Origin of the sequence: Rathayibacter sp. VKM Ac-2835, from assembly GCF_013266705.1 — a bacterium.
In the GTDB taxonomy this organism is placed as follows: domain Bacteria; phylum Actinomycetota; class Actinomycetes; order Actinomycetales; family Microbacteriaceae; genus Rathayibacter.
The window spans coordinates 1-111,721 of the sequence record NZ_JABSNQ010000004.1; the positions used below are offsets into that span (position 1 = coordinate 1).

A 111,721-nucleotide genomic window follows, 5' to 3' on the forward strand; every position below is an offset into this window, starting at 1 on the left:
GGCGTGTCGGCGAGGCGGCGCGCTCGGCGGCCACGGCGTCGTCGAAGCAGTCGCGCACCTCCGCGAGTGCTGCCGCGTTCTCGTCTTCTGACATACGAGTATTGAATCAGGGACCACCGACACCGGAGCGGGACATCGGGCCGATCGGGGAGAGCGCCGCCGGATCGGGGACTGGGGAGGAGGCTTGCTCTCGGACGTCCGGTGATGGTGGGTCTCGATACGCGGCCGGAGGCGGCTGCTCGACCAGCATGCAGCGCGGCCGGAGGCGGCTGCTCGACCAGCATGCAGCGCGGCCCGAGGCGGCTACTCGGCCGGCAGGGACGAGCCCGGCACCCGACCGCGGACGGACGCCACGACGGCCGCCACGGCGCGGTCGACGCTCACGGCGCGGGCGGCGTCGTCCTCCTGCTCGGAGTCGTGCACGAAGACGGTCGTGCCGCGGACGGCGCCGCAGTAGTCGACGACGCCGTGCTCGATCTGGGTGCGGAGGGAGTGCTCGTAGCCGTGGCGCTCGTACACTCCGACGCTGTCTCCGGCGATCGGCACGAGGTGGACCGTGAGGCGGCCGAGGTTCCGGCGCATCCCGTCGACCGGATCGATCTCGAACGCCCAGCCGTTCACGAAGACGCGGTCGATCCAGCCCTTCAGCAGCGCCGGCATCGACCACCAGTAGACGGGGAAGACCAGCACCAGGTGCTCGGCGGCGTCGAGCCGGCGCTGCTCCCGGAGCACGTCGGCCGGGTACTCGCCGCCGACACGGTAGCTGCGCCGGTCGTCCGGACCGAAGCGCGGGTCGAAGCCCTCCGCCGCGAGATCGGCGAGCACGGCAGGCTCGAGCTCCTCCGCGAGCCGCCGGGCGAGGGCGAGGGTCAGCGAGTCGTGGTCGGGGTGGGCGGCGACGAGGAGCGTGTTCACCTGTCCATCCAAGCGGACCCGCTCAGGACTGCGCCGCGAGCGGGGCACGAGCAGGGACCCTCTCGATCCGCGTCGGCGACGTAGGTTCGGAGCATGGACACAGCGCACGAGGACATCGCGGGCTTCCTCGCCTCTCGCCGCGCCCGGCTGACTCCCGCCGAGGCGGGGCTGCCCGACGTCGGTGGCCGCCGCCGGGTCGCCGGGCTGCGGCGCGAGGAGGTCGCGGCTCTCGCCGGCGTGAGCCCCGGCTACTACCGCCGCCTCGAGCGCGGCCAGGCCCTGGGCGTCTCGGAGTCCGTCCTCGGCGGTCTCGCCCGCGCGCTCCGCCTGAACGAGACCGAGCGCGCGCACCTCGACGACCTGGTCCGCGCGGCGAACGCCGCCGTGCAGCCGCGGCGCGAGCGGCCGGCCCGGCCCGGCGACGGCCTGAGCCCCGGCGCCCAGCAGATGATCGCGGCGATGTCGACGGTGCCGGTGTTCGTGCAGAACCGCCGCCTCGACGCCGTCGCGGCGAACGCGCTCGGCCGAGCGCTGTTCGCCCCGATGCTCGCGGCGGGCGAGGATCCCGCGAACGCCGCCCGCTTCGTCTTCCTCGACGCCCGCGCCCGCTCGTTCTACCGCGACTGGCAGGGAACCGCCGAGCAGCTCGTGGCGGTCCTGCGCCGCGAGGCCGGCCGCTCGCCGCGCGACCAGGAGCTGGCCGCCCTCCTCGAACGGCTCGCGTCCGCCAGCCCGGTGTTCCGCGCGCTGTGGTCGTCGCACGACGTCCGGGAGCACCGCACGGGGACGAAGGACGTGCACCACCCCGTCGTCGGCGACCTCTCGCTCTCGTTCGAGACGCTCGAGCTCGCCTCCCAGCCCGGACTCCAGGTGCTCGTGTTCAGCGCCGAGCCCGGTTCCGCCTCGGCCGACGGCCTCCAGCTCCTGGCCAATCTGACCCTCCGACGGCAGGGCGACGCAGCCGCCACCTCACCGACCCCCGCCGCCCCTCCGACAGGAAGAACCCTCTGATGAAGAACGCACGACTCGGCGGCCTGACCGTCTCCCGCCTCGGCCTCGGCGCGATGACCATGGCCGGCACCTACACCTCCGAGGGCGCCCTCGACGACAGCGAATCGATCGCGACGATCCACCGCGCGCTCGACCTCGGCGTCACCCACCTCGACACCGCGGAGATCTACGGCCCGTTCCACAGCGAGGAGGTGGTCGGCCGCGCCGTCGCCGGCCGCCGGGACGAGGTGGTCCTCGCCACGAAGTTCGGCCTCGTCTCGCACGAGGGCGGCGGTCCCGGCACGATCGACAGCAGCCCCGCGAACATCCGGCTCGCGGTCGAGGGGTCGCTGCGGCGACTCGGCACCGACCGCATCGACCTCTGGTACCAGCACCGCGTCGACCCGCACACGCCGATCGAGGACGTCGCCGGCGCCGTCGCCGAGCTCGTCGCCGAGGGCACGGTGCTGCACTTCGGCCTCTCCGAGGCGAGCGCCGCGACGATCCGCCGGGCCCACGCCGTGCAGCCGGTCTCCGCGCTGCAGACCGAGTACTCGCTCTGGACCCGCGACGTCGAGGACGAGATCCTCCCCGTGCTGCGCGAGCTCGGCATCGGCTTCGTCCCTTATTCGCCGCTCGGCCACGGGCTGCTGACCGGCTCGATCCGCACCGTGGACGACTTCGCCGACGACGACTGGCGGAAGACGAACCCGCGCTTCACCGGGGAGAACTTCGCCCGCAACCTCGCGATCGTCGACGAGGTCCGCGCGATCGGCGCGGAGGTCGGGGCGACGCCCGCGCAGACGGCCCTCGCCTGGATCCTCACCCGCGGAGACGACATCGCGCCGATCCCCGGCACCCGCCGCGTCGCGCGCGTTGAGGAGAACACCGCCGCCGACGCCGTCGTCCTCACCGTCGATCAGCTCGACCGGCTCGACCGGCTCACCCCCGCGGCCGGCGCTCGTCACGACGAGGGCAACATGGCGACCATCGACCGATGAGCGAGCCGGTACCGATGAGCGAGCCGGATCCGAGGCGCGAGCCGGAACCCCAGGAGGTCCTGCACCGGGACGGGAGCCTGCGCGCCCGCGGCGCGACGCTCGACGGCGAGATGCACGGGCACTGGCAGTGGTTCCGACTGGACGGCACCCCGCTTCGGAGCGGCTCGTTCGATCGCGGGCGCCGGATCGGTGTCTGGACGACCTACGACCGCGCCGGCGCCCCGCACAAGGAGACCCGCTTCGGCGACTGAGGGGCCACGCCTCAGGAGCCGCCGCGCGCCAGGACACCGGTGACGAGCAGCTGCACGAGGGCGTCCGTGTCGTAGCGCGGGTCGCCCGCGCCGCCGATGCAGAGGTTGCCGATGCCGCGAAGCAGGCCGTACGCCTCGACGGGTGGCGCGTCCGGCGAGAGCGCCGCCTCGAGCAGCGTCGCGCAGACCGGCACCAGCCGGTCGGTGAAGAACGCGTGCAGGGCGTCCGAGCCTGCGCCGTCGCCCTGCAGCGCGTCCGGCAGCCCGTGCTTGGTGACCAGGAAGTCGACGAACAGCGCCAGCCACTCCCGGAGCGCCGCCTCGGGCGAGTCGCTCTCGGCGAGGAGTCGCGGCCCGGCTTCAGCGCAGGCCTCGACCTGGTGCCGGTAGACGGCGATCACGAGATCCGCGCGGGTGGGGAAGTGCCGGTAGATCGTGCCCGTCCCCACGCCGGCGCGCGTCGCGATCTCGCGAACGGGAGCGTCGACGCCGGACTCGACGAAGACCGCCGCGGCCGCGTCGAGCAGGGCCTGGGAGTCGCGCCGGGGGCGGCCCACGCGGGGGACCGCCGGGCCGGTGGCGTTCTGTTCCGTCACTGCTGCTCCTTGCTTCGTGCGCACCACTTGCTTAACGGAACGCCGCTCCGTATCGTTGCGGAACGTCGCTCCGATAAGCAGTATCGCAGAGCGCGGACCGGAAGGCACCAGCATGACCAGCACCCTCCCCACCATCCTCCCCGAGGCACTCCCCGTCGTCTCGGTCGCCCCTGTCGAGCTCGACGCTCCGGGCCGCCCCGTCCCGCTCACCGTGCGGATCTCCGCTCCGGCGACCGGCACGGACCTCCCCGTCGTGCTCTTCTCGCACGGCGACGGCTGGAACCACGACGGCTACGCGCCGCTCACCGCGTTCTGGGCCTCGCGCGGCTTCGTCGTGATCCAGCCGACGCACCTGGACTCGCGGCGGAACGGCTTCGGCTTCGACCACCCCGTCTTCCCGACGATCTGGGAGCAGCGGATCGCCGATCTCACCCACGTGCTCGACCGGCTCGAGGTCCTCGAGGCCGCCCTGCCCGGTCTCGCCGGGCGGGTCGACCGCAGCCGCGTCGCCGTCGCCGGGCACTCCTGGGGCGCGCAGACGGCGCAGACGCTGCTCGGCGCCCGGATCGTCGAGGAGGGCGACTCCCTCAGCCCGGACCGCTCCGACGGCCGGGTGCGCGCCGGCGTCCTGCTCGCCACGACGGGCGTCGCCGGCGACGACCTCGAGCCGTTCGCGCAGGCGGCCTTCCCCTTCCTCCGCCCCTCCTTCGCGCAGCTGAGCACGCCGACCCTCGTCGTCGCGGGAGACCGCGATCAGTCGAGGCTCTCCCGGCGCGGGCCGGGCTGGTTCACCGACGCCTACGCGCAGAGCCCCGGCGCGACCGATCTGCTCACCCTGCACGGCGGCGAGCACTCGCTCGGCGGCATCGTCGGCGAGGAGGTCGCCGAGACGACGGACGCGGATCCCGCGCGCCTGGCCGCGATCCAGCGGCTGACCACGGCGTACCTCCGCACCGCTCTCGGCGTCGACGCGGGCAGCTGGGCGGCGGCGCGGACGGCTTTCCTCGAGGAGGGAGCGATCGGCCGCATCGCGAGCAAGTGAGGCCGGGCGTCAGTCCTTCGCCGGCGCAGCCCCGCCGGCGAGGTCGTCCTCCGTCGGCTCGGTCACGCCGATCGTGCTGATGATCGGCATCGTGCCCGTGCGCGCGAGCGGCTCCTCCGCGGTCGGCGCCTGCTCCGGACTCGGGGAGTGGCGCGCGCGCACCGGCGCCACGGCGCGGACGACCGGAGTGCGCAGCCGCCGGTAGGCGATGCGGCCGAGGGTGACGCCGCCCGCGAGGCCGATCGCGATCATGCCCGCCTGGAGCAGCAGCTCGATCCCGCCCTCGGGGCCGCGGCCGGAGGTGAGGTCGAGCACGCCGCGGTAGAGGGTGAGGCCCGGGAGCAGCGGCACGATGCCGCAGGCGGTGGTCACCACGGCGGGCACGCGCCAGCGCTCGGCCAGGGTCTCGCCGAGCAGGCCGATCACGATCGCGGGCACGGCGCTGGCCAGCAGCGGCGCGGCGCCCAGCCCGCTCAGCGCGTCGGAGGCGACCCATGCTCCCGCGCCGGTGAGCGCGGCGACGAGCGCCGGCCGCGGGGGCGTGTGCGACGAGAGCGCCCAGGCTCCCGCGGCGATGCCTGCGCCGAGGACCTGCACACCGGCCGGCCAGGGGCGGGCGTAGGAGTCGACCAGCACCAGCTCGACGCCGAGGGTGCGCGCGCCGTCGAGCACGGCGGCGATGCCGACGACGATGCCGAGGGTCAGCAGCCCGACCTCGAGCAGCCGGCCGCCGGCCGTGATCGGGAAGCCGTTGATGGCGTCGTCCGCCGCTCCCACGAAGGAGAGCCCGGCGAGCAGCACGACGACTCCGGAGGCGACCACCAGCGCCGGCGGCAGCACGGCGAACTCGACCGGCAGCTGCGGCACGACCGCGAGCAGCAGCACCGCCACGCCGGTCGCGAGCGCGGCTCCGGCGATCTGCTGGAAGAAGGCGGGCAGCCCCCAGCGGCCGAGCAGCTGGTTGACGCCGTCGATCGCGGCGGTCGTGAGCGCGGCGAGGAGCACGATGAGCGGTCCGCCGCCGAGCAGGATCGCGACGCCCGCGGCCATCACCGCGAGGGTGAGCGTGACGACGCTGCGCCGGTAGCGGTGCGGCTGGACGAGGATCGCGTCGAGCCGCTCGTGCGCCGCCTCGAACTGCTGCCGGGCCTCGTCGCGCGCGGCGGTCGAGTCGACGGTGTCGGCGACCCGCACCTCGGGGGACCCGTCGGTGATCGCGGTGACCAGTGCCGTCACCCGGGCGAGCCGCTCGTAGTCGGCGCTGCGGGAGGCCACGACGCGCAGCACGCTCACGCTGGGCGAGTCCTCGCTCCCGTCGTGCACGACCAGGATCGAGGTGAAGGTGAGGTCGACCTGCACCTCGATGCCGTAGGCACGGCAGACGCGCTCGATGGTCTCGGTGACCTCCGCTGCGGCGGACCCCAGCGAGAGCAGGGTCTCGCCGAGCCGCACCGCCAGCTCGAGCACGCCGCGCACGGTCTGCTCGGCGAGGACGGCGCGCTGCGAGCGCCGGCTGACCGGGGCGGCAGGACGCTGCCCGCTCAGCGTGCCGGCGAGCTGCCGGAGGAGCCGCGGCCGGCGGGGACGCTGCTGGTGGAGACGAGGAGGGCGCACCACCCGAGCGTAGAGAAGACCACCGTCACCGCGGGACCGCCTCGTCCCGGACGCCCGCGGTGCGCTCGATCGGCGGGGCCTGCGCAGGCCCACAGGATCGGCCTCGACGCGATGCCGGGGCCGTCACGTCCCGCCAGGGCGGCCTCCTCCGCCATCCGCTCCCCGGCCTGCTCCGAATGATGCATACACATCAACCTCACGACCGGAGCCCGCATGCTCGCTACCGTCCTCGCCCCCCGCTCACCCACCGTCGCCGCCCCGGCCCTGCCGCTGCTCCCGCCGGATTCGGACCGGCTGCTCGTCATCCGCTCCGCCTCGGGCGACGACCGCGCCTTCGCCGAGATCGTCCGTCGGCACACCTCGCTGCTGCGCGCGACCGCGCTGCGGATCCTGCGCGCCTCGAGCGAGGTCGACGACGTGGTGCAGGAGACGTTCCTCGCCGCGTGGACGCACATGGACAGCGTGATCGACGGCGAGACCATCGTCGGCTGGCTGCTCACCACCGTGCGCCGCCGCTGCTACGACCGGCTCCGCTCGACCGATCACCAGAACCACGCCGAGCTGGAGCAGGACCTGCCCGAGTCGCTCGACCACTGCCCGACCGCGGTCTCCGAGCGCGCCGCCCTCGTCGCCGAGGCCCGGGACGTGCTCGGCCGGATGCCCGAGCTCCAGCGCCGCTGCTGGGAGCTCCGCCAGCTGCAGCAGCGCAGCTACGACGACATCGCCGCGGAGCTCGGCGTCAGCGCGACGGTCGTCCGCGGGCAGCTCTCCCGCGCGCGGCTGCTGATGGAGGCGACGCTCGCGCACTGGCGCTGAGCCGCCGGCGAGTCGCCCGGCTACCGTGGAGAGCATGGAACCCAGCATCGGCACCCTGCTCACCGGACTCCTGATCAACCTGTTCTGGTTCGCGCTCGTCCTCGTCGCGGTCTTCTTCGTCGTGCGCGCCGCCGTGACGAGCGCGCTGCGGCGGGCCGGCGTCATCACCCCGTCGAGCGCTGCCGCCCTCGACCGCGAGGACGAGGCGCACCGTCGCGCCATCGACGACGAGCGGCGCCCGGAGGCCTGAGCGCCCGCCTGAGCCCCAAGACGCGGCGCTGCTTCAGCTCCCGAGGATCGCCAGTGCCGTCGAGACGATCCCGCAGACGACGCCGGTGCCGACCAGGATCAGACCGGTCAGCCGCAGCGCTCGCACCGGATCGGCGCGGCGGTGCAGCCGGATCCGCTCCGGGTCCTCCTCGCGGTAGTAGACCTCGCGCTGGTCCGAGCCGACCGGCGTCAGCGGATCGTCGGCGGTGAGCGGCCTCGACCGGACCTCGCCGGCGCGGGTGACCCAGTGCAGCGCGCGAGGCGGCCCGTCCTCGAGGTAGGCGGTCGTCGTCGACCACCGCCCGTCGATCAGCAGCCCTACGAACGCCGCGAACAGGAAGAGCAGCCCCAGCGGGAGCGTGATGAGGGAGAGAGCCTCCAGGATCGTCTCCAGCACCGGTCGCCTCCCTCAGGATCCGCTGACGAGCGTACCGGGCGCGGCGCGCGTCACCCGCCGCCGTCCGCCACCCGTGTCAGGCGGATCCGCACACTGACCGGGCGACCGCGGCTCTTCCGCCGCGCGGACGGCTGCACGAGCTGCGGGGGTGGCAGGGACGGATGACGACGACGGGCGGTGCGCGGCACGGACGGCTGAGGCCGCGCTCCGGCCTCCGGAGTCTGCTGCTCGGCGTGGCGGCGACCGTCGCGGTCCTCGCGGTGAGCGGAACCTGCCTGGTCGCGATCGCCACGGCCAGCATCACGAGCAACGTCGCGGGCAACGCGGTCGAGCTCGGCGTCGCGCCCTCCTCGGAGCCGCAGGCGGTGCAGCTCGGCGCGATCGAGGGCGGGTTCACTGTCCTCATCGTCGGCACCGACAACGACGCGGTGCAGGGCGACGCCTTCGGGGTCCGCGACGCCACGCTCAACGACGTCACGATCCTGCTGCACGTCTCCGCCGACCACCGCAGCGCGACGGTGATCAGCTTCCCGCGCGACCTCGTGCTCGACCGCCCGGCCTGCACCGATCCGGAGACGGGCGAGGTCACGGAGGCGACCGCCGACGTGCCGCTCAACTCCGCCTTCGAGCACGGCGGGCTCTCCTGCGTCAACGACACGGTGCAGCAGTTCACCGGCCTGACCGTGCCCTACGCCGGCTGGGTCTCCTTCAACGGCGTGATCGAGATGAGCAACGCCGTCGGGGGAGTGCCGATCTGCCTCACCGGGCCGATCCGCGACACCGACTCCGGGGTCGACCTGCCCGCGGGCACGAGCACCGTCTCGGGTGCGACCGCGCTCGCCTTCCTGCGGACCCGGCACGGCGTCGGCGACGAGAGCGATCTCAGCCGGATCTCCTCGCAGCAGCAGTATCTGGCCTCGCTGATGCGCACGGTCCGCTCGGCCGACACGCTCTCGAACGTCCCGGAGCTCTACGGACTCGCGCAGGCCGTGTCCTCGAACGTCCACCTCTCGACCACGCTGACGAACCCGTCGACGATGATCTCGCTCGCGCTGGCCCTCGAGGACGTCGATCTCGCGCAGATGGTGTTCGTGCAGTACCCGGCACTCGACGACCCGGACCGGCCCGGCAAGGTCGTCCCCGACGCGGTCCTCGGCGGCGAGCTGATGGCCCGCGTGCTGAACTACGAGCCGGTGACGCTCGCGTCGACTCCCGCGGAGGAGCAGCCCGCTCCGCCCGCCGAGGCGCCGGCCGATCCGGGCACCGCTGCGCCTGTCACCGCTGGGCCTGCCCCGGCTGCGCCTGCCCCGGCTGCTGACCCCCTCGACGCCGCCGGGCAGACCGCCGCCGAGGAGACCTGCGCCGTTCCGTCCGAGTGATCGACGGCGCACGGATCCGGCGCACGGGGAATAGTCGAAAACACGATCCTGTCAATGTCCTCGACACGATTCGCGGCCACTTCTAACGTTTCTCCCGATCGTTCCTCGCGCCCGGACCCTGCGTGAGGGGTCCGTCCCGGGTCCTCGGCAGGAAGGGTGCGACCGTGAGCGATCCCGCGGACGCCGTCATCGACGAACTGCTCGCCGTGCTCTCCCCGTCCGGCGGGATCCATCCCGGCCTCGCCCGGCACGTCGGGCAGCAGCTGCGGCGCCTCCGCCCACCGACCGTGGACGGCGCGGCGCTCTGCGAGCCGTACCTGCGGTGCGGCCCGATCGACGGGGTGGCGATCTCGACCATCGGCAGTCCTTTCGGCGCCGCGACCGTCGCCGCCAGCGATCCCCTCGCGCTGCGCCTGGACGAGATCCAGCTCGAGCTCCGGCAGGGGCCGTGCTGGGACGCGATCGCCGCCGCCGCCCCGGTCGCGATGGTCGACGCCGGCTCCGAGGACCGCTGGCCCGTCTTCAGCGAGGCCGTCGGCGCCATCGACATCCGCGCCGTGTTCGCCTTCCCCCTCGTCGTCGCCGGGCTGCCCGTGGGCGCCGTCGACCTCTACTCCCGCACGGCCGGCCCGCTCGGCGAGGGGCTGGTCGAGGAGCTCGCCGCCAGGACGGCGCGGACGTCGCTCGGGGTCCTGAGCGCCGTGGTGCCCGCGAGCGGGCGCGACGACCTCGGGGAGGCGCGAGCGCCGGAGAGCCTGCGCCGCGCGTCGGACATCCTCGCCACGCGCTACCGCACCTCGCCCCGGGACGCGCTCCTGCTGCTGCGCGCGCACGCCCTCGCCGACGACAGGTCCGTCGACGCGGTCGCGGAGGAGATCGTGTCGGATGCGGACGCCGTCACCGCAGGACCGCGCACGACCCGCACTCGCGCTCGGTGAGCAGGCCCGCCTGAGCCGCCGCGTCAGTCGCCTGTTCCGGCAGCGGGGTGCTCGCGCACGTTCCGCACCACGCGGGCGGGGGCACCGACGACGACGGCACCCGCCGGGACGTCCTTCGTGACGACCGCCGCGGCGGCGATCACCGCGTCGTCGCCGACCGTGACGCCGGGGAGCAGGGTCGCCTTGGCGCCGATCCAGACGTTGGCGCCGACGACGATCCGCTCAGGGTGCAGGTCGCCCCGGCGGCCGGGATCGAGGTCGTGGTTCAGCGTCGCGAAGACGACGTCGTGCCCGATGAGGCAGTCGTCGCCGATCGTGACGCCGCCCTGGTCCTGGAAGGCGCAGCCCGAATTGAGGAAGACGCGCGCGCCCAGCCGGATGTTCCGGCCGAAGTCGGCGCGGAGCGGCGGGAAGAGCGTCACCGACTCGTCGATCGGCCGGCCGGTCAGCTCCGCGAGCAGCTCGCGCACGCGCTCGGGCCGGTGGTAGCCGCTGTTGAGCTCGGCGGTGATGCGCAGCGCCTCCTGGCTGGCGGCGTGCATCGCCGCGTGCAGCGGGGAGCCGCCCTCGATGGTCTGCTGCGCGTCGAGCGCGGCGAGCAGGTCGTCCAGGTCCGGGTTCACGTCGTCGTCCTCTCGTCGGGTGGGCTCAGGCTACGAGCGCGCTGCGGACGGAGGGAACACCCTGCCGGGGCACCCCTGCTGGTCGTCGCGGTCGGCCCGCGTGGAGGGACACGCTCCTGCCGTTCTGCTTCGAGATCCGGTCGCCGCAGCCGCTCACAGGTCCGCCCTGCAGCGCGCAGCGCGGGCCGGGGTCCGGCTCAGGGCAGGGTGGATCTCGATACGCCCGCTGCGCGGGCTACTCGATCAGCATGAACGGCCGACACGTATTCGAACGCAGACCACCGACACCCGCACGGCCCCAGCCACGTTCCGAGGAGAGACCGCCGAACCGCCCTGTGGAGGAGCCGGACAGTCGGCGCGGGGCCCGCAGGAGCGAGTGCGACCGGCTCGTCCTCCGTCTCGCGCACCGCGCCGGTCGTGCGGGCGTCGCCCACGACGAGGCGTCCCCGAACCTTCGAGACGTCATGGCGCGACGGGCCGCCTCGACGTCCAGGAACACCTCGCGCGCCCGTCAGGCGGTGAGCCCGCCGGGGAGCCTCCGCTCGAGGCGCGTCGCTCGGCGTGCGGCCAGAGCGAGCGCGACCAGCACGGCGGCGATGACGGGCAGCGGCAGGACGGCCCTGGCGGCCGGGACGTCCGTGAGAACCGTCGCGCCGAGGGCGTCGATGAGGATCAGCAGCGCCGACAGCCCGACCAGCAGGACGACCGACATCGCCGCCGACACTCGGCCGCGCCACGGCACGACCGCGAGGACGCCGAGCGCGGCCACCGGCCCGGCCGTCGAGAGGCCGGGACCGAGCCAGCCGGCCGACGCCGCGACGAGCGCGATGCTCAGCTCGGTGGTGGCGGCGAGCAGCGCGGTGATCCGCGCGGCGCCGGTCCGGCCGGCGAGGGCCAGGCAGAGGGCGATCGCGAAGAGCGCTCCGGCGACGAAGGAGGGATTGGTGAACGGCCCGATCGCACCCGGGTAGCTGATGCCGGGGGACCGGTTCACGACGGTGGAGAAGACGAAGAACGCCGTGGCGAGGGCGAGGGGGATGACCGTCGACGGAGATCGCCCGGCCGTCGATCGGAGGCGATGGCGCAGACCGCCGACCGCGAGGGTGATCCGCTGCCCGATGCCGGGGGAGCGGCGTCCCCGGTCGTCGGCCTCGTCCAGCAGGATCCCGAGCAGCACCTCGCCGTGCTCGCTCCGCCAGGCGGCCGGGTACCAGCGCAGCGCTCGGCGGAACCGGTCTGTGCGCCTCGCGTCCTCGTTCGTCGTCATACCGTTCTCCTTCGAAGGGTGGTCGGGTCAGAGCGCGGCGGCCGGCGAGAGCCCGAGGTTGAGCCGCGCTCGGGCGGCGCTCGCCTCCATCCGGGCGACCTCCGCGCCCAGGGCGGATCGGCCGGTGTCGGTCAGCCGGAAGTAGCGCCGCACGCGGCCGTTGATCCGCTCGTCGCCGTCGGGGGAGATGAGGCGCTCCGACTCCAGACGCTCGAGCGCCGCGTACAGGGTCGTGACCCGCAGGCGGACGCGGCCCTCCGACTCCTCCTGGATCTCCTGCAGCAGCGCGTAGCCGTGTCGGCGCCCGAGCGCGAGCGCGGTCAGGATCCAGAAGGTCGTCTCTCGCATCTCGTCGGGCATGACGGGAACAATACTCCACCGGCGGGAGTATCGCGTCGTGAGCCGGTCACTCCTGACGTTCCGCGCCCGCGAGGAACGCGCCGCGCTCCTCGATCAGGCGGCGCAGGTAGCGCGCGAGGACGAGTCGCTCCGCGATCCGGCCGAGGACGCCGAACGGGGCCCGGAAGGAGACCCTGTCGGTCATCACTGAGCCGCCGCCGTCCGCCTCGAATCGGTGCTCGTGCCGGAAGCTGCGGAACGGACCGCGGGTCTGCTCGTCCGTGAAGGAGTGCGGCGCGTCAAAGGCGGTGATCCGGCTGGTCAGCCGGAGGGGGACGCCGAAGTGGCGGGCCCGCCAGGTCACCTCCTCGCCGAGGCCGATGGTGCCGCTGACCACCCCGCCGACGGCGCGCTCCTCCGACGCCGCCTGCGACTCGGTGTGCAGGTCGATGCTCCGCGCGCGATCGAACAGCTCGGCGACGGGCAGCGACGAGCGGGTGACGACCTCGAACGAGACGACCACGGGACCGATGCCGGCCGGTCAGCCGGTCCGCATCGTGTTCACGGGGAGCTGCGTGAAGGCGACGGAGTCCGGGGTCTGCGTCCGGGCGACAGGACCGCCGGGCTCACCGAACGGATCCTCGGGGAGCACGAGCGGCTCACGGCGGAACAGCCTCCGGAGAAGTGCCGTCATCCGCGTCATGGCGTCCCCTCACTCGACTGTCGTCGCTGATCCACGATATCCGAGTGAGGACGCGCTCAGGCAGCCGAGGGCGCTCCTCCGTCTCACGCCAGCGCGACCTGCCGGCGCAGTGACCGGCGCGGAGCTGCGGCGGCGGGGTGTTCCGTCCGGACGGGCGCGCTGACAGGATGCAGCAGATGGACGAGTCGGAGCGGCGAGAGCTCGCGGAGCTGCGGAGGCGGGCCTACGGGCGAGGGGCCGGCCCGGAGCTCGAGGCTCCCGAGCAGGCGCGGCTGCGGCTGCTGGAGGGGCGGGCGGCCCCGGGGCCGGCGCACCCGGATCCTCACGAGCCGCACCGCGAGCCGGCAGAGGCGCCCGAGACCTCGGCCCCTGTACCGCCGTCCCCCGAACCGCCGCCACCCGCGGTCGCCGGCCGGATCCGCAGACGGGTCACCGTCCTCTGGGCTCTGTCCGTCGTGACGACGGCGGTCGTCGCGTCCGCAGCCACGGTGTGGGTCACCGGCTCCGCCGATCCCGTCGTGGCCGTCCTGCCGCTGTCCGCGTCGGACCGCTGGACCGGGAGCGGCTTCGCGGACGTCGTCGCCACCGAGGACTTCCACGGACTGATCCTGCTCCGCAGCTCGGGCGGCGGACCGCCGACGAGCCCCGATCAGTGCCTCGTCGCCGTTCCGACCGAGTCGGACGACGGAGGCCTCGTCGTCAACGGCTGCAGCGCCGGGTCCTTCCCCGCCGTCGCCCAGACGACCGTGCGGAACGGCATGCCGGAGGAGCTCGTCGCCGAGTTCGGCGAGGGCACCGGCCTCCGGTTCACCCTCGACGGCGACACCGTGCGGGTTCAGACGGACTGACTCAGCGGCTTGCGGCCGCGGCGAGCGCCTCGGCGACGGACGCGTGGATCGCGTCGTAGTCCGGGTCCTCCGGATCGACCGCGGGAGGCGTCAGCTCGACCGAGCCGACCGGCTGCGAGCGGGTCCGGAGCGCGAGCTCCAGGAATCCGCCCAGCGCACCCTGCGGGATGTCCGTGCGGACGACCCGCGCGCCAGCGTCGGCGATGTCCTGGAACTTCAGCAGCACGTTCACGGGAGAGAGGCGGGCGAGGATCGCGCCCTGCACCTCGCGCTGGCGGACCATCCGGTCGTAGTCGCCGCCGGCCGAGCCGTAGCGGGAGCGGGCGTAGGCGAGGGCGTTGCTGCCGTCGAGGTGGTGCTCGCCGGGGGTGAGCCAGGCGTTCACGCCGACGAGCTCGCCGGTGTCCTCGTCGAGGACGCCGCCGAAGGGCAGGTCGCCGTCGCCGGTGTAGTCGACGTCGATGCCGCCGAGCGCGTCGATGAGGCTCGCGAAGCCCTGCATGTCGACAAGGGCGTAGTACTGGATCCGCAGCCCGAGGGCGCCCTCGACGGCGTCGCGCGTCGCCTCGATGCCGGGGGAGCTGCCCGCCGCCACCGCGTCCGGGTAGAGCTCCGGGCTCTTCAGCTCGACCTCGGTGTTGATCGAGTTGAGCATGCAGGGATCGACCGCGCAGTCCTTCCACGGATAGCCGTCAGGGTAGAGCTCGTGCATCGGCGAGTCCTCGGGGAAGGGCGTCCACCGGAGGTTCCGCGGCAGCCCGATGACCGTCGACGCTCCTGTCGACGTGTCGATCGAGGCGACGGAGATGCTGTCCGGGCGCAGCCCCGCGCGGTCCTCGCCCGCGTCCCCGCCCAGCAGCAGGACGTTGTAGCGGCCGTCGACCGGGTCGGCCGCCCTCCCATCGCCGAACACCGTCGACAGCAGGCCGCGGGAGACCCCGACCAGGTGGCCGCCGTAGCCCGCCGCTCCGACCGAGACGAGCAGCGCGAGGACCGTCGCCGCCCCGAGTGCGACGCGGGCGCGCGGCCCGACCTTCACCAGCCGGGTCAGCCGCAGCGTGTCGAGCGCGAGCACGAGCCAGAGCGCGGCGCAGGCGAACAGGACGCCCTGCACGACGGCGAGCGTCCCGTCGAGGGCGGCGATCGAGAAGACGAGCGAGGGGGCGACGAGGAGCGCCGGCAGCAGCACGACCACGACCGCCCAGAGCAGCATCGTCGCGGCGAGACCCACGCGGCCGAGCCGCCGCGAGCCCGCGAGGATCTGCGCGGATCCGGGGATCAGCAGCCCGAGCCCGAGCAGCCACCAGGCGCGACGCGTCATCACCGCCCGCGACGCCGTGTCCGGATCCCGCATCGGCGTCCGCCCGCGGACCCCGTTCTCCACCACTGCGCTGCGCACGACGCCCTCCCCGGAACCGACCACCCACGGTAGGGCCTGGAGTCTCGGCCGCCGACCGCGACGCGCTGCTGTCGCGGAGTCCGGGACGGCGCGAGTCAGCTCCGGGACGGGTAGTCGCCGGTCGCGAGGTCGTCGAGGAGGCTCGGGTGCGTCGCCTGCCAGCCGTAGGTGCGGCGGGTCCAGGCGCTGGACGCGGGCTGATCCATCGCGAAGATCTCGCCGAGGGGGCCGAACGTCTCCGTCGGCACCTGCTCGACCGGGAGACCGAGGCGCTCGCCGATGACCGTGGCGATCGCGAGCATGGTGTCGCCCTCGTCGGCGACCGCGTTGACCGCGGTGCCCGCCTCGCCCCGCTCGATCATCAGGCGGAAGAGGCTCGCGGCGTCACGGCGGTGGACCGCCGGCCAGCGCTGGCCGCCGTCGCCGACGTAGGCGGAGACTCCGGAGCTCTGCGCGGCCTGGATCAGGAGACCGGCGAAGCCGTAGGCGACGTCGCGCTCGTGCACCGAGCGGGGGAGGCGGACGGCACTCGTGCGCACGCCCCGGCTCGCGAGGTCGAGGAGGCGGGCGGCGTTGACGCCGCGGCCGCCGACCGGGCCGGTCGTCGTCAGCGGATCCTGCTCCGTCGCGACCGCGCCCGCGGAGAAGGTGGTGCCCGAGACGAGCGAGAACGGCTTGCCGGAGCCCACGAGCGCGGCGCCGATCGCGTCCATCGCCGCGCCCTCCTCGGCGATGCTCCGATCGAGGTCGGAGAAGTCGTTGCTGAAGGCCAGGTGGATCGCGCCGTCGGTGGCACGGGCGCGGTCCGCCAGCAGGTCGAGGTCGCCGAGCTCGCCGCGGACGGGATCGCCGCCCGCCGCGAAGACCCGGTCGGCGGCGGCGTCCGAGCGAGCGAGGCCGAGCACCTCGTGCCCGTGGGCGACGAGGTCCTCGGTGACGGCGAGGCCGATGGCGCTCGATGCTCCGGTGAGGAAGATGCGCATGGGAGGACTCCTTCTGAGTGATGGGACCGATATCCCATCACCATAGCCCCGCGATGCGACTCCTGTCGCGTCACGGTAGGATCTCCCCATGCCACGCTGGGAACCCGACGCCCGCGAGCGGTTCGTCTCCGCTGCCCTGCACCTCTTCACCGAGCAGGGCTACGACGAGACCACGGTGGCGCAGATCGCCGACCGCGCCGGGCTGACGCGGAGCACCTTCTTCCGGCACTTCCCCGACAAGCGCGACGTGCTCGCCGCCGGTCAGGAGACGCTCTCGGCGCTCCTCGCGCAGGGGGTGCGCGAGGCGCCGGCCGGGGCGACGCCGATGCAGGCGGTCGCCGCCGGGCTGGTGTCGGCCTCCGCCGCGATGACGCCCTTCAACCGCGAGCTCGGGCCGCGGCTCGAGGCGGTGATCGCCACCAGCGCCGAGCTGCAGCAGCGGGCCCTGCTGAAGAAGGTCGGCATGGCGACGGCGATGGCCGACGCCCTTCGCGAGCGAGGGGTCGCCCCGGCGGTCGCCGATGCCGCCGCCGAGCTCGGAGTGCTCGCCTTCAAGGAGTCGTTCGCCGAGTGGTCCGAGGGCCGGGACGGCGAGCTGGCGGCTCTGGCCACCGCCGCGCTCGACCGCCTGCGGGAGGCGCTGACGCAGCTCGGCTGAGCCCGCGCCGTCAGCCGGTGTGCTCCCAGTGGTCCCGGCCGCTCCGGCGCCACTGCTGGCGCGGTCCGTCCGACTCCGTCGCGGTGTCCGTCAGCCACAGGGTGCTGTCCGGGGCCCAGCCGGCGATCACGGAGGCGAACCCGTCGTCGACCGGGATCAGCCGGGTCGCGCTCGAGAGGTAGCCGAGCGCGGTGAGGTGCACGGCGTCCCACTCGGCGGCGACGCGCTGCCAGTCCGGGATCAGCCAGCGGCCCTCGCCGCCGGTCACCCGGCACCAGTCGTGCCGGCGGGCGGCGGTGACCTCGGCGGGGTAGGCGCGGCAGAGCGCGGCCCAGTCGTCGGCACTGTCGAGCTCGAGCGTGCGGCCCGCGCCGGTCACCGGGATCACGGTCGCGGCGTCGAGTCCGGCGGCGTCCTCGACCAGCTCCAGCAGGTCCTCGATCCGGGACTGCGTGCGCAGCAGCCGCAGGGGGAGCGACCACCAGGAGCCGGAGAAGCTCGCGCGCGGGTCGGCCGGGCGCTCGCGCGCGGACTGCTCCTCGTCGGCGCGGCGGGCGGCGGACCACTCGTCCAGGAGCGCGGCGGCGCCGGTCGGGAGCGGGCGGGCCGTGTCGGCGCGCCAGTCGACGGCCCACTGCTCCCCGGTGGCGGGGCTCGTCCACGTCGCCGCGGCAGGGGAGGCGAGCACGCGCTCGGCGACGGGGAGCAGCGCGGCGCGGAGCTCCGGCAGTGCGGCGAGGACGTCCTCGGCGTCGGGCTCCTGCCAGGAGTACGCGGTGTCGACGCTCCTGCGGAACGCGGCGCGGACCGCGTCGTCCTGCGCGGGGGTCGGCGGGAGTGCCACGATCAGCGCGGCGAGGCTCTCGAGAGTGGGGACGGGCAGATCGCGAGCGTCCGCGCCGTCCTCGGAGGCGTAGAGCAGAACCGACTGCCCGCCGCCGCCCGCGGCGTGCGCGAGCAGGAACGCCGCAGTGTGCAGCGCGGGATCCGCCGCCGTCGCGTACTCCCAGCAGAGGCGGCGCCCCCGGGGCCCGCTGAGGAGGACGTCGGCTGCAGCACTCATGTGCCCACTATGCCCGGCGGCGGCGCCGAGGCGTCCCCGAACGGTCGAGGCGTCCCGGTGCAGGTGGACGTCTCGACGGTTCGAGGACGCCTCGACTGCCGCCGGTGCGGGCGTCAGGCGTCGGGGTTCATCCAGAAGGGGGAGTAGTGGTAGCCGTCGGGGTCGTCGAACTGGCGCTGGTACATGAACGGGTACTCGTCGGTGTCGCCGATGCGGCCGCCCGCGGCGCCGGCGCGCTCGGTCAGCTCGTCGACGGCCTCGCGGCTGCCGAGGTCGAAGGAGACGGTCATCTTGGACGGGGTGTCCGGGCCGCCGATCAGCTCCTCGGTGCCGCCGACACTCGCGTACATCTCGCGGCTGCTGAGCATCAGGTACTGGTCCGGCGCGATCGCGAAGCAGGCGACGCTCTCGTTCGACATCGCCTCGTTGCGCGTCCAGCCGAGGGCGGTGTAGAAGGCGGTGGCGCGCTCGACGCTCGCGACGGGGCAGGAGAGGTAGAGGCTCATGCGGGCAACACTGCACAGAAGCGCGCGGCACGACAAGAGGCGGAGGAGCATCCGCGCCCGGAGCGACCGCCGCGCGTCTGCCAGAGTGCTGGCATGCCCTCTCCGCAGACCCTGACCGAGGAGGACCGCCGGCTCGTCGCCGCCTGGGCCGCCGACTGCGCCGAGCAGGTCCTCCCGCTGTTCGAGGCGGAGGCCCCCGACGACGACCGGGCACGGGACGGCATCGCGCGGGCACGCGCCTTCGCCCGCGGCGAGCTGAGCGCGGCCGGGGAGATCCGGCGCCGGTTCGAGGCGGGCCGGGCGTCGCAGTCGGCGGCGTCGCCCGCGGCGAAGGCGGCGGCCTGGTCGGCGGGACAGGCCTCCGGAGTCGCGCACCTCGGCGCGCACGCCCTCGGCGCCGCGGCGTTCGCTGCCAAGGCGGCCGAGCTGGCCGATCCGGGGCACGGCGGCGCGGCCGAGATCGACCGGCAGCTGGCGGGGATGAGCGCCCCGGTGCGGACGGCTCTGGCGCGCCTACCGCTGCTCGGTGAGGACCCGTCCGGTCCGCTCGGGCCGGGACTCCTGGCCTCCGGCGCGCTCGGTGCATTCATCCGCACGCTGCAGGCGGCGCTCGCCGCGGGGGACGATCGGTAGAGAGGGAGTCGGCGGCGGTGTCTCCGCCCGGGCAGCCGCACCGGAGCCTCAGTCGCTCGGGAGCAGTCGACACCGACGCAGTCGGCACCGACAAGGGTGGATCTCGATACGCCCGCTTCGCGAGCTACTCGATCAGCAAGTGCATGCTGGTCGAGTAGCCCCGCAGGGGCGTATCGAGACCCGCCCACCGCAGAGACGTCGGGTCTAAGGGCCCTCGTGCGGGCGGTGGTGGATCTCGATACGCCCGCTGCGCGGGCTACTCGATCAGCATGAAGTCCCGCTCCGGTCGGAGGAATCGCCGGAGGCGCCTCAGCGGCGGCGGCTCCGAAGGACGGCCGAGAGGAGGACCAGGGCGGCGGCGGCCAGCGCCCACGGACCGGTGAAGACGAGTGCGCGCTCGATCGGACGCCAGAACGGGACGACGAGTCCGCCCAGGAGCAGCCCGGCTCCGCCGCCGCCGAGGGCGTTCGCCACGACCTGCGCGGCCAGGCGCCCTCCGCTGCTCGTCCAGACGCGCTCGATCAGGCGGTCCAGCAGGTACGTCGCGGCGCCGACCGGCAGGCTCGCCACCGCCGCGCAGACGGCGAGCCCGCCGAGGGCGAGGAGGACGAAGGACGAGTCGGCCGACAGGGGAGTGGGCGCCGTCCCGTTCGCGCTGTCGACGAGCGCCCCGATCGCGAGCGGCACGAGCGCCAGCATCGCGCCCAGCACGGCGCGGACGGCGTGCTCGCGCCCGCGGGCTCCGGGTGCGCGGTCGGCCGAGCCTCCGGGTCGTGCGCCGCTCACGAGCACCTCCGTGTCGCCGGCACCGAGGAGACCGCCGGCGCGAGGGCGGCGAGGATCTCGCGACCACCGGACAGGCCGGCATTGAGCACGACTTCGACGACGGGGTCCCGGCCGTAGGTCGTCGCCGTGACGACGGCCTCGTCGCTGTCGTCGATCGTCCAGTCGACGTCGCGCTCGGTGATGCACTCGGCGGAGGGACCGGGGTCGGCCACCCCGCAGCGCAGGAGCACCTGCGCCGGGTCACCCCACGCCCCGGTGCCCTGGGCGTCCGTCTCCCGTTGCGCGAGATCGACGACGTCGGAGGGGAGGCGCACCACGATCTCGGCGCAGTCGACGGCGGCCGCGGCAGGGGCGGCCGCCATCGGCACGGCGCCGCTGCACCCGGCGACCGAGAGCGCGATCAGCACGGCTATCGGCAGCACGCGGCCTAGGCGAACGGCGGAGGAGGACACCCGGCGATCCTGTCAGTCCTCCGCGGTCCGCCGCCGCACGCCGCCGTCGAGCACGCGGTCGAGCCAGTCGCGCAGCAGCTCCCGCTCGGCGGGCCGGAGATCGGCGAGCCGCGCGGCGAGGGCGCGGACGGCGACGACGGCGGCGAGTGGCGCGTCGTCCGCGGCAGGCGGCTGCTCGGTCAGGATCCCGGCGAGCACGGCCTCGAACGCGGCGTCGGCGAGACCCGCGTCGCGCTCGGCCGCGGGGGAGGAGAGCAGGGTCGTCACGACGCCGGTCCCCGCCGTCTGGATCAGCCCGACGGCGCGCTCCTCGGGGACGCGGAGGCGACCGGCGGCCGCGACCCGGCGGACCCGCGCCGCGAGAACCCGCCTCCCCGACTTCGCCGCCGGCGAGGCCGCCGCGCGGGAAGGGTCGCTGAGCAGGCGGAAGAGTGAGGGATTCGCGAGGCCGAACTCGATCTGCGCCGCCCAGCCGGCGCGGAGATCCTCGATCGGGTCGACGTCGCCGGCCGCGGCCTCCTCGACGACGGCCGACTTCTCGGCGACCCAGCTGCTCAGCACGTGCTCGGCCACCGCCTCGAGCAGGCCGTCCTTGTCGCCGAAGAGCCGGTAGATCGCCGGAGCCTGCAGGCCGGCCGCCTCCGCGACGCCGCGGGTGGTGACGGCCGATGGGCCGGCCTCGCGCAGGAGGCGGGCTGCCGCGTCGACGATGCGGGCTCGGGTGTCCGTGGGGGGCGCGGTCATGGATCGACGATATCGCACTCTTGCTATCGCTGGTATTCCAGGGTTATCGTTCGAGCAGTATCACCGATACCCCGGCGGTCCCCCCCATCGAAAGGCCCTCCATGATCATCGTCACCGGCGCCACCGGAGCGCTCAACGGCGCCACCGTCGACCACCTCCTCGACTCCCTGCCCGCCAGCGAGATCGTCGTCGTCGCGCGGGACCCCGCGAAGGCGGCGCGCTTCGCCGACCAGGGTGTCGTGGTGCGGCGCGGTGACTACGCCGATCCCGCGTCCCTGCCCGGCGCGTTCGCGGGCGCCGACCAGCTGCTGCTCGTCTCCTCGAACGACCCGGGGGCCGACGCGCCGGCTCTGCACCGCGCCGCGGTCGAGGCCGCCGTCGAGGCCGGGGTCGGCCGCATCCTCTACACCAGCCACCAGGGCGCCTCGCCCGACACCCCGTTCGGCCCCGGCCGCGATCACGCCGCGACCGAGCGGCTGCTGGCGGAGTCGGGAGTCGCCTGGACCTCGCTGCGGAACGGCTTCTACGCCCACAGCCTCGCGTTCTTCCTCGGGGACTGGCGCTCGACCGGCGTCATCGAGGTGCCGTCCGACGGCCCCGTCTCGTGGACGGCCCGGGAGGACGCGGCGGAGGCCGCCGCTCTCCTCCTGCTCGCGGACGAGGCGCACGACGGACCGGTCACCCTCACCGCCCTCGAGGCCCCGACCTTCGCGGAGGTCGCGGAGCTCGCCGCGCACGTCGCGGGACGGCCGATCGAGTTCCGGATCCTCGGCGACGACGAGTGGCTCGCGCGCCGCGTCGCCGCCGGGCAGCCGGAGCCGCAGGCGCGGTTCCTGCTCGGCATGCACCAGGCGGCGGCGGCCGGCTTCTTCGCGGGGACGGACCCGACGCTCGCGACTCTGCTGGGACGCGAGCCGCGCACGGTCCGGGAGCTGCTGGCCGCGGCCGACGGGCGCTGACCGGCCCGCGGACGTCCGGCTCGTCGGAACCGCCCGGGCTCGTGGAACCCGCGTGCTCCGACGAGCCGGTGCAGGTTCCGCGAGCCCGAGCTCGGCGGTCACCGCTCCTCGGCGCGCGGGATCCGCGCCGGCACAGGGCGGGGACGAGGCCGGCGCCTCCCGGGCCGTGCACCGCTCGTTCTCCCGCCGTTGGCCGGGCGGCGCTAGCGTGCCGGCCATGGCGGAGCGAGAGACGGTGCGCACGTCCGCGCCGAACGCGCGGAGCGGACAGGGATCGCCGCGCGGGGCGCTGCTCGCCGCCGCGCTCCTGCTCGGGGCGGCGCTGCTGCAGCTGCAGGCCTCGCTGCAGCGCTGGGTCGCCGCGAGCGAGGGCTGGACGCGGACGGACCGGTCGGTCGAGGACCATCTCTTCGACTACATGATCCCCGCGGATCCGTGGGAGCCCCTCGGCACGGCGGCGCAGGTGCACGGCGCCGGCCTGCTGCTGATCGCCGTAGCCCTGCCGGTGTCGGCGCGGGCGATCGGCGGGGGCGCGCTCCTCCGACTGACGGCGCTCGTGGTCGCCGGCGTCCTCGGGCTGAACGGGCTGCACGGGGTGCTGTCGGGGCTGATCGGCGCGCCCACTCCGCTCCAGCTCCCCTTCCTGCAGATGATGCTCGGGCTGGTGCCCGTCGTCGGCCTCGGTGCCCTCGCCGCGAAGGCCTACCGGAGGTCGGTGTCGGCGGCGCTGGCGTACGCCTGCCTGCTCGGCAGCACCCTACCGGGACTGCTGATCGCGACCTTCGTCGTCGCGCCCGCGATCACCGGCTACCAGTCCTTCGACACGACCCCGTGGACGGAGACCGTCGTCGCCGTGACCGTCGCCGCCGCGGGCTGCGCGATGCTCAGCGCCGCCGCCGTCCTGGCGCTGCGCAGTCGCGCGCGGCGGCGAGGCGCCTGACTCCGAGTCACCCTCCGTCCGAACGGCGAGGCGTCCCGGTGCGGTCGAGGCGTCCACGCGGAGCAGGACGCCTCGACGGCGGCGGGACGTCTCGCCGGGTGAGCGCCGCTGGTCGGCGGCGTCGCGCCTACCTCGACTTGTCAGCGGGCCTCGCGTCCGGATCCCTGCCGAAGCGGCGGACGTCGATCTCCCGCATCTCCCGGAGCTGCGCTCGTTCGCGGTCGCTGATCGGCTCAGCCCTGCCTTCTGCGATCCTCCGCTGCAGATCGCTCGTCCCTCTGCTCACCGGCGCCACAGCGACCACCTCCACTGTCGATTCTCGTGAGGTCCGGGCGACGTTTCCACGTTCTCGTCACCTTGCAGATTCTCGATGGTCCGGTAGATCATCCGAGCCTCGGTCTCGGTCGCCTCGTTCAGCAACGCCGTCAGCGCGTCATCGGCGACATCTCGATCGGCCCGGATCGCCGAACTCGACGAGCGCAGCGCCCAGGATGCGGCTCGACGCACCCGTGGCGCGGAAGGCGGGAGCGCCGGGGCCCCGAACGACGGGGGATCGCACCCGCTAGGTGAGCGCCGCTGGCCGAGGGGCCGCGGCGCGGTCTGTCCAGTGGAGAGGCGCCTGCGGTGCCGGGGCGGGGCGGGGGAGGAGACCGGCGTCCAGGGGGGAGATGGGTGTCGATACGCCGCTGCACGGCTGCTCGAACAGCATGAAGGGGGCGCCTCTTCCCAGGAGACCCACGTGCGGGAGGCCGGTGGATCTCGACGCGCGCCCTCCGGTCGCTGCTCGATCGGCAGAGCACCGGCCGCCGTCAGCGGGGCAGGCGGTGCTCGCGCGGGCTGGCGCCGTGGTGGCGGCGGTAGGCGGCGGCGAACGCGGCGGGGGTGCCGTAGCCGCAGGCTGCGGCGATCGCGGCCACGGGGGCGTCGGAGCGGCGCAGCAGGTCGCGGCCGTGCTCCATCCGCAGGGCGGTCAGGTGCCGCATCGGCGTCGACCCGGTCGAGGCGGAGAAGCGGCGCAGGAAGTGGAAGGGGCTGAGGTGCACGAGCGCGGCGAGCTCGTCGAGGGTCACCGGGTCGGCGAGCCGGGCCGCGAGGTGGTCGGTCACCAGGGCGAGCTGCGCGCGGGAGAGCGCGGCGGTGCCCGGCGTGGGCTCCGGCAGGGAGAGCAGGTGCGCGACCAGCGCCGTGCCCACCGCGTCGGCGAGCAGGGACGGCGCTCCGGCCCGCGCGGCGCGGGCGAGCTCGAGCATCGCGGAGCGGACGAAGTCGTCGCCGACCGCGAGGAAGTCGAGCCTTTCGGCGGACGCTCCGGGGACGCCCTCCAGCACCCCGGCGACCAGCGGCGCGGCGACGGTGACGTGCAGCGAGCGGAACGTCTCGGAGCTCGTGCTGCGCCATGCCGCACGGATCTCGCGCCCCGGCGCCGTCGCGGCCGAGCGTCCCGGCGCCGCGTGCCCGTGCGCCCAGCGGCCGTGCGGTCGGGCGCTCTCGATCAGGTAGGAGCCGGCGGTCACCAGGATCAGCTGCAGAGTGTCGGACGCCGGCGCGGACACCTCGTGGTCGTGCGGATCGACGACCTCGCCCACCGCCACGCCGCTCCAGCCCGGGACAGGACCGGTCAGAGCCTCCCCTCCGCCGGTCACTGCGCCGAGCCGAACGCCCGCACCGAGACGTCGTCCCACTCGCGCCAGGTGCGCAGGCGCTCGGCGTAGAGCTCCTCGATCGCGGGCAGGACCGTCCCCAGGATGAGCCGCGCCGGCGGGTCCTCCGCGTCGACGAGCTGCAGGATCGCGGCACTCGTCGCCGAAGGGTCGCCCACAGAGAAGTCCGGCCCGTCCGCGTGCACTGCCGCGTACTCGGGCAGCTCGGCGCTCCGGCGCGAGCCGCGTGCGAGCCAGTCGGTGGCGTAGGGACCGGGCTCGACACAGGTGATCCGGACGCCGAAGCCCGCCACCTCCTGCCGCAGCGACTCGCTCAGTCCCTCCAGCGCCCACTTCGAGGCGTGGTAGCCGCCGATGCCGGGGAAGGCACGGACGCCGCCCTCGCTCGTCACCTGCAGCAGCCGGCCCCGGGAGCGGCGCAGCGCCGGCAGCACGGCCTGGGTCACCCAGAGTGCGCCGAAGAAGTTCGTCTCCATCTGCTCGCGGATCTCGCGCTCGGTCAGCTCCTCGACCATGCCGAAGTGCCCGTAGCCGGCGTTGTTCACCACGATGTCGATCGAGCCGAAGTGCTCCTGGGCGCGGCCGACCGCGGCGAGCACGCCGTCGCGGTCGGTCACGTCCAGCGCGAGCGGGAGCAGGCGGTCGGGGAAGCGCTCCGCGAGGTCGTCGAGGCTGCGGGGGTCGCGGGCCGTGGCCGCGACGCGGTCGCCGCGCTCGAGCGCCGCCTCGGCCCAGAGCCGGCCGAAGCCGCTCGACGTGCCGGTCAGGAACCAGGTTCGGGAAGTCGTCATGCCACCACTCTCCCCGTGCCGCGATCCTTCCGGTAGCGACTGATCGGCACGCCGAGCATTCCGTGAAGGAATGGCGCGCGCATACTGGGGCGATGACCCTCGACGTGCACCCGCAGCTGCTCCGCGCCCTGGTCGCCGTGCTGCGCACCGGGTCCTTCACCGGTGCCTCCGAGCAGACCGGCTTCACCCAGTCGGCCGTCTCGAAGCAGATCGCCGCGCTCGAGGAGGCGGTCGGCGCGCCGCTCTTCCAGCGCGGTCCGCGCGGCGTCGTCCCCACCCCGGCCGCCGTCGGCGTCGCGCGGCACGCCGCGGCGATCCTCGACCACCTCGACGCCGCCGCCCGGGAGGTCGCCGACCTCGGCCGCCCGCTGCTCGGCCGCGTGCGCCTCGGCGCCTTCCCGACCGCCGCCATGCACCTCGCGCCCGAGACGATCGCCCGGGTGACCCGGGCGCATCCCGCGATCGACGTCTCCCTGCTCGAGTCCTCGACGCCCGTGCAGCTGCGGCGGCTGCGCGCCGGGCGCCTGGACGTCGCGATCGTCGCCGTCGGCTCCGAGCCGGACGGGTACGACCTCGACGGCATCGACACGGAGGCGCTGCCGGCGGCGTCCCTGCACGTCGCCGTGAGCGAGCGGCACCCGTGGGCGCACGCCCGCGCGCTCTCCGCCGACGATCTCGCGGACGCCGACTGGGTGGTCGGCCGGGGCGCGCGCGGCGAGCCGCAGTTCGGCGCATGGCCGGCCCTCGCGCAGCCGCGGGTGGTCGCCGAGATCGTCGGCTGGAGCAGCCGCCTCGGCTACGTCGCCGCGGGGCTCGGCGTCACCACCGTCCCGGCGCTCGCCATCGCCGGACTGCCGCGCGGAGTGGTCGCCGTCCCGGTCGACGGCCCGCGCTGGACGGGTCGCACCCTCCGCGTCGCCTGGTCGGGCGAGCTCGACCCCGCCGCCCGTCTCGTCCGCTCGTCCCTGCACGCGGTCGCCGCCGACATCGCTGCCGCCCACTCCGCTCCCCGCGAGATGCCACTTGTGAGCGCGACACGCCGGTAGAAGCGTGCACACCTGGCATCTCGCGGGAGGGGAGGGGCCTCAGGCGCGGACGAGGGCCCAGGCGTACTGCTCGAGGTGCACGGTGTCGACGGGGTGGCCGGTGACGAGGTCGGTGCCGGAGACGGCGACGTCGACGGGGTCCTGGCCGTGGTTGATCACCGTGAGGACGTCTCCGCGGCGGGCCGCCTCGACCCAGGGGCTCCCGGTGCGCAGCACGGGGGCGATGCCGGACTCCTGCGCGAGCCAGGCGGTCAGCGCGAGCATGCCCGCGTCGTCCGGGACAGTCGCGAGGTGGTAGGCGGTGCCCGTGCCGGTGCGCCGCGCGGTCAGTGCCGGGCTGCCCAGCGCGGGTCCGGAGGAGTAGCGGCCGAGGACCTCGACCGGCCGCTCGTCCGACGGGTCGACGAGCACCCCGAGCTCCTCCGCCAGCAGCTCGCCGCGCAGGACGCCGAAGGGAGCACCGGCGACCTCCGCGCCGGCCGCCCCGATCCCGGCGAACTCGAGGACCGTGACGCCGAGCACCTCGCGCAGCCCGACCTGGAAGCCGCCCTCGCGGAAGGCGTCGTCCTCGTCGACCACGTCGCTGAACGCGGTGACCAGCAGCCGCCCGCCCCGCTCGACGAACGCGGTGAGGTTCTGCGCCGCCGCATCGGTGAGCAGGTAGGAGTGCGCGAGCACGACGAGGTCGTAGGCGGCCAGATCCGCGGTCGGCAGCACGAGGTCGACGGCGAGGTTCTGCCGGTGCAGCGCCGAGTACCAGCGCTGCACGAGCTCGAGCAGGTCGAGCACCACCGGGTGGTCGGGGTTGCCGATCGCCCACCAGTTCTCCCAGTCCAGCACGAGTGCGATCCGGGCGCCGGAGCCGGTCGGACCGCCGCCGGCTGCCGAGAGCTCCGGCACCTCGCCGAGCACCCGGCCGAGCTCGACGACCTCGCGCCAGGTGCGCGTCCCGACGCCCGCCTGCGGCAGCATCGCCGAGTGGAACTTCTCGCTGCCCCGGCGCGACTGCCGCCACTGGAAGAAGAGCACGCCGTCGGCCCCGCGCCCGACCGCCTGCATCGACAGCGCCGCCATCTGCCCGGGCGCCTTGACGGCGTTCGAGGGCCGCCAGCTGACGGCGCCGGTCGCCTGCTCCATCAGCAGCCACGGCACACCCGGCTTGAGCGAGCGCATCAGATCGCGGGTGAACGCGGCGGTGCGGAACGACTCCGGATCGGCGGGATCGACGTAGTTGTCGTCGCTGACGACGTCGACCTCGGCCGCCCACTTCCAGTAGTCGAGCGGCGGGAAGGCGCCCATGAAGTTGGTCGTGATCGGCTGCGTCGCTCCCGACGCGCGGATGATGTCGCGCTCCATCGTGTAGAGCTCGAGCAGCGCGTCCGAGGTGAAGCGGCGGAAGTCGAGCAGCCCGGCCGGGTTGTGGCTGTACGGAGCCTTCCGCGGCGGCACGATCTCGGCGAACGACGCGTAGCGCTGCGACCAGAAGAAGGTGCCCCAGCGCCGGTTCAGCGCGTCGATGTCGCCGTACTTCCGCTCGAGCCAGACCCGGAACGCGGCGGCCGCGTCGTCGGAGTAGTCGTGGTGCAGGTGGCAGGCGTACTCGTTGTTGACGTGCCAGAGCACCACCGCGGGGTGGTCGTGGTAGCGCTCGGCGATCGCGGTGACGAGCCGGGCCGCGAGGCGCCGGTAGTCCGGAGAGGTGGGGCGGTAGGCCTGGCGGCTGCCCGGCCAGTAGGTGGCGCCGTTCTCGTCCTGCGGCAGGATGCCGGGGTAGGCGGCCGTGGCCCACGGCGGCGGCGAGGCGGTCGCGGTCGCCAGATCGACCGAGATGCCGTGCTCGTGCAGCAGATCGAGCACGCGGTCGAGCCAGCCGAAGTCGAAGGTCTCCTCGTCGGGCTGGATCCGCGCCCAGGCGAAGATGCCGAGGCTGACCGTCGTGACGCCGGCCTCGCGCATCCGCCGCGCGTCCTCCGGCCAGACGCTCTCGTCCCACTGCTCCGGGTTGTAGTCGCCTCCGTAGTGGATCATCCGTGCCGTGCGCCTTCCGTGGTCGTCGTCATCGAGTCGTGGTGGTGATCATCGCGGAGACGATCGTCGTGAGGGGTCGCGCTCAGCGCGCCGCGGGCGCCGTCCGCGACAGCCGCACGGCCAGCGCGGCGAACACCGTGCAGCCGAGCGCCGGCACGACGAGCGGCACCAGCTGCCAGGTGACCACACCGGCGAGCACCAGCGCCACCAGCAGCGCACCGGAGCCGCGCAGGTCGCGGACCGCGAGGACCGCCGCCTCGCGCAGCAGAGGGAGCCAGTGCGACTCCGGGAGCCAGAGCGCCGACGCCGTCAGCACCACGACCAGCGCACCCGCGAGCAGCGCCGCGCAGACCACCGCGACCGCGGTCGCCCCGGGCAGCGCGCCGGTCGAGGCGACCAGCAGATCGAGGCCGAGCACCGCGGAGAGCGCCAGCAGCGCGAGACCGACCGGCAGCGAGCGCAGGACGCCGGTGCGGGCCTCCGCCAGTGCCGTCCGCAGCGGCGACGGCTCGTCGAGGACGAAGCGGCGCAGGTGCCGGGCACCGACCGCGAGGGCGAGCGGCAGCGTCACGAGCGGCAGCGCGAGCAGCGTGACGAGGAGCCCCGTGAAGAGGACCTCGGCGAACAGCGCGAACCGGTTCGCCGCCCCCGGCCAGCGCAACGCCGTGCCGTCGGCGGCGGCGGCGCGCGCCTCGCGCTGCGCTCGTGACGCGCGGCTCATCCCTTGAGGCCCTGGGTGGCGACGCCGTCGACCAGGAAGCGCTGGAAGATGATGAAGAAGATCAGCACCGGCAGCAGCGCGAGCACCGAGACGGCGATGGTCGCTCCGTAGTCGGACGCCGAGGTCTGGTCGTTGTAGACGCGCAGCGCGAGCGGCAGCGGCTGCTGGTCGGGCGTGTTCAGGTAGAGCAGCGGACCGAGGAAGTCGTTCCAGCTCCAGATGAAGGCGAAGATCGACGAGGTGATCAGCGCCGGGCGGATCAGCGGGATCGTGATCGAGCCGAAGATGCGCAGGTGGCCGGCGCCGTCGATCCGCGCGGCCTCGTCGAGCTCGCGGGGCAGGTTGCGGATGAACTGCACCATCAGGAAGACGAAGAACGCTTCCGTCGCGAGGAACTTGCCGATCAGCAGCGGCCAGTAGGTGTCCATCATCCCGAGGGTGCGGAAGATCGTGTACTGCGGGATGAGCAGGACGTGCATCGGCAGCAGCAGCGTGCCGATCATCAGCGCGAAGTAGAGCGGACGGCCTCGGAAGTCGAGCCGGGCGAAGGCGTAGGCCGCCATCGAGGACGAGATCACGACTCCGATGACCGAGCCGACCGCCAGGATCGTCGAGTTGAGGAAGAACCGCCAGAGCGGGACTCCGCCGACGCCGGCGAGCACCTTGACGAAGTTGTCGAGCGTCGGGTTCTGCGGCAGCAGCGAGGTCTGCCCGCCGAACTCGCTGTTCGGCTTGAACGCGGCGGCACCCATCCAGATCAGCGGGTAGAGCACGATCGCGGTGAGCACGATCATCGCCGCGATCCAGACCAGCGTCGCGGTCTTCGGGCGCTTGCGGCGCGGGCGCCGGCGGGGCGCGGGCTCGGTCAGCGCCTGCGTGTCGGCCGAGGGGAGCGTGGTGTCGAAGGTCGTCATCGTGTGTCTCCCGAGTAGTGCACCCAGCTCTTCTGGGTCTTGAAGAGGACGAAGGCGAGGACGCCGACGAAGAGGAGGAGGACCCAGGCCATCGCCGAGGCGTAGCCCATCTGGTTGTTCGTGAAGGCGCGCGTGTAGAGGTACACGGTGTAGAAGTTCGTCGCGCCGGCCGGACCGCCGGTGCCGTTGCCGATGATGTACGCCGAGGCGAAGACCTGGAAGGCGTTGATCATCTCGAGCAGCAGGTTGAAGAAGATCACCGGCGAGAGCATCGGCAGCGTGACGCTGCGGAACTTCCGCCACGGACCCGCTCCGTCGACCATCGCGGCCTCGTAGAGCTCGGCCGGGACCTGCTTGAGGCCGGCCAGGAAGATCACCATCGGGGCGCCGAACTGCCAGACGGCCAGGATGATCATCATCGGCAGGATCAGGGCGGGGACCCCGACCCAGCCGCCGATCTGGATGCCGAAGATCTGCAGTCCGGAGTCGACCGGTCCGTCGGTCGAGAACATCGCCCGCCAGACGATGGCGATGCTGACGCTCGCGCCGATCAGCGACGGCGCGTAGAAGGCTGAGCGGAAGAAGCCGGTGCCCTTCGCGCTGTAGTTGAGCAGCATCGCCACGACGAGGGCGGCGGCGAGCTTGACCGGCGTGCCGATGAAGACGTAGGCGAGGGTGAGCTGCACCGACTGGAGGAACTTCGGGTCGCCGAACAGGCGCTCGAAGTTCCCGGTGCCGATCCACTCCGGCGCCCGGAAGAGGTTGTAGTCCGTGAACGAGAAGTAGAGGGACATCAGCATCGGGCCGAGCGTGAGCCCGACGAAGCCGATCAGCCACGGGGAGAGGAACGCGTAGCCGGCCAGGGTGTCCCGCTTCGGTCGCCGCCGCGCCTGACCGCCGACCGGACGAGGAGTGCTCGTCCGGTCGGCGAGGGGCGTGACGCGACCGTCGGCGGCGGTGCCGCTCGGGGTCGACGTCGTCGTCATGTGATGCCTTTCCTGGCCTGGATGAAGGGGATCAGTAGGAGAGGGAGCGGATCAGTTCTGGAGGGTGACGTCGGTCTCGTCGAAGAACTGCTGGACCGCCTCGTCGACACTCACGGCACCGAGGCCGAGGCTGGTGCCCAGGTCGAGGAAGTTCGCCTCGATGGCGCCGTAGCCGGCGACGGGTGCGGCCGGAGCCGTGCCGATGCGGTCCTCGACGGAGTCGAGGTAGTCGGCGACCTGCTTGTCCGGGCCCTCGAGGTTCGCACCCGCGAGCTGCTCGGAGGACGCGGGGATGCCCAGCGTGGCGCCGAAGATCTCGCCGACCTCGGGGCTGTTGATCAGGAAGTCGAGGAACGTCGCGGCGGCCTCGGGGTGCTCGGTGGCGGACGAGATCGCCTGCATCAGACCGACCTTCTGGTAGAGGTCCTTGCTGCCCTCGTCCGAGGTCGGCGGGGCGGTCATCACGATCTCGGACGCGCCGCTGTCGCCGATGTAGCCGCCGAGGAAGTTGCTCCAGCTCATCTCGCTGGTCGCGATGCCGGCGCCGAAGCCCGACTTGGGCAGCAGCTCCTGGAGGCGCGCGGCCGGCACGCCGGTGCTCGTGCGCATCTCGTCGCCCTGCTCCCAGAACGCGGCGAGGTCGTCCTCGGTGAAGCCGAGCTCGCCGTCCTCCGTGAACAGCTCCTTGCCGTCCGCGCGCAGCTGCAGCTCGAAGTTCTGGATGCGGCCGGTGTAGTCGGTGCCCCCGTAGACGGCGCCGCCGGTCTTGGCGGTGACGTCGGCGACGTACGCCGCGTAGTCCTCCCAGCTGCCGCCGCCCGCGTAGGGCTCGACGCCGTTCGCGGCGAGGAGGTCCTGGTTCTGGAAGACCGCCCAGGCGCTGTAGCCGGTGGGGATCGCGTAGGTCGCGCCGTCGAGCTCGCCGGTGGCGAGCAGCTCGGGGGAGATGGTGGTCTCGTCGACCGCGCCGCCGAAGTACTCGGACAGGTCGCCGAGCAGGCCGTTGTCGCCGTACTGGCGGAGGTAGGTGTAGTCGAACTGCATCACGTCGGGGAGTCCGCCGCCGGCCGCCTCGGTCTGGCGCTTCTCCCAGTAGCCGGGGTAGTCGGTGAAGGTCGAGTTGATGGTGATGTTCGGGTGCTCGTCCTCGAACAGCGCGATGGCCTGGTCGTAGCGGGCGGCACGGTCGTCGTTGCCCCAGAACGTGTAGTCGAGGGTGATCTCCTCGTCGGGGTCCAGGGTGGCGGAAGCCCCGGAGCCTCCACCGGAGCAGCCGGTCAGCGCGAGGGCGGCCACGGCCACGGCGGCCACCGCCGAGTAGCGCTTGCTGTGTGAGCGGAACATCGTCGTCCTTTCGAGAACATCATCGTTTCGAACCCCGAAGTGAAATGAAACGTTTCGGGAAAGCGTTTGCCCCAAAATACGGCGGCGACTTGCGCACGTCAAGCCGACGGGCCCGACGGGGTGTCGGAGCAGACCAGCACGCCGTCGACGACGGTCAGCACGGCGGCGCGCACGTGCGAGCGGCGACGCTCCACGGACGGCGGCATCGAGGCGAGCTCGCTGCCGTCCCAGCCCGGATGGGTGAAGTAGATGATCAGGGCGCGGTCCCCGCCCAGGGGCACCACGTCGGCGTGCCGGGCGACGATCGGCGCACCGTCGAGCCGCTCGGGCGCCGTCAGGATCAGACCCGACCGCTCGCTCTGCCGGCGCCAGTCGCCGACGCCGTCGGGGGAGTGGTGCACGGCCAGCCCGCGCCACTCGTCGGTGATCAGCCAGTACCGCCCGGCGAGCGGGAGGACCTTCGGCCCCTCGTGCGGGCGCCCGCCGACGGCGACGCCCTCGATCCGCCAGGACGCGGGATCGCCGGGGTCGTCGCTGACGGCGACGACGGTGCTCGAATCGCGCCGCTCGTCCTTGGCCCACAGCCGGTACCGCCCATCGCCGGTGCGCGCGACGGCGGCGTCGATCACGCGCTCCGAGCCGAGGTCGATCTCGCCGAGGAGGCGCCAGCTCTCGAGGTCGTCGCTCTCGAACTGCGCGATCGTCGCCCGCCCGCTCCAGTCGCCGGGCGCCCCGTCGATCCGGGTGAGGAACATGCACCAGCGGTCGCCGAGTCGGACGACGTCCGGCGCCCACAGCGTCGGCGGCTGCGCGGTCAGCCCGGCGTCGAGACCGGCCGCGGTGCCGCGGTACTCCCAGGTGACCCCGCCGTCTCGCGACACCGCGACTCCGACGGCGCTGCCGTGCACCCACTCGACCCCGCAGAGATCCAGCGTCGCGCGCCGCTGGGTGTAGAACAGGCGCCACTCGCCCCGGAGGGTGTCCGCGACCAGCACCGGGTCGGTCGGGCCGTCGAAGACGGGGTCGCAGTAGGGCACGGCGAAGGCGTCCTCGCGCAGGGGCATCGGCTCGATCATCGGGTCCTCCGGGTCGGATGCGCCGGCTCTCCCGGCGCGGGTCGGTCCGATGCACCCTAGCCAGGAAAACGCTTGCCGGGAGGACGCGGCCCCGGGTAGCGTCGAGGTCACGTCCCCGCCGGAGCGGCCGCTCCCGGCCGCGCTGGGGCGCTCGGATCGGAGTCGACCGTCTCGTGAGAGAAGCCCGCGCCTCGCAGGCCCCGCTGCTGCTCGACCGCCGCCACCCCGGGCGCTCCGCCCTCCGGCTGCTCGGCCGCTACCGCCCGCGGGTGGTCGTGGCCGTGCTGTTCTTCGCGGTCAAGGACACGCCGCTCTGGCTGCTCCCGGTCGTCACCGGCGCGATCGTCGACGTCGTCGTCGCCGGCGGTCCGGAGTCGACACTCTGGCTGTGGGCCGGCATCGCCCTGGTCGCGCTGCTGCAGAACTACCCCAACCACGTGATGTACACCCGGCTCTACATGAGCGCCGTGCGCCAGACCGGGACCGACCTGCGCAACGCCCTCGCCGCCCGGCTGCAGAACCTCTCGATCGGCTTCCACTCCCGCGCGAGCTCCTCGGTCGTGCAGACCAAGGTCGTCCGCGACGTCGAGAACATCGAGGTGATGTACCAGCAGGTCGGCCATCCGCTGCTCTCCGCGACGATGGTGGCGATCGGCGCGATCGTCATGACCGCCATCGAGGTGCCCGCCTTCCTCCCCGTCTACGCCTGCGCGATCCCGCTCGCGGTGCTGCTGCGCGCCTTCCTCGGCCGCCGCTCCCGGCAGAGCAACGAGCAGTTCCGCCGCGAGGTCGAGCACTTCTCGGCGCGGGTCGGCGAGATGGCCACGCTGATCCCGATCACCCGCGCGCACGGCCTCGAGCAGACCGCGGTCGCCCGGGTCGCCGCGGGCGCCGAGGGCGTCCGCTCCGCCGGCTACAGCCTGGATCTGCTGAACGGCCGCTTCGCCTCGCTCTCCTGGGTGAGCCTCCAGCTGCTCGGCATCGCCTGCCTCGTGCTCGCCGCCTGGGTCTCGATCAGCGGCTGGCTGCCGATCACGCCCGGGCAGGTCGTCCTGCTCAGCTCCTACTTCGCGCTGCTGACCGGGGCGATGACCAACCTGCTGATGCTGCTGCCCGTGATCGCCCGCGGCACCGAGTCGATCCGCTCCATCGGCGAGCTGCTCGAGGACCCGGACCTCGAGCAGAACGAGGGCAAGGCGCAGGCGGCCGAGGTGCGCGGCCGGATCCGCCTCGAGGGCGTCACCTACCGCTACGGCGCGGACGGCGCCGGTACCGAGAGCAGCGCCGACGTCGCGAGCAGCGTCGGCGTCCAGCGCATCGACCTGGACATCGAGCCGGGCCGGACGGTCGCCTTCGTCGGCTCCTCCGGCTCCGGCAAGTCGACGATGCTCAATCTGGTGCTGGGGTTCCTCCGTCCGACCGGCGGCCGCATCCTCCTGGACGGCGTCGACGCCGAGACGCTCGACCTGCGCACCTGGCGCCGCTCCGTCTCGGTCGTGCCGCAGGACTCGGTGCTCTTCGAGGGCTCGATCCGCGACAACGTGGCGTACGGACTGACCGGCGTCGGCGAGGAGCGGATCGTCGCCGCCCTCCGCGACGCGAACGCGCTGGAGTTCGTCCGTGAGCTGCCGGACGGCCTCGACTCGGTCGTCGGGGAGCGCGGTGCCCGCCTCTCCGGCGGTCAGCGCCAGCGGATCGCCATCGCCCGCGCCCTGGTCCGCGACCCGCGGGTGCTGCTGCTCGACGAGGCGACCAGCGCGCTCGACCCGGAGTCGGAGGCGGCCGTCAAGGAGGCGCTGCTGCGCCTGATGCGCGGCCGCACCACTCTGGTCGTCGCGCACCGGCTCTCGACGATCCGCTCGGCCGACACGATCGTCGTGCTCGAGCGCGGCCGGATCGTCGAGACCGGCAGCCACGAGGAGCTGCTGGCGGCGGGCGGGCGCTACGCGACGCTGCACGCGGTGCAGGCGGGGCGCTGAGCCGCCGGTCCCGCTCCCCGGCGCCGGCTCAGCCCGGCGGCCGCCCGACGCCGATCGACCAGGCGAGGGGCGGCGGCGTGCCGTTCAGCGCCCACTCGCCGACGATCCGCTGCTTGTAGATCACCGGATTGTGCGCGCCGACGGTGCGGGCGTTGCGCCAGTGCCGGTCGAGGGCGGCAGTGGCGGCGACCCCGGAGGAGCCCAGCGCGTCGAAGAGCAGGGTCGCGGCGCGCGGCACCGACTCGGTGAGCAGCACCTGGGCCCGGTAGACCTCGGCGCCGGCGGCCGGCACCAGCGCCGGATCCTCCGCAGCCTCGCCCACCGCCTCCGCCGCGACGAGCACCGCGGCCCGGGCGCCGAAGGCGATCGCCGAGATCGCTCCGACCACCTCCTGGATCTGCGCGTCGTCCCGCCCGTGATCGGCCAGGCCGTGGCTGTAGACCCGCGAGCGGGTGCGGACGGCGGCGATCGCGTCCCGCTCGACCGCGGCGGCGATCCCCGCCAGCACCGCGAGCAGCTCGAGCTGGAAGAACGGCGTCTGGTGCGGTGCCCGCAGGACGGAGGCGAAGACGTGCTCGGGCTCGACGAGCGCGTCGCTGAAGACGGTGGTCCCACTGCCCGAGAGCCGCTGGCCGAAGCCCGACCAGTCGTCGGTCGCCACGACGCCGCGCTGGTCGACGCGGACCACCACGGCGGTGTCCGTCCCGTCCTCGCGGCGCACGACGACGTCGGTCCAGTCGGCGAAGATCGTGCCGGTGGAGTAGTACTTCGTCCCGTTCACGACCAGGTCCTCGCCCCGTCGGGTGAGCGTGGTCTGCGTGACGCCGACCGCGGCCGTGCCGATCTCGCTCCAGGCGTTCCCGACCAGCTCGCCCGCGGCGAGCCGGCGCAGCCAGCCGTCGCGCGCCGGCGACGGCGGGAAGGACAGCTGGTCCTCGACGAAGGCGAAGTGGCCGCGCAGCGCCTGCGCGACGTTCGAGTCCGCCGTCGCCAGCTCGATCAGCAGGGACGCGGTCTCCCGCAGCGAGAGCCCGCGGCCGCCGTGCTCGAGCGGCACCCGCAGACCGCCGAAGCGGGCCGCGCGCAGCCGTTGGATCGGCTCGAAGGGCAGCTCGCGGTCGAGCTCGCGCTGGACGGCGCCCGCCGCGATCTCCTCGAAGACCGGGCGGAACGCGGCGCGCGCCTCCGCGAGACCCGACTGTCCGGTGCTGCTCACGTGCCCGGTGCCGCTCATGTGCCCGGTGCCGCTCACGTGTACAGGGAGAGCGGCTGGACGTCGCCGGTCAGGTAGTTCGCGCCGACCTCGAGCTTCTTGTAGTCGACGGGGTCGTGCAGCGAGTGGGTGCGGACGTTGCGCCAGTAGAGGTCGAGCCCGATCGAGCTCTTCGCGGACGAGGAGCCGGTCGCCTCGTAGATGCGGGTCGTCACGTCGAGCGCGAGCGCGTCCGTGACGATCTTCACCTTCGCGATCTCGATCGCCTGCGCGGCGCGCGACTCGGCCGTCACCGCCGCGCCGCGGGCGACCTCGGCGTCGTGCAGCGCGCCGACGCGGTCGGCCAGCGCCTCCGCGGCCGCCGTGTGCGCGACCAGCTCGCCGTAGAGCCGGCGCACGAACGGATCCTGCGCGTAGGTCTCCACGCCGGAGAGGAACCAGGAGTTCTTCCGGCCGAGGGTCAGCCCCCGCCCCTTCGCCAGCGCGCCCTGCGCGATGCCGAGGTAGAGGTTGCCGAAGCCGAGCTGGATCGACGGCGTGATCAGGGTCGCGAACGGCTCGTCGACGAGCGCGCCGAGGATCTCGGACGCGTCCACCCGCACGCCGGTGAAGCGGACCGAGCCGGAGGCGCTCTGCCGTTGGCCGAGGTAGTCCCAGTCGCCGAGCGGCTCGATGCCCTCGCGGTCGCGCGGAAGCACGAAGGTCAGCGTCTCGCCGAAGTGGTCGCCGGACGCGATCACCGCGTTGACCAGGACCGCGTCGCCCGAGGAGACACCGGTCGAGAAGCGCTTGAGCCCGTTCAGCTCGAAGCCGTCGTCGCGCGGCGTCAGCTCGAGGTCGGGGTCGACCGGATTGACCGAGTCGCCCCAGAGCCACCGGCCCTCGATCGTCGCGCGGTAGAACCGCTCGCGCTCCGACTCCGGGGCCGAGAACGCGATGTTGGCGGAGTTGACGTAGTGGTAGAGCAGGATCTGCGCGAGCGAGGCGTCGGCGGCGGCGAGGATCCGGATCACCCGGAACGCCGTGCTCCAGACCGCTCCGCCGCCGCCGAACTCGGCCGGGTCGAGCAGGTTCACGAGGCCCGAGGACCGCAGCGGCTCGAGCTCCGTGGTCGGGTCGAGGTTGCCGCGGTCGCGCTCGAGGACGTCCACCGCGAGGGTCTCGGCGACGCCGGAGGCGACGGCGTCCCAGTGCTCGTGCTCGGCGGGGGTGGCGACGCGGTCCCAGTGCGAGCGCGCACGCTCCTGGCGGGTCTCGGGGCTGGTCGGGGCGGGGGCTGTCTGGGTCATCGGACGGGCTCCGGGTCGAGGGCGGGCAGGACGGAGAGGACGCTGTCGGGCAGCCCGTCGGCGGCGCTGGGCGAGCCGGTCCAGGCGCCGCGGTAGGCGGCGGCGGGGTGCGAGTCCTTCACGCGGGCGCTGCCTGGGCCCTGGAGGTACTCGCGGAGGGTCGAGCCCTCGTACTCCTCCCAGACCCGGCCGCGCCTCCGCAGCTCGGGAACCGCGAGGTCGACGAAGTCCTCGAAGGTGCCGGGGGTCACCACGTAGGCGAGGTTGAAGCCGTCGATCCCGGCGTCGTCCACCCAGCGCTCGAGCTCGTCCGCGACGGTGCTCGGCGAGCCGACGATCACCGGGCCGATGCCGCCGATGCCGAGGTACTCCGCGACGTCGTCGGGGGTCCAGGCGCGGTCGGGGTCGGCCTTCGTGAAGATCGAGAGCGCGCTGCGCACCGCGTCGGTGTCGACGTAGTCGAGCGGCACGTCCGCCGGGAACTGCGAGAGATCGAGCCCCGCCCAGCCGCCGTAGAACGCGAGCGCCCCCTCGCGGGACGAGTACGTCTTGAAGTCGGCGTACTTGGCCTGCGCCTCGGCGTCCGTCTCGGCGACGATGACGGTCGCGAGGATCAGGATCTTCGGATCGGTGCGCGCGCGGCCGTGCTTCTCCGCGGCGTCGCGGATGGCGTCGGTGGTCCGCCGGGTGAGCTCGGGGCGGATCGCGTTGATGAAGACGGCCTCGCCGTGCTTCGCCGAGAAGTCGATGCCGCGCGGCGAGGCTCCGGCCTGGAAGATCACCGGCGTGCGCTGCGGCGACGGCTCGGAGAGGTGGATGCCCGGCACGCGGTAGTGGGTGCCGGAGTGGCCGATCGGGTGCACCTTGCGCGGGTCGGTGAAGACGCCGCGCTCGCGGTCGCGCAGCACCGCACCCTCCTCCCAGGAGCCCTCCCAGAGCTTGTAGCTGACGTCGAGGAACTCCTCGGCGATGTCGTAGCGCTCGTCGTGCGGGATCTGCCGCTCGAGCCCGAGGTTCTGCGCGGCACTGTCGAGGTAGGAGGTGACGACGTTCCAGCCGATGCGGCCCTTGGTGAGGTGGTCGAGCGTGGAGAGCCGGCGCGCGAGCGCGTACGGCTGCTCGTAGGTGGGCGAGATCGTGACGCCGAAGCCGAGGTGCTTCGTGGCCGCGGCCATCGCGGGGATCTGCAGCAGCGGGTCGTTCACGGGGACCTGCGCGGAGTCGATCAGCGCCGGACCGACGGAGCCGCGGTAGACGTCGTAGACGCCGAGCACGTCGGCGAGGAAGAGCGCGTCGAAGGTGCCTCGCTCGAGCGTCCTGGCGAGGTCGATCCAGTACTCGAGGTCGTTGTAGCGGTCGGCCTGCGAGTCGGGGTGCCGCCAGAGGCCGGGCGCCTGGTGGCCGACACAGGTCATGTCGAAGGCGTTGAGGACGATGCGGGACGCCATGTGATTCCGTTCGGTTCGGGGCTGGTGCGCTTCGGACCCTAGGAGGGACCGCCGGCACCGTGTCGGCGCGCGCGCAACCCGGCGTAACGAACGGCCGCCGTGTTGCGCCGTGTGACGCCGCGTTGCGGTGGATGACCGGCCGGCGTGACGAGCCGCCGCGCCACCGCCACGATGTCCAGCAGCACCACCCGCTCCTCCGCGGATCCGGCGCCCCACAGCATCCCTCTCCTCCCGAAGCAGGCCCTCCCATGCGATTCCGCTCCCTCACCTCCGCGGTGGCGCTCCTCGCCGCCGCGACGCTGGTCCTCACCGGCTGCTCCCTCAAGGAGGAGTCCTCCGGCGCGAACGGCGCGAACGCCGCCGCCGCCGAGGCGACCACCGCCGCGGCCTCGACCGCCGACGTCCCGAGCCTCGAGGGCAAGACGGTCGGCGTCGCGGCGAAGGACATCGTCCACGACTTCTCCCGCATCGTGTACCAGTCGGTGCAGGACCGCGTGGAGGCGCTCGGCGGCACCGTCGTCGCCACCCAGGCCGAGGCCAAGGACGACAAGCATGTCTCGGACATCGAGAACCTCGTCTCGCAGAAGCCCGACGCGATCATCGTCATCCTCGGCGACGCGACGACCCTCGCCCCGGCGCTGAAGGAGGTGCACGACGCGGGCATCCCGCTCTTCACCATCGACAACGTCTCCGAGTACTCCGAGAACAACGTCACCAGCGACAACTGGCAGATCGGCTCGACCCTCGCCCGCACCATCGCCGAGGACATCGGCGGCTCCGGGCAGATCCTGGTCTTCAACGGCTTCCCGGGCGTCGCGCCCTGCCGCATCCGCTACAACGAACTCAAGCTGGTGCTCGAGGACTACCCGGGCATCTCGATCCTCCAGCCCGAGCTGCAGGACAAGTACGAGGGCACGATCGAGGACGCGAAGCAGCAGATCGGCGATGCCCTCTCGCGCTACCCGAAGGGCGAGATCTCGGCCATCTGGTCCTGCTGGGACACCCCGCAGATCGGCGCCGCCCAGGCCGTCGACGCGTCGGGCCGCGACGAGATCAAGATCTACGGCGTGGACGCCGACCAGGGCGCGCTCGACCTGATCGCCGACCCCGACTCCTCCTACACCGCGACCGTCGCGCAGCAGAACCTCGCCATCGGCGCCGGCTCGGCCGACAACGTGGCACGCTTCCTCGGCGGCGAGGCGGACTCGGTCACGCCGACCACCTACTTCGCCCCCGTGCTCATCGACAAGGCGAACATCGCCGAGAAGACCGCGGAGCTCGGTCTCGGTGGCTGATCCCGCGACCGTGCAGCCCCCGGCCCTCGTGATGGCGGGGATCTCGAAGTCCTTCGCCGGAGTGCCGGTGCTGCGCGACGTCGGGCTCACCGTCGGCCGCGGCGAGGTCGTCGCTCTGGTGGGCGAGAACGGCGCCGGCAAGTCCACGCTGATCAAGATCCTCACCGGCCTGTACTCGGCCGACGGCGGCTCGATCGCCATCGACGGCGCGCCGGTGGCGATCGCCGCCCCGCGCGACGCCGAGCGGGCCGGAATCCGCGTGGTGCACCAGGACCGCCACCTCGCCGGCCGCCTGACCGTGGCGGAGCAGCTCTACCTCGGCCACGAGAACCTGCGCCGCCGGGGCACCTCGGCCGAGGCCGTGCTCGCGGAGCTCGTCGGACTCGTCGTCCGCGGCGACACCCTGGTCGACGACCTCACCGTCGCCGAGCAGCAGCAGCTGCAGATCGCCCGCGCGCTGCTGGTCGAGCCGCGCCTCCTGGTGCTCGACGAGCCGACCGCGCCCCTGGCCGCCGCGGAGGTGGCGGCGCTGTTCGCCTCGATCCGCCGGCTGCAGGCCCGCGGCGTCGCGGTGATCTACATCTCGCACTACCTCCAGGAGGTGCAGCGCGTCGCGAGCCGCGTGGTCGTGCTGCGGAACGGCGCCGACGTCGGCGCGCTCGATCTGATCGAGGGCGACGCCGAGCAGGGCGCGCGGATCGTCGAGCTGATGCTCGGCCGCGACGTGGAGGAGTTCGCCCTCCGCTCCGACCGGGTGGTCGCCGCCGACGTCGCGCCGCTGCTCGAGCTCGAGGCGCTGACCGTGCCCGGCGCGCTCGACGCCCTCGACCTGGTCGTCCGGCCCGGCGAGATCGTCGGCGTCACGGGCCTCGTCGGCTCCGGGGTCGACGTGCTCGCGGACGCCGTGGTCGGCCTCGCCCGCCGCAGCGGACGGGTGCGCGTGGCCGGCACCGCCACCGCCTCCGCCCGGGCCTTCGTCGCCGCGGGCGGCGGCTACGTGCCGAGCGACCGCCGTCGCGACGGCGTCCTCCTGGCGCACACCGTCCGGGAGAACCTCTCGATCGCGTCGCTCGGGCGGATCAGCCTCGGCGGCCTGCTGCCCAGCCGCCGGCGCGACCGGGCCCTGGCGCTCGAGCAGATCGCCGCGCTCGACGTGCGGCCCGCCGATCCGGAGGCCGTGGTCGGCACGCTCTCCGGCGGCAACCAGCAGAAGGTCGCCCTCGGCAAGTGGCTCGCCGCCGGATCGCGCGTGCTCGTCCTCGACCAGCCCACCGCGGGCGTCGACGTCGGCAGCCGCGCCGCCGTCTACGCGCTGGTGAACCGGCTCGTCGACGAGGGCGCCGGCATCCTCCTCGTCTCGCTCGACCTCGAGGAGCTCGTCGGCCTCGCCGACCGCGTCCTCGTGCTGCACCGCGGCGCCGTGCGCGCCGAGCTGCCCCGCACCGAGCTGAGCACCGACCGCGTGCTCGCGCTCGCCTCCGGCGCCCTCGACGCACCCGCCTTCGACGCTCGGGAGAGTGCCCGATGACCCTCACCACCGCACCGACCGACGACGCGACGACGGAGGCGCCCGCGCTGCCGCGCGCCCGCCGCCGCGGCATCGGCGCCCTCGCCCTGATCGGCTACCTCGTCGTCGTCCTCGAGATCGCGGTGTTCAGCGCCGCCTCGCCGGTCTTCGCCACCGGCGGCAACCTCGCGACGATCCTGATCCAGGCCGTGGTCCCCGCGATCGCCGGCTTCGGCCTCGCGATCGTCGTGATCACCGGCGGCGACGACGTCGTCCGCGGCGGCATCGACCTCGCCTCCGGTCCGATCGTCGGGCTCTCCGGCGTCGTCGCGGCCGTCGCGCTGACCGCCGGTCTCGGCGCCGTGCCCGCCGTGCTGCTGGCCCTGCTCGTCTCGGTCGGCTTCGGCGCGATCAGCGGCACCGCCGTCGTGCTCGGCCTGCGCCCGCTGCTGGCCACGCTCGCCGTCTCCGGCATCGTCGGCTCCGTCGTCTTCCTCGCCACGGACAACGTCAAGGTGCCGGTCGCGGATCCGCTGTTCGACTGGCTGCGCGGCGGCAGCGTGCTCGGCGTCCCGGCGCCGGTCGCGGTGCTCGCCGTCGTGACGGTGCTGACCGCGCTCGCCGTCGGGCGGACCCCGTGGGGCACCCGCAGCTACGCCGTCGGGCAGAACCCGACCGCGGCGAGCGTCGCGGGCGTCTCCGTCTGGCGCCACGTCCTCACCAGCTACCTGCTCTCCGGGCTCCTCGCCGGGATCGCGGGCCTGCTGCTCGCCGCCCGCCTCGCCGCCGCCGTGCCCGGGATCGGCAACCAGATCCTGCTCGACATCATCGTCACCGCGTACCTGTCGGTCGTGTTCTCGCGCCGCTTCGTCGTCACCATCGGCGGCACGCTGCTCGCCGCCGTCTTCGTGGCGGCGCTCGGCAACGGCTTCACCCTGATCGGCGTCGACAGCCAGTGGGTCGGTGCGATCAAGGGGCTGCTCATCCTGCTCGTCCTCGGCCTCGCGGCCCTGCGAGAGAGAGGGGTCCGCTCGTGACCGCCGTCGCCCTGCCCGTGTCCGAGTCGCGCCGCGCCCTGGCCGTCAGGCTCCTCGCGCCCGCCGCGGTCGTGCTCATCCTCGCCGTCTTCGGCACGAGCGTGCCCGGCTACTTCGCGCCGACCAACCTGCTCAACGTGGCGAGCGCCAGCGCGCTGCTGCTGATGGCGGCGTGCGCGATGACGCTCGTCGTCCGCGCCGGCGGGATCGACCTCTCCATCGGCATCGCGATCGACCTCGCGGCGCTGGCGGCGACCGCGCTGATCGCCGACGGCTACGTGACCTGGTTCGCCGTGCTGATCGGCCTCGGCTTCGGGATGCTCGCCGGCGTCGTGAACGCCGTGCTGGTGATCGTGCTGCGCATCCGCGCCTTCCTCGCGACGCTCTCGGTCTGGTTCATCGGCACCAGCGCGCAGCAGCTGCTCACCGGCGGCGGCGCGCCGATCTACCTCCGCCGCCAGGAGACGCCCGACGCCTTCGCCGCCTGGGGCAACGCGACCGTGCTCGGCATCGGCACGCCGGTGCTGCTGGCGATCGCCGTCGCCGTCGCGGTCTGGCTGCTGCTCGACCGCACCCGCTGGGGCCGTGTGCTCACCGCGGCGGGGGAGCAGCCCGGAGCCACCCGCATCGCCGGCCGCCGCGTCGGGATCTCCCTCGCCTCCGCGTTCGTCGTGGCGGCGCTGATCGGCGCCCTGGCCGGCATCGCGCTCGCCTCGCGCAGCTACGGCTACTCGCCGGCGAGCGGGCAGCTCTACGTGCTCGACGCGATCGGCGCGGTCTTCATCGGAGCGACGCTCTCGGCGCACGGGCGGCCGAACGTGCTCGGCACGGTGATCGGCGTGCTGATCTTCGGCCTGATCAACAACGGCCTCGTGCTGCTGGGCGTCTCGTTCTACTGGCAGGGCCTCGTCCGCGGATCGGTGCTGCTGCTGCTCCTGCTGGCGACCGCGCTGCTGCGCTGCGAGTCGATCGCGCCGCCGCTGCGGACGCTGCTCTCGCCGCGGCGGTGACGGGAGGGGCGCCGCACGCCACCGCCGCGCGGTGAACGTCTCAACCGGTCGTGCGCTTCGACCCGCACCCGCCTCCTCCGGGGGACCACCCGACCGTCGGCGTCCTGTACGCCGCGACGGATGCCGTGACGTCGCTCGGCGAGACCCACCAGCGTCGACGGGTCGTCGATCGTGTTCAGAACGCCCCTCGGCTGATGGGCTGGCGTCCGTCCCGTCCGCTGACGCTCCTCGCTCCCACCGGTCAGTGGCCGGTCCGCAACGGCTGGCGCTACTGCAGGGTGACCGTCACCGGCGCGCTGACGGTGCTGTTGCCCGCGGCATCGATCGCCCGGGCGGTCAACGCGAACGTGCCGTGCTCGCCCGCGGTGCTGGTGGTCAGCGACCAGGTGCCGTCCGCGTTCTGAGCGGCGTCGCCGACCTCGGTGCTGCCGAGGAGGAAGGTGACGCGGGTCACGGCGATGTCGTCCGTCGCGGTGACGGTGGCGGTCGTCGAGCCGCCGAGCACGGAGCCGGAGCGCGGCGAGGTGATCGTGACGGCGGGGGCGGTGCTGTCGACGACGGGCGCCTTCTTCTGGGCGGGCTTCGCGGACGCGGAAGCCGGAGTGGTGACGGGCGTCACGGTGGGCTCGCCGGCAGCGGGGTTCGGAGCCGCGGTGGTCGCCGGAGCCGGAGTGGCCGCCCTCGGAGAAGGGGACGCCGTCGCGGTGGTGGTGGCGGTGGGCGCCGGGGCGGTCGCCCGGGCGGCGACCTTCGCCGACGCGGGAGTCGCGCCGCCGGAGACGGCGACGCGGTCCCAGACGCCGGTGAGGTAGGCGGTCGTCGGCCGCGGGGCCAGCGCGTCGAGGCCGGCGGCGGTCAGTGCGCTGAGGGTGGTGTCGACGGAGAAGCCGCCGCTCCGGGCGACCTTCCCGGCGAGCGTCGTGCGCGATCCGGACACCGCGTTCCAGACCGGCTGCAGCGAGCCCGTGAAGATCGAGTCCGTGGCGTCGACGTTGCCGCCGCCCTTGCCCTGGATCGCGCTGACCCTGCCCTTGCCGTTGATCGCGCCGGGGGAGCCGGCGCCGCCCGGGAGGAACGGGTAGCGCTGAGCGGCGACGTCGCCGCCCAGGATCAGCGCGTGGTCGAAGAGGACGTTCTTCACGCCGCCGACGATGACGGCGCTGTTGTTGGAGCTGAAGACGGCGGTGTCCCGGACGGTGACCTGGCCGGTGATGCCGGCGCCCTCGATCTGGAGGCTGTCCGTGTGCGGGCGAGCGGGGTTCGCGCCACCGCCGTACGGCTTGTCGACGTAGTACGAGGGAGCGATGTAGTCGCCCTCGACGAGCACGTCGCTCACCGTGTTCGGCGCGTACGCCTTGATCTGCGCGGAGTCGCCGCTCTTGAGCTTCGACTCCGGCTCGACGATCTCGAGGAGCTCGACGTCGCGCACGGGGATCCCCGAGGAGGCGGCGAGGCCGACCCAGTTGTTCGCGATCCGGAGCCAGGCGAACGACGAGTGCGTCGCGCCCTTGACGTCGATCGAGTCGATGTCGAAGCGCATCAGCGTGATGCCGGTGACGCCCTTCAGCATCCAGCTGCCGCCGGTGACGGACTGGAAGCCGTCGCGCGCGGTGATCAGGACCTTGAGCGGACCGTCGTTCGTGTAGCCGTCGAGAGCGGACAGGTCGTCGATGCGTCCCGGAGCGACGCGGACGACGGCGCCGGCGGCGATCCGGGCGGGCGTCAGGGCGTTGAGCGCCGCGCGGATCGCGGGGCCCGACGCGGCGACGTCGACGACGGTGGTGCTGCCGGAGAGCGCGGAGCGGATGTCCGGGGTGTCGGAGGGGTAGTGCGTGCCGTCCGGACCGAAGGTCGAGGCGCTCGCCGCGGAGGCGGCCGGAGCGGCGGAGGCGGCCGGGGCGATCCGGAACGAGGCGCCGGTGACGGCGATCCCCACGGCGGCGGTGACCGCGAGGGTGCGGAGAACGGCGGGCGCCAGGCGGGCGGACGGAGCGGCGGGCAGGATTCGTGACATGGCGGTGTCTTTCGTTGGGAGGGCGGGGTGACGGATCGCCCGGCGCTGAGGTCGAGGACCCGAGGCGCGCGACGGACCGGGGTCCTCGCACAGGGGGAGGAGCCCCGGAGACACGCATCGGTGCGTTCCGGGCGGGACAGCGACGGCCGAGCCGCACGCACCCTGTCTCCGTGAGGACGGGTGGGGCGGCGGCACCCGGTCGGACCGGGACGTGCGCTGAGCAACGGTCGGAAACGTATGCGGACGGACCGGTCGATCGACAGAAAGTGGCACGGATCGTGCTGTCTGTCTGGAAACGTTGTCATCGGGGAACGACTCCGGCGGTTCCTGCCCGAGCTGGGCGGGGTGCGCGGGCCGTGCCGAGCCGGTGAGTGACCGCCATCACTCCCCGGCTCGGCACGACGGCTCACTCGGTGGCGCTGCCGGCGCGCCGGCGACGGCGACCGAGGAGGACGCCGACCGCACCGAGGAGTCCGAGGAACCCGGCGACGGGCAGCACTGCGGCCGCGTCGGAGCCGGTGGAGGCGAGGTGACCCGCCGGCGTCCGATTCGACGCCGAGGCCGCTGCACCGGCCGGTGCCGTGGGGACCGAGACCTCGGTGGCCGGCCGGGTCGCCGCTCCCGGCGTCGGAGTGGGGGTCGGCTCCGAAGCGGGTCCGATCGGGACGGGAGTCACCGCGGGGATCGTCAGGGTGCCGAGGATGTTCTCCGTGTAGGCGACTCCTGAGGGCGTGGTGGCGGTGGCGAGTGACGCGACGAAGATCGAGTGGTTGAAGACGTCGCGCTCGGTCACGGTGCTCTCGAAGGAGACGACACCGGTCTCCCCGACGGGCAGCTCGGCGAGCTTCTCGCTGTCCGCGACCTGGACGTCGCGGAGGGCGACGTCGCCGGTGTTCGTGACCTCGGCGACCCAGCGCACCTTCGTCCCGGCGACGACGGGCTCGCCCTCCTCCGTCTCGAACGTGCCCGACACCTGCACGTCCAGATCCGGCGCCTCGGCCGCCACCGGAGGCTTCTCGGGGATCGGGAGCCTGTACTCGAACGGCGCCGAGACCGTCACGCGGGAGCCGTCCGGGAGGGTGCCCCGGACCGGCTTCGACTCGGCCGGCACGAACCCGTCCTGGAGGTTCTGCGCACTGACCACGGCCTCGGTCGTCGTGAGCCGGAACGACTCGCCGACCGCGAGCGTCTTCCGTCCGAGGACCTCCTTCAGATCGACGCCGCCCGTGTTCTCCACGTCGTAGGAGAACTCGACGCGAGTGCCCTCCTTCACGAGCTCGCCCGGGTCCGTGAGGAACGTCCCGGTGATGGTCACCGTCAAGGCCGGGACGGCAGCGGTGGGTCCGGACGTCGGCGCACCGGTGCTCGGCGCGGGTGTCGGCGCAGGCGTCGACGTCGTCGTCGACGTCGGCGTGGGCATCGGCGACGGCGAGGGCTCGGAGGTCGGCTGCGGCGACGGCGCGCCCTGCGGCAGCGCGACTCCGGTCGAGGCGCTTCCGGCGGACGCCGCCGGTGCTTCAGCTGCCTGGGCGACGGGCGCGGCGCAGCCGAGCAGGCCGACGGTGAGGACGAGGGACGCTGCGACGTCGAGCGGACGGCCGCTCGATCGGCGAGGCGCCGGGGACTGCGAAGGGCGAGTGTGCATCTGCGACTCCTGTAGGGGGCTCGGCGGAGCAAGCGAGTGAACCGAGGAAGTATCACACCCCTTTCCCAGGCGCGCCGTGCTGGAGGCGCGGACGGCGCGGGACGTCGGGCTGCTCGGGCACAGCACGAAGGGCCGCGGTGCACCCAGCACGGCGGCCCTCCCTCGCTGCTCCGCTACAGGAGCCTCACGGGCTACTGCAGCGTCACGGGCACCGGGGCGCTCTCCGTCACGTTGCCCGCCGCATCGGTCGCCCGGGCGGTGAGCGCGAAGGTGCCTTGCACGCCGGCGGTGTCCGAGCTGAGCGACCAGGTGTTCTCGCCGGTCTGCACGCCGTCGCCGATCTCGATGCCCTCGACGGCGAACACGACTCCGGTCACCGCGACGTCGTCGGTCGCCGTGACGGTCGCGGTCGCCGGTCCGCCGAGCACGTCGCCGGCCTCCGGGGCGGTGATCACGACCTCCGGGGCGGTGGTGTCCTCCGCGGGGGTCTCCGGCTCGGCGGGTTCCTCCGGCTCGGTCGGCTCCGTCGTCGGTGCCGGAGCCGGGCTGGTCGGCGCGGACGGGGTCGGCGCAGGGGCGGCCGTCGCGGTCGGCGTCGATGTCGGCGCGGGCGCGGGGCTGCCGCCGAGGGAGACGTCGTCCCAGATGCCGGCGAGGTACGCGGTGGTCGGCCGCGGGCTCCGCGCGTCGAGGTCGGCGGCGGTCATCGAGCCGAGCGACGGGTCGACCGTGAAGCCGCCCGAGCGCGCGGTCTTGCCGGGCAGGTTCGTGCGGGTGTTCGACACGGCGTCCCAGGTGGGCTGCAGCGAGCCGACGAAGGTCGAGTCGGACGCGTCGACGTTGCCGCCGCCGGAGCCCTGGACGGCGCTCAGGCTGCCGGGGCCGTTCTGCGCTCCGGCGGAACCGGCGCCGCCCTTCAGGAACGGGTAGCGCTGCGCCGCGGTGCTGCCGCCGACGATGAAGGCCTCGTCGAAGGCGACGTTCCGGACGCCGCCGATGATGACGGCGCTGTTGTTCGAGGCGAACACCACCGTGTCGCGGAGGGTGACCTGGCCGGTCACTCCGGAGCCCTCGATCTGCAGGGTGTCGGTGTGCGGGCGCGGCTCGCGGGAGCCGCCGTACTTCGCGTCGACGTAGTAGGAGGGCGCGATGTAGCCGCCCTCGACGAGGACGTCGGTCAGCAGGTCGGGCGCGTAGGCCTTGATCTGGGCCGAGTCGGCGTTCTTGACCGTCGAGTCGGGCTCGACGACCTCGATCAGCTCGACGTCCCGCACGGGGAGACCCGCCGAGCCGGCGAGGCCGACCCAGTTGGCCGCGACGCGCAGCCAGGCGAACGACGCGTGCGTCGCGCCCTTCACGTCGAGCGAGTGGATGTCGAAGCGCATCAGCGTGATGCCCGTGACGCCGCGCAGCGCCCAGTCGCCGCCGGTCACCGACCGGAAGCCGTCGCGCGCGGTGATCAGGACCTTGACGGCCCCGTCGTTCGTGTAGCCGTCGAGGGCCGAGACGTCGACGAGGCGGCCGGGGGCGACCCGGAGCACGGCGCCGCCCGCGATCTGGCGTGCGGTGAGGGCGTCGAGCGCCGTGCGGATCGCCGGGCCCGAGGCAGCGACGTCGACGACGGTGGTGCCGCGGGGGAGGGCGCTGCGGATGTCGGGGGTGTCGGAGGGGTAGTGCGTGCCGTCCGGACCGAAGGTCGTGGACGCGACGGCGGCGGAGGCGGCCGGTGCGTCCTGGATCACCGTCGCGGTGACGGCGATGCCGACGGCGGCGGTGATCGCGAGGAGGCGGGCGAGGACGGTCCTCGCTCGGGAGCGCGGGGACGACCTGGGGGGAGTGGCTCTGGCCATGGGGGTGTCTTCCGATCGGGTCGGGCAGCGGGGGAAGGGGTGCCCGGAGCGCGCAGCGACCCGGGGGTCGACGCGCTGGAGTGCCCGAGGCCCTGGGGAGGGGTCTCGGAGGTCCGCGGCAGTGCGGTCCGGGCGGAGGGGGCGGGGAGAGCAGGGCGGATGAGGCGCGGAAGGGGGAGCGGGAGCCGCGCTGGGAAAGGGCGGGGCGCGGTGCTCCCACGCGCAACCGTAGAGGATGCGTCCCTCTCATGGGGGTTGTGGCGCTCGTGGCGGAGGGGACCGTACTATGCCGCGGCGCGGCGAGACCCGCTCGGTCGCCGGTGCGGGGTCTCGAGACGCCGCCGTGGTGCCGCTCGACCGGCACGGGCGGGGACGCCGAAGGGCCGGCGCCTCGTGTCCGAGGGGCCGGCCCGTTCAGGGGCGGGGGTCTAGCGCAGGGTGACCGTCACCGGGGCGCTCGCGGCGACGTTGCCCGCCGCGTCGGTCGCCCGGGCGGTGAGCGGGAAGGTCCCGCGCATGCCCGCCGTGCTGGTGGTCAGCGACCAGGTGCTCGCGCCGGTCTTGACGCCGTCGCCGACCTTCAGGTTGCCGATGTAGAAGGCCACTCCGGTGACCGCGGTGTCGTCCGTCGCGGAGACCGTGGCGGTCGTCGTCCCGCTGATCACGGCGCCGGCCGACGGCGAGGTGATCGCGACCGTCGGCGCGGTGGTGTCGGCGACGGGGCCGCTGCCGCCGTCCTCCCCGTCAGGGGTCTCCGCGGGGAGGTCCGGGGTCTTGGTCGGAGTCGGCGTCGGCGTCGGCGTGGCGGTGGGCTCCGGGGTGGTGGTCGGCTCGGGGGTCGCGGTCGGAGTCGGCGTCGCCGTCGGGGTCGCGGTCGCGGTCGGGGTCGCGGTGGGAGTCGGGGTCGCGGTCGGCGTCGCCGTCGGGGTGGCGGTCGGCGTCGGCGTGGGAGTCGACGTGTCGACGTCGTCCCAGATGTCGATCAGGCGAGCCGTGGTCGGGCGGGGGCTCTTGGCGTCGAGCTCGTCGGTGCTCATCGAGCTCAGCGTCGTGTCGAGGGTGAATGCGCCCCGGGTCGCGGTCTTGCCCGCGATGTTCGTGACGGTGTTCGTGACGGTGTCCCACTTGGGCTGGAGCGAGCCGGCGAGGATCGAGTCGGACGCGTCGATGTTGCCGCCGCCGGTGCCCTGGACGGCGCTGACGCTGCCCGCGCCGTTGATGGCGCCCGCGTAGCCGGCGCCGCCGCGGAGGAACGGGTAGCGCTTCATGGCGAGCGGGCCGCCGACGATGAAGGAGTCCTCGAACGCCACGTTCCGCACCCCGCCGACGATGACCGCGCTGTTGTTGGAGGTGAACACGACGGAGTCGCGGAGGGTGATCTGGCCGGTGATGCCGCTGCCCTCGATCTGCAGGGTGTCCGTGTGCGGGCGCGCCGGGTTCGACCCGCCGTAGACGGCGTCGACGTAGTACGACGGCGCCATGTAGCTGCCCTCGACCAGCACGTCGCCCATCACGTCGGGAGCGAACGCCTTGATCTGCGCGGTGTCGGCGCTCTTCACCATCGAGTCGGGCTCGACGACCTCGATGAGCTCGACGTCGCGGACGGGGACGCCCGCGGAGGCGGCGAGGCCGAGCCAGTTCTTCTTGATCCGGAGCCAGGCGAACGACGCGTGCGTCGCGCCCTTCACGTCCAGGGAGTCGATGTCGAAGCGCATCAGGGTGATGCCGGTGACCGAGCGCAGCGCCCAGTTGCCGCCCGTGACCGACTGGAAGCCGTCGCGGGCCGTGATCAGCACCTTCTCGTCCCCGGCGTTCCGGTAGCCGCTGAGCGCCGACAGGTCGGAGATGTGGCCGGGGGCGACCCGGATGACCGCACCCTCCGCGATCTGCGTGCGCGTCAGGGCGTCGAGCGCCTTCCTGATCGCGGGGCCGGACGCCGCCGCGTCGACGACGGTGTAGCCGGCTGCTCCGGAGCGGATGTCGGGGGTGTCGGAGGGGTAGTGCGTGCCGTCGGGACCGAAGGCGGCGGAGCTCTCGGCGGCCGCTGCGGCCTGGGCGCCCGGGATCGACACTCCGGTCACGGCGATCGCCACGGCGGCGGCGACGGCCAGGATCCGGACCACGTCCTTCACGGGACGGGTGCGGGGCGGTGCCGTTCTGGAGCGGGTGGTCCGGGCCATGTGCTGTCGTCCGATCGACTCGTGCTGTGCGGGGAGGGGTCGCCCGGAGCACGTCGACGAGGGAGCCTCGAAGCGGGCGGCGGATCGGCGTCGTTCCCGGCGGGGAGCGGCTCCGAAGGACGCGTCGCTGCGTTCCGGGCAGGGGTGCGGCGATGCCGCGATGACCTCGCCGCCGCGCGAGAGCCAGGGAGCAGTCGTGCAACGGAGGGTCGGGTGGGCGCGTGCCGCTTCTCCCGGGGGAGGGCGGATCGCGTGCTCGCGGACCTCCGAGGGACGATCCTCCGGAGCGGTTGCCGAGCCTGTGGAAGGTTTCAGCAACTTTCCAGCTTCGTCAGAATAGGGACAGGCGGCTCCGCGACGTACCACTCCCATGGGGGCCACATCGGCAGAGAAGACTTCATCCGCCGTCGCAGCGCGCCCTGTGTCCCCCGCCCGGGGACGTTCTGCTACTCCAGCGCCCCCAGAACGATAGCGGCCGCCCGCGCGACCAGGGCGTCGTCGTAGGCCGTGTCGGGATCGTTGCGTGCGGTGAGGACGGACAGGACGATCGGAGCCCGGCCCGGCGGCGTGACGACGGCGACGTCGTTGCGGATGCCGCCGGCCCCGCCGGACTTGTCCGCGACGCTCCAGCCCTCGGGGGCGCCGGCGCGGATCAGGGCGTCGCCCGTGGCGTTGCCGCTCATCCAGTCCAGCAGCAGCGCGCGGTCCTCGACCAGCAGTCGCTCGCCCAGGGCGACGGCCGTCAGGTCGGCGGTGACGGCGGCGGGAGTGGTGGTGTTCGCGGTGCTGCCCGGCACGACCGTGTTGAGCCGCGGCTCCTCGTCGACGACGTCGGTGGTCGTGTCGCCGAGCTCCTCGAGGGCGCGATCGAGCGCGGCCGGGCCGCCGAGGCGGTCGAGCACCAGGTTCAGTGCGGTGTTGTCGCTCTGCCGGACCGCGGCCTCGGCGAGCCGGGCCAGCGGCAGCCCGGTGGCGGTGCTCTCGCCCGTGACGGGGGAGTAGCCGGCGGCCTCGACGTCGGCCGCGGTCCAGGTGACGACGTCGCCGCGCTCGGCGGCGGGGACGGCATGGAGGAACTCGGCGGCGGCCAGGGCCTTGATGCTCGAGGCGTAGCCGAAGCGCTCGTCCCGACGGTGCGCGACCTGCCGGCCGCTGCCGGTGTCGACGGCGCTCACGCCGATCCGCGCGTCGAACTCGGCCTCGAGCGCGGTGAGATCGGCGGAGACGTCGATCGCCGGGGCGGGGGCGGGGACGGCGGGGGACGCGGCAGCCGTCGTCGACGGGGACGTGGCGGGAGCGCTCGGTGCGGAGCAGGCGGAGAGCGCGAGCACGGCCGCGAGGACGACGGCGGACCCGCTCCGGATCCCGAGGCGGGCGCTCACAGGACCGAGTAGACGACGACGAAGGCGACGGCGGCCGCGGCGGTGACCGCGAGGGCCGCGAGGGCGAGGAGCGGCCGCGGGCGTCTCCTGACCACCGCGAGGACGAGGAAGACCGCGCCGAGGACGATCTCGAGCCACCAGTAGACCGGGCTGGTCGTGTCGGCGACGTTCCTCAGGGCCCAGACGCCCTCGCCGATCAGGACGCCCGACAGCGGGGCGACCGCGAGGACGCGCCAGGGCGTGGAGCCGTGCAGCGTCAGAGCGGCGGCCGCGCCGAGGATCGGGCCGGCGGGCACGGCCAGCAGCCAGAACACGTCCGTGAAGGGCGGCGAGTAGCCGAAGCCGCGCGCGGCGGTCACGAGGTCGTAGCCCTCGAGGAGCGCCCAGAACGTGAGGAGGCCGAGCGCCGCCGCCGCGACCGGGCGGGCGCCGCCGAGCCGCACCAGGGCGAAGACCAGCATCGACCAGCCGCCGGAGGAGTTGGCGAAGGAGTTCACCGGGCCGGGCAGCGATCCCTGGAGGACGCTCGTGAGCCCGCCCAGGATCAGACCGCCGAGCAGGGCGGCGAGGAGGGAGCGGAGCACGCTCGGACGGGTGGTGGCGGGAGGCATGAGTCGATTCTCGGAGGTCGCGGGTCGGGAGGCATCGGGGAAGACCCTGAGTGGAGGGCTGCGGGACCGATCTCGATGCGCGTCCGAGCAGCCGCGCAGCGGTGTCCCGAGACCCGGCGCCCCTGCTCGCCCTAGGCGAGGCCGCCGTTGACGAAGAGGGTCTGGCCGTTGATCCAGCGGCCGGGGCCGGCGAGGAAGGCGACGGTCTCGGCGATGTCGGCGGGCTGCCCGAGACGCTCGAGGGGGACGGCGCCGGCGAGGCGGGCGACCTCCTCCTCCGACTTGCCGTCGAGGAAGAGGGGGGTGGCGGTGGGGCCCGGTGCCACGGCGTTCACCGTGATGTCCTTGCCGCGCAGCTCGCGGGCGAGGACGAGGGTGAGCGCCTCGACCGCCGCCTTCGAGGCGACGTACGGGCCGTAGCCGGGGAACGATGTCCGGGTGACGCTGGTCGAGAAGGTGATCAGCGCGCCGCCGGGTCGCAGCCGGGCCGCCGCGAGCTGCGCGATCACGAACGGCCCGCGGATGTTGGTGCGGTGCATCCGGTCGAGGTCGGCGAGATCGAAGGTCGCCACGGGGCCGAGGATCATGACACCGGCCGTGTTCACCACGACGTCGAGGCCGCCGAGGGCCTCCTCCGCCGCGGTGAAGGCGGCGGCCATCGCGGTCTCGTCGGCGACGTCGCCGCCGACGACCACGGCCTCGACGCCCTGCTCGCGGGCGCCCGCGGCGACGTCCTCCGCCCGCTCGCGGTTGCCGGAGTAGTGCACGGCGACCGAGAGGCCGTCGCGGGCGAGCCGCTCGACGACGGCGCGGCCGATGCCGCCGGAGCCGCCGGTGACGAGGGCGGTGCGGGGCGGGTTCTGCGGGGTCATCGGTTCTCTCCCTGGGGGTCGGTGCCGGCGGCTGCGGCGGTGTCGGTGGGGGTCAGCAGGTCCTGCATCCGGATCCGCTCGTAGAACTCGCGGCGCACCGCGTCGCCGAGCTCGAAGACGCGCGCGGCGCCGTCGTCGGCCGGGTCGATGACGACGCGGAAGGGGCGCTCGCCGCGGGGCAGGTCGACGACCCGCGCGATCTCGAGGGCGATCTCCCGGGGGTCGGCGTCCGCGGGAGAGAGCTCGGCGAGCCGGGCCGACACGTCGTCCATCAGCCCCGGGTAGCGGTCCGCATAGGCGGACGCGACCTCGGTGCGGGAGGCGTGCCCGGCGTGCGCGAAGTGGTTGGTGCCCGTGGTGTACGAGCCGGGGACGACGATGACCGTGTCGATCCCGAAGCGCGCGACCTCGACCGCGTAGCCGACGGCCAGCGCGTCCTCCGCCGCCTTCGCCGCGAAGTACGGCCCGAGGTACGGGGGCGTGCCGCCGCGCGAGCTGGACGAGCCGACCCAGACGAGCAGGCCCTCCTCCTGCGCGCGGAGGATCGGCAGCACCGCGTGGTTGAGCCGCTGGGTCGAGAGCACGTTCACGTCGTAGACCTCGGCGAGCTGCTCGACGGTGAACGCCTCGGTCGGCCCGAGGACCATGTGGCCGGCGTTGTGCACGACCACGTCGATCCGCTCGCTCTCCTCGGCGATCCGCGCGACGGCGGCGTCGACCGACGCCTGATCCGAGACGTCGAGCTCGACGGGGCGCAGATCGACGCCGTGCTCGTCGGCGAACGAGCGGGCGTCCTCGGCGGCGGGGGCGTTGCGTCCGCTCATCGCCCGCATGCCTGCGTAGACGCGGTGGCCGGCGAGGGCGAGCTCGCGGACGGTCATCGCTCCGAAGCCGCTCGAGGCGCCGGAGACGATCACGACTTTCGACACGGTGGTCCTTTCGAGGGAGGGAACGGGGTCCCTCCACTCTCGGACCGTCACGGGGGCGGGAGTGTCGCCGTCCTGCGGTGGACGCCCGCGATCCTGCGCAACCGGCCGCAGCTCGCGACGCGTCCGGTGCCGTCCGCCGCCGGGCCGCACGGCTAGGGCGCGGTCGGCTGCTCCGGCATCGCCGCCGTGCCGGTGGCGAGCAGGCGCTCCTTCACGAGCTCCGGGAAGAGGGGACGGCCGTAGAAGTAGCCCTGCGCGCGGTCGGCGTGCAGGCTCGTCAGCAGCTCGTGCGCGGACGGCGTCTCGACGCCCTCGACGATCGTGTGCATGTCGAGGTCGGAGACCAGGTTGATGATCGAGCGGAGGATCGTGGCGTGCCGCGGGTTCTCCTCGTCGGCCAGGAAGACGCGGTCGATCTTGACGATGCTCAGCGGCACGGTCAGGAGCGCCGCGGCGGCCGCGTGCTCCTGCCCGTAGTCGTCCAGAGCGATGGCGATGCCGTCCTCGGTGAGGGCGCGCACCCGCTCGATCACCGCCTCGTCGACGTGCCCGATCGACCCCTCGGTCAGCTCGAGGCAGAGCTGGATGCCCTGATCGGCCGTGCGGTGGGCGCAGATCACGTCGGTGACGCTGTCGTGCATCAGCTGCTCGGCCTCGATGTTGACGCTGAGGAACGAGACCGACGGGTCGATCGCGCGGAACTCGATCATGCAGGCGACCGCCTGATCGACGATCTGCACCGTCAGCTCGTCCAGCACGCCCAGCGAGCGCGCGATGTCGACGAGGGTGATCGGGCTCAGCGCGGTGCCGTCGGTCCGGGTGTAGCGGGCCAGCGCCTCGAAGCCGACGATGCGCCGCTCGGCGACGTCGATCACCGGCTGGAAGGCGACCCTCACGGTCCCGTCGGCCACGGCGGCGCGGACCTCGGCGACGAGGTCGACCCCCTGGGGTCCCTCGCCCTTGCGTTCCTTCTTCGTCTCGTACATCCGCTCGTCGGCCTCCTGCATCACCCGGTCGAATGAGCCGCCGTCGACAGCGACCGGGGCGCCGATGCTGATGCGGGGATGGAGCTCGGCGTCGCCGACGACCAGGGGCCGTTCGACGGCGCGTGTGATCCGGAGCGCGACGGCTCCGGCGGTGACGGAGTCGAGGAGGACGGCGAACTCGTCGCCGCCGATGCGCGCGACGACGTCGTCGCTGCGCACGCTCTCGCGGATGCGGCGGCCGACCTCCTGGAGGACGGTGTTGCCCGTCGAGTGCCCGTGGGTGTCGTTGACGGCCTTGAAGTCGTCGAGGTCCATGAACAGCACCGCGCGCTGCTCCTGGTCGCTGATCGCCGCGAACTCCTCGTAGAGGCCGCGCAGATTGCTGAGGCCCGTGACCGAGTCGGTCGTGGCCTGGTCGCGCAGGACGCGGGTGTTGCGGCGGTCGTAGAGGGCCTGGGTCGCGATGTGCGCGAGAGCGAGGAGGGTGCGGTGCTCGAGGGCGGTGAAGCCGCCGGAGTCGGGGCGCCGCGTCAGGACGACGTGGCGCAGGCCCGGACCCGGCGTCGTGATCGGCGCCGACAGCTCGAACGCACGACCGGGGGTGGCGGAGATCCGCGTGCTCGCCGACGGGATCGCCGTGCGCGCGGACCGCTCGAGCGTCTCGAGGATCGCCTCCTGCTCGCCCCACGGCAGGGCGAGCGCCGCCTCGATCAGGCCGTTCAGCTTGCGCTCGATCCGAGCGCGGCGCAGGTACTGGCTGATCACGGCGACGCCCAGCGCGACGATCAGGAGGGTGTTCGCCGAGCGGATCTCGAGACCGGCGCCGAGGTCGATCCGCTCGATGCCGGCGGAGAGGTGCGCGCCGTAGGCGAGGGCCACCAGCGCGACGTTGAGCCCGAGTGCGAGCAGCACGCGGTCGGGCCGGAGCGCCGGCCGGGGCACGTCGGTGACGTCGGCGAGCGTCAGCCACGCCTGCAGGTACTCGGCCCCGATCGAGAGCAGGGCGTAGGCCAGCACCGCCGGCACCGCCGCGACGACGGGCCACCAGCCGGTGGGCGGGAAGAGGGCGAGCACCAGGAGGAAGGCGCCGCCCGACAGAGCGGCGAGCCCGGTCCAGTAGGCCGTGACGGCCCAGGGGCGCCGGGAGACGACCTGGAACACCGCGATCGCGAGCACCCACAGCAGCAGCGCCTCGATGCGCGGGACGTCCTGCGCCAGGAAGGCCAGCACCGACACTCCGACGCCGAAGGTGACGGTGCCGATCCCCGAGGCGAGCTCGAGCCGGAAGGACGCGGTGATCCACATCGCCGCGAGCAGCACGAGGAACGGCAGCCAGAGCGCCGGGAGCGCTGCCGCGTGCGGGACGAGCAGGACCAGGGCGAGGAGGAGACCGGCGCCGCCGACGCCGAGCCGGAGCGCGCGCACCGGGCGGCCGCTGCCCCGCTCGGCCAGCACCTCGGGCAGCGGGAGGACGTCCTCGGCTCGCGCCGCCGGGAATCCGGTGCCGGCATCGCTCATGCGGTCCTCCGCCCCCTCCGCACGGCCGCCGGTGGTTCCGGCGCTCGCGTGCGTGTCCACCTTGGCAGACGGGGGAGCGGTCGGAGGCGGCGAGCGGGTGGGTCTCGAGACGCCCCCTTCGGGGCTGCTCGACCGGCCGGTGCGGGTGGGCGTCGGCCCGCCGCCCCTCGGAGAGCAGCCCGCGGAGCGGTCCACTAGGGGGTGTGGACCGCCAGGGCGGCGGCCTCGGCCGGGGCCTCGCCGCTGCGGAGGGGGAGGAGGCGGTAGAGCAGGCGGTAGGGGCCCTTCTCCGCGGTGTTGCTGTACTTCTCGGGGCGGGTCGGCACGTCCCAGTTGCCGCCCTGGAGGCCCTCCTGGGCGGCGTCGATCCGGACCACCGTGCGCGTCGACGCCGGCACCTCGTGCCAGTGGCGGCGGTCGGCGAGCTCGTCCGGGCTGTTCGGCTGCACGTTGACGTACATCCCCTCGCCGGGCGCACCGGCGACGACGAGCACGCCGGCGCCGCCGCCGTCGACGATCGCCGCCCAGCGCGTGTCCGCCTTGTTCGCGCTGTCCTGCGGCCGGCTGTAGCGGGTCGGCTGCTCGGCGACGGAGCCGGTCCAGCGGCCGAAGAACGCCGAGGTGCGGCGGTCGGCGGCCGACTCGTGCGGACCGCGGCCGTACCAGTGCACGGTCGAGAGCTCCGGCACGAGCCCGAACGTCGTCCCGACGACCTGAGGATTCGGCGTCCCGGGGACGGGGGAGAAGGTCGAGAGCACGTCCACCTGCCCCGTGCCGTGGATCGTGTAGACGATCGACTGCGGCGACGTCGTCACCCGGCCGGCCGGGCGGAACGGCACCGTCGTGGTCACCGTGCCGTCGACCGTGATCCGGACGGCACCCGGCAGCTCCTCCACGCCGACCCGGTCGACCGCCCACTGCTCGCCGACCCCGCGCCAGGGCAGCGACGGCTCGGGGTGCGTGGGCCGCATGTCCGGGATCGAGAGCTCGGGGTCGTTCGGGGTGCGCCAGTAGTTCGGCAGCAGCGGGTCGGCGAGCCGCTCGCGACCGCCGTAGCGGAGCGACGTCAGGCGGCCGGTCGCCCGGTCGACGGTGGTGGAGAAGGCCGGCCCGCGCACGACGATCGTCGTCCCCTCCTCGGCGACGGCGACCGGCGGCGCCTCCCGCCGCGGCGGAGGACCGGCGGGGTCGGCGTCGACCGGGAGGTCGAACTGCGCGCGTGCGACGACGTGTCCCGCCTCCGCCCAGGCGGTGGGGGCGGCGAGGGCCAGCTGCACGTCGAGGCGGTACTCGGCGGCTCCGTCCTGCGCCTCCGGGAGGCGGTACGGCAGTGTCACGCGACCCTCCTGCTGCGGACCGATCGCCCACTCGGCGCCGGGCAGGGAGCCCTCCTCGATCGGCTCGCCGTCCGCGGAGACGGACCAGTGCACGACGCAGCCGCCGAGCCCGGTGAAGAGGTGCTCGTTCGAGACCAGGAGCGAGCCGGTGCGCAGATCGACCGCGGTGATCGTGACCGGCTGGTACGCGAGCCTCGCCTCCTCGAGCTTCGGAGTCGGCGTGAGGTCGGCGAGGACGAGACCGCTCATGTGCGCGCTCTCCTGGTTCGGCTCGTCGCCCCAGTCGCCGCCGTAGGCGAGGAATTCCTCCCCGGGCCGGTCGGGCTGCGGCCAGTGCAGGCCCTTGTCCGCCCAGTCCCACAGGAAGCCGCCCTGCAGAGCGCGCGGGTCCGCGCGGGCGGCCGCCCAGTACTCCTCGAGGTAGCCGGAGGCGTTGCCCTGGCTGAAGGCGTACTCGATGAGCACGTACGGCCGCGGGTCGCGCTGCGACCGCTCGACGAGCTTCTCGACCGGCGGGTAGAAGTCGCCGTCGAAGTCCGAGAGACCGGAGGGGACGACCCAGGTCCCGGAGCCGACGGGGTCCTGGTAGCTCACGGGGCGCGTCGGGTCGTGGGCCTTCGTCCAGTCGTGCATCGCCTGCAGGTTCGAGCCGACGCCGGACTCGTTGCCGATCGACCAGGCGATCACGCACGGGTGGTTCTTGTCGCGGTCGACCATGCTGCGCATCCGCTGGAGCAGGGGAGCGCGCAGCTCGGGGCGGTCGCCGGGGAGGAAGGGCCGGCCGTCGTCGTCGACGCGGTTGATGTGCGTCTCGTTGTCCGCCTCGTCGAAGACGTAGAGACCGTACTCGTCGGCGAGGTCGTACCAGAGCGGGTCGTTCGGGTAGTGCGAGGTGCGCACGGCGTTGATGTTGCTCTGCTTCATCAGGCGGATGTCCGCGATCATGTCGGCGCGGCTCAGCGTGCGGCCGGTGCGGGGGTGCCACTCGTGCCGGTTCACCCCCCGGAGGGAGACCACCCGGCCGTTGACGAGCAGCACGCCGTCGACGATCTCGACGCGGCGGAAGCCGACCCGTACCGCGACGCGCTCGAGGACGGCCCCGGTCGCGTCGCTCAGCTCGAGGACGAGGGTGGAGAGCTCGGGAGTCTCGGCCGACCAGAGTCGCGGGGCCGGGACGGGGATGCTCGCGGAGCTCTGCGCGCGACCGTCGGTGCCGAGGGCGACCGGCGCGGTCAGGTCGCCTCCGGGCTTCGCGTCCGGTCCGGTGCCGTCGAACAGCCGGGCGCGGAGCTCCAGACCGGAGGTGGACGGAGTCCCGTCCATCTCGACCGACACCTCGACCGACCCCGCGGTGAACGCGTCGTCGAGCGGCGTGCGCACCGTGACGTCGCGGATCATCGCCCGCCCGCGCGAGAGCAGGCGCACGCTCCGGAAGATGCCGGACAGCCGGACGTTGTCCTGGTTCTCGAGGTAGGAGCCCGTGCACCAGCGGTGCACCTCGACGGCGAGGACGTTCGCCCCGGCCCGCACGTGCTCCGTCAGGTCGAACTCGCCGGTCGTGTAGCTGTCCTCGCGGTAGCCGAGGCGGTGCCCGTTGAGCCAGACCGAGTAGGCGGACTCCACTCCGTCGAACTGGAGGAACGTGCGGCGCTCGGCCCAGCCGTCGGGCAGTTCGAAGGACGTCCGGTACTGACCGACCGGGTTGTAGAGCGTCGGCGCGTTCGGGTAGTCGCCGCGCGGGTCCGGCTGCTCGTGGTGCCCGTTCGCCCCGGTCCACGGCAGCACGAGGTTGGTGCCGATGGGGAAGTCGTAGCCGTGCAGCTGCCAGCTGGACGGGACGGGGAGGGTCGGCCACTGCGCGTCGTCCCAGTCCTCGGCGGCGAAGCCGTCCAGGCGGGCGGCCGGGTCCGGCACCCAGTGGAAGCGCCAGTCGCCGTCGAGGCTGTGCGCGAGCGGCGTGCCCGCGGCGTCCCCCTGCAGTGCGGCGTCGAGCGTGGCGAAGGGGGTGAGCGCGGCGTGCGCCGGCTCCGTGCCCCACTCGAACACGTCGGGGTCGTTCCACTCCTGGGCGAGGGTCATGCGGGGCTCCTTGTGCTGGTTCGTGCGTGCGGCGTGCCGCGTCGTGCGTGCTGAGTGCTGAGTGCTGGGTGCTGGGGGCGGACAGCGGAGTCCCCTCCCGCCGCCCGGTCGAGGGGCGAGGGGAGGGGACGGGATCCGCTACTGGTCGTAGGCGTTCTGCCAGATCTCGGCGTAGCGATCGGCGCCGAGGCTCGTCAGGGCGTCGAGGTAGGACTGCCAGTCGGCGTCGCTCCCGGGGTCGCGGACCCCGGTGACGAACTCGGCGGTCGCCGTGGCGACGCTGCTCTCGACGTTGGCGGTGAGGGTGGAGAGCTCGCTCGCGTCCTCCGAGGGGACCCAGATGTTCCAGTAGGGGAACATCGCGTCGGACTCCTTGCCGGCGTACTGGTCGGTCGCCTCGAACAGGCGGCGCTCGAAGCCCGCCTCGGTGTAGATGTCGAGAGGCTGGACCTGGCTGGCGCGGAACTCGGCCGTGTCGAACACCTGGGCCATCGGGCCCCAGTTGCCGTTGTAGTCGGCCTCGTTCGACTCGTCCATCTTGGTGTCGACGAGGGACGGCTCGAGGCTCTGGTCGAGCGCGATCTCGCCCTCCTCGGGCGCGCGCCAGCCGATGCCCTCCTCGCCGAATTCACCGCGGACGTGACCCTCGGGCGAGAACAGGTAGTCCATCATCTCGACGATGACCTTCTGCTCCACCTCGTCGGCCGCCTTGGTCACGACGAAGGTCGCGCCGGGGACGCTCGGGAGCAGGAAGGTGGCGTTCTGGCCGCCGGGGCCCGTCAGCGGCGGGAGCAGGTCGTACTGCGTGTCGCGCCCGTCCTCCTGGCCGATGGTCACCGCGAAGCCGGGGTGGATGGCGGTGAAGCCGCCGATGAGCACGCCCTGCGCCGCGTTGCCGGTCGCGGTCATCTGGTCGCCGCCCTGCGAGAAGGTGGCGGGGTCGATCAGGCCGGCGTCCCACAGCTTGCGGAGGAACTTCAGGCCGTCGCGCCAGCCGTCCTGCATGGTCTGCAGCTGCACGGTGTCGCCGTCGAGCCCGAGCGAGACGGGCTGGCCGTTCGCGCCGGAGCCGGTGTTGAACGCGTTGTAGACGAAGGCGTTCATGATGTACGGCACCAGCGACTGCTGGGTGCTGCCGGTCAGCGGGATCTCGTCGGCCTGGCCGTTGCCGTTCGGGTCCTGGGTCTTGAAGGCCTGCATCACCGCGAAGAACTCGTCGGGGGTCGTCGGGGCCGCGAGGCCGAGGGTGTCGAGCCAGTCGGTGTTGATCCAGAACTTGTAGGGGTAGGAGCAGTGGTAGCAGTCGTTCCACTGGGGCAGGCCCCAGATCTTCCCGTCCGGCGTCTCGGTGAGCTCCTTGAAGCCCGGCTCCGCCTCGAGGGCGGCCTTGATGTTCGGGCCGTTCTCGTCGATGAGGTCGTCGAGCTGCACGAGCAGCCCCTGGTCGCCGTAGCGCTGCAGCTCGGCGCGGCTGAACTGGGACGCCCACGGCACGAGCATGTAGGCCTCCGGCAGGTCGCCGCCGGCGAGCGAGATCTGCCGCGCCTCCGTCGCCTCGGACGCGCCGTACGAGGTCGTCTCGAACTGGATGTCGACGTCGAACTCGTCCTCCAGCACCTTGGTGAAGGAGTTGGTGTTCAGGTCGATCTGAGCGCCCTGCTCGCCGAAGATCCGGATGACCTTGCGGTCCGCCTCCGGGCTCTCGCCGGTGCAGCCGGTGAGCCCGATGATCGCGGTGGTGAGGACGGCGCCGACGAGGAGGTGCTTACTCCGCGCGGCGCCTTTGCCGTGCTGTGTGCGAGAGAACAAGGTGTTTCCTTCCATGGGTGAGGACGCCGCGTGGGGATGCGCGCGACGGAGGGAGGAGCCGGCCCCGCGGGGCCGGCTCCGGGGGTGGGAGCGGGTCAGCCCTTGACGGCGCCGAGCATGATGCCCTTGTTGAAGTACCGCGCGACGAAGGGGTAGAGGACCATCACCGGGACCGTCGAGATGACGATCAGCGAGTACTTGAGGAGATCGGCGAGCTGCTGGCGCTCGATCTGCGCGGCCGCGTCCATGCCCGGAGTCGCCTGATTGAGGATCAGGACGTTCCGCAGCACCAGCTGCAGCGGATAGAGACTCGGATCGCGGAGATAGAGCAGCGCGTCGAAGTAGGAGTTCCACTGGTAGATCGCGTACATCAGCGCGACCACCGCGAGCAGCGGCTTCGAGAGCGGGAGCACGATCGTCCAGAGGAAGCGCAGGTCGCTCGCGCCGTCCAGCTGCGCGGCCTCGTAGAGCTCGTCCGGGATGGAGGAGCGGAAGAAGACGACCGCGATGATCACCTGCCAGACGCCGACGGCCTGGGGGAGGATGAGCGCCCAGCGCGTGTCGAGCAGGCCCAGCTGCTGCACCACCAGGTAGGTGGGGATGATGCCGCCGGCGAAGAGCATCGTGAAGATCACGCCGAGGGTGATCCCGCCGCGGCCCCAGAAGTCCTTCCGCGAGAGCGGGTAGGCGATCGCGACCGTCAGCACGAGGCTGACGAAGGTGCCGGCGGCCGTGTAGAAGAGCGAGTTGGCGAAGCCGGCGAGGATCGTCGAGTCGCCGAGTGCGCGCTCGTAGCCCTCGAGGGTGAAGTCGATCGGCCAGAAGCTCACTCGACCCGATGAGACGGCCAGCGGCGAGCTGAACGAGCTGGCGAGGATGTACAGCAGCGGCAGGAGCACCGCCAGCAGGAACGTCGTGAGCAGGACGTAGACGGCGATCATGAAGACGCGGTCGACCAGCGGGTCCTTGATGCGTGTGGTGCGCTGGCGGCGGCGCGTCGGCTTCGCGGGCTCGCGGCCCTCGGGGGCGGTGGTCGGCGGCGTGTCGAGTGCGGTCACCAGAGCCCCTGTCCCGTGGTCCGCTTCGCGAGCGCGTTGACGCCGAGGAGCAGCACCAGGTTGATCATTCCGTTGAAGAGTCCGATGGCCGCGGCCTGGCTGAAGTCGGCGTTGAGCAGTCCGACCTTGTAGACGTAGGTCGGGATGATCTCGGACTGCGAGAGGTTGAGCGAGTTCTGCAGCAGGAACGCCTTCTCGAACCCGATCGCCATCACGTTGCCGACGCCGAGGATCAGGATCGTGATCGCCGTGGGCATGATGCCGGGGATGTCGACGTGCCAGATCTTCTGCAGCCGGCTCGCGCCGTCGACCCGGGCCGCCTCGTAGAGCGAGGTGTCGATCGACGACAGCGCGGCCATGTAGAGGACGGCGGAGTAGCCGGTCGTCTGCCAGACGTCGCTGAAGACGTAGATGTGCCGGAAGAAGTCCGGATCGCCGAGGAAGTCGATCGCCCCGAGCCCGAAGAAGGAGGTGACCTCGCTGACGGGTCCGAGCTTGGGCGAGAGGAACAGGATGGTCATCGAGATCACGACGACCGTGGAGATGAAATAGGGCGCATAGGTGACCATCTGCACGGTGCGCTGGAAGAAGCGCAGGCGCACCTCGTTGAGAGCGAGCGCGAGCAGGATCGGGAAAGGGAAGCCCGCGAGCACCACATAGGCGGAGAGCAGGAAGGTGTTCTTCAGCAGCGTCCAGAAGATCGGGTTCGAGAAGAACCGCTCGAAGTGCTTCAGGCCCACCCAGGGGCTGCCCCAGACGCCGTCGATGACGTTGTAGTCCTTGAACGCGATGATCGCGTTCGACATCGGCACGTACTTGAAGACGATGAAGTAGAGCAGCGGCGGCAGGATCAGCAGGTAGAGCTGCCAGTGCCGGCGGAAGCTGCGCCGCGCGGCACGGAAGCCGCGGACGTTCGAGCGGCCGCGGATCGTCGCGGATCCGCCGGGGACGGGCTCCTCCGGGCCGGGGGAGCCGGGCACGGTCGCGCCGGGGACGGTCGTCCCCGGGGCACCGGTCAGCGGCATCACCATGCCGTGCCGACCGGTGTCGGGAGAAGGGGCGGACGGGTCGCCGTGCAGGCGCCGCGTGCCCCGTGTCGGGTGGTCATGGTCGAGACATCCAATCGCCGGTGATGAGGAATGAGAACGACACTAAGCACCGGGACAAACGGATGTCAATGGAAAAACGAAACGTTTCGCCTACTTCTCCGAATATCGGGGAGAAGGCCGTGATTTGCGCAAGTGCGACCTTCGGCGACTGATTCGCTTTGCGCAAGAACGACCTGGGATCACAGGTGGTCTTTGCGAAAGATCACGGAGGGATAAGCGGACCTGGCTCTGCGCAGAGAAGTACTCGAATGCTCTTTCGCAAAGAGGAGGAAAGGGGCCGCTCGCGTCGGGTCGGTCGGGTCGGTCGACCCGGCCCGACCCGGCCGCAGGACGATCAGGCGGGCGACCGGAGCAGCCCGCCCGGGGAGCGGATCGTCGCCGCGGCGATGGCCATCGCGCGGGTCAGTGCCGCCGCGGGATCGCGCTCACCGGCGACGAGGGCCGCGACCACCGTGGTGAAGACGGCGTCCCCGGCGCCCATGGTGCGCCTCCGCCGGGGCGGAGGAAGTGGGGGAGGGACTCAGGGTGGATTCCGGGGCGCGGGTCAGACCGAGTCGCGCAGGATCGGCGGGCAGCGGACGGTGAGCCGCGGCACGTCGTGATCGCCGGAGCCGCGCACGAGGAGCTCGGCGCCGAGCCTGCCCATCTCGCGGAACGGCAGAGCGATGGTCGTGAGGGACGGGCGGAGGTATCCGGCGATGACCTCGTGATTGTCGAAGCCGACGATGGAGAGGTCCGACGGGATGCCCAGCCCGGCCTCGCGGGCCGCGTCGTACGCGCCCATCGCGATGCGGTCGTTGCCGCAGAAGAGCCCGTCGGGGCGCACCCGGGCGAGCAGTGCCTTCGTGGCGTCGTAGCCCGACGCCGCGTCGGCGCCGCCGGCGACGATCAGCTCGGGGTCGACCGGGACGCCGGCCTCCTCGAGGGCCTGCCGGTAGCCGGCGAGGCGTCCGCGGGCGGCGTCGAGGTGCTCGTCGATCCCGACGAGCGCGATGCGGCGCCGACCCCGGTCGAGCATCAGCCGAGTGGCGGTGTAGCCGCCGTCCTGCTCGTCCGGGACGATCGAGGGATGCGTCCCGGCCTCGTCGTAGCAGTGCACGAGAGCGATGTCGATGTCGTCGAACTCGCTCGGGATCTCGATGGCGCGGTTGTAGGTCGTGGCGATCATCACACCGCCCACGCGGTGCTCGAGCATCATCTCGACCGACTTGCGGTCGGGACGGTCCGGCGTCGGCGTGCCGACGATGATCAGCGACTTGCCGTGCTCCCAGAACCACTCCTGCGCGCCGGCGATCAGCTCGCCCGCGAAGGGCGTCGAGACGATGTCGGTGACGAGGCCGAAGAGGTCGGTGGTGCGCCCGGCGAGGGCGCGCGCGCCGGCGTTCGGGCGGTAGCCGAGCTCCGCGGCCGCGGCCAGGACCCTGGCCTTCGTCTCGCTCGAGACCTGCTTCTCGTCGTTGAAGGCGAACGAGACGGCCGAGCGGGAGACGCCGATGTGGCGCGCCACGTCGCTCATGGTGACTGCTCTCCGTGTCATCCGGCAACCTCCCTGTCGCGCGCCAGAAATCAAGCTAACGCGCGTTAGAACGGGTGTCAACACCCGCGGCGCGACCTGGCGGATCCACGCGGACGGGAGGGGCGCACAGCGGCGCGCCGAGCCCCGCCGTCACTCCGCCGCGGCGCTCCGGTCCTTGCAGAGCGACCAGACGTTGCGGCTCGCCGAGCGCTCGTACTCGAAGGTCGTGACGAGGGCGTGGATGAGGGCGAGGCCCCGCCCGGACTCGGCGAGGACGTCGGGCATCTGCCGCGGGCCGCTGTCGATCCCGGGCGGGTCCGCGGTGTCGACGAGGAGGGCGCGCAGCGACACCTCGTCAATGGTGACGCCGAGCGTGCAGACGATCGCCGTCGCGGAGGAGCCGTGCTGGACGACGTTGCCCGCGAGCTCGACGACGGCGGTCTCGAAGGCGAAGCGGTCCATCGCCTCGACGTCCGGCCGGTCCTCCCACAGCTGAGCGAGCATCGAGTGGACGACCTCCACGGTGTCCGGGGGAGTGCGGAACCGGACGCTGCGCTCAGTCACGGTACGCGTCGCCGGGCGAGTCGAACCGGGCGAGCACGCGATCCAGGTTGGAGAGCTGCAGCACCATCATCACCTGGGCGCTGGGCGCCGCGATCCTGAGGTCGCCGCCGGCCTGGCGGGCGGTCTTCAGGCACGCGACGAGGGCGCCGAGTCCGGAGGAGTCGAGGAAGTCGACGGCGCCGAGGTCGACGACGATGCGGGGACTGCTCTCCTCGATCGCGCGCCGGACCGTCTCGCGCAGCTGCGGGGCGGCGACCATGTTCAGCTTGCCCGACGCGGTCACCACGGCGATGTCCGGGTCGATCTTCTCGGTGGTGAACGTCATGCGTGCTCCTTCTGGGCGGCGGTGGACGGGGCGGCGTCGAAGCCCCGGTAGGCGACGGCGCGGAAGAGGACGCTGAGCACGACCAGGTCGAAGAGCGCCCAGACGATGTTCACGCCGGTGCCGACGAGCTGCGCGCCGTCCACGAGGAGGTGGACCACCCCGACGACGACGGCCACGACCAGCAGGACCATGACGATCAGCTGGACCCGGATCAGACGCCACGGGATCCCCGTCGACTCCTGCCGCGTCTTGGGGGTGACCGCGAAGCCGAGCGGGATGCGCAGCAGCACGTTGTTGATCGCCGTCGAGCAGGCCTCGATCCAGACCGGGAACAGCGCGAGGCTGTACTGCTGCCCCCGCCAGGTCGGCGTCCCCTTCGCCGCCACGAGGAACAGCAGCTGGTTCACGATCATGAACGGGATGAAGCGCACGAAGAAGTCCGCGGCGATCGAGTCGACGGGCAGGATGCCCAGCACCAGGAAGACGATCGGGGCGGCGAAGTAGACGACGGCCGCGTAGCCGCTGAGGTAGCTCCACATCGTCGCGAAGTACATCAGGCGCTGCGGCACGCTCAGCGCGCGCTGCAGCAGCGGGTTCTCGCGCAGGAACACCTGCATCGTGCCCTGCGCCCAGCGCAGCCGCTGGGTGAGCATCGTCCCGACGTCCTCCGGGGCGAGGCCGTCGGCGAGCAGCTCGTGGTGGTAGACGCTCCGCCAGCCCAGGCCGTGCAGGCGCATGCAGGTCGCCATGTCCTCGGTGACCGAGATGGTGGCGAGCGGCATGATCGGCTGGGCCTCGCCGGGGCGGTCGACCGCGATGCTCTGCAGGACGGCCTGGACCGACTCGAGCGCGTTCAGGGGCGAGAGCTCCCGGTCCGCCAGTGTCGAGACGATCGCCTCGATGTCGACGACGGTGTCGGCGGACGCGCCGCCCTGCGCACGGTTCAACGCCCGGATCTCGGCCAGGTCGCTCTCGAGTCCGGCGACGTCCGAGGCGACGAGGGAGTAGCTCGCCGCGTCCACGCGGCGGTGCAGCTCGTAGGTGACGGTCCCGATCGGCCCGCCGGCCGCGATCGAGGTGCGCGCCTCGGCGATCGCGCCCGTCACCTCGTCGAGTGCGGCCCGAACCGCGGGGTCCGCCGCCGCCGGGTGCGAGCGCGCCTTCGCGACGACCCGTGCGGCCGTGCGCAGGGCGCTGCCGATCCTCCGGTCGAGCTCGCGGACGTAGCCGACGATGCCCAGCTGCATGAGCGCCTCCCGGCGCAGGACCGCGTTGGAGCCGCAGAAGAAGGCGGCGTTCCAGCCGTCCTTGCCCTGCTGGATCGGGCCGTAGAACAGCGGCGCCTGGCTGCCGAGCGGATCGCCGGTCGCCACGTTCGAGAAGACCTGCGGGGTCTGCACCAGGGCGACCTTCTCGTCGCGGAAGTAGCCGAGCGTGTGATCGAGGATCTCGGGCCGCGGGATCTGGTCGGCGTCGAGGATCAGGACGAACTCGCCCGTGGTCAGCTCGAGCGCGTTGTTGAGATTGCCGGCCTTGGCGTGCCGGGGGCGGTCCTTCCAGTCGGCGGACCGGGTGATGTAGCCCAGCCCCGCACCCTCGGCCGCCGCGCGCATCTCGGCGCGGTCGCCGTCGTCGAGGACCCAGGTCTCGTGCGGGAACCGGATCGCCTGCGCCGCGAGGGCGGTGGCCATGACCAGCTCGATCGGCTCGTTGTAGGTGGTGATGAAGACGTCCACCGTCGCGTCGGAGGCCGGCGGCGGGGGAGCGGGCCGGCCCTTCGCCCGCCACATCGTCATCCCGAACAGGCAGACGTCGATCAGGCTGTAGGTCTCGGCGACCACCAGGGGCACGGCGATCCACCAGGCGTCCCAGTTCAGCGAGAACAGCCACCGCCAGGCGACGTAGTTCACACCGAGGAGGACCGTGAGCACGACGATCACCCGCAGCAGGAGCATGCGGCCGGGCGAGGTGAGCGTGCTCTCGGTGCCGGCGCCCGTCGACGGACGGCTCATCGCGGCACCACCCGGAAGAGGAAGCGCGTCCTGACCATCAGCCAGAGCAGGGCCAGGACGACGAGGTAGGCGATCGAGTCGACCACGGGGTTCCCTTCGCGCAGGACGGGGATGTTGGCGATGACGAGCACGAAGACGACGTGCATCACGAAGACGTAGAGCGTCGCCTGGCCCAGGGGGACGAAGAACCAGCCGAGCAGGCGGTGGATCGGCTTCCAGAGCACGGTCAGCGCCGCGTAGGCGGTGACGACGACGAGGAGCACGTTGAGCACCCGACCGGGATCCAGCGTCGTGCGCTCGAACGCGGCCGAGTAGACGTCCGAGAAGGTGTTGGCGGGGATCAGGCCGAGGCGCAGGTCGAAGGTGCTGGAGAGGTAGGGGTTGTTCCAGGAGAAGAGCGCGAGGCCCGCGGTCGCCATCACGCAGACCGCCAGCACGATGCGGCCGACGCGGGTCGCGAACCAGGCGACGATCTCGCGCCGGTGGAAGCCCGCGACCACGCCCGTGACGAACAGCGCCTGCCAGGTCAGCAGCGGGAACGAGTCCTCGAACTGCGACGGCAGGACCCGCAGCCGCAGGAAGGCCTGCACGGCGTAGACCGCCCACGACACCAGCAGCACCGGCAGCCAGCGGCCCCGCGAGAGCGCCCAGAGGACCAGCGGCGACAGCGCGAGCATCACGACGTAGAAGCCGAGGACGTTGACCTGCCACGGACCGAGCCGGAGCGCCGCGAGGTCGACGATGATCGACGGGTCGACCGGATAGCGCAGCAGGCTCCCGATGTTCTCGTAGAGGTCGTAGACGCGACCGGTCGCCTCACTGCCGGCTGCACCGGTGCCCTGGTCGATGTAGGTGGTCGCCGGGGTGGACCGCACGACGTCGATCAGGCTGACGAGCCCGACGACGAGGGTGACGACGAGCGCCGTGAGGTAGAGCGTCACCGCCCGGCGACCGGTCCGCAGGGTGACCTCGCCGATCCCGCCGCCGAGCACCTTGGGCCGGTGCACCAGGCCCAGCACGGCCCCGGAGAAGAGCACGAACAGCTCCGCTCCCGAGACCATCCCGATGGCCTCCTGGGTCGCGTTCTGCCAGATCGAGACCAGGGCGATGTGGTTGATCACCACGAACACGATCGCGACGCCGCGCAGGAGATCGATCCGCAGATCGCGGTTCGGCGGGCCGTCGTAGGCGAGCGCGGTGCTGCGGCGCCGCGAGAGACCCCAGGCCGTGGCGCCCGCCGCGACGAGGAGGGTGAGCGCCACGACGATCCAGGCGGCGGTCCCGCCGAGGGTGCCGCCGGTGGCCGGCCCGGCCGACGCCGCCGTGAACGGCGTGTAGACGGGGCCTGAGACGAGGTCGCTCGCCGCGGCGTCGGCGGCGAAGGCGGCGGCGATCTCACCGGATCCGGAGATGCTCCAGTCGATGACGACCTCGCCGACGACGGCGCGGGTCGCGGCCGAGTCCCGCCAGAGCACGGCGTCGAGCAGCGGGTACTCCTCGTCCGAGGCGGCCGCCATGACCTGCCGCCACCACGCCTGCTTGAGGGCGAGCTCCCCGGGACCGCCGGCACCAGGACTGTAGAACGCGGCGGTCTCGAGCAGCATCGGAGTCCCGGTCGCCTCGGCGTACTCGCCGTAGAAGTCGAGGGCGCCGGCGCCGCTCAGGTCGGCGGCGAGCTCGCCGTCGGCGGGCAGCGCGTTGCGCGGGGCGCCGCCTCCGCTCGGGTCGTGGTACGCGGCGAGGCCGACCCAGTCGACGACGTCGTCGCCGGGGTAGTAGGGGGCGTACGGATCGTCGCCCGCGCCGAGGAGCCCGTCGCCGTCGGTGTCGAGCGCGGCCGAGCCGGTCGGAGCCGCCGCGGAGAACGGGTACGACTCGCCGGCCGTCGGCGACCAGACCACCACCGCATCGGGCAGGTCGGCGTGCAGCGTCTGCGCGAAGATCCGGAAGGCGTCGACGTACTCCTCGGGTCGCTGACCCCAGGGCACCCAGGTCGCGTTCATGTCGGGTGCGAAGCGCACGTAGAGCGGCAGGGCCTCGCCGGCGCGGGCGCGCGCGAGGGCGCCGACCGCCTGCTCCGCGTCGGCCCTGTCGAAGTCGGCGAGGTCGCCCTCGGGGCGCAGGGAGACCGCGGCCAGAGCGCCCTCGCCCTCGGCCTGCCGCAGGAACTGGGCGAGGTACGAGGTCTCGGTCTCGCTGATCGGCAGCGCGGCGGAGTGCTCGAGGACGGCGGAGGAGCGTCCCAGCCGGTCCGCCTGGGACGCGGCGCTGTCGACGCTCCAGTCGAGGCTCGCGCCGAAGTACGCACCGGTCGCGGGGGAGAAGACGGAGTCGGCGGTGGCCGGCTCCTCCGCCTCCGCGGCGAGGACCGGCGCGGCGGCGGCTCCGGCGAGCAGTGCCGCCGCGGCGATCGCCGCGAGGACGGCGAGGCGGCGCGGGCGGCGGGTCACGGTCGGCATCGGCACGGAGCGCCTCCCGCCGTCGACTGCTCGTCGGTCATCGTGCCCCCTCCGTGCCCGTGGGAGCCGGTTCGATCCGGCTCCGCCTGGACCCGACCGTAGCGGCACGGGACGCACCCTGGGAACGAACTGACAGCCGCATCAACGGATGACCCACAGACGGGGGTGGTCGCCCTGCGGAGGGCGACCGCATCAACGGATGACCCACAGACGGGGGTGGTCGCCCTGCGGAGGGCGAGGACGGGGCGACCACCGAGCGGGAGGGTCCCGCCGCGCTCAGTCGGCGGAGGCCAGGACGCGCACGTCCCACGGCCCGAGCGCCAGCTCGGCGCCGGCGGCCAGCTCCTCGCCGGAGAGCACATCGGTGGCGGCGGCCGGCAGCGGGTACACCGACGGCTCCCACGACCAGTTGTGCACGAAGCGGACGCGCTCGCCGTGGCGGTTGGTCGCGCTCGTGACCGTCTGCGAGGCCGTGGCGCGGCGCCAGCCGGTCGAGGCGTCTCCGACGGCCCAGGCCATCAGGCTCCGGGCGAACTCGAGGTCGGGCACGGTCCCGACGGTCGTGACCCGCCCCGCGCCGTGCGGCCGCGTCGTCACCGCGGCGAAGCGGCCGTGGTGCGGGTGGTCGTAGCGCACGAGCACCTCGGCGTCGTCGGGCTGCAGGCCGTCCGCCCAGAGGGTCGCCGCAGCGCCGGCCGGCAGCGGGAAGCCCGACTCCGCGAGCACCGGCACGGGGACCGCCAGGTTCGCGAACTCGTCGTAGTGCACGCCCGCGGCCTCGTCGAGGAACGCCGGCTTGCGCTGCAGCCGGGCTCGCGCCTCCTCGTCCTCGTAGCCGGTGCGCACACCGACGATCAGGTGCCCGCCCGCCGCCGCGTACGCCTCCAGCCACTGCAGCTGCGCGTCGTCGGCGATGGTGAACGCCGCCGCGACCAGCACGGGATGCGCGGCCGCGGAGGCGGCCGGCGTCGTCGCGGTCAGCTGCGAGGGGTGGACCGTGCTCGACTGCAGCCCGGCGTCGAAGGCGCCGCGCGCGAAGGCGTCGAACACGGTCTGGAAGGTGCGCGTCGAGGCGACGGGCACGCCGCGGGCGGCGCTCGTGCCCTGGGTCGGATCGCTGAACGACGGGTACTCCTCGAGCGCCCACTTGCTCTCGTTCGAGAACAGGATCGCGACGTCGGAGTCGGGGGTCAGCTCGGTCACCCGGTCGCCGGCGGCAGCGAAGTCGGCGCCCAGGGCGGCGATCTGCTCGTAGACGCGGCCCGGCTCCTGCGAGTGCGGCAGGATCCCGCCCCAGTAGGTCTCGGCGCCGTGGTGGAGGGTGTGCCAGTGCCAGTACTCGATCATCGTCGCGCCGCGCGAGACCAGGGCCCAGGCGGCCTGCCGCCACTGCCCGTCGTAGCCGGGCTCGTTCGACCACGGCATGCCGATCGCCTGCGCGTCGGTCTCGGTCACCAGGAACGGCGCCTGCTTCGATCCGTACATCCGGTCGGCGGTGGCGTACAGCGCCCAGGTTCCCGAGGTCGTCCAGTGCTGGTCGAACGCCCGCGCGTCCGGCAGCTCGAGCCCGTCCTGCATCCGGTAGTAGGGGTTGCCGGCGGCGATGTCGAGGGAGCGCACGAGCTCCTCGTCCTGCACCGTCCGGCGCTCGTAGGAGAGGCAGGTGGTGACGAACTGGTCGTCGCGGCCGGCCCGCGCGGAGATCTCCCGGACCATGTCGGCCTGCCAGCCGATGAAGTCCGTGGTCAGCGAGGCCTGGAAGCGGCGCCAGGCCAGGTCGTACTGCGGCTGCTGATTGGCGTCCGGGGTCCAGAGGTCGGCCCAGGTCGACAGGCGGTGCGACCAGTAGGTCAGCCCCCACTCGTCGTTCAGCGTCTCGACGGTGCCGTAGCGCGCGCGCAGGTGGTCGACGAAGCGCTGGAAGACCTGCCGGTTGTGGAAGATCTCGTTGCCCGGCTCGTTGTCGACCTGGAAGCCGATCACCGCAGGATGCGCGGCGTAGCGCTCGACGATCCTCCGGACGAGGCGCTCGGCGTGGAAGAGGAAGGCCGGGTGGGAGTAGTCGATCTCCTGCCGGGCACCCCAGCCCATCGGCCGACCGCTCGAGCGCTCGACGTTGATCTCGGGGTACAGCCGCGCGAGCCACATCGGCGCCGCGTAGGTCGGCGTGCCGAGCACGACCGCGATCCCGTGCTCGTGCGCGGCGTCGAGCACCGGCTGCAGCCAGTCGAGCTCGAAGACGCCGTTCTCGGGCTCCCAGGTCGACCAGACCGACTCGCCGACGCGGATGACGGTGAAGCCCGCCGCCTTCATCAGCCGGAGGTCCTCGGCGAGGTCGCGGCGGCCCAGCCGGGAGGTCGGCTGGTACTCGTGGTAGTAGGCCGCGCCGAACAGGATGCGGTCGGTGAGGTGCTGCATGGGAGGGCCTTTCGGACGTTCGGGAGAGGAGTGGCGGAGGAGGGCGGTGGGGGCGTCAGCCCTTGACGGCGCCCGCGGTCAGCCCGTCGAGCAGCTGCTTGCGCAGCAGGAAGAACACCAGGATCGTCGGCACCGAGGCGAGGACCGCGCCCGCCAGGACGAGGTCGTAGGAGCGGTTCTCGGACGCGAACAGGATGTTCAGGCCCAGCGGGATCGTGTACTGCGACGAGTCCGAGAGCAGCACGAGCGGCCAGAGGAAGCTGTTGTAGCTCTGCAGGAAGCCCCAGACGCCCAGCGCTCCGAGGGAGGGGCGCAGCAGCGGCAGCACCACGCGCCAGAAGGTGCCGAACTCGCTGTTGCCGTCGATCCGGGCCGCCTCGATGATCTCGTCCGGGATCGACTGGACGATGAACTGCTGCATCATGAAGATCCCGAACGCGGGCGCGACCCACGGCACGATCAGCGCGAACCACGGGTTCGAGAGCCCCGCCTTCACGATCAGGATGAAGAGCGGCACCAGGATCACGACGAACGGCACCGACAGCGACGAGAACATGATCGTGAAGAGCACCTTCTTGCCGCGGAAGGCGAACTTCGCGAAGCCGTAGCCCGCCATCGCGCAGACGAAGACCGAGACTGCGGTCGCGAGCAGCGAGGTGCCGACGCTCATGCCGAACCAGGCCCAGAAGGGCTGCGTGGTCAGCAGGTTGACGTAGTTGTCGGTGGTCGCGGGGTTCGGGACGAGCGACGGGGGAGTGGAGAAGATGTCGCCGCGGTTCTTGAACGAGCCGCTCAGCGCCCACAGCAGCGGGAACACGAAGACGAGCAGCAGGGCCGAGAGGGTGACGTAGAGCAGTCCTCGGCGGGCGCGCTCGCCGCCGCTCGCCCGGCGCTGCCTCCGCGGGATGCGGCGGTCCGGAGCGTCGGCGGTGACGATTCCCGTGGTGGCGGTCATGAGGTTCTCCCGATGGCGAGGGCGCGGTTGAGGATCTGGCTGACGGCGAAGACGAGCACGAAGAGCACGACTCCGGCCGCGGCGGCGTAGCCGAACTGCTGGCGTTCGAACGCGGCGCGGTAGATGAACATCGAGACGGAGAGGGTCGCCTCGCCCGGTCCGCCCCGCGTGAGCAGGTAGGGCTCGTCGAAGAGCTGGGCGGCGCTGATGAAGGAGGTGACGACGACGAACGCGGTCACCGGGCGGATCGCGGGGAGCGTCACGGTGCGGAACTTCGCGAGCACGCCGGCGCCGTCGAGCTCGGCCGCCTCGTACAGCTCCTTCGGCACGGCCTGCAGTGCGGCGAGGAAGAAGATCGTCAGGTAGCCGACCGTGCGCCAGAGCAGGACGAAGCCGATCGCGACCTTGGCCAGCGTCGGGTCGCCGAGCCAGTCGATGTCGCCGAATCCGAAGACCGCGCGGATCAGCGAGTTCAGGAGACCGTAGCTGCGGTCGAAGATCAGGCTGTAGATCAGCGCGATGACGATCGGCGAGAGCACCATCGGGATGAAGAAGGTCAGCCGGAACAGGTCCCGCGCCTTGAGCCCGCGGGCGTTCAGGCCCTGCGCGATCAGCAGCGAGCACGGCACGATGACGAACACCGCGATGAGCGTGTAGATCAGCGTGTTCACCAGGGCGACGCCGAAGCTCGTGTCGCCGAGCAGGTTGCCGTAGTTGGCCAGCCCGACGAACTCGGGGGAGCCGAGGCCGACCCACTCCGTGAGGCTGAGGGAGATCGCCGCCCCGACCGGGACGATCATGAACAGCGCGTAGAGCAGGTAGAACGGCGCGATGAACAGGTACGGGGCCCGGCCGCCGGAGGTGTTCAGGCGCTTCCGCTTCGCGGCGCGCCGGGCCTCGAGCGGCGAGCCGCCGCGACCGTCCTGAGCGGAGGCGGGCGCCCCGGCCGTGGTGAGAGTCGACATCATCGATCCTTAGCTGCGGGCCTGGCCGAGGAAGTCCTCGACCGTGGCGCGGAGCGCCTGCGCCGGGGAGAGGGTGCCCTTGTAGGCCTGGAGGAGGTAGCCCGACAGCACGGTCGTGAGGATCTGCTGGTCCTGGCTCTGGAACAGCGACGGGACCTCGTCGATGATCTCGCCGTAGACGTCGAAGAGCGCCTGGCCGCCGAAGTAGTCGTCGGTGATCGTCGCGAGCTCGGGGTCGTCGAAGACCGAGCGGAGCGTCGGCAGGTAGCCGAGGTCGCGGTAGCGCTTCACCTGCTGGGCCGGGTCGAGGTACGCAGCGAGGACGAGCTCGACCGCCGCGTCGCTGTTGGCCTTGCCGGTGACCGCCGCGAAGCCGGTGCCGCCGCCGACGGCCGTGCGTCCGCCGCCGTTCTCGAAGCGCGGCAGCGCCTTGACCCGCCAGAGACCGGCCTGCTCGGGCACGTTCGGCTTGATGCCGTAGCTCGAGTACCAGGTGGGCATGTCGACGCCGAGGATCGAGCCCTGCTTGAGGCCGCTCTGCATGCTCGGGCCGTAGTAGTCGGCGACCGTCGTGAAGAAGCCGGAGGCGAGCCCGTCGACCGCGAACTGCAGCGCCTCCTCGGCCTCCGGGGTCGCGAGGTCGAGGTTCCCGTCGCGGTCGAAGAGCTGCCCGCCGCGCTGCATCAGCAGCAGCTGGTAGCCCTGCACGACCTGCGGCAGATCGCTTCCGACGGAGAGGGCGCCGAACGACACGCCCTCCCGCGCGCTGATCTCGCCGCCGACGCGGGCGAACTCCTCCCACGTCTCGAGGTCGGTGGGCACGCCGAGGCGCGCGAACTCGTCCTCGCGGTAGTAGTAGACGGCCAGCGGGGTGTCGGAGTCGAGCGCGTAGAGGGCGCCGTCCTTGCTGAACGCGTCGACGCGCGCGGCGATGAGGTCGTCGCGGTAGGGCGCGGTCGCCTCGGTGAGGTCGACGAGCAGCTCGGGGGCGATCGAGCCCCGGAGCGTGCGCGCGAAGTTCGCGACCTCGATGCCGACGAGGTCGGGCGTGCCGGAGCCGGCCACCGCCTGCGCGATCAGCTTGGTGACGATGTCGGTCGCGCCGATCTTGGTGACGTCGAGCGAGTAGGCGAAGTCGGTGCGCGCGTCGGCGAGCGCGAGCGCCTCCGTGAAGAACGTGACGTAGCCGTCGTCGTGCGTCCAGAACGAGAGATCGACGGCTCCGGACTCGACGGCCGCCTGCGGACCGGTCGCGGCGCACGAGGCGAGCAGGGAGGCGAGGGCCGCCGAGCCGCCGGCGGCGGCGCCGAGACGGAGCAGCCCGCGGCGGGAGAGCGCGGGGGAGAGGGGAGGCATGGAGGTGCTCCTTCGGAGAGGGGGAGGGATGGGCCGGCGGGCGCGCCGGAGGCACCGCGCGGAGGCGGCTCGTGCTGACCGCACGGACGGCGGTGGGAGGGGACGGGTCGAGGGAGAAGGGGAGCCGAGGGGCCGGGAGCCCGGACGGGGAGCTACCGGACGGGGACGGGCGACGCGGGCGCCAGCGCCGCGCGCTCGGGGTTCGCGGGCCCGCTGGACGATCGGACGATGAGCTGGGCGGGGACGGAGCGGTGCCGGTCGGTGGGCGCATGGCCGTCGAGGGTGCGGATCATCCGGTGCATCGCGATGCGCGTGACCTCGGCGAAGTCCTGCTTGACCGTGGTGAGCGGCCGGTGCAGGAACTCCGAGAGCGGATCGTCGTCGAAGCCGACGACGCTGAGGTCCTCGGGGATGCGCAGGCCGGCGGCCTCAGCGGCGTGGATCGCCCCGACGGCCATCTGGTCGTTGGCGGCGAAGACGGCGGTGACGTCCCGGCGGTGCAGGATCGACGCCATCGCCTCGGCGCCGGACCGCGGGGTCCAGTCGCCGCTCAGCACCGGCGGCTCGGCGGCGTCGGCGTCGGCGAGGGCGGCGCGCCAGCCGTCGATGCGGCGGCGGGTGGCCGACCAGGTGCTGGCGCCGGCGATGTGCCAGACCGTCTCGTGGCCGAGGGCGAGCAGGTGCTCGGTGGCGCTGCGGGCGGCGCCGGCCTCGTCGGTGCCCACGACGAGCTCCTCGGGGCGGTGCGCCTCGCTCGGGTGGTCGAAGCTGAGCACCGTGACGTCGGCCGGGATGCGCAGGCGCGGGTGCCCGAAGTCGACGGGCTCCGAGAGGATGATGCCGTCGACGCCCTGGTCGACGAGCGCGTCGACCGCCTCCTGCAGCTCCGCGCCGCTGTTCTCCACCGTGCGGACCACGCTGAGCGAGTAGCCGGCAGCGCGGGAGGCCTGCTCGACGCCGTCGAGGATCGCGGACGGGCCGTAGAGCGACGTGCCCATCGTGACCATGCCGATCCGGCGGCTGCGCTGGGTGACCAGGGCCCGGGCGGCGGCGTTCGGCCGGAAGCCGAGCGCGCGGATCGCGGCGGTGACGCGGTCGCCGATCTCGGGGGAGACGTGCGCCTCGCCGTTGACCACCCGCGAGACGGTCTTCTGGCTCACGCCGGCGGCGCGGGCGACATCGGCCATGGAGACCCGGCGACCGCGGTCGTCCGGCTGCGGCACGGCCTTCGATGCGTCCACGTCGCAGCCCCTTCACTCGTCCTCTGCCGAGGAGTTGACAGCGCAGTCAACGACGCTGTGCGACGAGTACAACACGGATTGACTGCGCAGTCAATCGCGGCGGTCCCTCCGGCGTTCGCCGACCAGCGCGGATGGGGACGGCAGGTCTCGATGCGCCCCTGCGGGGCTGCTCGACCAGCATGCGAGGGGCGGGTCGTCTCATGCTGATCGAGCAGCCCGCGCAGCGGGCGTATCGAGATCCACCGGCGTCGGAACGCGGGTCTGCGGGCCGATCTCGCGGGTCAACCGCCGAGGGTCACGCGGAGGATCTTCTCGCCGCTGTTGTTCGGGATGCTGTCCTTGTCGCCGGTGTTGGAGGTCGTCATCCAGAGGCCGCCCTGGCCGTCGGGCTCGACGGTGCGCAGGCGGCCGTAGGTGCCGACGAAGGCGGAGGTCGGGGTCGCCAGCGCGTCGCCGACGATGGGGGCGCGGTAGAGGCGGGTGCCGCGGAGGCAGGCGATGTAGACGACGTCGCGGACGACCGTGAGGCCGGAGCAGGAGCCCGCGGAGGTCGGGTAGGTCTGCTTCGGGGCGATGAACCCGGCGGTGCCGCAGCTGCCGGAGGTCCCCTCGCAGGCGGGCCAGCCGTAGTTGCCGCCGCGGACGATGAGGTTCGTCTCGTCCATGACGCTGTTGCCGAACTCCTGCTCCCACAGGCGGCCCTGCGAGTCGAAGGCGAGCCCCTGCGGGTTGCGGTGCCCGTAGCTCCAGACGGCGTTGCCGAACGGGTTGTCGGCGGGGATCGAGCCGTCGGGGTTGATCCGCAGGATCTTGCCGCTGAGGGAGTTCAGGTTCTGCGCGGTGGCGGTGTTCTGGCCGTCGCCCGTGCTCACGTAGAGCTTCCCGTCGGGGCCGAAGCGCAGGCGTCCGCCGTTGTGGTACTTGTTCCGCAGGATCCCGGAGGCGAGGACCTGCACGGTGCTCGTGTCGAGGCGGTCGCCGACGAGCTTGAGTCGGATCACCCGGTTGTCGCTGGGGGACGTGTGCATCACGTACAGCCACTGGTCGGTGGCGAAGGTCGGCGACACCGCGATGCCCAGCAGACCGCCCTCGCCGTCCGTGCTCTGCACGTTCGGCACGGTCCCGAGGCTCGTCTTCACGCCCGTCGTGGGATTGAGTCGGACGATGTCCTGCGCGTCGCGGCGGGAGTAGAGCACGGTCCCGTCCGGGACGGTGGTCAGCCCCCAGGGGATGTCGGTGTCGGTGGCGATCTGCGTGACGGTGCAGAACGCGGTGCTGCAGGCCCCGCCCGTGGTCACCGCGGCGGCGGCGCTGCGGGCGGAGGTGTTGCCCTGGGCGTCGACGGCCGCGACGGTGTAGGAGTAGGCGGTGTTGGCCGCGAGGCCGCTCTCGGTGAAGGTCGTGACGGGCGCCGTCGTGCCGCTGCCGGCGACCGTCCCGACCTGCGTGGAGCCGCGGAAGACGGTGTAGCTGCGCACCCCGACGTCGTCGGTGCTCGCGGTCCAGGTGAGGGTGACGGCGGTGCCGACCGCCCGCGCGGTGAGCCCGGTCGGGCTCGTCGGCGCCTGCGTGTCGGTGCTGCACTGCGGGATGGTGACGGCGACGGTGGCGCTCGCCTGCGAGACGTTGCCGGCGGCGTCGCGGGCGTTCACGTAGAGCCCCCACTGCGCACCCGGCACCACGTCGAGGCCGGTCGACAGGACGTTCCCGGCGACGGACTTCATGAACTGCCCGTCGTGATAGACGTCGTAGCCCGCCACTCCGACGGCGTCCGTGGACGCGCCCCAGGAGAACGTCGCCGTGCGGCAGGCCAGGTTCGTCACCCGAGGGCTCGTCGGCGCGGAGGGGGCGGTGCTGTCCGCGACGGCCGCGGTGGTCCGCCACTTCTGCCAGTCCCCGCCGGCGCAGGCCGCGATCTGCACGGACGAGCGGTTGGCCGTCTTCCGGTCCTTGACGCTCAGGCACAGGCCCGAGGCGACGGCGCGGATCGTGCCGTCGCTCTCGATCCGCCAGCGCTGCCCGTCTCCGCCGACGCAGTCCGAGATCTGCACGTCGGCGCCGGCCGTCGTCGCGCGGTTGCGCACCTCCAGGCACTTCGTGCCGCCGTAGACGGTGATCTCGCCGGTCGTCGCGATCGTCCACTTCTGGTTGGCGCCGCTGTTGCAGTCGTAGAGCACGACGATCGTCCGATTCGCGGTCGACCCGTTCGGCACGTCGAGGCAGCGCTTCGAGGCGACCCCGGTGATCGGGCCGGCCACGGGTGCCGCTGCGGCCGCCGCCTGCGCTGGAGCGGGCGCGGCCTGGGCGGGAGCGCCGGAGACGATGAGCGCGACGGCCAGCACGGCGACGGCGAGACTGCGGGGGACGGCGAAACGGCGACCAGTGAAACGCATCAGCGGGTTCCTCTACGGGCGGAGCGACCGGGCGCCTGCACGACTCGCCCTGTGCCGACCCTGGCACTCGGGGCGACCCGCGACAACCAGTCCCGGCTGTCATCTCGCGCCAGATCTGGCGGTTCGAGCGGGGGCGCGACGCCGATACGGCCACGCCAACGCGGACTGCAGGCTCGCTCCTCGCATGCTCGGACGCGACTCGCCGGAAGAATAGGAGGCGGAGGTGGTTCCCATGAGCCAGGTGGCCGAGGGAGAGAGCCGATGAGCGACCAGGCAGCGGACGAGAGAAGGACGGACAACGAGGCGCTCCTCCGCAGCGACGGCGGACTCGAGCGGCTGTGGACGGGCGCCGTCTGGAGCGAGGGGCCGCTGTGGATCCCGGCCGAGGGGCGTCTGCGCTGGAGCGACATCCCGAACGACCGCATCCTGCAGTGGGACAGCGCGACCGGGGAGACCTCGGTGCACCGCGAGGGTGTCGAGTTCACCAATGGCCGACTCCTCGACGCCGACGGGAGCGTCGTCCAGTGCTCGCACGGACTGCGCCGCCTGGAGCGAGAGCGGCCGGACGGCACCGTCGAGGAGCTCGTCTCGAGCTGGGACGGCGGAAGGCTGAACTCGCCCAACGACGTCGCGGTCGCTCCCGACGGCTCCTACTGGTTCACCGATCCGGACTACGGCATCCGGCTGCCGGCCGAGGGGCACCCCGGCGAGCGCGAGTACGGCGCGCGCTGGGTCTTCCGCTGGAGCGAGGAGGACGGCCTCGCGCCGGTCGTCACCGACATGGTGCAGCCGAACGGCATCGCCTTCTCGCCCGACGGCGCGACCGCCTACGTGACCGACACGGCGATGAGCCTCGAGGACGGCCCGGGCCACTGGATCCGCGCCTACGACGTCGTCGACGGCGGAGTCGGCACCCGCAACGGGCGGCTCTTCGCGGAGACCGAGCAGGGCTTCCCCGACGGGATCGCCGTCGACGAGCGCGGCCGAGTGTGGTCCTCGGCCGGCGACGGCGTGCACGTCTTCGCCCCGGACGGCGCCGAGCTGCTCTTCGTGCCCGTGCCGGAGGTCGTGGCGAACGTCTGCTTCGGCGGACCGGACGGCACCGACCTCTTCATCGTCGCCACCACCAGCCTGTACCGGATGCGGACGCGCACCCGGGCCGCCCAGGCCACCACCGCGTAGCGAAGTCCGTCCGCCATTCGACAGGATCTGCTGTTCACCAGGGTTCAGAACAGCACATCTTGTCGAACGGAGAAGCGCGTCCATCGGATGCTCGCCGGACGACTCGCCTCGCGAGCAGGGTCCGTCGCCAGTCTCGGCCGGACTCTGCGGCAGCCGCCGAACTCGGGGGAATCGACGGGGAGATGAAACTACCCTCAACCTCTTAGCGACGGCGACCCCGGCGGGCCTGGACCATCCGGGCGACGAAGACGTGCGGCCGGACGATCGGCATGCGTCCGTGCCAGGGACTCAGATCGGTGAGGTCCGTGTCGTCGCTGACGATGAGGGTCGCGTCGCAGGCCAGGGAGAGATCCACGATCAGGTTGTCCTCGTAGTCCTCGACGTCGAAGCACTTCCGCGGGGGATCGAGAGTCGCTCCGCCCGACACCTCCACGAGCTCGAGCACGGTCTGCAGGTATCCCTCGATCAGTTCGGCGCTGAGGCCGAGCTCACTGAGGACCCGTGTCAGGTTGCGGAGGATGTGTGGCGAGACGAACAGCCGGAAATCATCGCCGTCGAAGGCGAGGGAGAGGCAGTCGGCCGCGGAGTTGCCGGTTCCGGGAGGCACCTCGACGATCCGTGGAAACTCGGAACCAGGGCCTACGAGCGCGTTGACGTAGATGTGGATGTCGAAGACGACCGCTGGGCCGACGTCATGCGGAGGCACTCGAGCCCAAGGTCTTCTTCACGAGGGCGGTGACCTCTTCACGAGAGACCACCCGGCCGGCGAGCTCCTCGCGAGCCCGGTCCTGCAGCCCGCGCATCTTCTCGGCCCACATGTCGTGCGCCATCCGCTTCATCGCCACCCGAAGGAACTCGGACCGGTTGCCGTGACCGAAGTGGTCGACGAGGACCTGCAGTTCGGCCTGGTCCTCGTCCGCGATCGCGAACCCGACTGTCTTCGAGCGCATGGCCACAACCCTTCGTCTCCCCGTCTGCAACGCGTGTGCAACTCTACGCTCGATCGGAGGCGGCGCGGAGAAGGAGTCGCTCACCGTACGTCGCCGCCCTCGCAGCGACCACCGGATTCCGCGCCCGCTCGAGCGAGCCCGAGCGCCCGCTCGCCCTCGTCGAGGCGGCGCCGAGCCCGAACCCTCGTCCGCGATCACGGCACTCTCAGCTCGTGCAGAGGGTCTCTGCTCGCCGCCCGCTGAGCGGGGAGGAGAGCGGCGACGACGGAGACCACGATCGCCAGGGCGCCCGTGGCGACCAGGAAGTCGAGGCCGGGAAGCGGGTCGCCGCCGGCCACCAGGAACACGGCGGAACCCACCGTGCCCAGAAGAGCGCCGATCGTCGCGACGAGGAGGACCTGACACACGACGAGCAGAACGATCAGGCCTCGGGTGGCCCCGAGCGCCCTTCGACGTCCGAAGTCCTTCCGACGCATCTGGACGAGACCGTACTGCGTCGCACCGACCAGGACCGCGCCCGCGCCAGCGATGAGGACCACGAGATCTCTCCCGAAACCGCCGAGAGTGCCCCCGAGAAGGGCTCGCAGGTCCGCGTACCGAGCGCTCGTCGTGACGGTGACGCCCTGCGGGTTCACCGGAGCCAGAAGGGAGCCGATCGATCGCGTCAGCGGGCGGATCATCTCGGGTTCCGAAGCGATGACGATCAGAGAGCCGATACTCCCGGTCGAGGACGGAGGCATCGGGACCAGGACGGACGACCCGAGGAAGGACAAGTAATCGGACGACGCGAAGGTCCCGACGACGTCGACCCCGGCTCCACTGCCCGTCGAGACCGAGCCGGTCCGCTCGGCGAAGCCCAGAGTGGCGAGAGCGTTCTCGTCTGGTCAGCACCTCCGCTTGACTGGCGCGAGACACAGCCGGCCTCGTCGCGGTTCGAACTCGATCGCGTCAGGAGACCGTTAGGTTTCCGGATCCGCCGCCGGGAATGGGGTAGAGATGCCCCTGGGCTCGTGGCGACGCGGAGCGCCGACGGCGACGACGCCGCAGCTCCCTCATCGTCCCGAGACCCCTTCCCATCCGGAAACCCTTGATGATCGGACCATCATGTCGACGACGACGACGAAGATCCCCAGCAGCCTCCGCCGCTCCATCTCCAACACATTGAAGGGCTCCGCGGGCAATCTCGTCGAGTGGTACGACGTCTACGTCTACTCCGTCTTCGCGTTCTACTTCGAATCGCAGTTCTTCGCTCCCGGCGAGAAGAACTCGACCCTCTACATCTGGGCCATCTTCGCGGTCACCTTCCTGATGCGGCCGATCGGCTCCTGGTTCTTCGGCCGCTTCGCCGACCGGCACGGGCGCCGCCTCGCGCTGACGATCTCGGTCTCCCTGATGGCCGCCTGCTCACTGATCGTCGCGTTCGCGCCGACGGCCGAGTCGATCGGCGGGGGAGCGGTGGTGATCCTGGTCCTGGCACGACTGCTGCAGGGCTTCGCCACCGGCGGAGAGTACGGGACGAGTGCCACCTACATGTCCGAGGCGGCCCTTCCCGGCCGGCGCGGCTTCCTCTCGTCGTTCCACTACGTCACCCTCGTCGGCGGGCACGTCCTCGCTCAGCTGACGCTGCTGATCATGGTGGCCACGCTGCCCGACGACGCGATCTCCGCCTGGGGCTGGCGGGTGGCCTTCGGCATCGGAGGCGTCGCAGCGGTCGTCGTGTTCTGGCTCCGGCGGACCATGGACGAGTCACTGGAGACCACGCAGATCGACGCGGTCAAGGCGGGCCGGTCCCGCCGGAACGGCTCGATGCGCGAGCTCCTGGTCCACCAGTGGCGGCCCCTCCTCCTGTGCTTCGCGGTGACGATGGGCGGCACGGTCGCGTTCTACACGTACTCGGTGACCGGTCCGAACATCATCAAGAGCGCGTTCGCCGGTGACGACGTCGTCACGGGCACCGTCATCAACCTGATCGCCCTGACGACACTGATGCTCCTCCAGCCGCTCGGCGGGTGGCTCTCGGACATCGTCGGACGCAAGACCCTCCTGGTGTTCTTCGGCATCGGGGGAGTGGCCTACACCTGGTTCCTCCTCACCGCTCTTCCGGAGCAGACCGACCCTCTCGCCGCCTTCGCGATCCTCGTGGTCGGCTTCGTGATCCTCACCGGCTACACCTCCATCAACGCCGTCGTGAAGGCGCAGCTGTTCCCGACGCACATCCGCGCCCTCGGGCTCGGCTTCGGCTACGCGCTCGCGAACTCGATCTTCGGCGGCACCGCGCCCTTGCTGTACGCGGGGGCGCTCAGCGCCGAGCAGGTGCCGGCCTTCATCGGCTACGTCACCGCCGTGATCGTCGTCTCGCTGGTGGTGTACGTGGTCTTCCTCAAGAACACCGGGGCGAACTGGCTCGACGACGAGGCCGGGATGCGCCTTCGGGAGGACGCGCGCCGAGCCTCCCGCTAGCTCGGGGTCGCACTCCGAGGGATGCGACGCCGCACACGGTGCACCGCTCAGTGGTCGACGACGGAGCCCGTCCCGCGCGCCGGCTCAGCCCAGCTGATGCACGTGGATGTCGCTGCTCATCGTCACGCCGTTGAACTCGAGATACAGCTGCCCCTCGACGACCGACACGGTCAGCGTGTTGCGGCGCTCGAGTACCGCGACCGCGGCATCCAGGAACCCGTGGTCGAAGCTCTGCACGGTGATCTGCTCGAGCTGGTGGACTCGCTTGCCGGACCACGCCGCGATCACCTTCTCCGGGTTGCGATGCGTGTAGACCGTCGTGCGGTCGGCCAGCCTGCTCCCGAAGTGCAGTCGCTCGGCATCCGGCGCGCCCACCTCGATCCACGTGGTGAGCCTGCCGGTGAGATCGCGGACCAGCACCGCCGGCTCGTTCGCCGTCGACGAGATCCCCTCGCTGAAGGTGATCCCCTCCACGTATTCGAGGCAGTACGCGAGCACGCGCGTCATCATGTAAGCGTCGGTCTCGGAAGGGTGCCGAGCGGCCCGCAGCGTGATGTCCTCGTAGACGCCGCGGCCCACATCAGCCAGCTGTATCGCGAAGTTGTACATCACTGCGCCGGCTGCCATGTGTGCGAGCTTATGTCCTGCCGCTCATCGAGGAGCGCGACGCTTCTCCGGCGCCGATGGGGGCGTCGTGTTCGCGCGTCTGCACGCAGGAACGGCCCGGCAGGAGGCATCCACTCCGTCGAGAGCGTCTCGGTCGCCGACTCGTCGCAGGGGAGCCCGTTCGTGCATCTTGCGCTCCCCACCGACTTGCGCTCACCGTACTGACATAATGTGCATTATCGGATATCCAGCCCGGCAGTCGCCGCGGGTGCTCGACGGGGTCCTCCAGCTCCCGGTGAACGATCCCGACGGAGAACGATCTCGACAGAAGTAGGAAGATCCCCGCCCGCCCTCTGCGGAGCGGACCGCCGCCGTTATCGTGAAGCCACTCCGCCGCCCCTCCCGGGACAGCGGAACACTTCGGAGCCGATCCGGGATGAGCCCGCGAACGGCCTGACCAGGAGGGTGAATCATGCCGTTTGTGACCACGGACGATGGTGTGGAGATCTACTACAAGGACTGGGGCAGCACCGACGCGCAGCCCCTCGTCTTCCACCACGGCTGGCCGCTCTCCTCGGACGACTGGGACGCGCAGATGCTGTTCTTCCACGCCCACGGCTACCGGGTGATCGCGAGCGACCGCCGCGGCCACGGACGCTCGACCCAGGTCGGCACCGGTCACGACATGGACCACTACGCCAGCGACGTCAGCGCGGTGGTCGAGCACCTCGACCTGCGCGACGCGGTGCACATCGGCCACTCCACGGGCGGCGGCCAGGTCGCCCGCTACGTCGCGAAGCACGGCCAGCCGCAGGGACGCGTCGCCAAGGCGGTCCTCGTCTCGGCCGTCCCCCCGCTGATGGTCCAGACGGAGGCGAACCCCGACGGAACGCCGATCTCCGTCTTCGACGGCTTCCGCGAGGCGCTCGCGGCCAACCGGGCCGAGTTCTTCCAGGCCGTCGCCTCAGGCCCGTTCTACGGCTTCAACCGTCCCGGCGCGACCGTCTCGCAGCCGGTGATCGACAACTGGTGGCGCCAGGGCATGACCGGCAGTGCGCTCGCGCACTACGAGGGCATCGTGGCGTTCTCCGAGACCGACCAGACCGAGGACCTCCGGGCGATCACCGTCCCGGTGCTCGTCCTGCAGGGGGACGACGATCAGGTCGTGCCCTACCGGGACGCCGCGCTCAAGCAGCACGAGCTGCTGCAGAACTCCACCCTGAAGATCTACGAGGGCTACCCGCACGGCATGCTGACGACCCACGCCGACGTCATCAACCCCGACCTGCTCGCGTTCATCAAGAAATAGATCCGAAGGACGACATCGCCGGCCTCACCCCGGCGCTCGGATGCACCCCGGTCGATCCGGGGTGCATCTCCGCGTCACGCGCTCCCCCGCTCGATCCCGCTCGATCCCCCGCGATCCGGCGCGACCGAGCCGTACCGGTCGTGACCCGGCGCCGTCCTCCTGCCGGTCGACGCTCGAGCGGAGAGCGCGATCACGGAGCCGTCGCCTCGGGCCGCCCCCGACCGACCGCCGCGGTCGACCACTTCGCCTCGCAGGGTCCCGCCGCCCGACCGGCGGAGGCCTCCGTCGCAGAGGGCCGGGCCGGCAGCTGCGCTCTGCTCGGAGAGTCCTCCGACGCGGGCTCGGACGTCGTCGTCCGTGATGGACTGATCCCATGACTGATTCCCTGCACGAGACGCGTTCCGGCCACGCCACGAAGGTCGGCGTCTGATGGCCGAGGAGCGCGCGATCCTCGCGGGCGGCTGCTTCTGGGGGCTCCAGGAGCTCCTCCGCGACATGCCCGGTGTCTTCGGCACCCGGGCCGGCTACGCCGGCGGCAGCACCCCGAACGCCACCTACCGCCACCACGGCGACCACGCGGAGGCCGTCGAGATCGAGTTCGATCCCGAGCAGACCTCCTACCGCGATCTGCTGGAGTTCTTCTTCCAGGTGCACGACCCCACGACGAAGAACCGCCAGGGCAACGACATCGGCACCGCCTACCGCTCCGTGATCCTCTTCCTCTCCCCCGAGCAGGAGCGGGTCGCGCGCGAGACGATCGCCGAGATCGACGCGTCCGGCCGCTGGCCCGGACCGGTCGTGACCGAGGTCGAGCCCGCCGGCGAGTTCTGGGACGCCGAGGAGGAGCACCAGGACTACCTGCGCAAGCACCCCGGCGGCTACACCTGCCACTGGGTCCGCCCGCGGTGGTCGCTGGACGCCTGATCCGCTGATCCGGGCGGGGCGTCATGCTCCGCCCGGTCCCGGTCGCCGCGCGGGACTCCCCCGGGCCCGCTCCGGCGCCGCCGTCCCTCCACCGTCGCCGGACGGAAGGTCGTCATCGACCGGACCGGTCTGCATGCGGCCTGAGGCGTGCGCGATCCTGCACATCCATCGCACCACGCTCTACTACCGGCTGGAGAACCTGCCGCCGGCGGTGCGGGCCGCCCTCGACGACGGCCTCCAGCGCTGCACCTCTGCCTGAAGCTGGTGCGGTTCCGCGGCGGCGTCGAGGGGCGGCGGGCCTCGTGATCGCGCCGGCGCCGGACCGGCCGACGCGCGGTCCCGGCGTCGCGCCCGCGCCCCGCAGCCCGGCCCGACGCCGCGCGGCGCGGCTCAGCGGGTCGCGCCCGCGCCCCGCAGCCCGGCCCGACGCCGCGCGGCGCGGCTCAGCGCTCGGTGAGGAGGGCCTGCCAGTCGCGGGGCACGCGGTCCGCCGGTCCGGGCGTCGTCTGATCCGCCGGGTGGCTCTGCGGGTCCGCGAGGGGCGGACCGTCGGTGCAGTCGTCGGTGCCGAAGTCCCAGAACCAGTCCTCGCCGGGCTCGAAGCTCTGCATCACCGTGTGGCCCGTCGCCCGCCAGTGCGCGGTCCCGTGCCTGTCGAGCGAGTCGTCGCAGCAGCCGATGTGGCCGCAGCGCGCGCAGCGGCGCAGATGCAGCCACCACGAGCCCGACTGCTCGCACTCGACGCAGCCGGGGCCGCTCGGAGGGACGGAGGGATCGATCATCGGCGAGGTCATGGGTCCAGAGTGCCGCGGGACGCCGTGCCTGCACCAGGTCCGACGACCGCGAGGTCACCGGACAGCCGACGACCCCGACCGCAGCGGCGCGTCCCTACCAGGCTGTTCGCGCTCGGAGCGGCGTGGGGCGCGGGGCGAGCGGGGAACGCGACGCAGCCCGGAAGCTGAGCAGTCCCGGAAGCGGTCCCGCGTCCTAGTGGGACGGCGGTACGGGCTGTCGCCCCGCCCGGACGCCCTGCTCCCGCAGGTACGTGCTCACCACCGCGTCCGCCACGCGCCCGGCCGCGCTCGTCCCGCCCGGCGGACCGCCGCGAAGACGCATGGCGAGCTCGCCGGTCACGACGAGCAGGAGCTCCTCCGCGAGCCGCGGCGCCTCCTCCCCCACCAGCGGCTCGGCGAGCTCGGTCAGCCGTCCGCGCAGGGACTCCGTGTCGGCGCGGACCGCGTCGGCGAGCTCGGCCGGCGGGTCGAGGTACTCGGCCGACGACGCCAGGAACGCGCACCAGCGGGCGCCGTGCGGTCGCTCCCGGAAGCGCTCGAGCGCGGGGAGCACGGCCAGCAGGCGCTCCCGGTCCGAGTCCGCCCGCGCGATCTCGGCCTCCCAGGCCTCGAGCCAGGCCGCCTGCCGACGGTCGAGGGCAGCGGCGACCAGCGCCTCCTTGCTGGAGTAGCCCCGGTACAGGGTGGCGGCCGAGACGCCGGCCAGTGCCAGCACCGCGTCGATCGGAGTCGCGGCGATCCCGCGGCTGAAGAAGAGCTCATCGGCCGCGTCGAGCAGCTTGGCCTCGGTGCGGGGCCTGATCGAGGCGGCTCGGAGCGGCGTGGACATGGCCCCAGCCTAGACTCTCGATATGAAACGCACGTTTTCGTTCTCCCCGCCGGTCCCCCTCGTCGTCGCCGCCACCGGGCTCATCGCGGCGACCTACGGTCTCGTGCGCTTCGCCTACGGTCTCCTGCTGCCGGAGATGCGCGCCGAGCTGGGCTTCGACGCGGCCACGGCGGGCGGTGTCTCGGCCGGCGCCTCCCTCGCCTACTGCCTCGGCGCGGTCGCGGGCTTCCTGCTCGCCTCCCGCGCGGCCCGCGTCCTCGTGCTGGCCGCCGGTGCGACGGCGGGCGTCGGCGCGCTCGGGATGGCGCTCAGCCACGAGTTCGTCCCCTTCGCGATCGCCGCCGTCGTGAGCTCCGTCGGCGCGGGACTCGCCTCCCCCGCACTGGTCGACGTGCTCCGACGGGGCGTCGGCCCGGGACTGCAGGCGCGGGCGCAGACGATCGTGAACTCCGGGACGGGCCCCGGACTGGTCGGAGCGGGTGCCCTCGCCCTGACGCTGCTCCCGGGCTGGCGCACGGTGTGGGTCGTCGCGGCGGTCGTCGTGGTCGCGGCCGCCCTCGCGGTCGCCGTGCTCGACGGCGCCACCCCGCGCCGCGAGACCCCGACCGCGCTCTCCACGGCCTGGCTGCGCGCGCATCGCGGGGCGATCCTGGCGGCGGCGCTGCTGGGCGCCGGATCCGCCGGAGTCTGGAACTTCGGCAGGACCCTGCTGGTCGAGGGCGGGAGCAGCACCGCGGAGTCGGTCGTCGCGTGGATCGTCCTCGGAATCGGCGGCACCGTCGCGGTCGCCACCGCCCGCTGGACCAGCGCCCTGCCGCCGCGCACGGCCTGGACGATCACCACGGCGACGGCCGCCGCAGGGACACTCGGCCTGGCGCTCACGGCCGCCTCGCCGCTCGCCCTCCTGGCGTGCCTCCTCTTCGGCTGGGGCTACACCGCCGGCACCGGAGCGCTCATCGCCTGGACCGCCGCGCTCGACCCGGACCGCGCGGCGACCGGCACGGCCCTGCTCTTCGTGGTGCTCATCGCGGGCCAGGCCATGGGCGCCGTGGGCCTCGGAGCGCTTCTCGACGGGCCGGGCGCCACGGTCGCCTTCGCCGTCGCCGCGGTCGCGACGGCGGCCGCCGGCCTCGGCCGCCGAGCGCCGGCGCCGAGGATCGAGGCGAGGAGCGGAGGCGGCACCGGCACCGGTAGCCTCGCGGCATGACCTTCGCGAACGTCGGCACCCTGAGGGCCGCACCCGGCAGACGCGACGAGCTCGTCGCCCTCCTCACCGAGCACAACGACGCCCTCGTCGACGCCGGCTGCCTGGCCTACGAGGTCGGAGTCGACGATGAGCAGCCCGACACCGTCTTCGTCGTCGAGCTGTGGGAGAGCGCCGAGGCGCACCGGGCTTCCCTGGCCCTCCCTCAGGTCCAGGCCGCGATCGCGCGGGCGCGTCCGCTGCTCAGCGGCGCCTTCGGCGGCCACCGCTTCGACGTCGTGGGCTCTCCGCTCCGCAGCTGACCTCCGGGGACGACCACCGGGGACGACCTCCGCCGAGCGCTCGATGCGGGCTGCGCGGACTGCTCCACCCTGCGTCGACGCCGTCGGTGATCGCGCATCCGTCCCTGCGCCCGCTGATTCCGATCCCGCTACCCCGCCACCCGAGAGCAGAGCGCCATGATCAGCACCTTCCTCGTCGAGCACGCCGCGCTCGTGCCGATCGGCTTCTGGACCGCGGTCGCGCTGGTCACGGCGCTCGCCTGGCTGCTGCACCGGCGCGGCGCGAGGAGGACCCTCCTCGTCCTCGCCGCACTGGCCTTCCTCGCGGGCATCGCGCTGACGATGTACCCGCCGGACGGCACGCCGCCGGTCTTCTGCACCGTGCAGTTCTCGGTGCCGTTCGACGGCATCGACACCCTCGCGAACATCGCGCTCCTGCTCCCCGGGGCCCTGCTGCTCGCGGTCGCGGTCGGCCGCTCCGTGCTCGTCGCCGCCGCCGTCTCCGGCCTGTCCGCCGTGATCGAGCTGGTCCAGGCGAGCGTCCCGGCGATCGGCCGCTCCTGCGACACGAACGACTGGTTCATGAACACCATCGGCGCCGTCCTCGGCGCGCTCCTCGCCGCCGTGATCCTCGCGGTCGAGAACCGGCGGGCCGGTCGCCGCGTGTCGCACTGACGCCGCTTCCTGTCGCGCAGCGCTCGACGTCTCGACGCCGGGTCAGTGCGGGGGGCGCAGCGACTCGGACGGGCTCAGAGCCGTGTCGGCGGTGCAGCCGAGCTCGCCCGGCTGGAGCAGCACCGGCGCCACGACGACGTGGGTGACGGCGTCCGCCTCGCGCTCGACGAGGACGCAGTCCTCGGCGTGCCCCATCGCCACTCCGACGTCCGTTCCCCGAAGCGCGACCGTCGGCTGCGCGGCCACCTCCCGAGGTTCCGTCGGAGTCGCCAGACGCTCGGTCTAGTGCGCTCGCGGCGGGAGCGCGACCGGGAGGGTCAGCTCGCCCCGCTCGACGAGGCTCTCCAGGGCCTCGAGGACGGCGGCCTCCGGCTCGTACCGCGGTGCGTAGCCGAGGAGCGTCGTCGCCTTCTCGATCGAGAAGTACTGGCTGCGGTGCAGGTGGCCCCAGCTCGCGCCGGCGAGGTCCTCGCCCGCGCTCCGGCGGAACTCCTCCCAGCCGATGCTCTCCAGCGTCGCCTCCTGACCGAACCAGCCCGCGGCGATCTGCGCGAATCCGCGGACGGTCAGCGCCGAGGGGGCGACGATGTGGAAGTCCTCCCCCGCGGCCGCCTCGGGCCGGGCCACCGCCAGCTCGAACGCCTGGGCGACGTCGTCGGCGTGCACGTGGTGCAGGGACTCCGCACCCGAGCCCGGGATGCGCAGCGTGCCGCCGGTGGCCAGGGTGTCCCAGACGGAGGGGTCGAGGTTGCCCAGCGGCCCGATCGGCGCCCAGCCGGGCCCGCTGATGTGACCCGGATGCAGCGACGTGGTGCGCAGGCCGCCCGCCGCGGTCTCGGCCTGGAGGAGGAGGGCGATCGCCTCCTTCTGCCTGCCGTACTCGTCGATGGCGGGCGTCCCCTCGCCCTCGCGGATCGGGAGCTTCAGGGTGGGTCCGTAGCGCCAGACCGAACCGCAGCTGATCAGGTGGCCGACGTGCCCGCGGAGGCCCTCGACGAGCGCCCGCGCCGAGTCGAGGGTGAAGCAGACCAGATCGATCACCACGTCCGGACGCAGATCGCGGACCCGCGCGGCGAAGACGCCGTCCTCGTCCTCCTGCTGCCGATCGGCGACGACGCTCCGCACCTGCTCCCACTCGGGGCCGGCGGTGTAGGGGGTGCTGGTGCCGCGGGTGATGTTCGTGACCTCGTGCCCGGCGCGGACGAGCCGCGGGACGAGGAAGGAGCCGATGTGGCCGCTCCCGCCGATGACGACGACATGCATGGTGGCTCCTCGGGGTCGGGACGGGGGTGCGCTCCACTCCACCACACCCGGGACCGACAGCGGCGATCTCTATCCGGCGTCGGAGTCCGCTCCCCCGCGCGCGGCGGCGTCGAAGGCGCGCCGGTTGCCGAGGATGGTGCGCTGGTGCTCGCCGACCCAGTCCCCGAGGGTGAGCGCCACGGTCTTCAGCGACTCGCCGAGAGCGGTGAGCTCGTACTCCACCCGGGGCGGGACCTCGGCGTGGACGGTCCGGGCGACGAGGCCGTCCCGCTCGAGCGCGCGCAGGGTCACCGTGAGCATGCGACGCGAGATGCCGGGGATGATCTGCGAGAGCTCGGTGAACCTCCGCCGCTCGTCCCCGAGGACCCCGATCACCAGCAGTGTCCACTTGTCGCCGATGCGGGAGAGGAGCGACCGGAACAGGTCCGGGTCGTCGCTCGTACAGAGCTCGGCCATCGTCGGCATCGACGCGCTGAGCCGCTCGTGCAGCGCGACATCGGTCTCGTGCCGGGGCATCCGTCCTCCTCCGGTTACCGCCGGGTAACGGGAGCTCGTTTGCGGTAACGAAGACCCGGCGAGCAGAGTTACCGATCGTAACCATAGCCCGGCCGCAGCGGTCGGACCGATCGAAGGAGCGCCATGACCCTCTTCCGCCTGGATGCCAGCATCCGCACCGAAGGCTCCACGAGCCGCGCCCTGGGCGACCTCGTCGAGGCCGAGTGGAGCGCCGCCCACCCCGACTCCGCCGTCGTCCGGCGGCACATCGGCGTCGAGCCGATGCCGGCCACCGCCTGGTCCGACGCCGTGACGGCGTCGATGACGCCCGAGTCCGAGCGCACGCCCGGCCAGCGGTCCGCCGTCGCGCTGGCCGCCGAGCTGACCGACGAGCTCGCCGGTGCCGACGCGCTGCTGTTCGCCGTGCCGCTCTACAACTTCGGGGTCTCGCAGCACTTCAAGTCCTACGTCGATCTCGTGGTGACGGACCCGAGAATGGCGCCCGGTGCGGAGCCGGTGACGCGCGGCATCTCCGCCGTCCTCGTGACGGTGCAGGGCGGAAACTACGCCGCCGGCACCCCGCGGGAGGGCTGGGACCACGCGACCGCGTGGATGCGGCGCATCCTCGAGGACGTCTGGCAGCTCGACCTCGAGGTCGTGACCCGCGAGTTCACGCTCGTCGGCGTGAATCCGGCGCTCGACCGGTTCACCGAGATCGCCGACGACCTGAGGCGGCTCGCCGAGAGCCGCGCGACCGAGCACGGGCGCGCGCTCGCGGGGCTGCGGCGCGCGGCCTGAGCGAGGAGGGGCGGGGGCCGGGCGATCGCGCTCGTCGCCCTCCCGCTCTCGCCGGACGGGCGGCTGGCGCGATCGTCCGCCCGCTGGCGGCGGTGGAGAGGAGCGCGACGACCACCGCCCGTTCGAGACGCCGCGGCTCGATGGATCCGGGTCGTGAGTGGAAGGCTCATGTCGCGCATCGCCGCTACCGTGGATCCATGGCCGTGAACGAGAATTCCACCGCGCCGCTCGCGGTCTGGTACTTCGTGGGGGCGACTTTCGTCGCCGCCCTGCCGATGACGCTGTTCCCGGACATGCCCTGGCCGGCGCGACTCGGCAGTCTCGCTCTCGCCCTCGCGCTGATCGCAGGCGGCGGTCGGCAGCTCCGACGCGAGAGGCGCGACGCCCGCGGCCGAGCGGACCAGCCTCCCCAGGCATAGCCCTGGCAGATGTCGCATCCGCGCACGCCGGATGGTGATGACCACGGCGTCTGGCCTCAATGGTGTGCCGATGGCGTCGAGGCCGATCGCGTGAACGGCCGAGCACTATCGCCTCGGTTCACCAGCGGAGCAGAACGCTCTGACTGACGACGCGGTGATCCTCGTTCCCGCTCACTACGACGTCGTCTGGGCCGTCTTCCCGATCCTCAGCGTCGCTCTGCTCATCGTCTCGATCGTGACCCTGATCAGAACGAAGACCCTCACGGATGCTGCTCGGGTCGGCTGGACCGTCGTCGTCGTGCTGCTGCCGGTTCTGGGCTCGGCGGCCTGGCTCGTCACCCTCTGGGCGGGCCGCCGAAGTCGGCCGGCTGAGTAGCGCATACCTCGTCGGCGTTCGGTCGACAATCTGCGTGTGCGATGCGGGCGGCCGTTCGGACGCCGATCGTCAGAGTGAGGACCGAGGACCGCGCAGCAGGCCCCATCCGAACGAGCTCTCCGCGATGAAGTCCTGCAGGTCGCTCTGCACCGCGAGTGCGAAGTCGGCGAGGTCGGTACCGGGCTGCAGAGCGCGTGCCGATCCGCTCTCGCCGAGGATCTGCCAGTGGACGCGGACATCGCCGTCGTCCAGGCGTTCGTCCGCATGAAGAGGACGCTCCGACCCGTCGATGAAGAGGCGAGTGAAGGAGACGCGCAACGAGGCGCATTCGCGCTCGGTCAGCATCTTTCCGAAGACAGGACTCAACGCCTGACGGAGGGCTGCGTCGGTGACCACTGGTTCCCTCCCGAGTCGGCCTCAGTCTGGCACCACAGCGAAAGGGTCGGGATGCGAGAGAGATCTCCTCCGCTGGTGAGGAGACCGGTCTGCGATCCCCGCAGGGGCTGAGAGCGACGACCGCGATCAAGAGGGGCATGATCACCTCATGGGACGGATCCGGTTCAGAAGTCCAGGCTGGGACGACGAGGCCGACGTGGACGCACCTGTCGATCCGGATCGGGCTCGGTACGCCCGTGACGACGGTGCACGGTTCACGGCCGTCACTCTCACCTGCCTGTCCGTCATTCCGGCGACCCTTCTCACCGCGGCGTTCTTCCTCACGCGGCTCCCGCCTCTGGATCGCGACGATCACCCCGGGTGGACAGCGCCGAGTGCTGCGGTTCTGGCGCCGTGGCTGCTGTTGTTCCTGCTCCCGCCCCTGGTCACGGGGGTCCTCAGCCGTCTCGTCGGTGGCCGGGGCTCCTTCTCCGGGTTCCGGCACTACGCCGCCATCTGCTTCCTGGTGATGGTTCCGTTCATCGGCCTGTCGGCGCTGTCCCTGCTCGGGTAGGCGCTACCCGCCGCTCCCCGGAAAGGTCAGCACGGCGCTCACGGAGGTGATGACGGCCAGCACGCCGCAGACCGGCACAGCCCACCGAGGGCGGTAGGAGCCGATGACGAGGGCGGAGAAGGTCAGAAGCGCACCGACGCCGACGAGGGCGAACCACCAGATGAACGACCATTCAGGCCCCACGAGGCAGTCGACCGGCGGGTCGTTCACCTCGAGGAGAACGCTGCGGAAGGTGCCCGCGCAGCCGACGAGGAACAGCCGACTCGTCACGGTACCGACGGCGGCGAGGACCGTGCTGGTCAGCCCGCTGAACACGCCGATGAGTGCGAGGAGGGTCGCGAGGGTGTCGGCGGCCGTCGTCGGAGTCCTTCGGCTGAGCATGCGGGTCTCAGTAGCCCTTGCTCGCGGAGCACTGCTCGCTGTCGACGGGTCCGAAGTGCAGGACGTGCCCTCTGCCGTCGCAGAGCGGCAGCGCACCCGTCTCGATCGGCTGCCTTGCGAGAGGGAAGACGAGTGCGGCTCCCGACAGGAGCCGCCCATCCCTGACGGGACGAAGCGGGTCGCACGGCGAGACGGATCGGGTCGTACTCTCTCCCCCATGACGGACTACGCCCGACCCGCTGTCGAGGACCGCGTCTTCACCGACGAGAACGGCCGGCCCATCCCCTACGGCGACCGCTGGGAAGGAGGATCACCTCCGGACGAGAGCTACTCCGTCACCAGCAACACCGAGCGATTCCAGCCCCTCCACACGATCGCGGACGCCTTGATCGAGCACCTCGCGCGCACCTACGACGTCACGATCGAGGACGATCCGGCCCTCGCCTCCCGAGACGAAGCCGAGATCTCCTGGGCCGCCCGCGCCGTCCGCCTGACCCCTCGGTCGGCCGATGCCGCACCGCTGACCATCGTCTCCACCGTCTTCCCCGGCGTCCTCCTCCACGCCGGCGCACTGCACCGGTTCGAGTACCCCGTCTGCGGATGCGACGCCTGCGACGACGACTGGACCGCCCTCGCCGGCGACCTCGAGCGCACCGTCCTCGACGTCGTCGCAGGCCGGTACGAGGAGAGCATCACCGCCTACGACGACGGCGTCACCGTCGGCTACCGCATCGGAGGCGGCGGTGAGCTCGGCCTGTCGAGCGGCTACACCAATGACGAGGGCGTGCATCAGGTGACCAGCCACGACGGGCAGCAGCTGTCCGCACCCTGGAGCCGAGCATGGGAGGCCTGGCCGGAACGCCGGCGCTGACGCCGACGATCTGATGACGGTTGCGGCAGTCGTGGTGCGGGCAGCGCCAGTGCTTCGCTGACGCGCACGACGCAGGGACGTACAGGTGGAGTGACGTCCATCGACGTCACGGCCGCCATCTCGTTCAGCGCCGGCGGTCGCACCGACATCACGCCGAGCTCGGCCGGATCTGGTGCCGCGAAGGTGGTCGAGCTCCACGAGTCGTCCGTGCATCCCTACGGAGTCGTCCACCGAGCTGATCCAGGGCTATCGCTGCCCCTGATCGGACCGGGACGGCTCGGACGTACTCGAGGACGGCCCGAGCCGGCCGGCTCCCTCGGGGATGCTCTCGTACGCCTCGTGCTCGGTCCTGCTGCTGTGGCGGAGGATCGTGTCGAGGGTGGCCATGGGGAGATCGAGCTGATCGAGGAGTCGGACGATGACGAAGAGGCTGGGGTTGTCCTGGCCGCCGGTCTCGATGCGGCGGAGGGTGGCGGTGCCGATGTCGGCGCAGCGGGCGAGGTCTTCTTGGCGGATGCCGCGTTCGACGCGGGCGCCGCGGAGGTGTGCGCCGAGTCGTCGGGCGTCGTCGGTGGTCGGGCGGAGAGGTCGAGGCATGGCGGTCGGCCCTTCGGGTGGTCAGTCGGTCGGGGTGATCGTGCGGCGGGGCGCGTAGGCGCCGGCAGCGAGGAACGCTGCAGCGAGGAGAGCGACGACGAGCCAGAAGGCGTTGAGCAGTCCGAAGGTCTCGGAGAGAGCGCCGATGACAGGTGGGCCGGCGAGGTTGGCGAGGTAGCCGACAGAGGCGACGACGCTGACGCGAGCGGCGGGGTTCGGGCCGCTGTCGGCCGCGGCGGACATGCCCAGCGGGAACCCCATCGACACGCCGACCGCCCACAAGACCGTGCCGATCAGGATCAGCCAGGTGGGTCCGCCGAGGATGAACAGGACCAGACCGAGCACTCCCACGGAGGTGGTGATGCGGATCGTACGCACTCGGCCGATCCGGTCGACGACCGGTCCGCCGACGACGCGGGCGATGGTCTCCCCGACGGCGAAGAGGGTGAAGAAGAGCGCGGCGACGGTCTCGGTCCGGCCGTGGCCGTCGCGGGCGGAGAGGGACAGCCAGCTGTTCGCGGTGCCCTCTCCGAGCTCGGCGCCGAGCATGACGACGCCGATCAGCAGCAGCCGCCAATCGGCCAGGGTGCGCAGGCGCTGGCGCCAGCCAGGCGCATGGGCCTCGATGTCGGCCGGGCCGACCGCCGCGTCCTTGGGGAGGTAGCGGACGGAGAGGAGGCCGGCGGCGGCGATGAGCACCGCTTCCGCGCAGAACTGCCATTCGAAGCGCACCCCGAGAGCGGAGGCGGCGGCGCCGATGACGGAGCCGAGGATGGCGCCGGCGGACCAGGCCGCGTGCAGCAGGGGCATCAGGGTCTTCTTGATCGCCGTTTCGACGGCGGCACCCTGGACGTTGATTATCACGTCGAGCGAGCCGACGCCCGCTCCGACCGCGATGAACCCGGCGATCGTGGCGGGCAGCGACTGGGCGACGCCGGCGCCGAGGCCGACGACGGCGATGCCGGCGGCGATGACGAGGAGCGCGCCGAGGATCGCGCGGACGGGTCCGAAGCGGGCGAGCAGCAGCGCGGAGACGCTGAGCCCGGTGATCGAGCCGACGGTGACTCCGGCGAGGGCGACGCCGATCACGGCGTCGCCGATGCCGAGGGAGTCGCGGATGCTGGGCAGGCGAGGTCCCCAGGTGGAGACGGTCACGCCTCCCAGGGCGAACATGACCATGACCGCGTTGCGCCAGGCGGTCAGCGAGTGGCGGGAGGCGTCAACGGTCACGGTGGTTCTCCAGGGGGCGCGGGGAGCGGACGGGCGCCGGGGCGGCGGCGAGGTTCTGGGCGAGGAGGGAGACGGTGACGCCGACGACGACGAGCACGCACAGTCCCCAGCGCAGACTCGTCGCGTCGGTGAGGGCGCCGATGACGGGGCTGGTGACGAGGAAGCCGAGGCGCATCAGCCAGCTGACGAGGGTGACGCCGGCTCCGGCGCTGACGCCTGGGAGCGCGGCGGCGGCGGTCATCGCGCTGGGCACGAGGGTCGCGGATCCGTAGCCGGCGAGGGCGAGGCCCAGCAGCAGCGTGACGACCTGCTCGTGGGTGGTGACGACGAGCAGCGTGCCGGTGGCGATGAGGAAGCCGCCCACGCGGGCGACCGCGGCGCGGCCGAAGCGGCCGATGAGGAGGTCGCCGGAGAAGCGGCCGATGCACTGACTGCCGATCGTGACGGTGAACGCGAGCCCGGCGAGGGCGACCGGCATCCTCCCGATCTGCACTGCCGACATCGCCGCCCAGTTGTTCGCGACGTCCTCGAGCATCGTCCCGCCGATCGCGATCGCGATCAGCGGCAGAGCCGCCAGGAACACGACATTCCGCGCTCCCCCTCCACGCCCGCTCCCCGCGGAGTCCGCGGCAGGAGCGTCAGCCGCGTGACCCACGAACCGATCACCGACGATCACCAGGACGACGCCCGCGACGGCGGCCGCAGCGAGGAAGAGCCGCACGTCCATTCCGCTCGCCGCAGCGAGGGTGGCGATCGCACCGCTGGCGACACCGCCCAGGCTCCACAGGGCGTGCAGGGAGGAGAGGATCGAGCGGCCCGCGAGCTCCTGCACGCGGATGCCGGCGAGGTTCTGCGCGACGTCCACGATCGCGTCGAAGAACCCGATCAGGAAGATCGCGACGGCCAGCATCCACCCCGACGTCGCCCACGCGGCACCCGCGACCGCCAGACCGACCAGCACCGCCCCCGCGACGACCACCGACGTCGCACCGAAACGCGCGATCAGCGGGGCAGGCAGCGCGGAGGACGCGATCGCACCTACCGCGAACGACGCGACCACGATCCCGAACTCCGCTGCGCTCAGCCCCAGCCGCTGCGTGAGCAGCGGATACCAGGGAAGGAGCGCCGCGAACAGCGCCCCGTTGCTCGCGAACATGATGCCCACACCCGCCGGAGCTGCGAGCCCGGCCCTGCTTGTCCTCGTCATGGGATGCACCGTACGAACTAGAATGATCACGTGCAACGATCAGAACGTCAGAGAGTGATCATTCGTGCGGTCGACTCCGGAGAGCGGTCAGTGGGCGAGCTCGTCACCCTCACCGGCGCCTCCGCGATCAGCATCCGCCGGGATCTGACCGAGCTGGCCGAGCAGGGCGCGCTCCGGCGCGTCCGGGGCGGAGCAGCGCCCGTCACCAGCCGCGGATCGGAGTATCCGTTCGCGATCCGGCGCAGCGAGGACGCGACCGAGAAGACCGAGCTCGCGCGGACGGCCGCCGCCATGATCGCGCCCGGTGACAGCGTCCTCATCGACAACGGCACCACAGCATTGGCCGTCGCCGAAGAACTCGCCGGCCTCGGCATCACCGCGTTCGCGCTCTCCCTCTACGCCGCAGCCGCACTCGCGAGAACCCCCGGCAACGAGGTCATCGTCCCGGGTGGACCCGTCGGGCACGACGACCTCGCCTTCACCGGCGCCGGCGCCGCGGAAGCGATCCGAGCGATGCGCTTCGACTTCGCGATCCTCGGTGCCTGCGCCGCCGACCCCGACACCGGCCTCACCGTCGCTAGATGGGGCGACGCCGAGGTCAAGAGAGCGGCCATCGAATCCTCTCGCCGCGTCGTCCTCGTCTCCACACCGGAGAAATTCACCCGCACCGCCGCCCACCGCTTCGGAACCTTCCGCGACCTCGACACCATCGTCACCCTCCCGGACGTCCCACCCGCTGTCGCCTACGAAGCGAAAGAAGCAGGAGTCGCCGTCATCACGACGACCAGCGAGCAAGCGACCACGACGCACGGCCAGACCGGATGAGCATCATCTGGCTGAACATCCTCTGGCTCGCGATGCCGCGAGAAGCAGGCGCGGATCGCGAGTGAGCCCTGGCTGCCACTCCCGCAGGCGGAGCAGTCGTTGTCTCCGGCGCGCGGCCACGCCGCTCGCTGAGGGGAGCGCGATCCGGCCTCAACCGATGACCAGAGCGGTCCTCAGCGCCAGCACCCAGCTCGTGATGGAGCCCACGAGAGCCGCGGCTGTCAGGATCCACGCCCACCGAGAACCCGAATGTGCGCTCAGTCGCATCGTGACGAACACGAGAAGGAGGGTCGCCAGGGCGACGGGGAGAAGAGCCGGCCACACGACGTGGAACCCCGTGCACTGCGGCGGTGCGGACTCGTTGCACCTGACATCGAACCCGTCGAGAGCGAGGCCGGCGACGAGAGCGAGGAGAGTGACGGCACCCGCGATCACCGCTGCGGTCCTGAGCGAGTTCGTCTGCACGCCGTCACTCTCGGGCTTGCGAGTGAACGGACGGGGCGCCACCATCACTCTTGTCGACATCGCCGTTCGCACGCGCCGCCGGAAAGCTCCGCCGGATGCGGGAACCCGGCCCGAGGGCTGACGGCACGGTCGCCGCTCTCGGAGTCGTCGCGCTCCGTTCCCTCGCCGGAACGCCGATATCCGCGCTACGACGCTTCTCCGGCGTGACGGCCGACGCCGCTGTCGGGGACCGTCAGCGGGTCCGAGGCGAGCTCGACGGCCTCGCAGGAGCGGGACTCGGCCCCGCGACGGCTCCGCCTCTCCCCGCTCGGTACGGTGGAGGCGTGCCCGCCCGCCGTCCTCTCAGCCCGCTGTTCTGGGCCCTCGCGAACGCAGGGTCGCGCGTTCGCGTCGGATCTCCGCGCGGACTCCCGGACCCGAGCACGCCGCTGCCCGCCCCGACGGACCTGCGGATCCCGACGCGGCACGGCTCCGTCCGCGCGGTGGTGCAGCGCCCCGCCGTCGACGACCCGGACGCTCCGGTCGTGCTGCAGCTGCACGGCGGCGGTTTCGTCAACCGGTACCCCGAGCAGGACCTGCACATCGCCCGAGCGCTGGCGGATCGGCTCGGCGCCGTCGTGGTGCTGCCGGACTACGACACCGGCCCGCGCGTGCAGTATCCGGTCGCCGAGGAGGAGGCCTACGACATCGCCCGGTGGCTGCAGGCGGAGACCGGAGCGGGGTGGTCCGGGGATCGTCTCCTGCTCAGTGGCGTCAGCGCCGGGGCGAAGCTGGCGATCAACGTCTGCCAGCAGCTGCACACCGCAGCGCTGCCGGCTCCCCTGGCCGTCGCGCTCGTCGTCCCGGTGACGGACGTGATCCGCACGGACCGGACATCGGGCGTCCGCCGCCCGGCCATCAGTCCCTTCGTGCAGCGCTTCGTCGGGTGGGCCTACTTCCCCGACACCGAGCGCCAGCGGGAACCGCTCGCGTCTCCGTCCCGCGACAGCGCGCTGGCCGCGGCCATGCCGCCGACGCTCGTGCTGACCGGAGGGGACGACACCCTCGCCCCCGAGGGCGCCGAGCTCGCCGCGCGGCTCCGGAGCGGGGGCGTGCCCACGGAGCACCACGTGTTCGTCGGGTCGGACCACGACTTCGTCGCCGGACGCGATCGCACGGTGATCCTCGAGACGCTCGAGCGGATCACCGACTTCTTCGCCGTGCACCTCACGCCTCCTCCTCCCGAGGGAAGAACCGCCCGGTAGTCGACCGGCCCTCGGGCACGTCCTGTCGCAGCTCCGGGCGGCCCGCCCGCTGACGTCGCGGCGCGTCACGCGGTCCTGTCGGGGATCCCCTCCTCGGTGCCGGGAGTGACATCGGCGACCCGGGCTGCTCGGCCTCCTCCGCGGTCGTCGGCGCCGCACCGATCGCGACGCTCCCCAGCGGGCCGCACCGCTGTGGAACGTGATGGCCGCCGCCGCGCAGGACGACCCGGCCCTCGGCGAGGACCTCGCCCGGCAGAGCGCCGGACGCCTCGCCGATCAGCAGGCGTTCGCGCGACTCGTCCGCGGGCCGCTGCGGGACGGCATGACCCCCGAGGAGGCGGGCGACATCCTCTACGCCCTCGCCAGCCCGCAGCTGTGGAACCTGCTCGCCCTCGACCGCGGCTGGAGCCCCGAGCAGCTCGAGCGGTTCCTCGGGAACGCCCTCACCCGCCTGCTCCTCCCGGAGGCACACTCCGGATCTCCCGAGAACCCCCCGCACTCCCCCGAGCACCACCCCGAACCGACCTGACCGAGGAGCCGACGTGGCCACCATCCTGCTCTGCAGCACTCCCCTGTACGGCCACCTCGCACCCCTGATCGCCCTCGGGAGGCGTCTCGCCGAGCGGGGTCACCACGTGATCGTGCTGACCGGCTCCTCCTTCGAGGAGCGCGTGCACGACGCGGGCCTGCACCACGAGCCGCTGACGGGGCGCGCCGACTTCGACGAGCGCGACGAGGCGAGCTTCCTGCCCGATCTGCACCGGCACCGAGGTCTGGCGCTCTCGCGCTACCAGGTCGAGCAGACGTTCGTCGTGACCATCCCGGAGCAGCACCGTGCCGTCCGCGCGATCCTCGACCGCGAGCGGATCGACCTCGTCCTGACCGACTCCTTCTTCGCCGGCATCCTGCCCCTGCTCGAGGCGGACCCGGCGTCGCGACCGCCGATCGTCGGCGTCGGCATCGGCCCCCTCGTGCAGGTCAGCCGCGACGTGGCCCCGTTCAACACGGCGCTGCCCCCGTCCTCCACTGCGATCGGGCGGCTGCGGAACCGCGCCCTGAACCTCCTCGTGGCCCACCTGCTCTTCGCGTCGACCCAGAGGCTCGCGGCGCGGCTGGTCGAGGAGGCGGCGGGTGTGCCGCTGCGCACCTTCGTGCTCGACCTCACCGCGGCGTTCGACCGCTTCGTGCAGCTGGGCCCGGCGGAGTTCGAGTACCCGCGCACGGACCTCAGCCCGAACGTGGTCTTCGCCGGACCGATCCCGCAGGCTCCGGGGGCGACCGCTCTGCCCGACTGGTGGGCGGACCTGCACGACGGTCGCCCCGTCGTGCACGTCACCCAGGGGACCCTCGACAACCACGACCTCGCGAAGGTCGTGCGCCCCACCCTCGAGGCGCTCGCGCACGAGGACGTGCTCGTCGTGGTGAGCACCGGCCGTGCACCGCTCTCCTCCCTCGGCCCGCTCCCGGCGAACGCCCGCGCCGCCGAGTTCCTGCCCTACGAGCAGCTGCTGCCCCTGACCTCCGTGATGGTGACCAACGGCGGCTTCGGCGGCACCCTCCTGGCCCTCAGCCACGGCGTGCCCCTCGTGGTCGCCGGCGCCGCGGAGGACAAGCCCGAGGTCGCCGCCCGGGTCGCGCACTTCGGCGTCGGCGTCGACCTGAAGACCGGGCGGCCGTCCGTCCCCGCGCTGCACACCGCGATCACCGCCGTCCTGCGCGACGCCTCGTACCGCGAGCGAGCGGTCGGGATGGCGGCGTCGATCTCCCGGTACTCCGCGCTGGACACGATCGTCGACGAGGTGGGGCGCCTCCTCCGCCCGGAGCGGAACGGCTGAGACGGGTCCGCGCGGACGTCCGGAGCGGGAGTCCGTCCGGCACCGGCCGGGACGGCCGGCCGTCCCGAGTCGGCGGAGGATCTCGCGCCGACGGGCCTCCTGTCAACCGACGTCCCTTCCGAGAACTGCGGTCGTAGCGTCGGGGCCGGAAGCTCCACCGGTCGCCCGTCCCGATCCCCCCGCGACTCGACCGGAGCTCCCGTCTCCGCACTCCGCTTCGGAAGAGAAGGACTCCCCCCATGATCGACAGCACTGACACCGACCGCCTCACCGGATCCACCGTCTACGACTCGGACGGCGACAAGATCGGCTCGGTCGAGCAGGTCTACGTCGCCGACGACTCCGGCACTCCCGTCTGGGCGACCGTGCGCACCGGCCTCTTCGGCACCTCCGAGTCGTTCGTCCCGCTCGAGGGCGCCTCGTTCGACACCGACCGCCTGACGGTCGCCTACGACAAGTCCTTCGTCAAGGACGCCCCGCGCATCGACGCGGACGGCTCTCTGAACGCCGACGAGGAGGCCGAGCTCTACCGCTACTACAACCTCAGCGGCGCGGCCGCGGCCCCCGAGACCGACAACGTCGACAGCGCCGCCGGCTTCGACGCAGCGGCCGCCGGCACCGGCACCACCACCGGCGTCGACACCTCGGTCGGGCACGACACCTCCGGCCCCACCACGGACGACGCGATGACCCGCTCGGAGGAGCAGCTGCGCGTCGGCACGGAGCGCGTCGAGGCGGGCCGGGCGCGCCTGCGCAAGCACATCGTCACCGAGCAGCAGAGCGTCACCGTTCCCGTCAGCCACGACGAGGTCCGCGTCGTCCGCGAGCCGATCACCGACGCGAACGTCGGCGCCGCGACCGCGGGCCCCGAGCTCAGCGAGGAGGAGCACGAGGTCGTGCTCGGCGAGGACCGCGTCGTCGCCGCCAAGGAGACCGTCCCCGTCGAGCGCGTATCGCTCGGCACCGAGACGGTCACCGAGCAGCAGCAGGTCACCGAGGACGTCCGGCACGAGGAGATCGAGGTCGAGGACGACGGCGTCACCCCGCGCCGCGACCGCGACGGCCTCTGATCCACCCCGCCGGCAGCGGGAGGCTCAGCGCCCCCTGCTGCCGGCACCCCCTTTCCTTCCCCCCAGCGCTTCCCGCGTGAGCAGATCGAGGACGACCGTGGCCCAGACCAGCACCGAGCGCGACCGCACCGCACCGGACCCTGACGACACCCGCAAGCCCGACGACCCGACGGACGTCACCCAGCGCTCCTGGGGCTACGTCCTGAAGAAGACGCTGCGCGAGTTCGGCGCCGACCAGTGCACGGACATCGCCGCGGGACTCACCTACTACGCCGTCCTCGCCCTGTTCCCGGGCCTGCTCGCGATCGTGTCGATCCTCGGCCTGTTCGGCCAGGCCGAGACGACCACGGACACTGTGCTCGAGATCGCCGGCGGCTTCGTCTCGGCCGACGTGCTCGACACGATCCGCGGACCCCTGCAGGAGCTCACCTCCACCCCCGCCGCCGGTCTCGCGTTCGTCACCGGTGTCCTCGGTGCGCTGTGGTCCGCCTCCGGCTACGTCGGCGCGTTCGGCCGCGGGATGAACCGCGTCTACGAGATCGACGAGGGCCGCCCGATCTGGAAGCTGCGCCCCACGATGCTCGGCGTCACCCTGGTGACCGTCGTCCTCCTCGTGGTCGCCGGCCTGACCCTCGTGCTCAGCGGTCCGATCGCGCAGACCATCGGCGACGCGATCGGCCTGGGCGACGTCGCCCTGACCGTGTGGAGCATCGTCAAGTGGCCCGTGCTGATCGCGATCATGGTCGTCATCGTCGCCGTCCTCTACCACTGGTCGCCCAACGTGCGGCAGCCGAAGTTCCGCTGGACCAGCCTCGGCTCGATCCTCGCCCTCGTCGTCTGGGCCCTCGCCTCCGTCGGCTTCGCGTTCTACGTCGCCAACTTCAGCAACTACAACAAGACCTACGGCGCGCTCGGCGGCGTCATCGTCTTCCTCCTCTGGCTCTGGATCACCAACCTCGCCCTGCTCTACGGAGCGGAGTTCGACGCCGAGCTCGAGCGCGGCCGCCAGCTGCAGGCCGGCATCGAGGCGGAGGAGCACATCCAGCTCCCGCCGCGCGACACCCGCCAGAGCGAGAAGAAGGCGAAGAAGCACGCCGAGGACGTCCAGGACGGTCGCGAGCTCCGCGAGACCGCCGGACATCCCGACCGATGAGCGACCCCGGACCCCGGACCGCCGGAGAGGACCCGATCACCGTCGTCCGCTCCGAGGAGCGCCTCGACGTCACGACCGTCTGGACCCCGACGGAGCGCCTGCGCGTCCGCAAGGTCGTCGTCACCGAGGAGCGGACGATCACCGTCACGCTCCGCCGCGAGGAGCTCGTGATCGAGCGGGAGCCGCTCGACGGCGAGCCGCTCGACGGCGCTCGCGAGGTCGAGCCCTCGCGGGACGGCCCCGAGCCGATCACCCTCGTCCTGCACGCCGAGGAGCCGGTCCTCAGCACCCGGGTCGTCCCCGTCGAGCGCGTGCACGTGGTGATCGACCGCATCCTCGCCCTGCAGACGGTGACCGAGCCGGTCCGCGCGGAGCGCGTCGACGTCGAGACGGTGCCGCCGCTCCCCGGCGACGACGCCGGATAGCCGCGTCGGGATCCGCACCCGGCGGTGCTCGCGCTCGTCCGTGCTCGCGCTCGCCCTGGCCGAGCAGGCCGACGAGGGCGGACGCGAGGGCGCGGTCGATCTGCTCGAGCACCGGGCCCGCTCAGCGCCACGTGACCTCGCGCCGGGAGATCGCGGCGAGGCTGTGCGCCTGGAGGGAGAGCTCGCGTCCGACCTGCTCGCGGCGGCCGCCTGTGCTCGCCTCAGGCGCGCCGGTCCGCCCCGGAGTTGCGGCTGCCCCACGGCGCCGTCGTCGTCCCGGACTCCGGAGGCGTCTCGGGCACGTGGGCGAGCAGCCGGGACCTCAGCCGTTCGACGCTCCGGGTCCCCGCGGCCCGCAGCCCGAGCAGGCCCGGCTCCTCGACGGGACGCAGCAGGACCGACCGCAGCCGCTTGCCGCGCGTGAACGAGAGCACGAGCTCCCGCCGGCCGCGCGGACCGGCCGTCCGCCACTCCACGCGGCGGATCTCGTCCCACAGCACCTCGGCCTCGTCCGGGCCGGCGAGCAGGGTCAGGACGTCTGCGGAGGGAACCAGGACCACGTACGGGCGGAGCCCCGGATGAGCCAGCGTCGGATCGGCGAACACGAGCAGTCGGGCGAAGTCAGGCCCTCCGCGCACGACGACGCCGCCGGTCGCGCTCGCGGCGATCAGCGCCCGCGGCGCCGCCAGCTGGCGGGAGACGACCACGACGACCCCGAGCGCGACGGCCCCGATGAGCACGATCGGCACCGCGAGCAGCAGGGGGAAGTCGAACCCCGCCTCGAGGAAGCGGTCGAATCCGGACGGCGCTGGCACGCGATCACGCTACCCGCTCGGTGCCGGACGCTCGCGCCGCGGAGGGGAGCACAGCGGAGGGGGGCACCGCGGAGGGGGGCACCGCGGTCGGCCTCCCCTCCGGGGTCCCTCACTTCCTCCGCCGGCGCTCGCGCGGAGTGGTCCGGATCCCGGTCGTCCCGGTGACCGTGTTGACGCCCTCGGTGTCGATGTCCGTCGGACGCTCGCCGGGACGGTACGCGGTGTCGACGGCCGACTGCAGCGACTCGTCGACGACGGTCGCGGCGGCGATCGCGCGCTCCATCCGGTTCTGCCGAGAGCGCAGGAACAGCCCCAGTCCGATGATGACGATCAGCGCGAGGTAGCAGACGGCCGCGAACGGCCGGGTGACCAGCGCCGTCAGGTCGCCCTGCGACAGCTGCAGTGCCCGGCGCAACTGCGCCTCCGCCATCGGGCCGAGGATCAGCCCGATGACCAGCGGCGCGACGGGGTAGCCGAAGCGGCGGAGGAAGTAGCCGACGACGCCGATGACGAGCAGGATCACGATGTCCACGGTCGAGAAGTTCACGGCGTACGCGCCGAGGACCGCGAAGGTCAGGATCCCCGCGTAGAGGTACGGACGCGGGATCTGCAGGAGCTTCACCCACATCCCCACGAGCGGCAGGTTCAGCACCAGCAGCATCACGTTGCCGATGTAGAGGCTCGCGATCAGCGCCCAGACCAGGCCGGGCTGGTTCGTGAACAGCTGCGGTCCCGGCTGGATGCCGTAGCTCTGGAAGGCCGAGAGGATGATCGCCGCGGTCGCCGTCGTCGGCAGGCCGAGCGTCAGCAGCGGGACGAGGACACCGGCGGCCGCCGCGTTGTTCGCCGACTCCGGACCCGCGACGCCCTCGATCGCCCCGCGACCGAACTCGTGCTTGTGCTTCGAGAGCTTGCGCTCGGTCGCGTAGGACAGGAACGTCGCCACATCCGCGCCGCCGGCGGGGATCGTGCCGATCGGGAAGCCGATAGCGGTCCCGCGCAGCCACGGCTTCCACGAGCGCTTCCAGTCCTCGCGGGTCATCCAGCTGCGCCAGCCCCGGGTGACGGGGATGACCTGGACACCGCCGTGCCGCATCCGGGACGCGACGTAGAGCGTCTCGCCCACGGCGAAGAGCCCGACGGCGACCAGGACGACGTCGATGCCGTCCGCGAGCGGCAGCAGGCCGAAGGTGTAGCGCTGCTGGCCGGAGAGGATCTCGGTCCCGACGAGCCCGACGAACAGGCCCAGTCCGAGTGAGCTCAGTCCCCGCCAGACCGAGGAGCCGAGGAGCGCGCCGACGGTGATGAAGGCGATCACCATCAGGGCGACGTAGTCGGCCGGGGCCAGGTTGACCGCCCAGGCGGCGATGGTCGGCGCGAGGAGGGTGAGCAGCACGGTGGCGACGGTGCCGGCGACGAAGGAGCCGAGCGCCGCGGTCGCGAGCGCCGCGGCTCCGCGGCCGACCTTGGCCATCTTGTTGCCCTCGAGCGCGGTGACGATCGACGCCGACTCACCGGGGGTGTTCAGGAGGATGCTGGTGGTGGATCCGCCGTACATGCCGCCGTAGTAGATGCCCGCGAAGGTGATCAGCGCCGCGGTGGGATCGAGCGTGTAGGTGAGCGGGAGCAGCAGGGCGACGGTCATCGCCGGCCCGATGCCGGGGAGCACGCCGACGGCGGTCCCGACGAGGACGCCGAGGAAGGCGAAGACCAGGTACTGCGGCTGGGCGGCGGTCGCGAAGCCCTCGAGGAGGGCGCCGATGTTGTCCATGTCAGCGTCCGATCAGGTCGAGGAGGGGCTGCAGCCAGCCGAGCAGGGGGCCCAGGGGCAGGGAGAGGCCGAGCAGTCCGCCGAAGAGGATCTGCACGGTGAGCCCGAGCGCGAGTCCGACGAGCAGTGCGACCCACCACTTCTTCGCGCCGAGGGACCAGGCGACGCCGCCGAACAGCAGCGCCGCGGACAGGGCCCAGCCGATGACGTCGATCAGGGCGATGTGGGCGACGACGAAGGCGACGAGCTTGCCGAGGGTCACCCAGTCGGTCGGGGCG

Annotated in this window: 109 protein-coding genes (1 of these 109 cut by a window edge); 39 read left to right on the forward strand and 70 right to left on the reverse strand. The window is 72.6% G+C overall.

Annotated features, from left to right (window positions below):
- Positions 1-303: 303 nt before the first annotated feature.
- Positions 304-915, reverse strand: a complete 612-nt coding sequence (locus HRK28_RS16470) for an NAD(P)H-dependent oxidoreductase (RefSeq protein WP_173252416.1) — start codon at positions 913-915, stop codon at positions 304-306.
- Between the two features lie 93 nt (positions 916-1,008).
- On the opposite strand from HRK28_RS16470, the gene HRK28_RS16475 reads away from it, so the two are divergent.
- The 3 genes from HRK28_RS16475 to HRK28_RS16485 are packed head-to-tail and all read left to right on the forward strand — an operon-like array spanning position 1,009 to position 3,157.
- Complete coding sequence (locus HRK28_RS16475; protein WP_160089325.1) at positions 1,009-1,926, forward strand: helix-turn-helix domain-containing protein; 918 nt, start codon at positions 1,009-1,011, stop codon at positions 1,924-1,926.
- The gene (locus HRK28_RS16480; protein WP_160089327.1) at positions 1,926-2,906 is read left to right on the forward strand and encodes an aldo/keto reductase; all 981 of its coding nucleotides are present in this window, start codon (positions 1,926-1,928) and stop codon (positions 2,904-2,906) included. Before HRK28_RS16475 ends, HRK28_RS16480 begins: the two co-directional genes overlap by 1 nt.
- Entirely contained in the window at positions 2,903-3,157 is a 255-nt protein-coding gene (locus HRK28_RS16485; RefSeq protein ID WP_208543657.1) for a toxin-antitoxin system YwqK family antitoxin, read from the forward strand. The genes HRK28_RS16480 and HRK28_RS16485 overlap by 4 nt, the downstream gene beginning before the upstream one ends.
- Positions 3,158-3,168: 11 nt before the next feature.
- On the opposite strand, the gene HRK28_RS16490 is transcribed toward HRK28_RS16485, so the two are convergent.
- A complete protein-coding gene (locus tag HRK28_RS16490) occupies positions 3,169-3,753 on the reverse strand; it encodes a TetR/AcrR family transcriptional regulator (protein WP_367948455.1) in 585 nt (194 codons plus the stop codon).
- A 112-nt stretch (positions 3,754-3,865) separates the two neighbouring features.
- Between HRK28_RS16490 and HRK28_RS16495 the strand changes: the two genes are divergently transcribed.
- On the forward strand, positions 3,866-4,795 hold the full coding sequence (locus HRK28_RS16495) for an alpha/beta fold hydrolase (RefSeq protein WP_173252418.1): 930 nt from the start codon (positions 3,866-3,868) through the stop codon (positions 4,793-4,795).
- Between the two features lie 9 nt (positions 4,796-4,804).
- On the opposite strand, the gene HRK28_RS16500 is transcribed toward HRK28_RS16495, so the two are convergent.
- Entirely contained in the window at positions 4,805-6,409 is a 1,605-nt protein-coding gene (locus tag HRK28_RS16500; protein ID WP_173252419.1) for a threonine/serine exporter family protein, read from the reverse strand.
- Between the two features lie 213 nt (positions 6,410-6,622).
- Here HRK28_RS16500 and HRK28_RS16505 point away from each other — a divergent pair, with 213 nt between their 5' ends.
- Positions 6,623-7,225 (forward strand): RNA polymerase sigma factor, encoded by a 603-nt coding sequence (locus HRK28_RS16505; protein ID WP_173252420.1) that lies wholly within the window; start codon positions 6,623-6,625, stop codon positions 7,223-7,225.
- Positions 7,226-7,259: 34 nt separating this feature from the next.
- Positions 7,260-7,475, forward strand: a complete 216-nt coding sequence (locus HRK28_RS16510) for a hypothetical protein (RefSeq protein ID WP_160089337.1) — start codon at positions 7,260-7,262, stop codon at positions 7,473-7,475.
- A 33-nt stretch (positions 7,476-7,508) separates the two neighbouring features.
- Here the strand turns inward: HRK28_RS16510 and HRK28_RS16515 are convergent, their stop codons facing one another.
- Complete coding sequence (locus HRK28_RS16515; protein ID WP_160089339.1) at positions 7,509-7,892, reverse strand: hypothetical protein; 384 nt, start codon at positions 7,890-7,892, stop codon at positions 7,509-7,511.
- Between the two features lie 161 nt (positions 7,893-8,053).
- Between HRK28_RS16515 and HRK28_RS16520 the strand changes: the two genes are divergently transcribed.
- Entirely contained in the window at positions 8,054-9,271 is a 1,218-nt protein-coding gene (locus HRK28_RS16520) for an LCP family protein (protein ID WP_173252421.1), read from the forward strand.
- Positions 9,272-9,435: 164 nt separating this feature from the next.
- Positions 9,436-10,209, forward strand: a complete 774-nt coding sequence (locus HRK28_RS16525) for a transcriptional regulator (RefSeq protein ID WP_173252422.1) — start codon at positions 9,436-9,438, stop codon at positions 10,207-10,209.
- Positions 10,210-10,232: 23 nt separating this feature from the next.
- Here the strand turns inward: HRK28_RS16525 and HRK28_RS16530 are convergent, their stop codons facing one another.
- The 5 genes from HRK28_RS16530 to HRK28_RS16550 form a co-directional block, all read right to left on the reverse strand.
- Complete coding sequence (locus tag HRK28_RS16530; protein ID WP_367948456.1) at positions 10,233-10,832, reverse strand: DapH/DapD/GlmU-related protein; 600 nt, start codon at positions 10,830-10,832, stop codon at positions 10,233-10,235.
- 511 nt (positions 10,833-11,343) lie between these two features.
- On the reverse strand, positions 11,344-12,099 hold the full coding sequence (locus tag HRK28_RS16535) for a hypothetical protein (RefSeq protein WP_173252423.1): 756 nt from the start codon (positions 12,097-12,099) through the stop codon (positions 11,344-11,346).
- Between the two features lie 27 nt (positions 12,100-12,126).
- Positions 12,127-12,459, reverse strand: coding sequence for a PadR family transcriptional regulator (locus HRK28_RS16540; protein ID WP_173252424.1), 333 nt, complete (start codon positions 12,457-12,459; stop codon positions 12,127-12,129).
- Positions 12,460-12,505: 46 nt separating this feature from the next.
- The gene (locus HRK28_RS16545) at positions 12,506-12,961 is read right to left on the reverse strand and encodes an SRPBCC family protein (protein ID WP_173252425.1); all 456 of its coding nucleotides are present in this window, start codon (positions 12,959-12,961) and stop codon (positions 12,506-12,508) included.
- 18 nt (positions 12,962-12,979) lie between these two features.
- Entirely contained in the window at positions 12,980-13,141 is a 162-nt protein-coding gene (locus HRK28_RS16550) for a hypothetical protein (protein ID WP_173252426.1), read from the reverse strand.
- 176 nt (positions 13,142-13,317) lie between these two features.
- On the opposite strand from HRK28_RS16550, the gene HRK28_RS16555 reads away from it, so the two are divergent.
- A complete protein-coding gene (locus HRK28_RS16555; protein ID WP_173252427.1) occupies positions 13,318-13,989 on the forward strand; it encodes a hypothetical protein in 672 nt (223 codons plus the stop codon).
- A 1-nt stretch (position 13,990) separates the two neighbouring features.
- Here the strand turns inward: HRK28_RS16555 and HRK28_RS16560 are convergent, their stop codons facing one another.
- Together HRK28_RS16560 and HRK28_RS16565 are read right to left on the reverse strand one after the other, a co-directional pair.
- Entirely contained in the window at positions 13,991-15,388 is a 1,398-nt protein-coding gene (locus HRK28_RS16560) for an LCP family protein (RefSeq protein ID WP_367948457.1), read from the reverse strand.
- A gap of 95 nt (positions 15,389-15,483) precedes the next feature.
- Complete coding sequence (locus HRK28_RS16565) at positions 15,484-16,371, reverse strand: SDR family oxidoreductase (RefSeq protein WP_173252428.1); 888 nt, start codon at positions 16,369-16,371, stop codon at positions 15,484-15,486.
- Between the two features lie 88 nt (positions 16,372-16,459).
- Here HRK28_RS16565 and HRK28_RS16570 point away from each other — a divergent pair, with 88 nt between their 5' ends.
- The gene (locus HRK28_RS16570) at positions 16,460-17,029 is read left to right on the forward strand and encodes a TetR/AcrR family transcriptional regulator (RefSeq protein ID WP_173252429.1); all 570 of its coding nucleotides are present in this window, start codon (positions 16,460-16,462) and stop codon (positions 17,027-17,029) included.
- A gap of 10 nt (positions 17,030-17,039) precedes the next feature.
- On the opposite strand, the gene HRK28_RS16575 is transcribed toward HRK28_RS16570, so the two are convergent.
- Both HRK28_RS16575 and HRK28_RS16580 read right to left on the reverse strand, forming a co-directional pair.
- Entirely contained in the window at positions 17,040-18,092 is a 1,053-nt protein-coding gene (locus HRK28_RS16575) for a hypothetical protein (RefSeq protein WP_173252430.1), read from the reverse strand.
- Between the two features lie 113 nt (positions 18,093-18,205).
- Positions 18,206-18,598 carry a VOC family protein gene (locus HRK28_RS16580; protein ID WP_173252431.1) on the reverse strand — a complete coding sequence of 131 codons (393 nt, stop codon included), beginning with the start codon at positions 18,596-18,598 and terminating at the stop codon, positions 18,206-18,208.
- A 93-nt stretch (positions 18,599-18,691) separates the two neighbouring features.
- Here HRK28_RS16580 and HRK28_RS16585 point away from each other — a divergent pair, with 93 nt between their 5' ends.
- A complete protein-coding gene (locus tag HRK28_RS16585) occupies positions 18,692-19,231 on the forward strand; it encodes a putative immunity protein (RefSeq protein WP_173252432.1) in 540 nt (179 codons plus the stop codon).
- A 309-nt stretch (positions 19,232-19,540) separates the two neighbouring features.
- On the opposite strand, the gene HRK28_RS16590 is transcribed toward HRK28_RS16585, so the two are convergent.
- Genes HRK28_RS16590 through HRK28_RS16600 form a run of 3 tightly spaced genes read right to left on the reverse strand, consistent with a single transcriptional unit; the run spans position 19,541 to position 21,213 of the window.
- Entirely contained in the window at positions 19,541-20,017 is a 477-nt protein-coding gene (locus HRK28_RS16590) for a hypothetical protein (protein ID WP_173252433.1), read from the reverse strand.
- Complete coding sequence (locus tag HRK28_RS16595; RefSeq protein WP_367948458.1) at positions 20,014-20,439, reverse strand: DUF3515 family protein; 426 nt, start codon at positions 20,437-20,439, stop codon at positions 20,014-20,016. The genes HRK28_RS16590 and HRK28_RS16595 overlap by 4 nt, the downstream gene beginning before the upstream one ends.
- A gap of 42 nt (positions 20,440-20,481) precedes the next feature.
- Positions 20,482-21,213 (reverse strand): TetR/AcrR family transcriptional regulator, encoded by a 732-nt coding sequence (locus HRK28_RS16600; protein ID WP_173252434.1) that lies wholly within the window; start codon positions 21,211-21,213, stop codon positions 20,482-20,484.
- Positions 21,214-21,314: 101 nt separating this feature from the next.
- On the opposite strand from HRK28_RS16600, the gene HRK28_RS16605 reads away from it, so the two are divergent.
- Together HRK28_RS16605 and HRK28_RS16610 are read left to right on the forward strand one after the other, a co-directional pair.
- Complete coding sequence (locus HRK28_RS16605; protein ID WP_173252435.1) at positions 21,315-22,172, forward strand: NAD(P)H-binding protein; 858 nt, start codon at positions 21,315-21,317, stop codon at positions 22,170-22,172.
- A 217-nt stretch (positions 22,173-22,389) separates the two neighbouring features.
- The gene (locus tag HRK28_RS16610) at positions 22,390-23,112 is read left to right on the forward strand and encodes a hypothetical protein (RefSeq protein ID WP_173252436.1); all 723 of its coding nucleotides are present in this window, start codon (positions 22,390-22,392) and stop codon (positions 23,110-23,112) included.
- Between the two features lie 809 nt (positions 23,113-23,921).
- Here HRK28_RS16610 and HRK28_RS20905 read toward each other — a convergent pair.
- Entirely contained in the window at positions 23,922-24,755 is an 834-nt protein-coding gene (locus HRK28_RS20905) for an AraC family transcriptional regulator (RefSeq protein WP_173252437.1), read from the reverse strand.
- Positions 24,752-25,564 (reverse strand): SDR family NAD(P)-dependent oxidoreductase, encoded by an 813-nt coding sequence (locus tag HRK28_RS16620; RefSeq protein WP_173252438.1) that lies wholly within the window; start codon positions 25,562-25,564, stop codon positions 24,752-24,754. The genes HRK28_RS20905 and HRK28_RS16620 overlap by 4 nt, the downstream gene beginning before the upstream one ends.
- A gap of 92 nt (positions 25,565-25,656) precedes the next feature.
- Between HRK28_RS16620 and HRK28_RS16625 the strand changes: the two genes are divergently transcribed.
- On the forward strand, positions 25,657-26,610 hold the full coding sequence (locus HRK28_RS16625; protein ID WP_173252439.1) for a LysR family transcriptional regulator: 954 nt from the start codon (positions 25,657-25,659) through the stop codon (positions 26,608-26,610).
- Positions 26,611-26,649: 39 nt separating this feature from the next.
- On the opposite strand, the gene HRK28_RS16630 is transcribed toward HRK28_RS16625, so the two are convergent.
- From HRK28_RS16630 to HRK28_RS16655, 6 genes are all read right to left on the reverse strand, one after another.
- Complete coding sequence (locus HRK28_RS16630) at positions 26,650-28,638, reverse strand: beta-galactosidase (RefSeq protein ID WP_173252440.1); 1,989 nt, start codon at positions 28,636-28,638, stop codon at positions 26,650-26,652.
- A gap of 82 nt (positions 28,639-28,720) precedes the next feature.
- Positions 28,721-29,359: a hypothetical protein gene (locus HRK28_RS16635; RefSeq protein ID WP_173252441.1), complete on the reverse strand. Its 639-nt coding sequence runs from the start codon at positions 29,357-29,359 to the stop codon at positions 28,721-28,723.
- Positions 29,356-30,273, reverse strand: a complete 918-nt coding sequence (locus HRK28_RS16640) for a carbohydrate ABC transporter permease (RefSeq protein WP_173252442.1) — start codon at positions 30,271-30,273, stop codon at positions 29,356-29,358. The genes HRK28_RS16635 and HRK28_RS16640 overlap by 4 nt, the downstream gene beginning before the upstream one ends.
- Entirely contained in the window at positions 30,270-31,259 is a 990-nt protein-coding gene (locus tag HRK28_RS16645; protein ID WP_173252443.1) for a carbohydrate ABC transporter permease, read from the reverse strand. The genes HRK28_RS16640 and HRK28_RS16645 overlap by 4 nt, the downstream gene beginning before the upstream one ends.
- 51 nt (positions 31,260-31,310) lie before the next feature.
- Complete coding sequence (locus HRK28_RS16650; RefSeq protein ID WP_173252444.1) at positions 31,311-32,603, reverse strand: ABC transporter substrate-binding protein; 1,293 nt, start codon at positions 32,601-32,603, stop codon at positions 31,311-31,313.
- Between the two features lie 98 nt (positions 32,604-32,701).
- Complete coding sequence (locus tag HRK28_RS16655; protein WP_254304988.1) at positions 32,702-33,667, reverse strand: glycoside hydrolase; 966 nt, start codon at positions 33,665-33,667, stop codon at positions 32,702-32,704.
- 185 nt (positions 33,668-33,852) lie between these two features.
- Here HRK28_RS16655 and HRK28_RS16660 point away from each other — a divergent pair, with 185 nt between their 5' ends.
- Complete coding sequence (locus HRK28_RS16660) at positions 33,853-35,658, forward strand: ABC transporter ATP-binding protein (protein ID WP_367948459.1); 1,806 nt, start codon at positions 33,853-33,855, stop codon at positions 35,656-35,658.
- Between the two features lie 28 nt (positions 35,659-35,686).
- Here the strand turns inward: HRK28_RS16660 and HRK28_RS16665 are convergent, their stop codons facing one another.
- From HRK28_RS16665 to HRK28_RS16675, 3 genes are read right to left on the reverse strand one after another with little or no spacing between them, the layout of a single operon-like run.
- A complete protein-coding gene (locus HRK28_RS16665) occupies positions 35,687-36,910 on the reverse strand; it encodes an acyl-CoA dehydrogenase family protein (protein WP_367948460.1) in 1,224 nt (407 codons plus the stop codon).
- The gene (locus tag HRK28_RS16670) at positions 36,907-38,160 is read right to left on the reverse strand and encodes an acyl-CoA dehydrogenase (RefSeq protein WP_173252447.1); all 1,254 of its coding nucleotides are present in this window, start codon (positions 38,158-38,160) and stop codon (positions 36,907-36,909) included. The genes HRK28_RS16665 and HRK28_RS16670 overlap by 4 nt, the downstream gene beginning before the upstream one ends.
- On the reverse strand, positions 38,157-39,608 hold the full coding sequence (locus HRK28_RS16675) for an LLM class flavin-dependent oxidoreductase (RefSeq protein ID WP_173252448.1): 1,452 nt from the start codon (positions 39,606-39,608) through the stop codon (positions 38,157-38,159). The genes HRK28_RS16670 and HRK28_RS16675 overlap by 4 nt, the downstream gene beginning before the upstream one ends.
- 248 nt (positions 39,609-39,856) lie before the next feature.
- Between HRK28_RS16675 and HRK28_RS16685 the strand changes: the two genes are divergently transcribed.
- From HRK28_RS16685 to HRK28_RS16700, 4 genes are read left to right on the forward strand one after another with little or no spacing between them, the layout of a single operon-like run.
- Complete coding sequence (locus HRK28_RS16685) at positions 39,857-40,903, forward strand: sugar ABC transporter substrate-binding protein (protein ID WP_173252450.1); 1,047 nt, start codon at positions 39,857-39,859, stop codon at positions 40,901-40,903.
- Positions 40,896-42,431 (forward strand): sugar ABC transporter ATP-binding protein, encoded by a 1,536-nt coding sequence (locus HRK28_RS16690; RefSeq protein ID WP_160089395.1) that lies wholly within the window; start codon positions 40,896-40,898, stop codon positions 42,429-42,431. Before HRK28_RS16685 ends, HRK28_RS16690 begins: the two co-directional genes overlap by 8 nt.
- Positions 42,428-43,447, forward strand: coding sequence for an ABC transporter permease (locus tag HRK28_RS16695; protein WP_160089397.1), 1,020 nt, complete (start codon positions 42,428-42,430; stop codon positions 43,445-43,447). Before HRK28_RS16690 ends, HRK28_RS16695 begins: the two co-directional genes overlap by 4 nt.
- Complete coding sequence (locus HRK28_RS16700; RefSeq protein ID WP_173252451.1) at positions 43,444-44,457, forward strand: ABC transporter permease; 1,014 nt, start codon at positions 43,444-43,446, stop codon at positions 44,455-44,457. Before HRK28_RS16695 ends, HRK28_RS16700 begins: the two co-directional genes overlap by 4 nt.
- A 268-nt stretch (positions 44,458-44,725) precedes the next feature.
- Here HRK28_RS16700 and HRK28_RS16705 read toward each other — a convergent pair whose 3' ends face one another.
- The 25 genes from HRK28_RS16705 to HRK28_RS16825 form a co-directional block, all read right to left on the reverse strand.
- Positions 44,726-46,471 (reverse strand): Ig-like domain-containing protein, encoded by a 1,746-nt coding sequence (locus tag HRK28_RS16705; protein ID WP_173252452.1) that lies wholly within the window; start codon positions 46,469-46,471, stop codon positions 44,726-44,728.
- A gap of 406 nt (positions 46,472-46,877) precedes the next feature.
- Positions 46,878-48,116, reverse strand: coding sequence for an LPXTG cell wall anchor domain-containing protein (locus HRK28_RS16710; RefSeq protein WP_173252453.1), 1,239 nt, complete (start codon positions 48,114-48,116; stop codon positions 46,878-46,880).
- Positions 48,117-48,307: 191 nt separating this feature from the next.
- Complete coding sequence (locus HRK28_RS16715) at positions 48,308-49,966, reverse strand: Ig-like domain-containing protein (RefSeq protein ID WP_173252454.1); 1,659 nt, start codon at positions 49,964-49,966, stop codon at positions 48,308-48,310.
- A gap of 428 nt (positions 49,967-50,394) precedes the next feature.
- On the reverse strand, positions 50,395-52,146 hold the full coding sequence (locus HRK28_RS16720; RefSeq protein WP_173252455.1) for an Ig-like domain-containing protein: 1,752 nt from the start codon (positions 52,144-52,146) through the stop codon (positions 50,395-50,397).
- A 446-nt stretch (positions 52,147-52,592) separates the two neighbouring features.
- On the reverse strand, positions 52,593-53,528 hold the full coding sequence (gene bla / locus HRK28_RS16725) for a class A beta-lactamase (protein ID WP_367948461.1): 936 nt from the start codon (positions 53,526-53,528) through the stop codon (positions 52,593-52,595).
- Complete coding sequence (locus HRK28_RS20280) at positions 53,525-54,139, reverse strand: DUF6518 family protein (protein ID WP_173252456.1); 615 nt, start codon at positions 54,137-54,139, stop codon at positions 53,525-53,527. The genes bla and HRK28_RS20280 overlap by 4 nt, the downstream gene beginning before the upstream one ends.
- 131 nt (positions 54,140-54,270) lie before the next feature.
- The gene (locus HRK28_RS16735; protein WP_173252457.1) at positions 54,271-55,011 is read right to left on the reverse strand and encodes an SDR family oxidoreductase; all 741 of its coding nucleotides are present in this window, start codon (positions 55,009-55,011) and stop codon (positions 54,271-54,273) included.
- The gene (locus HRK28_RS16740) at positions 55,008-55,940 is read right to left on the reverse strand and encodes an SDR family NAD(P)-dependent oxidoreductase (protein WP_173252458.1); all 933 of its coding nucleotides are present in this window, start codon (positions 55,938-55,940) and stop codon (positions 55,008-55,010) included. Before HRK28_RS16740 ends, HRK28_RS16735 begins: the two co-directional genes overlap by 4 nt.
- Positions 55,941-56,092: 152 nt before the next feature.
- Positions 56,093-58,444 carry a bifunctional diguanylate cyclase/phosphodiesterase gene (locus HRK28_RS16745; protein WP_160089417.1) on the reverse strand — a complete coding sequence of 784 codons (2,352 nt, stop codon included), beginning with the start codon at positions 58,442-58,444 and terminating at the stop codon, positions 56,093-56,095.
- Between the two features lie 194 nt (positions 58,445-58,638).
- Positions 58,639-61,860: a glycoside hydrolase family 2 TIM barrel-domain containing protein gene (locus tag HRK28_RS16750; protein WP_173252459.1), complete on the reverse strand. Its 3,222-nt coding sequence runs from the start codon at positions 61,858-61,860 to the stop codon at positions 58,639-58,641.
- Between the two features lie 138 nt (positions 61,861-61,998).
- The gene (locus HRK28_RS16755; RefSeq protein WP_173252460.1) at positions 61,999-63,669 is read right to left on the reverse strand and encodes an extracellular solute-binding protein; all 1,671 of its coding nucleotides are present in this window, start codon (positions 63,667-63,669) and stop codon (positions 61,999-62,001) included.
- Positions 63,670-63,764: 95 nt separating this feature from the next.
- Positions 63,765-64,727: a carbohydrate ABC transporter permease gene (locus HRK28_RS20910; protein WP_367948462.1), complete on the reverse strand. Its 963-nt coding sequence runs from the start codon at positions 64,725-64,727 to the stop codon at positions 63,765-63,767.
- On the reverse strand, positions 64,724-65,752 hold the full coding sequence (locus HRK28_RS16765) for a sugar ABC transporter permease (protein ID WP_173252682.1): 1,029 nt from the start codon (positions 65,750-65,752) through the stop codon (positions 64,724-64,726). Before HRK28_RS16765 ends, HRK28_RS20910 begins: the two co-directional genes overlap by 4 nt.
- Before the next feature lie 418 nt (positions 65,753-66,170).
- The gene (locus HRK28_RS16770) at positions 66,171-66,317 is read right to left on the reverse strand and encodes a hypothetical protein (RefSeq protein WP_160089425.1); all 147 of its coding nucleotides are present in this window, start codon (positions 66,315-66,317) and stop codon (positions 66,171-66,173) included.
- 63 nt (positions 66,318-66,380) lie between these two features.
- Entirely contained in the window at positions 66,381-67,352 is a 972-nt protein-coding gene (locus HRK28_RS16775; protein WP_217274874.1) for a LacI family DNA-binding transcriptional regulator, read from the reverse strand.
- A 150-nt stretch (positions 67,353-67,502) separates the two neighbouring features.
- Positions 67,503-67,916: an ATP-binding protein gene (locus HRK28_RS16780; protein WP_173252461.1), complete on the reverse strand. Its 414-nt coding sequence runs from the start codon at positions 67,914-67,916 to the stop codon at positions 67,503-67,505.
- Positions 67,909-68,241, reverse strand: coding sequence for an STAS domain-containing protein (locus tag HRK28_RS16785; RefSeq protein ID WP_160089429.1), 333 nt, complete (start codon positions 68,239-68,241; stop codon positions 67,909-67,911). Before HRK28_RS16785 ends, HRK28_RS16780 begins: the two co-directional genes overlap by 8 nt.
- Positions 68,238-70,196, reverse strand: coding sequence for a glycosyltransferase (locus tag HRK28_RS16790; RefSeq protein ID WP_244231842.1), 1,959 nt, complete (start codon positions 70,194-70,196; stop codon positions 68,238-68,240). Before HRK28_RS16790 ends, HRK28_RS16785 begins: the two co-directional genes overlap by 4 nt.
- 53 nt (positions 70,197-70,249) lie before the next feature.
- Entirely contained in the window at positions 70,250-72,712 is a 2,463-nt protein-coding gene (gene opgC, locus HRK28_RS16795) for an OpgC domain-containing protein (RefSeq protein ID WP_173252462.1), read from the reverse strand.
- Positions 72,713-72,988: 276 nt separating this feature from the next.
- Positions 72,989-75,130, reverse strand: coding sequence for a beta-galactosidase (locus tag HRK28_RS16800; protein WP_173252463.1), 2,142 nt, complete (start codon positions 75,128-75,130; stop codon positions 72,989-72,991).
- Positions 75,131-75,185: 55 nt separating this feature from the next.
- The gene (locus tag HRK28_RS16805; RefSeq protein ID WP_173252464.1) at positions 75,186-76,085 is read right to left on the reverse strand and encodes a carbohydrate ABC transporter permease; all 900 of its coding nucleotides are present in this window, start codon (positions 76,083-76,085) and stop codon (positions 75,186-75,188) included.
- Positions 76,082-77,050, reverse strand: a complete 969-nt coding sequence (locus HRK28_RS16810; RefSeq protein WP_160089439.1) for a carbohydrate ABC transporter permease — start codon at positions 77,048-77,050, stop codon at positions 76,082-76,084. Before HRK28_RS16810 ends, HRK28_RS16805 begins: the two co-directional genes overlap by 4 nt.
- 9 nt (positions 77,051-77,059) lie before the next feature.
- Positions 77,060-78,406 carry an ABC transporter substrate-binding protein gene (locus HRK28_RS16815; protein WP_173252465.1) on the reverse strand — a complete coding sequence of 449 codons (1,347 nt, stop codon included), beginning with the start codon at positions 78,404-78,406 and terminating at the stop codon, positions 77,060-77,062.
- A gap of 152 nt (positions 78,407-78,558) precedes the next feature.
- On the reverse strand, positions 78,559-79,647 hold the full coding sequence (locus HRK28_RS16820) for a LacI family DNA-binding transcriptional regulator (RefSeq protein ID WP_367948463.1): 1,089 nt from the start codon (positions 79,645-79,647) through the stop codon (positions 78,559-78,561).
- A gap of 281 nt (positions 79,648-79,928) precedes the next feature.
- The gene (locus HRK28_RS16825) at positions 79,929-82,040 is read right to left on the reverse strand and encodes a PQQ-dependent sugar dehydrogenase (protein WP_173252466.1); all 2,112 of its coding nucleotides are present in this window, start codon (positions 82,038-82,040) and stop codon (positions 79,929-79,931) included.
- Positions 82,041-82,301: 261 nt separating this feature from the next.
- On the opposite strand from HRK28_RS16825, the gene HRK28_RS16830 reads away from it, so the two are divergent.
- Positions 82,302-83,222 carry an SMP-30/gluconolactonase/LRE family protein gene (locus tag HRK28_RS16830; RefSeq protein ID WP_173252467.1) on the forward strand — a complete coding sequence of 307 codons (921 nt, stop codon included), beginning with the start codon at positions 82,302-82,304 and terminating at the stop codon, positions 83,220-83,222.
- Positions 83,223-83,424: 202 nt separating this feature from the next.
- On the opposite strand, the gene HRK28_RS16835 is transcribed toward HRK28_RS16830, so the two are convergent.
- The 3 genes from HRK28_RS16835 to HRK28_RS16845 form a co-directional block, all read right to left on the reverse strand.
- Positions 83,425-83,928, reverse strand: a complete 504-nt coding sequence (locus HRK28_RS16835; RefSeq protein ID WP_173252468.1) for a PIN domain-containing protein — start codon at positions 83,926-83,928, stop codon at positions 83,425-83,427.
- Entirely contained in the window at positions 83,915-84,172 is a 258-nt protein-coding gene (locus HRK28_RS16840) for a hypothetical protein (protein WP_173252469.1), read from the reverse strand. The genes HRK28_RS16835 and HRK28_RS16840 overlap by 14 nt, the downstream gene beginning before the upstream one ends.
- Positions 84,173-84,366: 194 nt before the next feature.
- Positions 84,367-84,711 (reverse strand): FtsX-like permease family protein, encoded by a 345-nt coding sequence (locus HRK28_RS16845; protein ID WP_173252470.1) that lies wholly within the window; start codon positions 84,709-84,711, stop codon positions 84,367-84,369.
- Between the two features lie 565 nt (positions 84,712-85,276).
- On the opposite strand from HRK28_RS16845, the gene HRK28_RS16850 reads away from it, so the two are divergent.
- Positions 85,277-86,632, forward strand: coding sequence for an MFS transporter (locus HRK28_RS16850; protein WP_173252471.1), 1,356 nt, complete (start codon positions 85,277-85,279; stop codon positions 86,630-86,632).
- An 84-nt stretch (positions 86,633-86,716) separates the two neighbouring features.
- Here HRK28_RS16850 and HRK28_RS16855 read toward each other — a convergent pair whose 3' ends face one another.
- Positions 86,717-87,259, reverse strand: a complete 543-nt coding sequence (locus HRK28_RS16855; RefSeq protein WP_173252472.1) for a YaeQ family protein — start codon at positions 87,257-87,259, stop codon at positions 86,717-86,719.
- Between the two features lie 451 nt (positions 87,260-87,710).
- Here HRK28_RS16855 and HRK28_RS16860 point away from each other — a divergent pair, with 451 nt between their 5' ends.
- From HRK28_RS16860 to HRK28_RS16870, 3 genes are all read left to right on the forward strand, one after another.
- A complete protein-coding gene (locus tag HRK28_RS16860; protein ID WP_173252473.1) occupies positions 87,711-88,547 on the forward strand; it encodes an alpha/beta fold hydrolase in 837 nt (278 codons plus the stop codon).
- A gap of 429 nt (positions 88,548-88,976) precedes the next feature.
- Positions 88,977-89,471, forward strand: a complete 495-nt coding sequence (msrA, locus tag HRK28_RS16865) for a peptide-methionine (S)-S-oxide reductase MsrA (RefSeq protein WP_173252474.1) — start codon at positions 88,977-88,979, stop codon at positions 89,469-89,471.
- Between the two features lie 133 nt (positions 89,472-89,604).
- Entirely contained in the window at positions 89,605-89,730 is a 126-nt protein-coding gene (locus HRK28_RS16870; protein ID WP_244231612.1) for a helix-turn-helix domain-containing protein, read from the forward strand.
- A gap of 184 nt (positions 89,731-89,914) precedes the next feature.
- Here HRK28_RS16870 and HRK28_RS16875 read toward each other — a convergent pair whose 3' ends face one another.
- Together HRK28_RS16875 and HRK28_RS16880 are read right to left on the reverse strand one after the other, a co-directional pair.
- Complete coding sequence (locus HRK28_RS16875; protein ID WP_173252475.1) at positions 89,915-90,265, reverse strand: UBP-type zinc finger domain-containing protein; 351 nt, start codon at positions 90,263-90,265, stop codon at positions 89,915-89,917.
- 193 nt (positions 90,266-90,458) lie between these two features.
- The gene (locus HRK28_RS16880; RefSeq protein WP_173252476.1) at positions 90,459-91,094 is read right to left on the reverse strand and encodes a TetR/AcrR family transcriptional regulator; all 636 of its coding nucleotides are present in this window, start codon (positions 91,092-91,094) and stop codon (positions 90,459-90,461) included.
- A gap of 22 nt (positions 91,095-91,116) precedes the next feature.
- On the opposite strand from HRK28_RS16880, the gene HRK28_RS16885 reads away from it, so the two are divergent.
- The 3 genes from HRK28_RS16885 (at position 91,117) to HRK28_RS16895 (ending at position 93,254) form a co-directional block, all read left to right on the forward strand.
- Positions 91,117-92,301: an MFS transporter gene (locus HRK28_RS16885; RefSeq protein WP_217274875.1), complete on the forward strand. Its 1,185-nt coding sequence runs from the start codon at positions 91,117-91,119 to the stop codon at positions 92,299-92,301.
- A complete protein-coding gene (locus HRK28_RS16890; RefSeq protein ID WP_173252477.1) occupies positions 92,298-92,600 on the forward strand; it encodes a putative quinol monooxygenase in 303 nt (100 codons plus the stop codon). Before HRK28_RS16885 ends, HRK28_RS16890 begins: the two co-directional genes overlap by 4 nt.
- 156 nt (positions 92,601-92,756) lie before the next feature.
- Entirely contained in the window at positions 92,757-93,254 is a 498-nt protein-coding gene (locus tag HRK28_RS16895; protein WP_173252478.1) for a VanZ family protein, read from the forward strand.
- Positions 93,255-93,296: 42 nt separating this feature from the next.
- On the opposite strand, the gene HRK28_RS16900 is transcribed toward HRK28_RS16895, so the two are convergent.
- The 3 genes from HRK28_RS16900 to HRK28_RS16910 form a co-directional block, all read right to left on the reverse strand.
- Positions 93,297-93,449 (reverse strand): hypothetical protein, encoded by a 153-nt coding sequence (locus tag HRK28_RS16900; protein WP_217274876.1) that lies wholly within the window; start codon positions 93,447-93,449, stop codon positions 93,297-93,299.
- 87 nt (positions 93,450-93,536) lie between these two features.
- The gene (locus tag HRK28_RS16905) at positions 93,537-94,517 is read right to left on the reverse strand and encodes an NAD(P)-dependent oxidoreductase (RefSeq protein ID WP_160089477.1); all 981 of its coding nucleotides are present in this window, start codon (positions 94,515-94,517) and stop codon (positions 93,537-93,539) included.
- 69 nt (positions 94,518-94,586) lie between these two features.
- A complete protein-coding gene (locus HRK28_RS16910; RefSeq protein WP_244231843.1) occupies positions 94,587-94,973 on the reverse strand; it encodes a helix-turn-helix domain-containing protein in 387 nt (128 codons plus the stop codon).
- A 183-nt stretch (positions 94,974-95,156) separates the two neighbouring features.
- Between HRK28_RS16910 and HRK28_RS16915 the strand changes: the two genes are divergently transcribed.
- The 3 genes from HRK28_RS16915 to HRK28_RS20290 all read left to right on the forward strand — a co-directional run bounded on the left by HRK28_RS16915 (position 95,157) and on the right by HRK28_RS20290 (position 96,605).
- The gene (locus tag HRK28_RS16915) at positions 95,157-95,810 is read left to right on the forward strand and encodes an FMN-dependent NADH-azoreductase (RefSeq protein WP_173252480.1); all 654 of its coding nucleotides are present in this window, start codon (positions 95,157-95,159) and stop codon (positions 95,808-95,810) included.
- Positions 95,811-96,007: 197 nt separating this feature from the next.
- Positions 96,008-96,229 (forward strand): hypothetical protein, encoded by a 222-nt coding sequence (locus HRK28_RS16920; RefSeq protein WP_173252481.1) that lies wholly within the window; start codon positions 96,008-96,010, stop codon positions 96,227-96,229.
- A 154-nt stretch (positions 96,230-96,383) separates the two neighbouring features.
- Positions 96,384-96,605 (forward strand): PLDc N-terminal domain-containing protein, encoded by a 222-nt coding sequence (locus HRK28_RS20290; RefSeq protein WP_173252482.1) that lies wholly within the window; start codon positions 96,384-96,386, stop codon positions 96,603-96,605.
- 69 nt (positions 96,606-96,674) lie between these two features.
- On the opposite strand, the gene HRK28_RS16930 is transcribed toward HRK28_RS20290, so the two are convergent.
- Positions 96,675-97,001, reverse strand: coding sequence for a hypothetical protein (locus HRK28_RS16930; protein ID WP_173252483.1), 327 nt, complete (start codon positions 96,999-97,001; stop codon positions 96,675-96,677).
- Positions 97,002-97,197: 196 nt separating this feature from the next.
- On the opposite strand from HRK28_RS16930, the gene HRK28_RS16935 reads away from it, so the two are divergent.
- Entirely contained in the window at positions 97,198-97,554 is a 357-nt protein-coding gene (locus HRK28_RS16935) for a hypothetical protein (protein WP_173252484.1), read from the forward strand.
- 3 nt (positions 97,555-97,557) lie between these two features.
- Here the strand turns inward: HRK28_RS16935 and HRK28_RS16940 are convergent, their stop codons facing one another.
- A complete protein-coding gene (locus HRK28_RS16940) occupies positions 97,558-97,935 on the reverse strand; it encodes a hypothetical protein (RefSeq protein WP_173252485.1) in 378 nt (125 codons plus the stop codon).
- A 217-nt stretch (positions 97,936-98,152) separates the two neighbouring features.
- Between HRK28_RS16940 and HRK28_RS16945 the strand changes: the two genes are divergently transcribed.
- Entirely contained in the window at positions 98,153-98,806 is a 654-nt protein-coding gene (locus HRK28_RS16945) for a DUF6226 family protein (RefSeq protein ID WP_173252486.1), read from the forward strand.
- A gap of 246 nt (positions 98,807-99,052) precedes the next feature.
- Here the strand turns inward: HRK28_RS16945 and HRK28_RS16950 are convergent, their stop codons facing one another.
- The 3 genes from HRK28_RS16950 to HRK28_RS16960 are packed head-to-tail and all read right to left on the reverse strand — an operon-like array spanning position 99,053 to position 101,840.
- Positions 99,053-99,403 (reverse strand): helix-turn-helix domain-containing protein, encoded by a 351-nt coding sequence (locus HRK28_RS16950; RefSeq protein WP_173252487.1) that lies wholly within the window; start codon positions 99,401-99,403, stop codon positions 99,053-99,055.
- Between the two features lie 21 nt (positions 99,404-99,424).
- Complete coding sequence (locus HRK28_RS16955) at positions 99,425-100,633, reverse strand: MFS transporter (protein WP_367948464.1); 1,209 nt, start codon at positions 100,631-100,633, stop codon at positions 99,425-99,427.
- Positions 100,623-101,840, reverse strand: coding sequence for an MFS transporter (locus HRK28_RS16960; protein WP_173252488.1), 1,218 nt, complete (start codon positions 101,838-101,840; stop codon positions 100,623-100,625). The genes HRK28_RS16955 and HRK28_RS16960 overlap by 11 nt, the downstream gene beginning before the upstream one ends.
- A gap of 54 nt (positions 101,841-101,894) precedes the next feature.
- On the opposite strand from HRK28_RS16960, the gene HRK28_RS16965 reads away from it, so the two are divergent.
- On the forward strand, positions 101,895-102,665 hold the full coding sequence (locus HRK28_RS16965; protein ID WP_367948479.1) for a DeoR/GlpR family DNA-binding transcription regulator: 771 nt from the start codon (positions 101,895-101,897) through the stop codon (positions 102,663-102,665).
- Positions 102,666-102,815: 150 nt separating this feature from the next.
- Here the strand turns inward: HRK28_RS16965 and HRK28_RS16970 are convergent, their stop codons facing one another.
- Positions 102,816-103,130, reverse strand: a complete 315-nt coding sequence (locus HRK28_RS16970) for a hypothetical protein (RefSeq protein ID WP_173252490.1) — start codon at positions 103,128-103,130, stop codon at positions 102,816-102,818.
- Between the two features lie 323 nt (positions 103,131-103,453).
- Between HRK28_RS16970 and HRK28_RS16975 the strand changes: the two genes are divergently transcribed.
- From HRK28_RS16975 to HRK28_RS17000, 6 genes are all read left to right on the forward strand, one after another.
- On the forward strand, positions 103,454-104,374 hold the full coding sequence (locus HRK28_RS16975; protein ID WP_173252491.1) for an alpha/beta hydrolase: 921 nt from the start codon (positions 103,454-103,456) through the stop codon (positions 104,372-104,374).
- Positions 104,375-104,576: 202 nt separating this feature from the next.
- On the forward strand, positions 104,577-104,903 hold the full coding sequence (locus tag HRK28_RS16980) for a hypothetical protein (RefSeq protein WP_173252492.1): 327 nt from the start codon (positions 104,577-104,579) through the stop codon (positions 104,901-104,903).
- A gap of 13 nt (positions 104,904-104,916) precedes the next feature.
- Positions 104,917-106,209, forward strand: a complete 1,293-nt coding sequence (locus tag HRK28_RS16985; protein WP_173252493.1) for a glycosyltransferase — start codon at positions 104,917-104,919, stop codon at positions 106,207-106,209.
- A 239-nt stretch (positions 106,210-106,448) separates the two neighbouring features.
- Positions 106,449-107,279 (forward strand): DUF2382 domain-containing protein, encoded by an 831-nt coding sequence (locus HRK28_RS16990; protein WP_160089493.1) that lies wholly within the window; start codon positions 106,449-106,451, stop codon positions 107,277-107,279.
- A gap of 97 nt (positions 107,280-107,376) precedes the next feature.
- Positions 107,377-108,432 carry a YihY/virulence factor BrkB family protein gene (locus tag HRK28_RS16995; RefSeq protein WP_173252494.1) on the forward strand — a complete coding sequence of 352 codons (1,056 nt, stop codon included), beginning with the start codon at positions 107,377-107,379 and terminating at the stop codon, positions 108,430-108,432.
- Positions 108,429-108,857: a YsnF/AvaK domain-containing protein gene (locus HRK28_RS17000; protein WP_173252495.1), complete on the forward strand. Its 429-nt coding sequence runs from the start codon at positions 108,429-108,431 to the stop codon at positions 108,855-108,857. The genes HRK28_RS16995 and HRK28_RS17000 overlap by 4 nt, the downstream gene beginning before the upstream one ends.
- Positions 108,858-109,078: 221 nt before the next feature.
- Here HRK28_RS17000 and HRK28_RS17005 read toward each other — a convergent pair whose 3' ends face one another.
- The 3 genes from HRK28_RS17005 to HRK28_RS17015 form a co-directional block, all read right to left on the reverse strand.
- Complete coding sequence (locus HRK28_RS17005; RefSeq protein ID WP_173252496.1) at positions 109,079-109,672, reverse strand: hypothetical protein; 594 nt, start codon at positions 109,670-109,672, stop codon at positions 109,079-109,081.
- Positions 109,673-109,781: 109 nt separating this feature from the next.
- Positions 109,782-111,443, reverse strand: coding sequence for a tripartite tricarboxylate transporter permease (locus tag HRK28_RS17010; protein ID WP_160089501.1), 1,662 nt, complete (start codon positions 111,441-111,443; stop codon positions 109,782-109,784).
- A gap of 1 nt (position 111,444) precedes the next feature.
- Positions 111,445-111,721 carry the final stretch of a tripartite tricarboxylate transporter TctB family protein gene (locus HRK28_RS17015; protein WP_160089503.1) on the reverse strand. The gene runs 299 nt beyond the window's last position, so only the last 277 of its 576 coding nucleotides appear in the window; its start codon lies off the right edge, out of view; it ends in the stop codon at positions 111,445-111,447.

Excerpts from the sequence above, each read along its gene's own strand:
- HRK28_RS16475 (WP_160089325.1), top strand. The coding sequence starts at position 1,009 with ATGGACACAGCGCACGAGGACATCGCGGGCTTCCTCGCCTCTCGCCGC.
- HRK28_RS16480 (WP_160089327.1), top strand. The coding sequence starts at position 1,926 with ATGAAGAACGCACGACTCGGCGGCCTGACCGTCTCCCGCCTCGGCCTC.
- HRK28_RS16485 (WP_208543657.1), top strand. The coding sequence starts at position 2,903 with ATGAGCGAGCCGGTACCGATGAGCGAGCCGGATCCGAGGCGCGAGCCG.
- HRK28_RS16495 (WP_173252418.1), top strand. The coding sequence starts at position 3,866 with ATGACCAGCACCCTCCCCACCATCCTCCCCGAGGCACTCCCCGTCGTC.
- HRK28_RS16505 (WP_173252420.1), top strand. The coding sequence starts at position 6,623 with ATGCTCGCTACCGTCCTCGCCCCCCGCTCACCCACCGTCGCCGCCCCG.
- HRK28_RS16510 (WP_160089337.1), top strand. The coding sequence starts at position 7,260 with ATGGAACCCAGCATCGGCACCCTGCTCACCGGACTCCTGATCAACCTG.
- HRK28_RS16520 (WP_173252421.1), top strand. The coding sequence starts at position 8,054 with ATGACGACGACGGGCGGTGCGCGGCACGGACGGCTGAGGCCGCGCTCC.
- HRK28_RS16535 (WP_173252423.1), bottom strand. The coding sequence starts at position 12,099 with ATGACGACGAACGAGGACGCGAGGCGCACAGACCGGTTCCGCCGAGCG.
- HRK28_RS16540 (WP_173252424.1), bottom strand. The coding sequence starts at position 12,459 with ATGCCCGACGAGATGCGAGAGACGACCTTCTGGATCCTGACCGCGCTC.
- HRK28_RS16550 (WP_173252426.1), bottom strand. The coding sequence starts at position 13,141 with ATGACGCGGATGACGGCACTTCTCCGGAGGCTGTTCCGCCGTGAGCCG.
- HRK28_RS16555 (WP_173252427.1), top strand. The coding sequence starts at position 13,318 with ATGGACGAGTCGGAGCGGCGAGAGCTCGCGGAGCTGCGGAGGCGGGCC.
- HRK28_RS16565 (WP_173252428.1), bottom strand. The coding sequence starts at position 16,371 with ATGCGCATCTTCCTCACCGGAGCATCGAGCGCCATCGGCCTCGCCGTC.
- HRK28_RS16570 (WP_173252429.1), top strand. The coding sequence starts at position 16,460 with ATGCCACGCTGGGAACCCGACGCCCGCGAGCGGTTCGTCTCCGCTGCC.
- HRK28_RS16575 (WP_173252430.1), bottom strand. The coding sequence starts at position 18,092 with ATGAGTGCTGCAGCCGACGTCCTCCTCAGCGGGCCCCGGGGGCGCCGC.
- HRK28_RS16580 (WP_173252431.1), bottom strand. The coding sequence starts at position 18,598 with ATGAGCCTCTACCTCTCCTGCCCCGTCGCGAGCGTCGAGCGCGCCACC.
- HRK28_RS16585 (WP_173252432.1), top strand. The coding sequence starts at position 18,692 with ATGCCCTCTCCGCAGACCCTGACCGAGGAGGACCGCCGGCTCGTCGCC.
- HRK28_RS16600 (WP_173252434.1), bottom strand. The coding sequence starts at position 21,213 with ATGACCGCGCCCCCCACGGACACCCGAGCCCGCATCGTCGACGCGGCA.
- HRK28_RS16605 (WP_173252435.1), top strand. The coding sequence starts at position 21,315 with ATGATCATCGTCACCGGCGCCACCGGAGCGCTCAACGGCGCCACCGTC.
- HRK28_RS16610 (WP_173252436.1), top strand. The coding sequence starts at position 22,390 with ATGGCGGAGCGAGAGACGGTGCGCACGTCCGCGCCGAACGCGCGGAGC.
- HRK28_RS16620 (WP_173252438.1), bottom strand. The coding sequence starts at position 25,564 with ATGACGACTTCCCGAACCTGGTTCCTGACCGGCACGTCGAGCGGCTTC.
- HRK28_RS16625 (WP_173252439.1), top strand. The coding sequence starts at position 25,657 with ATGACCCTCGACGTGCACCCGCAGCTGCTCCGCGCCCTGGTCGCCGTG.
- HRK28_RS16630 (WP_173252440.1), bottom strand. The coding sequence starts at position 28,638 with ATGATCCACTACGGAGGCGACTACAACCCGGAGCAGTGGGACGAGAGC.
- HRK28_RS16635 (WP_173252441.1), bottom strand. The coding sequence starts at position 29,359 with ATGAGCCGCGCGTCACGAGCGCAGCGCGAGGCGCGCGCCGCCGCCGCC.
- HRK28_RS16640 (WP_173252442.1), bottom strand. The coding sequence starts at position 30,273 with ATGACGACCTTCGACACCACGCTCCCCTCGGCCGACACGCAGGCGCTG.
- HRK28_RS16645 (WP_173252443.1), bottom strand. The coding sequence starts at position 31,259 with ATGACGACGACGTCGACCCCGAGCGGCACCGCCGCCGACGGTCGCGTC.
- HRK28_RS16650 (WP_173252444.1), bottom strand. The coding sequence starts at position 32,603 with ATGTTCCGCTCACACAGCAAGCGCTACTCGGCGGTGGCCGCCGTGGCC.
- HRK28_RS16655 (WP_254304988.1), bottom strand. The coding sequence starts at position 33,667 with ATGCCCCTGCGCGAGGACGCCTTCGCCGTGCCCTACTGCGACCCCGTC.
- HRK28_RS16670 (WP_173252447.1), bottom strand. The coding sequence starts at position 38,160 with ATGACCCAGACAGCCCCCGCCCCGACCAGCCCCGAGACCCGCCAGGAG.
- HRK28_RS16675 (WP_173252448.1), bottom strand. The coding sequence starts at position 39,608 with ATGGCGTCCCGCATCGTCCTCAACGCCTTCGACATGACCTGTGTCGGC.
- HRK28_RS16685 (WP_173252450.1), top strand. The coding sequence starts at position 39,857 with ATGCGATTCCGCTCCCTCACCTCCGCGGTGGCGCTCCTCGCCGCCGCG.
- HRK28_RS16695 (WP_160089397.1), top strand. The coding sequence starts at position 42,428 with ATGACCCTCACCACCGCACCGACCGACGACGCGACGACGGAGGCGCCC.
- HRK28_RS16705 (WP_173252452.1), bottom strand. The coding sequence starts at position 46,471 with ATGTCACGAATCCTGCCCGCCGCTCCGTCCGCCCGCCTGGCGCCCGCC.
- HRK28_RS16710 (WP_173252453.1), bottom strand. The coding sequence starts at position 48,116 with ATGCACACTCGCCCTTCGCAGTCCCCGGCGCCTCGCCGATCGAGCGGC.
- HRK28_RS16715 (WP_173252454.1), bottom strand. The coding sequence starts at position 49,966 with ATGGCCAGAGCCACTCCCCCCAGGTCGTCCCCGCGCTCCCGAGCGAGG.
- HRK28_RS16720 (WP_173252455.1), bottom strand. The coding sequence starts at position 52,146 with ATGGCCCGGACCACCCGCTCCAGAACGGCACCGCCCCGCACCCGTCCC.
- HRK28_RS20280 (WP_173252456.1), bottom strand. The coding sequence starts at position 54,139 with ATGCCTCCCGCCACCACCCGTCCGAGCGTGCTCCGCTCCCTCCTCGCC.
- HRK28_RS16735 (WP_173252457.1), bottom strand. The coding sequence starts at position 55,011 with ATGACCCCGCAGAACCCGCCCCGCACCGCCCTCGTCACCGGCGGCTCC.
- HRK28_RS16745 (WP_160089417.1), bottom strand. The coding sequence starts at position 58,444 with ATGAGCGATGCCGGCACCGGATTCCCGGCGGCGCGAGCCGAGGACGTC.
- HRK28_RS16750 (WP_173252459.1), bottom strand. The coding sequence starts at position 61,860 with ATGACCCTCGCCCAGGAGTGGAACGACCCCGACGTGTTCGAGTGGGGC.
- HRK28_RS16765 (WP_173252682.1), bottom strand. The coding sequence starts at position 65,752 with ATGCCGCTGACCGGTGCCCCGGGGACGACCGTCCCCGGCGCGACCGTG.
- HRK28_RS16770 (WP_160089425.1), bottom strand. The coding sequence starts at position 66,317 with ATGGGCGCCGGGGACGCCGTCTTCACCACGGTGGTCGCGGCCCTCGTC.
- HRK28_RS16775 (WP_217274874.1), bottom strand. The coding sequence starts at position 67,352 with ATGAGCGACGTGGCGCGCCACATCGGCGTCTCCCGCTCGGCCGTCTCG.
- HRK28_RS16785 (WP_160089429.1), bottom strand. The coding sequence starts at position 68,241 with ATGACGTTCACCACCGAGAAGATCGACCCGGACATCGCCGTGGTGACC.
- HRK28_RS16790 (WP_244231842.1), bottom strand. The coding sequence starts at position 70,196 with ATGCTCCTGCTGCGGGTGATCGTCGTGCTCACGGTCCTCCTCGGTGTG.
- opgC (WP_173252462.1), bottom strand. The coding sequence starts at position 72,712 with ATGCCGACCGTGACCCGCCGCCCGCGCCGCCTCGCCGTCCTCGCGGCG.
- HRK28_RS16800 (WP_173252463.1), bottom strand. The coding sequence starts at position 75,130 with ATGCAGCACCTCACCGACCGCATCCTGTTCGGCGCGGCCTACTACCAC.
- HRK28_RS16805 (WP_173252464.1), bottom strand. The coding sequence starts at position 76,085 with ATGACCGCCACCACGGGAATCGTCACCGCCGACGCTCCGGACCGCCGC.
- HRK28_RS16810 (WP_160089439.1), bottom strand. The coding sequence starts at position 77,050 with ATGTCGACTCTCACCACGGCCGGGGCGCCCGCCTCCGCTCAGGACGGT.
- HRK28_RS16815 (WP_173252465.1), bottom strand. The coding sequence starts at position 78,406 with ATGCCTCCCCTCTCCCCCGCGCTCTCCCGCCGCGGGCTGCTCCGTCTC.
- HRK28_RS16825 (WP_173252466.1), bottom strand. The coding sequence starts at position 82,040 with ATGCGTTTCACTGGTCGCCGTTTCGCCGTCCCCCGCAGTCTCGCCGTC.
- HRK28_RS16830 (WP_173252467.1), top strand. The coding sequence starts at position 82,302 with ATGAGCGACCAGGCAGCGGACGAGAGAAGGACGGACAACGAGGCGCTC.
- HRK28_RS16840 (WP_173252469.1), bottom strand. The coding sequence starts at position 84,172 with ATGCGCTCGAAGACAGTCGGGTTCGCGATCGCGGACGAGGACCAGGCC.
- HRK28_RS16850 (WP_173252471.1), top strand. The coding sequence starts at position 85,277 with ATGTCGACGACGACGACGAAGATCCCCAGCAGCCTCCGCCGCTCCATC.
- HRK28_RS16855 (WP_173252472.1), bottom strand. The coding sequence starts at position 87,259 with ATGGCAGCCGGCGCAGTGATGTACAACTTCGCGATACAGCTGGCTGAT.
- HRK28_RS16860 (WP_173252473.1), top strand. The coding sequence starts at position 87,711 with ATGCCGTTTGTGACCACGGACGATGGTGTGGAGATCTACTACAAGGAC.
- msrA (WP_173252474.1), top strand. The coding sequence starts at position 88,977 with ATGGCCGAGGAGCGCGCGATCCTCGCGGGCGGCTGCTTCTGGGGGCTC.
- HRK28_RS16870 (WP_244231612.1), top strand. The coding sequence starts at position 89,605 with ATGCGGCCTGAGGCGTGCGCGATCCTGCACATCCATCGCACCACGCTC.
- HRK28_RS16875 (WP_173252475.1), bottom strand. The coding sequence starts at position 90,265 with ATGACCTCGCCGATGATCGATCCCTCCGTCCCTCCGAGCGGCCCCGGC.
- HRK28_RS16880 (WP_173252476.1), bottom strand. The coding sequence starts at position 91,094 with ATGTCCACGCCGCTCCGAGCCGCCTCGATCAGGCCCCGCACCGAGGCC.
- HRK28_RS16885 (WP_217274875.1), top strand. The coding sequence starts at position 91,117 with ATGAAACGCACGTTTTCGTTCTCCCCGCCGGTCCCCCTCGTCGTCGCC.
- HRK28_RS16890 (WP_173252477.1), top strand. The coding sequence starts at position 92,298 with ATGACCTTCGCGAACGTCGGCACCCTGAGGGCCGCACCCGGCAGACGC.
- HRK28_RS16895 (WP_173252478.1), top strand. The coding sequence starts at position 92,757 with ATGATCAGCACCTTCCTCGTCGAGCACGCCGCGCTCGTGCCGATCGGC.
- HRK28_RS16900 (WP_217274876.1), bottom strand. The coding sequence starts at position 93,449 with ATGGGGCACGCCGAGGACTGCGTCCTCGTCGAGCGCGAGGCGGACGCC.
- HRK28_RS16905 (WP_160089477.1), bottom strand. The coding sequence starts at position 94,517 with ATGCATGTCGTCGTCATCGGCGGGAGCGGCCACATCGGCTCCTTCCTC.
- HRK28_RS16910 (WP_244231843.1), bottom strand. The coding sequence starts at position 94,973 with ATGGCCGAGCTCTGTACGAGCGACGACCCGGACCTGTTCCGGTCGCTC.
- HRK28_RS16915 (WP_173252480.1), top strand. The coding sequence starts at position 95,157 with ATGACCCTCTTCCGCCTGGATGCCAGCATCCGCACCGAAGGCTCCACG.
- HRK28_RS16920 (WP_173252481.1), top strand. The coding sequence starts at position 96,008 with ATGGCCGTGAACGAGAATTCCACCGCGCCGCTCGCGGTCTGGTACTTC.
- HRK28_RS16940 (WP_173252485.1), bottom strand. The coding sequence starts at position 97,935 with ATGCTCAGCCGAAGGACTCCGACGACGGCCGCCGACACCCTCGCGACC.
- HRK28_RS16945 (WP_173252486.1), top strand. The coding sequence starts at position 98,153 with ATGACGGACTACGCCCGACCCGCTGTCGAGGACCGCGTCTTCACCGAC.
- HRK28_RS16950 (WP_173252487.1), bottom strand. The coding sequence starts at position 99,403 with ATGCCTCGACCTCTCCGCCCGACCACCGACGACGCCCGACGACTCGGC.
- HRK28_RS16960 (WP_173252488.1), bottom strand. The coding sequence starts at position 101,840 with ATGACGAGGACAAGCAGGGCCGGGCTCGCAGCTCCGGCGGGTGTGGGC.
- HRK28_RS16980 (WP_173252492.1), top strand. The coding sequence starts at position 104,577 with ATGGCCGCCGCCGCGCAGGACGACCCGGCCCTCGGCGAGGACCTCGCC.
- HRK28_RS16990 (WP_160089493.1), top strand. The coding sequence starts at position 106,449 with ATGATCGACAGCACTGACACCGACCGCCTCACCGGATCCACCGTCTAC.
- HRK28_RS17000 (WP_173252495.1), top strand. The coding sequence starts at position 108,429 with ATGAGCGACCCCGGACCCCGGACCGCCGGAGAGGACCCGATCACCGTC.
- HRK28_RS17010 (WP_160089501.1), bottom strand. The coding sequence starts at position 111,443 with ATGGACAACATCGGCGCCCTCCTCGAGGGCTTCGCGACCGCCGCCCAG.